This is a genomic window from Streptomyces sp. NPDC052236, from assembly GCF_044548015.1.
In the GTDB taxonomy this organism is placed as follows: Bacteria; Actinomycetota; Actinomycetes; order Streptomycetales; family Streptomycetaceae; genus Streptomyces.
In genome coordinates this window covers 108,637-220,389 of the sequence record NZ_JBIUBL010000003.1, presented here as the reverse complement: position 1 = coordinate 220,389, position 111,753 = coordinate 108,637, and the positions used below count along the sequence as shown (strand labels likewise).

The 111,753-nt window shown below is 70.3% G+C and carries 105 protein-coding genes, 4 tRNA genes and 4 pseudogenes (1 of these 113 only partly in view); 64 read left to right on the top strand and 49 right to left on the bottom strand.

Annotated features, from left to right (window positions below):
• The 4 genes in view from ACIHCQ_RS07960 to ACIHCQ_RS07945 are tightly spaced (at most 18 nt apart) and all read left to right on the top strand, a layout consistent with a single transcriptional unit that may run on beyond the window.
• A protein-coding gene (locus ACIHCQ_RS07960; RefSeq protein ID WP_399659169.1) for a glutamine synthetase family protein crosses the window boundary here: on the top strand, nt 1-598 show its end. Its footprint begins 767 nt before the window's first position; only the last 598 of its 1,365 coding nucleotides appear in the window; its start codon lies beyond the left edge, outside the window; its stop codon occupies nt 596-598.
• An 8-nt stretch (nt 599-606) separates the two neighbouring features.
• A complete protein-coding gene (locus ACIHCQ_RS07955; protein WP_399658927.1) occupies nt 607-1,974 on the top strand; it encodes an aldehyde dehydrogenase family protein in 1,368 nt (455 codons plus the stop codon).
• A 7-nt stretch (nt 1,975-1,981) separates the two neighbouring features.
• Nucleotides 1,982-2,803 (top strand): 3-oxoacyl-ACP reductase, encoded by an 822-nt coding sequence (locus ACIHCQ_RS07950; RefSeq protein WP_399658926.1) that lies wholly within the window; start codon nt 1,982-1,984, stop codon nt 2,801-2,803.
• A gap of 18 nt (nt 2,804-2,821) precedes the next feature.
• Entirely contained in the window at nt 2,822-3,697 is an 876-nt protein-coding gene (locus ACIHCQ_RS07945; protein ID WP_399658925.1) for a DUF2510 domain-containing protein, read from the top strand.
• A gap of 89 nt (nt 3,698-3,786) precedes the next feature.
• On the opposite strand, the gene ACIHCQ_RS07940 is transcribed toward ACIHCQ_RS07945, so the two are convergent.
• The 3 genes from ACIHCQ_RS07940 to ACIHCQ_RS07930 all read right to left on the bottom strand — a co-directional run bounded on the left by ACIHCQ_RS07940 (nt 3,787) and on the right by ACIHCQ_RS07930 (nt 6,469).
• Nucleotides 3,787-4,989 (bottom strand): amino acid deaminase/aldolase, encoded by a 1,203-nt coding sequence (locus tag ACIHCQ_RS07940; protein WP_399658924.1) that lies wholly within the window; start codon nt 4,987-4,989, stop codon nt 3,787-3,789.
• A gap of 628 nt (nt 4,990-5,617) precedes the next feature.
• On the bottom strand, nt 5,618-5,815 hold the full coding sequence (locus ACIHCQ_RS07935; RefSeq protein ID WP_399658923.1) for a hypothetical protein: 198 nt from the start codon (nt 5,813-5,815) through the stop codon (nt 5,618-5,620).
• Between the two features lie 456 nt (nt 5,816-6,271).
• Nucleotides 6,272-6,469 carry a hypothetical protein gene (locus ACIHCQ_RS07930; RefSeq protein WP_399658922.1) on the bottom strand — a complete coding sequence of 66 codons (198 nt, stop codon included), beginning with the start codon at nt 6,467-6,469 and terminating at the stop codon, nt 6,272-6,274.
• Nucleotides 6,470-6,602: 133 nt separating this feature from the next.
• Here ACIHCQ_RS07930 and ACIHCQ_RS07925 point away from each other — a divergent pair, with 133 nt between their 5' ends.
• Nucleotides 6,603-7,445, top strand: coding sequence for a hypothetical protein (locus ACIHCQ_RS07925; RefSeq protein ID WP_399658920.1), 843 nt, complete (start codon nt 6,603-6,605; stop codon nt 7,443-7,445).
• A complete protein-coding gene (mycP, locus tag ACIHCQ_RS07920) occupies nt 7,442-8,644 on the top strand; it encodes a type VII secretion-associated serine protease mycosin (protein WP_399658919.1) in 1,203 nt (400 codons plus the stop codon). The genes ACIHCQ_RS07925 and mycP overlap by 4 nt, the downstream gene beginning before the upstream one ends.
• 40 nt (nt 8,645-8,684) lie before the next feature.
• On the opposite strand, the gene ACIHCQ_RS07915 is transcribed toward mycP, so the two are convergent.
• Nucleotides 8,685-9,668, bottom strand: a complete 984-nt coding sequence (locus tag ACIHCQ_RS07915) for a hypothetical protein (protein ID WP_399658918.1) — start codon at nt 9,666-9,668, stop codon at nt 8,685-8,687.
• A 95-nt stretch (nt 9,669-9,763) separates the two neighbouring features.
• Between ACIHCQ_RS07915 and ACIHCQ_RS07910 the strand changes: the two genes are divergently transcribed.
• Nucleotides 9,764-10,522, top strand: a complete 759-nt coding sequence (locus ACIHCQ_RS07910; protein ID WP_399658916.1) for an SseB family protein — start codon at nt 9,764-9,766, stop codon at nt 10,520-10,522.
• 8 nt (nt 10,523-10,530) lie between these two features.
• Here the strand turns inward: ACIHCQ_RS07910 and ACIHCQ_RS07905 are convergent, their stop codons facing one another.
• A complete protein-coding gene (locus tag ACIHCQ_RS07905) occupies nt 10,531-10,911 on the bottom strand; it encodes a DUF1844 domain-containing protein (protein WP_399658914.1) in 381 nt (126 codons plus the stop codon).
• 350 nt (nt 10,912-11,261) lie between these two features.
• Between ACIHCQ_RS07905 and infC the strand changes: the two genes are divergently transcribed.
• The 9 genes from infC to ACIHCQ_RS07860 all read left to right on the top strand — a co-directional run bounded on the left by infC (nt 11,262) and on the right by ACIHCQ_RS07860 (nt 21,141).
• Nucleotides 11,262-11,984 (top strand): translation initiation factor IF-3, encoded by a 723-nt coding sequence (gene infC / locus ACIHCQ_RS07900; protein ID WP_399658913.1) that lies wholly within the window; start codon nt 11,262-11,264, stop codon nt 11,982-11,984.
• A 123-nt stretch (nt 11,985-12,107) separates the two neighbouring features.
• Nucleotides 12,108-12,302 carry a 50S ribosomal protein L35 gene (gene rpmI, locus ACIHCQ_RS07895; protein WP_399658911.1) on the top strand — a complete coding sequence of 65 codons (195 nt, stop codon included), beginning with the start codon at nt 12,108-12,110 and terminating at the stop codon, nt 12,300-12,302.
• A gap of 111 nt (nt 12,303-12,413) precedes the next feature.
• Nucleotides 12,414-12,809: a 50S ribosomal protein L20 gene (gene rplT, locus ACIHCQ_RS07890; protein WP_399658910.1), complete on the top strand. Its 396-nt coding sequence runs from the start codon at nt 12,414-12,416 to the stop codon at nt 12,807-12,809.
• A gap of 169 nt (nt 12,810-12,978) precedes the next feature.
• Nucleotides 12,979-13,824 carry a TrmH family RNA methyltransferase gene (locus ACIHCQ_RS07885; protein ID WP_399658909.1) on the top strand — a complete coding sequence of 282 codons (846 nt, stop codon included), beginning with the start codon at nt 12,979-12,981 and terminating at the stop codon, nt 13,822-13,824.
• A 105-nt stretch (nt 13,825-13,929) separates the two neighbouring features.
• A complete protein-coding gene (locus ACIHCQ_RS07880; RefSeq protein ID WP_399658907.1) occupies nt 13,930-15,090 on the top strand; it encodes an ATP-binding protein in 1,161 nt (386 codons plus the stop codon).
• Between the two features lie 122 nt (nt 15,091-15,212).
• Nucleotides 15,213-16,337, top strand: coding sequence for a phenylalanine--tRNA ligase subunit alpha (pheS, locus tag ACIHCQ_RS07875; RefSeq protein ID WP_399658905.1), 1,125 nt, complete (start codon nt 15,213-15,215; stop codon nt 16,335-16,337).
• Nucleotides 16,337-18,865 (top strand): phenylalanine--tRNA ligase subunit beta, encoded by a 2,529-nt coding sequence (pheT, locus tag ACIHCQ_RS07870; RefSeq protein ID WP_399658904.1) that lies wholly within the window; start codon nt 16,337-16,339, stop codon nt 18,863-18,865. Before pheS ends, pheT begins: the two co-directional genes overlap by 1 nt.
• Before the next feature lie 353 nt (nt 18,866-19,218).
• On the top strand, nt 19,219-20,559 hold the full coding sequence (locus tag ACIHCQ_RS07865; protein WP_399658902.1) for a transcriptional regulator: 1,341 nt from the start codon (nt 19,219-19,221) through the stop codon (nt 20,557-20,559).
• A 51-nt stretch (nt 20,560-20,610) separates the two neighbouring features.
• Nucleotides 20,611-21,141 carry an NUDIX domain-containing protein gene (locus ACIHCQ_RS07860; RefSeq protein ID WP_399658901.1) on the top strand — a complete coding sequence of 177 codons (531 nt, stop codon included), beginning with the start codon at nt 20,611-20,613 and terminating at the stop codon, nt 21,139-21,141.
• 33 nt (nt 21,142-21,174) lie between these two features.
• Here the strand turns inward: ACIHCQ_RS07860 and ACIHCQ_RS07855 are convergent, their stop codons facing one another.
• Together ACIHCQ_RS07855 and ACIHCQ_RS07850 are read right to left on the bottom strand one after the other, a co-directional pair.
• Complete coding sequence (locus tag ACIHCQ_RS07855) at nt 21,175-21,432, bottom strand: hypothetical protein (RefSeq protein WP_399658899.1); 258 nt, start codon at nt 21,430-21,432, stop codon at nt 21,175-21,177.
• 277 nt (nt 21,433-21,709) lie between these two features.
• Nucleotides 21,710-22,573 (bottom strand): 3-hydroxybutyryl-CoA dehydrogenase, encoded by an 864-nt coding sequence (locus ACIHCQ_RS07850; protein ID WP_399658897.1) that lies wholly within the window; start codon nt 22,571-22,573, stop codon nt 21,710-21,712.
• Between the two features lie 204 nt (nt 22,574-22,777).
• Between ACIHCQ_RS07850 and ACIHCQ_RS07845 the strand changes: the two genes are divergently transcribed.
• Nucleotides 22,778-24,070, top strand: a complete 1,293-nt coding sequence (locus ACIHCQ_RS07845; protein ID WP_399658895.1) for a glycoside hydrolase family 10 protein — start codon at nt 22,778-22,780, stop codon at nt 24,068-24,070.
• Here ACIHCQ_RS07845 and ACIHCQ_RS07840 read toward each other — a convergent pair.
• Together ACIHCQ_RS07840 and ACIHCQ_RS07835 are read right to left on the bottom strand one after the other, a co-directional pair.
• Entirely contained in the window at nt 24,046-24,276 is a 231-nt protein-coding gene (locus ACIHCQ_RS07840; protein WP_399658894.1) for a DUF1918 domain-containing protein, read from the bottom strand. The two genes, ACIHCQ_RS07845 and ACIHCQ_RS07840, sit on opposite strands and share 25 nt — an antisense overlap.
• Before the next feature lie 66 nt (nt 24,277-24,342).
• Complete coding sequence (locus tag ACIHCQ_RS07835; protein ID WP_399658893.1) at nt 24,343-25,242, bottom strand: DMT family transporter; 900 nt, start codon at nt 25,240-25,242, stop codon at nt 24,343-24,345.
• Here ACIHCQ_RS07835 and ACIHCQ_RS07830 point away from each other — a divergent pair.
• Nucleotides 25,241-26,677 carry a PLP-dependent aminotransferase family protein gene (locus ACIHCQ_RS07830; RefSeq protein ID WP_399658892.1) on the top strand — a complete coding sequence of 479 codons (1,437 nt, stop codon included), beginning with the start codon at nt 25,241-25,243 and terminating at the stop codon, nt 26,675-26,677. The two genes, ACIHCQ_RS07835 and ACIHCQ_RS07830, sit on opposite strands and share 2 nt — an antisense overlap.
• A gap of 107 nt (nt 26,678-26,784) precedes the next feature.
• Here ACIHCQ_RS07830 and ACIHCQ_RS07825 read toward each other — a convergent pair whose 3' ends face one another.
• Both ACIHCQ_RS07825 and ACIHCQ_RS07820 read right to left on the bottom strand, forming a co-directional pair.
• Nucleotides 26,785-27,366 carry a hypothetical protein gene (locus tag ACIHCQ_RS07825; RefSeq protein ID WP_399658891.1) on the bottom strand — a complete coding sequence of 194 codons (582 nt, stop codon included), beginning with the start codon at nt 27,364-27,366 and terminating at the stop codon, nt 26,785-26,787.
• The gene (locus ACIHCQ_RS07820) at nt 27,363-29,081 is read right to left on the bottom strand and encodes a PHP domain-containing protein (RefSeq protein ID WP_399658890.1); all 1,719 of its coding nucleotides are present in this window, start codon (nt 29,079-29,081) and stop codon (nt 27,363-27,365) included. Before ACIHCQ_RS07820 ends, ACIHCQ_RS07825 begins: the two co-directional genes overlap by 4 nt.
• Before the next feature lie 124 nt (nt 29,082-29,205).
• Between ACIHCQ_RS07820 and ACIHCQ_RS07815 the strand changes: the two genes are divergently transcribed.
• On the top strand, nt 29,206-29,835 hold the full coding sequence (locus ACIHCQ_RS07815) for a hypothetical protein (RefSeq protein WP_399658889.1): 630 nt from the start codon (nt 29,206-29,208) through the stop codon (nt 29,833-29,835).
• A 16-nt stretch (nt 29,836-29,851) separates the two neighbouring features.
• On the opposite strand, the gene ACIHCQ_RS07810 is transcribed toward ACIHCQ_RS07815, so the two are convergent.
• Nucleotides 29,852-30,454: an SRPBCC family protein gene (locus ACIHCQ_RS07810; RefSeq protein ID WP_399658887.1), complete on the bottom strand. Its 603-nt coding sequence runs from the start codon at nt 30,452-30,454 to the stop codon at nt 29,852-29,854.
• Nucleotides 30,455-30,520: 66 nt separating this feature from the next.
• Entirely contained in the window at nt 30,521-31,624 is a 1,104-nt protein-coding gene (locus ACIHCQ_RS07805) for a medium chain dehydrogenase/reductase family protein (protein WP_399658886.1), read from the bottom strand.
• A 193-nt stretch (nt 31,625-31,817) separates the two neighbouring features.
• On the opposite strand from ACIHCQ_RS07805, the gene ACIHCQ_RS07800 reads away from it, so the two are divergent.
• The gene (locus ACIHCQ_RS07800; protein WP_399658885.1) at nt 31,818-32,477 is read left to right on the top strand and encodes a TetR/AcrR family transcriptional regulator; all 660 of its coding nucleotides are present in this window, start codon (nt 31,818-31,820) and stop codon (nt 32,475-32,477) included.
• Here the strand turns inward: ACIHCQ_RS07800 and ACIHCQ_RS07795 are convergent.
• Nucleotides 32,474-32,746, bottom strand: coding sequence for a hypothetical protein (locus ACIHCQ_RS07795; protein ID WP_399658884.1), 273 nt, complete (start codon nt 32,744-32,746; stop codon nt 32,474-32,476). The two genes, ACIHCQ_RS07800 and ACIHCQ_RS07795, sit on opposite strands and share 4 nt — an antisense overlap.
• Nucleotides 32,747-32,821: 75 nt before the next feature.
• Here ACIHCQ_RS07795 and ACIHCQ_RS07790 point away from each other — a divergent pair, with 75 nt between their 5' ends.
• On the top strand, nt 32,822-33,436 hold the full coding sequence (locus tag ACIHCQ_RS07790; RefSeq protein ID WP_399658882.1) for a TetR/AcrR family transcriptional regulator: 615 nt from the start codon (nt 32,822-32,824) through the stop codon (nt 33,434-33,436).
• On the top strand, nt 33,433-34,875 hold the full coding sequence (locus ACIHCQ_RS07785; RefSeq protein ID WP_399658881.1) for an MFS transporter: 1,443 nt from the start codon (nt 33,433-33,435) through the stop codon (nt 34,873-34,875). The genes ACIHCQ_RS07790 and ACIHCQ_RS07785 overlap by 4 nt, the downstream gene beginning before the upstream one ends.
• A gap of 21 nt (nt 34,876-34,896) precedes the next feature.
• On the opposite strand, the gene ACIHCQ_RS07780 is transcribed toward ACIHCQ_RS07785, so the two are convergent.
• Nucleotides 34,897-35,700 (bottom strand): LysR family substrate-binding domain-containing protein, encoded by an 804-nt coding sequence (locus ACIHCQ_RS07780; RefSeq protein ID WP_399658880.1) that lies wholly within the window; start codon nt 35,698-35,700, stop codon nt 34,897-34,899.
• 58 nt (nt 35,701-35,758) lie between these two features.
• Here ACIHCQ_RS07780 and ACIHCQ_RS07775 point away from each other — a divergent pair, with 58 nt between their 5' ends.
• A complete protein-coding gene (locus tag ACIHCQ_RS07775; RefSeq protein ID WP_399658879.1) occupies nt 35,759-36,163 on the top strand; it encodes a DUF5997 family protein in 405 nt (134 codons plus the stop codon).
• A gap of 100 nt (nt 36,164-36,263) precedes the next feature.
• Nucleotides 36,264-37,043: an SDR family NAD(P)-dependent oxidoreductase gene (locus ACIHCQ_RS07770; protein WP_399658878.1), complete on the top strand. Its 780-nt coding sequence runs from the start codon at nt 36,264-36,266 to the stop codon at nt 37,041-37,043.
• A 41-nt stretch (nt 37,044-37,084) separates the two neighbouring features.
• Here the strand turns inward: ACIHCQ_RS07770 and ACIHCQ_RS07765 are convergent, their stop codons facing one another.
• Complete coding sequence (locus ACIHCQ_RS07765; protein WP_399658877.1) at nt 37,085-38,275, bottom strand: MFS transporter; 1,191 nt, start codon at nt 38,273-38,275, stop codon at nt 37,085-37,087.
• Between the two features lie 162 nt (nt 38,276-38,437).
• Between ACIHCQ_RS07765 and ACIHCQ_RS07760 the strand changes: the two genes are divergently transcribed.
• The 4 genes and pseudogenes from ACIHCQ_RS07760 to ACIHCQ_RS07745 all read left to right on the top strand — a co-directional run bounded on the left by ACIHCQ_RS07760 (nt 38,438) and on the right by ACIHCQ_RS07745 (nt 42,241).
• Nucleotides 38,438-40,039 (top strand): hypothetical protein, encoded by a 1,602-nt coding sequence (locus ACIHCQ_RS07760; protein WP_399658876.1) that lies wholly within the window; start codon nt 38,438-38,440, stop codon nt 40,037-40,039.
• Nucleotides 40,030-41,166 carry a hypothetical protein gene (locus tag ACIHCQ_RS07755; RefSeq protein ID WP_399658875.1) on the top strand — a complete coding sequence of 379 codons (1,137 nt, stop codon included), beginning with the start codon at nt 40,030-40,032 and terminating at the stop codon, nt 41,164-41,166. The genes ACIHCQ_RS07760 and ACIHCQ_RS07755 overlap by 10 nt, the downstream gene beginning before the upstream one ends.
• Before the next feature lie 340 nt (nt 41,167-41,506).
• Nucleotides 41,507-41,584: pseudogene (locus ACIHCQ_RS07750) on the top strand (DinB family protein); the annotation flags it as partial.
• Nucleotides 41,585-41,728: 144 nt separating this feature from the next.
• Nucleotides 41,729-42,241 (top strand): hypothetical protein, encoded by a 513-nt coding sequence (locus tag ACIHCQ_RS07745; protein ID WP_399659168.1) that lies wholly within the window; start codon nt 41,729-41,731, stop codon nt 42,239-42,241.
• Here ACIHCQ_RS07745 and ACIHCQ_RS07740 read toward each other — a convergent pair.
• From ACIHCQ_RS07740 to ACIHCQ_RS07715, 6 genes are all read right to left on the bottom strand, one after another.
• Nucleotides 42,198-42,989, bottom strand: a complete 792-nt coding sequence (locus ACIHCQ_RS07740) for an IS5 family transposase (RefSeq protein ID WP_399659167.1) — start codon at nt 42,987-42,989, stop codon at nt 42,198-42,200. The genes ACIHCQ_RS07745 and ACIHCQ_RS07740 overlap by 44 nt on opposite strands.
• A 335-nt stretch (nt 42,990-43,324) precedes the next feature.
• On the bottom strand, nt 43,325-44,773 hold the full coding sequence (locus ACIHCQ_RS07735) for a GH1 family beta-glucosidase (protein ID WP_399658874.1): 1,449 nt from the start codon (nt 44,771-44,773) through the stop codon (nt 43,325-43,327).
• 164 nt (nt 44,774-44,937) lie between these two features.
• On the bottom strand, nt 44,938-46,431 hold the full coding sequence (locus ACIHCQ_RS07730) for a ricin-type beta-trefoil lectin domain protein (protein ID WP_399658873.1): 1,494 nt from the start codon (nt 46,429-46,431) through the stop codon (nt 44,938-44,940).
• Nucleotides 46,432-47,106: 675 nt separating this feature from the next.
• On the bottom strand, nt 47,107-48,450 hold the full coding sequence (locus ACIHCQ_RS07725; protein WP_399658872.1) for an ABC transporter substrate-binding protein: 1,344 nt from the start codon (nt 48,448-48,450) through the stop codon (nt 47,107-47,109).
• Between the two features lie 56 nt (nt 48,451-48,506).
• Nucleotides 48,507-49,454: a carbohydrate ABC transporter permease gene (locus ACIHCQ_RS07720; protein WP_399658870.1), complete on the bottom strand. Its 948-nt coding sequence runs from the start codon at nt 49,452-49,454 to the stop codon at nt 48,507-48,509.
• A 2-nt stretch (nt 49,455-49,456) separates the two neighbouring features.
• Entirely contained in the window at nt 49,457-50,374 is a 918-nt protein-coding gene (locus ACIHCQ_RS07715) for a carbohydrate ABC transporter permease (protein ID WP_399658868.1), read from the bottom strand.
• 244 nt (nt 50,375-50,618) lie between these two features.
• On the opposite strand from ACIHCQ_RS07715, the gene ACIHCQ_RS07710 reads away from it, so the two are divergent.
• Together ACIHCQ_RS07710 and ACIHCQ_RS07705 are read left to right on the top strand one after the other, a co-directional pair.
• Nucleotides 50,619-51,716, top strand: a complete 1,098-nt coding sequence (locus tag ACIHCQ_RS07710) for a LacI family DNA-binding transcriptional regulator (protein ID WP_399659166.1) — start codon at nt 50,619-50,621, stop codon at nt 51,714-51,716.
• A gap of 400 nt (nt 51,717-52,116) precedes the next feature.
• Nucleotides 52,117-52,611 (top strand): annotated as a pseudogene (locus ACIHCQ_RS07705) (DinB family protein); the annotation flags it as partial.
• Here ACIHCQ_RS07705 and ACIHCQ_RS07700 read toward each other — a convergent pair.
• Genes ACIHCQ_RS07700 through ACIHCQ_RS07685 form a run of 4 tightly spaced genes read right to left on the bottom strand, consistent with a single transcriptional unit; the run spans nt 52,575 to nt 56,144 of the window.
• On the bottom strand, nt 52,575-52,817 hold the full coding sequence (locus ACIHCQ_RS07700) for a TniB family NTP-binding protein (RefSeq protein WP_399658867.1): 243 nt from the start codon (nt 52,815-52,817) through the stop codon (nt 52,575-52,577). The pseudogene ACIHCQ_RS07705 and the gene ACIHCQ_RS07700 overlap by 37 nt on opposite strands.
• A complete protein-coding gene (locus tag ACIHCQ_RS07695; RefSeq protein ID WP_399658866.1) occupies nt 52,814-53,317 on the bottom strand; it encodes a hypothetical protein in 504 nt (167 codons plus the stop codon). Before ACIHCQ_RS07695 ends, ACIHCQ_RS07700 begins: the two co-directional genes overlap by 4 nt.
• Nucleotides 53,314-54,801: a hypothetical protein gene (locus ACIHCQ_RS07690; RefSeq protein WP_399658865.1), complete on the bottom strand. Its 1,488-nt coding sequence runs from the start codon at nt 54,799-54,801 to the stop codon at nt 53,314-53,316. The genes ACIHCQ_RS07695 and ACIHCQ_RS07690 overlap by 4 nt, the downstream gene beginning before the upstream one ends.
• Entirely contained in the window at nt 54,732-56,144 is a 1,413-nt protein-coding gene (locus ACIHCQ_RS07685; RefSeq protein WP_399658864.1) for a hypothetical protein, read from the bottom strand. The genes ACIHCQ_RS07690 and ACIHCQ_RS07685 overlap by 70 nt, the downstream gene beginning before the upstream one ends.
• Nucleotides 56,145-57,068: 924 nt before the next feature.
• Between ACIHCQ_RS07685 and ACIHCQ_RS07680 the strand changes: the two genes are divergently transcribed.
• Nucleotides 57,069-57,284 (top strand): MarR family winged helix-turn-helix transcriptional regulator, encoded by a 216-nt coding sequence (locus tag ACIHCQ_RS07680; protein ID WP_399658863.1) that lies wholly within the window; start codon nt 57,069-57,071, stop codon nt 57,282-57,284.
• A gap of 134 nt (nt 57,285-57,418) precedes the next feature.
• Here ACIHCQ_RS07680 and ACIHCQ_RS07675 read toward each other — a convergent pair whose 3' ends face one another.
• The 10 genes from ACIHCQ_RS07675 to ACIHCQ_RS07630 form a co-directional block, all read right to left on the bottom strand.
• Nucleotides 57,419-58,492 (bottom strand): ABC transporter permease, encoded by a 1,074-nt coding sequence (locus tag ACIHCQ_RS07675; RefSeq protein ID WP_399658862.1) that lies wholly within the window; start codon nt 58,490-58,492, stop codon nt 57,419-57,421.
• Nucleotides 58,493-58,494: 2 nt separating this feature from the next.
• The gene (locus ACIHCQ_RS07670) at nt 58,495-60,036 is read right to left on the bottom strand and encodes a sugar ABC transporter ATP-binding protein (protein ID WP_399658861.1); all 1,542 of its coding nucleotides are present in this window, start codon (nt 60,034-60,036) and stop codon (nt 58,495-58,497) included.
• Complete coding sequence (locus ACIHCQ_RS07665) at nt 60,033-61,199, bottom strand: substrate-binding domain-containing protein (protein ID WP_399658860.1); 1,167 nt, start codon at nt 61,197-61,199, stop codon at nt 60,033-60,035. Before ACIHCQ_RS07665 ends, ACIHCQ_RS07670 begins: the two co-directional genes overlap by 4 nt.
• A 166-nt stretch (nt 61,200-61,365) precedes the next feature.
• The gene (locus ACIHCQ_RS07660) at nt 61,366-61,881 is read right to left on the bottom strand and encodes a cupin domain-containing protein (RefSeq protein WP_399658859.1); all 516 of its coding nucleotides are present in this window, start codon (nt 61,879-61,881) and stop codon (nt 61,366-61,368) included.
• A gap of 118 nt (nt 61,882-61,999) precedes the next feature.
• The gene (locus ACIHCQ_RS07655) at nt 62,000-62,782 is read right to left on the bottom strand and encodes an SDR family NAD(P)-dependent oxidoreductase (protein WP_399658858.1); all 783 of its coding nucleotides are present in this window, start codon (nt 62,780-62,782) and stop codon (nt 62,000-62,002) included.
• Nucleotides 62,783-62,848: 66 nt separating this feature from the next.
• Nucleotides 62,849-63,877, bottom strand: coding sequence for a LysR family transcriptional regulator (locus ACIHCQ_RS07650; RefSeq protein WP_399658857.1), 1,029 nt, complete (start codon nt 63,875-63,877; stop codon nt 62,849-62,851).
• Nucleotides 63,878-64,101: 224 nt separating this feature from the next.
• Nucleotides 64,102-65,058 (bottom strand): fumarylacetoacetate hydrolase family protein, encoded by a 957-nt coding sequence (locus ACIHCQ_RS07645; RefSeq protein WP_077004375.1) that lies wholly within the window; start codon nt 65,056-65,058, stop codon nt 64,102-64,104.
• A gap of 18 nt (nt 65,059-65,076) precedes the next feature.
• Nucleotides 65,077-66,099: an amidohydrolase family protein gene (locus tag ACIHCQ_RS07640; RefSeq protein WP_399658854.1), complete on the bottom strand. Its 1,023-nt coding sequence runs from the start codon at nt 66,097-66,099 to the stop codon at nt 65,077-65,079.
• Nucleotides 66,096-67,220, bottom strand: a complete 1,125-nt coding sequence (locus ACIHCQ_RS07635) for an FAD-dependent monooxygenase (protein ID WP_399658852.1) — start codon at nt 67,218-67,220, stop codon at nt 66,096-66,098. The genes ACIHCQ_RS07640 and ACIHCQ_RS07635 overlap by 4 nt, the downstream gene beginning before the upstream one ends.
• A 47-nt stretch (nt 67,221-67,267) precedes the next feature.
• Nucleotides 67,268-67,573 carry an antibiotic biosynthesis monooxygenase family protein gene (locus ACIHCQ_RS07630; protein WP_399658850.1) on the bottom strand — a complete coding sequence of 102 codons (306 nt, stop codon included), beginning with the start codon at nt 67,571-67,573 and terminating at the stop codon, nt 67,268-67,270.
• Between the two features lie 330 nt (nt 67,574-67,903).
• Between ACIHCQ_RS07630 and ACIHCQ_RS07625 the strand changes: the two genes are divergently transcribed.
• From ACIHCQ_RS07625 to ACIHCQ_RS07610, 4 genes are all read left to right on the top strand, one after another.
• Nucleotides 67,904-68,881: a fumarylacetoacetate hydrolase family protein gene (locus ACIHCQ_RS07625; protein ID WP_399658849.1), complete on the top strand. Its 978-nt coding sequence runs from the start codon at nt 67,904-67,906 to the stop codon at nt 68,879-68,881.
• Nucleotides 68,878-69,831 (top strand): VOC family protein, encoded by a 954-nt coding sequence (locus ACIHCQ_RS07620; protein ID WP_399658848.1) that lies wholly within the window; start codon nt 68,878-68,880, stop codon nt 69,829-69,831. Before ACIHCQ_RS07625 ends, ACIHCQ_RS07620 begins: the two co-directional genes overlap by 4 nt.
• Nucleotides 69,832-69,902: 71 nt before the next feature.
• Nucleotides 69,903-71,210 carry a histidinol dehydrogenase gene (hisD, locus tag ACIHCQ_RS07615; protein ID WP_399658847.1) on the top strand — a complete coding sequence of 436 codons (1,308 nt, stop codon included), beginning with the start codon at nt 69,903-69,905 and terminating at the stop codon, nt 71,208-71,210.
• The gene (locus ACIHCQ_RS07610) at nt 71,207-71,986 is read left to right on the top strand and encodes an SDR family NAD(P)-dependent oxidoreductase (RefSeq protein WP_399658846.1); all 780 of its coding nucleotides are present in this window, start codon (nt 71,207-71,209) and stop codon (nt 71,984-71,986) included. Before hisD ends, ACIHCQ_RS07610 begins: the two co-directional genes overlap by 4 nt.
• 304 nt (nt 71,987-72,290) lie before the next feature.
• On the opposite strand, the pseudogene ACIHCQ_RS07605 reads toward ACIHCQ_RS07610, so the two are convergent.
• Nucleotides 72,291-72,568 (bottom strand): annotated as a pseudogene (locus ACIHCQ_RS07605) (IS5/IS1182 family transposase); the annotation flags it as partial.
• 328 nt (nt 72,569-72,896) lie between these two features.
• Nucleotides 72,897-73,574: a TnsA-like heteromeric transposase endonuclease subunit gene (locus ACIHCQ_RS07600; RefSeq protein WP_399658845.1), complete on the bottom strand. Its 678-nt coding sequence runs from the start codon at nt 73,572-73,574 to the stop codon at nt 72,897-72,899.
• Nucleotides 73,575-73,969: 395 nt separating this feature from the next.
• Between ACIHCQ_RS07600 and argC the strand changes: the two genes are divergently transcribed.
• The 5 genes from argC to ACIHCQ_RS07575 are packed head-to-tail and all read left to right on the top strand — an operon-like array spanning nt 73,970 to nt 78,842.
• Entirely contained in the window at nt 73,970-75,013 is a 1,044-nt protein-coding gene (gene argC / locus ACIHCQ_RS07595; protein ID WP_399658844.1) for an N-acetyl-gamma-glutamyl-phosphate reductase, read from the top strand.
• Nucleotides 75,010-76,179, top strand: a complete 1,170-nt coding sequence (gene argJ / locus ACIHCQ_RS07590) for a bifunctional glutamate N-acetyltransferase/amino-acid acetyltransferase ArgJ (RefSeq protein WP_399658843.1) — start codon at nt 75,010-75,012, stop codon at nt 76,177-76,179. Before argC ends, argJ begins: the two co-directional genes overlap by 4 nt.
• Nucleotides 76,176-77,075: an acetylglutamate kinase gene (argB, locus tag ACIHCQ_RS07585; protein ID WP_399658842.1), complete on the top strand. Its 900-nt coding sequence runs from the start codon at nt 76,176-76,178 to the stop codon at nt 77,073-77,075. Before argJ ends, argB begins: the two co-directional genes overlap by 4 nt.
• Nucleotides 77,072-78,268 (top strand): acetylornithine transaminase, encoded by a 1,197-nt coding sequence (locus ACIHCQ_RS07580; protein WP_399658840.1) that lies wholly within the window; start codon nt 77,072-77,074, stop codon nt 78,266-78,268. The genes argB and ACIHCQ_RS07580 overlap by 4 nt, the downstream gene beginning before the upstream one ends.
• Nucleotides 78,269-78,278: 10 nt before the next feature.
• On the top strand, nt 78,279-78,842 hold the full coding sequence (locus ACIHCQ_RS07575; protein ID WP_399658839.1) for an arginine repressor: 564 nt from the start codon (nt 78,279-78,281) through the stop codon (nt 78,840-78,842).
• Between the two features lie 8 nt (nt 78,843-78,850).
• On the opposite strand, the gene ACIHCQ_RS07570 is transcribed toward ACIHCQ_RS07575, so the two are convergent.
• Both ACIHCQ_RS07570 and ACIHCQ_RS07565 read right to left on the bottom strand, forming a co-directional pair.
• Nucleotides 78,851-79,435, bottom strand: a complete 585-nt coding sequence (locus ACIHCQ_RS07570) for a pyridoxamine 5'-phosphate oxidase family protein (RefSeq protein WP_399658837.1) — start codon at nt 79,433-79,435, stop codon at nt 78,851-78,853.
• Nucleotides 79,436-79,505: 70 nt separating this feature from the next.
• Entirely contained in the window at nt 79,506-80,537 is a 1,032-nt protein-coding gene (locus tag ACIHCQ_RS07565; protein ID WP_399658835.1) for an ATP-binding cassette domain-containing protein, read from the bottom strand.
• A gap of 136 nt (nt 80,538-80,673) precedes the next feature.
• On the opposite strand from ACIHCQ_RS07565, the gene ACIHCQ_RS07560 reads away from it, so the two are divergent.
• From ACIHCQ_RS07560 to ACIHCQ_RS07550, 3 genes are all read left to right on the top strand, one after another.
• A complete protein-coding gene (locus tag ACIHCQ_RS07560; protein ID WP_399658833.1) occupies nt 80,674-81,867 on the top strand; it encodes an argininosuccinate synthase in 1,194 nt (397 codons plus the stop codon).
• A 58-nt stretch (nt 81,868-81,925) separates the two neighbouring features.
• Nucleotides 81,926-83,353: an argininosuccinate lyase gene (argH, locus tag ACIHCQ_RS07555; protein ID WP_399658832.1), complete on the top strand. Its 1,428-nt coding sequence runs from the start codon at nt 81,926-81,928 to the stop codon at nt 83,351-83,353.
• Nucleotides 83,354-83,424: 71 nt separating this feature from the next.
• Entirely contained in the window at nt 83,425-84,969 is a 1,545-nt protein-coding gene (locus tag ACIHCQ_RS07550) for an MFS transporter (RefSeq protein ID WP_399658831.1), read from the top strand.
• Nucleotides 84,970-84,987: 18 nt separating this feature from the next.
• Here the strand turns inward: ACIHCQ_RS07550 and ACIHCQ_RS07545 are convergent, their stop codons facing one another.
• On the bottom strand, nt 84,988-85,677 hold the full coding sequence (locus ACIHCQ_RS07545; RefSeq protein ID WP_399658830.1) for a lysophospholipid acyltransferase family protein: 690 nt from the start codon (nt 85,675-85,677) through the stop codon (nt 84,988-84,990).
• 228 nt (nt 85,678-85,905) lie between these two features.
• On the opposite strand from ACIHCQ_RS07545, the gene ACIHCQ_RS07540 reads away from it, so the two are divergent.
• The 3 genes from ACIHCQ_RS07540 (at nt 85,906) to ACIHCQ_RS07530 (ending at nt 88,331) form a co-directional block, all read left to right on the top strand.
• Nucleotides 85,906-87,090, top strand: coding sequence for a glycerophosphodiester phosphodiesterase (locus tag ACIHCQ_RS07540; protein WP_399658829.1), 1,185 nt, complete (start codon nt 85,906-85,908; stop codon nt 87,088-87,090).
• A gap of 98 nt (nt 87,091-87,188) precedes the next feature.
• Nucleotides 87,189-87,791 carry a sigma-70 family RNA polymerase sigma factor gene (locus ACIHCQ_RS07535; protein WP_399658828.1) on the top strand — a complete coding sequence of 201 codons (603 nt, stop codon included), beginning with the start codon at nt 87,189-87,191 and terminating at the stop codon, nt 87,789-87,791.
• 36 nt (nt 87,792-87,827) lie between these two features.
• Nucleotides 87,828-88,331, top strand: coding sequence for a GNAT family N-acetyltransferase (locus tag ACIHCQ_RS07530; RefSeq protein ID WP_399658826.1), 504 nt, complete (start codon nt 87,828-87,830; stop codon nt 88,329-88,331).
• Nucleotides 88,332-88,340: 9 nt separating this feature from the next.
• Here ACIHCQ_RS07530 and ACIHCQ_RS07525 read toward each other — a convergent pair whose 3' ends face one another.
• Nucleotides 88,341-88,772, bottom strand: a complete 432-nt coding sequence (locus ACIHCQ_RS07525) for a hypothetical protein (RefSeq protein WP_399658825.1) — start codon at nt 88,770-88,772, stop codon at nt 88,341-88,343.
• Between the two features lie 6 nt (nt 88,773-88,778).
• Nucleotides 88,779-89,138 (bottom strand): hypothetical protein, encoded by a 360-nt coding sequence (locus ACIHCQ_RS07520; RefSeq protein WP_399658824.1) that lies wholly within the window; start codon nt 89,136-89,138, stop codon nt 88,779-88,781.
• An 82-nt stretch (nt 89,139-89,220) separates the two neighbouring features.
• Between ACIHCQ_RS07520 and ACIHCQ_RS07515 the strand changes: the two are divergent.
• The 9 genes and pseudogenes from ACIHCQ_RS07515 to ACIHCQ_RS07475 all read left to right on the top strand — a co-directional run.
• Nucleotides 89,221-89,399, top strand: a pseudogene (locus ACIHCQ_RS07515) (HAD family hydrolase); the annotation flags it as partial.
• A gap of 336 nt (nt 89,400-89,735) precedes the next feature.
• Nucleotides 89,736-90,851, top strand: a complete 1,116-nt coding sequence (locus tag ACIHCQ_RS07510) for a methionine ABC transporter ATP-binding protein (protein ID WP_399658823.1) — start codon at nt 89,736-89,738, stop codon at nt 90,849-90,851.
• Nucleotides 90,848-91,519: a methionine ABC transporter permease gene (locus tag ACIHCQ_RS07505; protein ID WP_399658822.1), complete on the top strand. Its 672-nt coding sequence runs from the start codon at nt 90,848-90,850 to the stop codon at nt 91,517-91,519. Before ACIHCQ_RS07510 ends, ACIHCQ_RS07505 begins: the two co-directional genes overlap by 4 nt.
• 90 nt (nt 91,520-91,609) lie before the next feature.
• Entirely contained in the window at nt 91,610-92,467 is an 858-nt protein-coding gene (locus ACIHCQ_RS07500) for a MetQ/NlpA family ABC transporter substrate-binding protein (RefSeq protein ID WP_399658821.1), read from the top strand.
• Nucleotides 92,468-92,629: 162 nt separating this feature from the next.
• Entirely contained in the window at nt 92,630-93,277 is a 648-nt protein-coding gene (locus tag ACIHCQ_RS07495) for a GNAT family N-acetyltransferase (protein WP_399659165.1), read from the top strand.
• A 177-nt stretch (nt 93,278-93,454) separates the two neighbouring features.
• Nucleotides 93,455-94,717 carry a precorrin-6y C5,15-methyltransferase (decarboxylating) subunit CbiE gene (gene cbiE / locus ACIHCQ_RS07490; protein WP_399658820.1) on the top strand — a complete coding sequence of 421 codons (1,263 nt, stop codon included), beginning with the start codon at nt 93,455-93,457 and terminating at the stop codon, nt 94,715-94,717.
• 337 nt (nt 94,718-95,054) lie between these two features.
• A complete protein-coding gene (gene cobT / locus ACIHCQ_RS07485; RefSeq protein WP_399658818.1) occupies nt 95,055-98,294 on the top strand; it encodes a nicotinate-nucleotide--dimethylbenzimidazole phosphoribosyltransferase in 3,240 nt (1,079 codons plus the stop codon).
• Nucleotides 98,295-99,589: 1,295 nt separating this feature from the next.
• A complete protein-coding gene (gene cobA / locus ACIHCQ_RS07480; RefSeq protein ID WP_399658817.1) occupies nt 99,590-100,819 on the top strand; it encodes a uroporphyrinogen-III C-methyltransferase in 1,230 nt (409 codons plus the stop codon).
• A gap of 64 nt (nt 100,820-100,883) precedes the next feature.
• Entirely contained in the window at nt 100,884-101,723 is an 840-nt protein-coding gene (locus tag ACIHCQ_RS07475) for a TrmH family RNA methyltransferase (protein WP_399658816.1), read from the top strand.
• 36 nt (nt 101,724-101,759) lie between these two features.
• Here the strand turns inward: ACIHCQ_RS07475 and ACIHCQ_RS07470 are convergent, their stop codons facing one another.
• Complete coding sequence (locus ACIHCQ_RS07470) at nt 101,760-102,950, bottom strand: serine/threonine-protein kinase (RefSeq protein WP_399658814.1); 1,191 nt, start codon at nt 102,948-102,950, stop codon at nt 101,760-101,762.
• Nucleotides 102,951-103,183: 233 nt separating this feature from the next.
• Here ACIHCQ_RS07470 and ACIHCQ_RS07465 point away from each other — a divergent pair, with 233 nt between their 5' ends.
• The 6 genes from ACIHCQ_RS07465 (at nt 103,184) to ACIHCQ_RS07440 (ending at nt 107,704) form a co-directional block, all read left to right on the top strand.
• Entirely contained in the window at nt 103,184-103,414 is a 231-nt protein-coding gene (locus ACIHCQ_RS07465; RefSeq protein ID WP_399658813.1) for a hypothetical protein, read from the top strand.
• 244 nt (nt 103,415-103,658) lie between these two features.
• Nucleotides 103,659-103,865, top strand: a complete 207-nt coding sequence (locus ACIHCQ_RS07460) for a hypothetical protein (RefSeq protein ID WP_399658812.1) — start codon at nt 103,659-103,661, stop codon at nt 103,863-103,865.
• An 899-nt stretch (nt 103,866-104,764) separates the two neighbouring features.
• Entirely contained in the window at nt 104,765-105,784 is a 1,020-nt protein-coding gene (locus tag ACIHCQ_RS07455) for a phosphotransferase family protein (RefSeq protein WP_399658811.1), read from the top strand.
• A gap of 42 nt (nt 105,785-105,826) precedes the next feature.
• Nucleotides 105,827-106,111 carry a zf-TFIIB domain-containing protein gene (locus ACIHCQ_RS07450; protein WP_399658810.1) on the top strand — a complete coding sequence of 95 codons (285 nt, stop codon included), beginning with the start codon at nt 105,827-105,829 and terminating at the stop codon, nt 106,109-106,111.
• 137 nt (nt 106,112-106,248) lie between these two features.
• Nucleotides 106,249-107,607: an OFA family MFS transporter gene (locus tag ACIHCQ_RS07445; protein WP_399658809.1), complete on the top strand. Its 1,359-nt coding sequence runs from the start codon at nt 106,249-106,251 to the stop codon at nt 107,605-107,607.
• Nucleotides 107,582-107,704 carry a hypothetical protein gene (locus tag ACIHCQ_RS07440; RefSeq protein WP_399658807.1) on the top strand — a complete coding sequence of 41 codons (123 nt, stop codon included), beginning with the start codon at nt 107,582-107,584 and terminating at the stop codon, nt 107,702-107,704. The genes ACIHCQ_RS07445 and ACIHCQ_RS07440 overlap by 26 nt, the downstream gene beginning before the upstream one ends.
• A gap of 71 nt (nt 107,705-107,775) precedes the next feature.
• Here the strand turns inward: ACIHCQ_RS07440 and ACIHCQ_RS07435 are convergent.
• The 4 genes from ACIHCQ_RS07435 to ACIHCQ_RS07420 form a co-directional block, all read right to left on the bottom strand.
• Nucleotides 107,776-107,850: transfer RNA gene (locus tag ACIHCQ_RS07435), tRNA-Val, on the bottom strand.
• Nucleotides 107,851-107,872: 22 nt separating this feature from the next.
• Nucleotides 107,873-107,944 (bottom strand) — tRNA-Val (locus ACIHCQ_RS07430).
• Between the two features lies 1 nt (nt 107,945).
• Nucleotides 107,946-108,019: transfer RNA gene (locus ACIHCQ_RS07425), tRNA-Cys, on the bottom strand.
• Between the two features lie 33 nt (nt 108,020-108,052).
• Nucleotides 108,053-108,125, bottom strand: a tRNA-Gly gene (locus tag ACIHCQ_RS07420).
• A 167-nt stretch (nt 108,126-108,292) separates the two neighbouring features.
• On the opposite strand from ACIHCQ_RS07420, the gene ACIHCQ_RS07415 reads away from it, so the two are divergent.
• The 3 genes from ACIHCQ_RS07415 to ACIHCQ_RS07405 all read left to right on the top strand — a co-directional run bounded on the left by ACIHCQ_RS07415 (nt 108,293) and on the right by ACIHCQ_RS07405 (nt 111,152).
• A complete protein-coding gene (locus ACIHCQ_RS07415; RefSeq protein ID WP_399658806.1) occupies nt 108,293-109,399 on the top strand; it encodes a chorismate-binding protein in 1,107 nt (368 codons plus the stop codon).
• Entirely contained in the window at nt 109,396-110,226 is an 831-nt protein-coding gene (locus ACIHCQ_RS07410; protein ID WP_399658804.1) for an aminotransferase class IV, read from the top strand. The genes ACIHCQ_RS07415 and ACIHCQ_RS07410 overlap by 4 nt, the downstream gene beginning before the upstream one ends.
• Before the next feature lie 86 nt (nt 110,227-110,312).
• A complete protein-coding gene (locus ACIHCQ_RS07405; RefSeq protein ID WP_399658803.1) occupies nt 110,313-111,152 on the top strand; it encodes a GNAT family N-acetyltransferase in 840 nt (279 codons plus the stop codon).
• Nucleotides 111,153-111,190: 38 nt separating this feature from the next.
• On the opposite strand, the gene ACIHCQ_RS07400 is transcribed toward ACIHCQ_RS07405, so the two are convergent.
• A complete protein-coding gene (locus tag ACIHCQ_RS07400; protein ID WP_399658801.1) occupies nt 111,191-111,727 on the bottom strand; it encodes a DsbA family protein in 537 nt (178 codons plus the stop codon).
• Nucleotides 111,728-111,753: the final 26 nt, after the last annotated feature.

Here is a 111,753-nt window from a genome sequence, read left to right as displayed (position 1 = left end):
CGAGCGCGAGGGCAACTCCTGCCACATCCACCTCTCCCTCCAGGACGAGACCGGAGCCAACGTCATGGCGGGCGAAGGCCCCGGCGGAATGTCGCAGGTCATGCGGTACTTCCTGGCCGGTCAGCTGGCCGCGCTGCGGGACTTCTCCCTCCTGTACGCGCCGAACATCAACTCCTACAAACGCTTCCAGCCCGGCTCCTTCGCGCCGACCGCCGTCGCCTGGGGCTACGACAACCGCACCTGCGCCCTCCGCGTCGTCGGCCACGGCCGCTCGATGCGCTTCGAGAACCGGCTGCCGGGCGGCGACGTCAACCCGCACCTCGCCGTCGCGGGTCTCGTCGCGGCCGGTCTGTACGGCATCGAGCAGCAGCTCGAACTGCCGGAGGCCTGCACGGGCAACGCGTACACCGCCGGATACGCGCAGGTCCCCACCACATTGCGCGAAGCCGCCGAGCTCTGGGAGACCAGCCCCATAGCCAAGGCCGCTTTCGGCGACGAAGTCGTCGCGCACTACCGGAACATGGCGCGGGTCGAGCTCGACGCGTTCGACGCCGCGGTGACCGACTGGGAGCTCCGCCGCTCCTTCGAACGTCTGTGAGGCACGTTTTGTCGTCGCATGAGGTACTCAACCCCGCGACCGGGCAGGTCATCACCACCGTACGGGCGACGACCGCCGCCGAGGTCGACGCGGCAGTGGGACTGGCGACGAAGGCCCAACGCGGCTGGGCCGCCGCCGCCCCCGCCGACCGCGCCCGGCTGCTGCGCCGCTTCGCCGCGGCCGTCGACGGACACCTCGAAGAACTCGCCCAGCTGGAGGTCCGGGAAGCCGGTCACACCATCGGCAACGCCCGCTGGGAGGCGGGCAACGTCCGCGACCTCCTCGACTTCGCCGCCGGGGGAGTGGAGCGGCTCAACGGCCGCCAGATCCCGGTCGCCGGCGGCCTCGACCTCACCATCCTCGAACCGCTCGGCGTCATCGGCGTGATCGCGCCGTGGAACTTCCCCATGCCGATCGCCGCCTGGGGCACGGCCCCGGCGCTCGCCGCCGGAAACGCCGTACTCCTCAAGCCCGCCGAGACGACCCCGCTGACCGCGCTGCGCCTCGCCGAACTCGCCCTGGAGGCAGGCCTTCCCGAGCATCTCTTCCAGGTGCTGCCGGGCGCGGGCGACGAAGCGGGCAGCGCGCTGGTCGAACATCCGGGCGTCGCGAAGATCGTGTTCACCGGCTCCACCCGGGTCGGCAAACAGATCATGGCGCGGTGCGCCGAGCGGGTGAAGCGCGTAACGCTCGAACTCGGCGGCAAGAGCCCCAATATCGTCTTCGCGGACTCCGACCTCGAAGCCGCGGTCGCCGCCACCCCCATGTCCTTCCTGGACAACTCCGGCCAGGACTGCTGCGCGCGCAGCCGTGTGCTTGTCCAGCGTTCCGTGTACGACCGGTTCCTGGAGCAGCTCGCGCCCGCCGTCGAGTCGGTCGTCGTCGGCGATCCGGCCGACGAGAAGACCCAGATGGGCCCGCTGATCTCACAGGCGCAGCTGGAGCGGGTACGCGCGTACGTCCCCGAGCAGCTGACGCTGAAGGCGATCCGCGGCACCGCCCCCGAAGGACCCGGCTTCTGGTTCCCGCCGACCGTCCTCACCGGCCTCGAAGCGGACGACCCGGCCGCCACGGAAGAGATCTTCGGGCCGGTCGCCGTCGTCCTCCCCTTCGAGGACGAGGCCGACGCGATCCGCCTCGCCAACGCCACCGAGTACGGCCTGTCGGGTTCGATCTGGACCCGGGACGTCGGCCGCGCGATCCGCGTCTCGCGCGCCGTCGCCGCGGGCAACCTCTCCGTCAACTCCCACAGCAGCGTCCGCTACTCGACGCCGTTCGGCGGCTACAAGCAGTCCGGCCTCGGCCGGGAACTCGGCCCCGACGCCCTCACCGCTTTCACCGAGACCAAGAACATCTTCATCAGCACGGAGGCCTGACCACACCATGACGACCGAGACGACGACCGAGACGACGACCGAGACGTCGACCGAGACCAACAGCTGCCGCCGCCTGGTGGGCCGTACCGCAGTCATCACCGGCGCCGGCAGCGGCATCGGCCTGGCCACCGCGCGCCGACTGGCCTCCGAGGGCGCGCGCGTCGTCTGCGGCGACATCGACGAGACCGCGGGCAAGGCAGCCGCCGAAGAGGTCGGCGGCACCTTCGTACGCGTGGACGTCACCGACCCCGAGCAGGTCGACGCGCTGTTCAAGACGGCGTACGACACCTACGGCAGCGTGGACATCGCGTTCAACAACGCGGGCATCTCGCCGCCCGACGACGACTCGATCCTCACCACCGGCCTCGACGCCTGGAGAAGGGTTCAGGACGTCAACCTCACCTCCGTATACCTGTGCTGCAAGGCAGTCATCCCCTATATGCAGCGCCAGGGCCGCGGCTCCATCATCAACACCGCCTCCTTCGTGGCGATCATGGGCGCGGCGACCTCGCAGATCTCGTACACGGCCTCCAAGGGCGGCGTGCTCGCCATGTCGCGTGAGCTGGGTGTGCAGTTCGCGCGCGAGGGGATCCGGGTGAACGCGCTCTGCCCGGGTCCTGTCAACACCCCGCTGCTGCGCGAGCTGTTCGCCAAGGACCCGGAGCGCGCCGCGCGCCGCCTGGTGCACATCCCGGCGGGACGGTTCGCGGAGGCGGAGGAGATCGCCGCCGCCGTGGCGTTCCTCGCCAGCGACGATTCCTCCTTCATCAACGCGACCGACTTCCTGGTCGACGGCGGGCTCTCGGGGGCGTACGTCACGCCCCTGTAGGTCTCATAGGGTGGCCGGATGAGCATGACGACCCCGGCGGGCTGGTACCCGGACCCCAGCGTGCCCGGCACTGAACGCTGGTGGGACGGGACCGTGTGGACGGCGCACACACGGCCCATGGGCTCCAGCGGCCGGGGCAAGGGCCGGCTTGTGGCGCTGGTGACGGCGGGCGTCGTGTTCGTCGCGGCCGTCGCCACCGGAGTCGTACTGCTCGGGAAGGACGACGAGGCGGACAAGGCCCCGCCACCCGTCTCCGTATCCGCCCCGCAGAGCAGTCCGAGCAGTCCGAGTAGTCCTGGCAGCCCGCCCGCGACCGCTGAATCCGCTCTCCTGACCGACCAGCTCAACGGCATCTCCATGCCCATACCCGAGGGCTGGGTGAAGTCCGACAGCTCGCTCGACGACGGTGCCACGATGGTCACGGACGGCACTTACGACTGCCCCGGCGGCGGCTCGTCGCTCTGCCGCCGCGGCCGGGTGTCCTCCCTCACCGCCACCGGGACCGACGTGACCTCGCCCGTGGCGCTCGCCAAACTGGACATCGCGACGGCGGCCGACAAGGCGTACCTGGAAGACGCCCTCGGCGCGCGCGTCTACGGCGGCATCACGTCCCACAGCGTGGTCAAGTCCCAGGCCGTCGCGGTCGCCGGGCGCGCGGGCTACCTGGTGCGCTGGCGCGTCATCACCGGAGCCGGTCCCGGCGGGTACGTCCAGTCGCTGGCCTTCCCCTCCACGGTCGGTACCGAGGCCCTCGTCGTCGTCCGCTTCGCCTTCGACGCGGGGCCGCAGGGACCCGGACTCGCCGAGATGGACCGGATCGTCGCGAGCATCCGCCCGATCGGCGACGCCACGAGCGGCGGCGTCGGCAGCAGTATCGGCCCCGGCCAGGGATGACGGCCAGGGATGACGGCCAGGGATGACGGCCAGGGATGACGGCCAGGGATGACGGCCAGGGATGACGGCCAGGGATGACACCGAGGGTCCTACAGGAACGTACGGCCCTCTCCCCGGTACGTCGGCGCGGAACCCGTCACCCGGTCACCCTCGATCAGGTGCAGGGTGTCGAAACGCTCGCACATCTCCCCGGCCTTCGCGTGCCGGAACCACACCTTGTCGCCGATCAGCAGATCGTCGGCGGGCGAGCCGAGCAGCGGGGTCTGTACCTCGCCCGCGCCCTCCTGGGCGTCGTAGCGCAGCCCTTCCGGCAGATACGGGACCGGCAGCCGGTCCGCGCCCGCCGCGCCGGAGGCCGGGTAGCCACCGCCGAGCACCGTCACCACTCCCACGCCCGGCCTGCGCACCACCGGCTGCGCGAAGAGCGCGGCTGGGCGGCCCGTGAACGACGTGTAGTTGTCGAACAGCCGCGGGACGTACAGCCCGGACCCGGCGGCGATCTCGGTGACCGCGTCCTCGGCGGCCGTGTGCTGGACACTGCCGGTGCCGCCGCCGTTGACGAACTCCAGATCCGGCGCCACCGTCCGTACCGCGCGCACCACCGCCGCCCGCCGGTCGGCCACCTCCCTGCGCGCGGTGCTCTGCATCAGCCGGATGACGCGGGAGCGCACCGGGCGGCCCGCCAGCGAGTCGCCGACGCCCGCGATATGCCCCTCGTACGCCATCAGCCCCACCAGCCGGAACCCCGGGCGGCGCGCGATCGACCGGGCCAGTTCGGCCAGCTGTGCGGGCTCGCGCAGCGGCGAACGGCGCGCGCCGATCCGTACCCGGCCGCCCAGCAGGTGGAGCGCGGTGTCGAGTTCCAGACAGAGCCGGATCTCCTCCTTGCCGCTGCCGCGCGCCCGGTCGATCAGGTCGAGGTGCGCCGGATCGTCCACGAGCACGGTCACCGCGGCGGCCAGCTTGGGGTCGCCCGCGAGCTCGGCGTAAGCGGCCCGGTCCACCGACGGATAGGCCAGCAGTACGTCGTCGAAACCGGCCCGCGCCAGCCACAGCGACTCGTCCAGCGTGTACGACATGATCCCCGCGAACCCGTCCCGCGCCAGCACCCGTTCCAGGAGCGCCCGGCAGCGTACGGACTTGCTCGCCACGCGGATCGGCTTTCCGCCCGCCCTGCGCACCAGATCGTCGGCGTTGGCGTCGAAAGCGTCGAGATCTACGACGGCGAGCGGGGCGGCAAGCTGGGCGGTGGCCCCGTCATAGCGGGCCCGGTCAGCGGCACGGGGAGTCATGGCCCGAGCTTGCCAGACTTGATTACCGCGGGGTAGGGGGACGATTTGGGCAGATCCCCCCGCACCTCCGGCCTCGTTGCCGCCGGGCGTCCTCCAGCCCGTAGAGTGATGGACACGCTGTGACGAACGGGCCTGCCCCGCATGGCGATCCGTCGGTGTACGTGGACGAGGAACAGGGGGGCGGGATGAGCGCGGAGGCACAGCGCCCTCCCGGCCCGGTCCCGCCTCGGTCCGACCCCGGCGAGACGACGCTCAACACCTCCCGTATCGCTGATGCGCTGGCCCCACCGGAGACGGCCCCGAAGCCGCTGCGCGCGTCGGGCATCACGGAATTCCTGCCCCCGGAGCCGGAGCCGGTGACTCGGGTGCCTGGCGCTGCCGCGCCGGGGCGCTCGGCTGCGCCTTCGGGCGGGGTGCCCGCGGAGGGTCGGGCGGCCCGTGGCCCGCGGACCGGTCCGCCGGGCCCGCCTGCGCCGTACGCCTCCACGGGAGGCGAGGCCGGCGGCTCGGAGACGGGTTGGCCTTCGACCACTGGCGGAGCGGGCGCTTTCGCGTCGCGGTCGCGGTCGCAGTCGGGTACGGCGTCGGCCGCGCCGATGCAGGCCGCGCCCACGGCCGGTGACGGCGGTCAGCCGGGGCAGGCGCGCCGCCCGTTCCGCTCTTCGGCGGCGGCGTCGGCGGCGGCGTCGGCGGCGGCGTCGCGGCGCGGCGACGACGGACAGTCCGGGCAGTCGCGTTCGGACGACCGTTTCGGCGCAGTCGAGGGGGTGGGCCGTCCGTTCCGCTCTTCGGCGGCGCCGATGACTCCGGGGCGCGGCGACGTCACCCGGTCCGCGTCCGCTGGTGTGTCTACGCCTTACGCCTCCACGGGAGGCGACGGCGGGCAGCCGCGCTCGGACGACCGTTTTGCGGCGGCGCCGGTGACTCCGGCATCCAGGGCTGCCGCGCCGGGCCGCCCGGCTGCGCCTTCGGGCGGGGAGCCCGCGGAGGGCCGGGCGGCCCGTGGTCCGCGCACCGGTCCGCCGGCCCCGTCAGGGCCGCCTGCGCCGATGGGCCCAGGACGCGGCGATGCCGCCCGGGCAGCGTTTCCTGGTGCGCCGACGCCGTACGCCTCCAGGGGAGGTGACGGCGGGCAGTCGGGGCAGCCGGGGTCGGACGACCGTTTCGCAGCCTCCGACGAGGCCCGTCGCCCGTTGTCCCCCCAGGGCCTTCGGCCTGGGGGGACCCCCTCCTCGGCTCCGCCGCCCCCCGCTGCGCCTCCGGCCGCGTCACCCTCCCGCACTCAGGCGGGCCGCCCGTCGACCACCGGCGGGTCGGGCGCCTTCGCGTCGCGGTCCAGTACGGCTTCCGACGCGCCGACGCCGTACGCCTCCACGGCAGCCGAGGTCGCCGACGCGCGCCGCCCATTCCGGCTTCCCGCTCCGCCACCTCTCAACGGCACGCCCCCGGCCGTCGAGATCACCACCCGGCTGCGCCCCATAGCCGCGCCACCCCGCTCCACGCCCCGCCCCGAAACGCCCCCGCCGCCCCGGGCAGCCCCCACCCCCACCCGGCGCAGGCCCGTCGGGGCCGTCGACCTCACCCCGCGGCCGGGCACCGCCGGCCGTCCCGACGTGTCGTACGCCGCGCCCGGCCTGTCCTCCTGGCCGCCGCCGGAGACCCCGGCCGAGCTGACCACCCGGTTGCGCCCGATACGCGCCCGGCGTCCCGTACGGACGATCGGTGCCCTCGCCTGTATCGTGCTCGGGCTCGGGCTGATCGGCGGCGCGGCCACCGGCAGCTGGCTCACCGGTGACTCGAGCGCCGACTCCGCCGCCCGTACCCCGTACGCCGAGGCACGCACCCTCTGGCACAGCGCCCCCGTGGACACGCTCTTCCCGCGCACCCTCGACGGCGACGGCGCGGGACCCGGCGGCGCGGACCGGGTCTGGACGCGGATCGCCGTCGCGCCGGACAGCGTCTGCGCGCTCACCCTCGACCCGCTGCTGGTGACGGCCCTGCAACCGGTCGGCTGTCTGCGGACGCTGCGCGCCACGTACACCGACGCCACCACGAGCAGCCTCACCACCGTCGGGATGATCTTCACCGAGGGTGATGCGCAGGCCATGCGCGCCCTGGCCGCCCGCTTCACCACCGAAGGGCTCGCCGAGCGCGCCGATCTGATGCCGCGCACCCTCCCCGCCAAGGGCACCGCCGCTGCCGGGTTCGGCGACGCGCAGCGCGCGAGCTGGACGGTGAACATTCTCACCGAGGCGCCGGTCATCGTCTACGCCGTCTCGGGCTTCGCCGACGGGCGTATCGTCACCGACCCGCAGCCCGCCGACGAAGCCAAGGCCGAGGGCCAGACGACCGCACCCGCTCAGGCGGGCCTCGGCCACGAGGCCGACGGCGTCGCGGACCGGATCGGCCGCACTCTGCTCACGACCGTCAATACGGCCACGGAGAAGCCCGAATGACCAACCCACTCCGCCAGAGCCAGAGCCAGAACCGGGGCAGGGGCCGTCGCCTCGCCGCCGCCCTCGCCGCCACCGCGTTCGCGCTCCTGCCCGCCACACCCGCGCACGCGGACGCGATACGAGCCAAGCAGTGGGGGCTCGACGCCATGAACACCGAGCAGGCCTGGTCCACCACCAAGGGCAGCGGCATCACCGTCGCCGTCCTCGACACCGGCGTCGACGACAGCCACCCCGACCTCGCCGGATCCGTACTCCCCGGCAAGGACTTCATCGGCTTCGGCGCGGAGCGCGGCTCCCGCGCCTGGGCCCGCCACGGCACCGCGATGGCCGGCATCATCGCCGCTCACGGCCATGGCTTCGGCCGCGAGGACGGCGTACTCGGCATCGCGCCCGAGGTGAAGATCCTCCCTGTCCGGGTCATCCTCGAAGGCACCGACAAGTCCCGCGAGAAGGCCCGGACCTCCCGCGGCTCCGCCCTCGCCCAGGGCATTCGCTGGGCCGCCGACCAGGGCGCCGACGTCATCAACCTCTCCCTCGGCGACGACAGCGAGTCCGCGCACCCGGAGGCGGGCGAGGACGCCGCCGTCCAGTACGCCCTCGCCAAGGGCGCATCCGTCGTCGCCTCCGCCGGCAACGGCGGCGAGAAGGGCGACCACATCTCCTACCCCGCGGCCTACCCCGGCGTGATCGCCGTGACTGCCGTCGACCGCTACGGCACGCACGCCGTGTTCTCCACCCGCCGCTGGTACGCCACCGTCAGCGCCCCCGGCGTGGACATCGTCATCGCCGACCCGGACCGCAAGTACTACGAGGGCTGGGGCACGAGCGCCGCCTCCGCGTTCGTCTCCGGCGCGGTCGCCCTCGTACGCGCCGCTCATCCGGGGCTGTCCCCGGCCCAGATCAAGAAGCTCCTCACCGACACCGCTCGCAACGGCCCCAAGGGCGGTCGCGACGACGCCAAGGGGTACGGGATGGTCGATCCGGCCGCCGCGATCAAGGCGGGGCAGAACCTGCGCCCCGCGGATCTGAAGGCGGCGTCGGCGGGTTATGCCAAGCAGTACTTCGGCACCGGCCCCGTCGTCGCGAAGAAGGAGAGCGAACCGGCGGGCTGGCTCGCCCCGCTCGCGGGCGGCATTGGGGCGCTGCTGCTCGGGGCGGCCGTAGTCCTGTGGCGCGGCAGAAACGTCAACTCACCCTGACCCGCGGGGTCGGCCCGATCCACCGACTCGGCCCCACCCGTCAGCTCGCCCTCACGGCGGCCGTGCCGAAAGCCGTGACCGCCACCCGCGCCGCCTGCTCGACCAGCGTGACCCCCGAAGCCATGCTGGCGTTGCCGTCGGAGAGCACGGCCACCAGACACGTCCGCCCGTCCGCCTCCACCCGCCCGATCGTGTTGATGTCCCACAGACCGGTGGCGGTACGCGGCATCCACCCGTTCTTGAGCGCCCAGCCGCCACCCGCAGCACCCGCGGCACCGGCAGTACCCGCGGCACTCGCCGCCGAGACGCCCCAGTCCTGACCAGTCGTGATCTGCCCCATGAGCCGCTGGATGTACGTACGCGAGGCCTCGCTCAGCTGCGAGTCCGTACCGAATACGGCCTGCAGCAGAACAATCTGATCCGCCGCGGTGGTCTGCGTCAGCCCCCACCTCCCGCCCTCGCCGCCCGTGGTGGCGGTCAGCCCGAGCCGCTTATTGGCGGCGTCCAGACCCTTGCTGCCGCCGATCGTGTTCCACAGGGCGGTCGCCGAGTCGTTGTCGCTGCTCCCGATCATGGCCGTGGCGCTGCTCTTCTCCTGCGCGGTCAGGTGCCGCCCGGCGTCCTGCGCCTGAAGCAGCAGCGCGGCCAGGATGTCGACCTTGACGATGCTCGCGGTGTCGTACTCGTCGTGGCCGTGCACCGCGCTGTCCCCGCTCTCCAGATCCAGTACGGCTACGGACACCGACGCGTCCGTGGCCGCCGCGACCGGCGCGAGCGCCTTGGCCAGTACCGCGTCCAGATTCACCTGGAGCTCCTCACTCACCGTGGCCTCCCGGCTCGCCTGCTGCATCTGCCCGGCCACAGGACCGGCCACAGGAAAGGCGGAAGCAAACGATGACGTTATGGTCCCCGGCCGCGCGTCGCGCGACTGGCCGACCACATACGTACCCCCGGTGAACGACCCTGCCAAGAGGACCACAGTGGTCGTCGCCAGCGCACCGACGCGGAATCTGGGTAGTGACATGCGCCGAAGGGTACAAAGCCAAGCTGAGCGAGGACTGTGCCCAAGGTAAAACCCCGATGAGAGAACCCTCACCACCCGGCGGCTACGCTCGACGCGTGGCCCTCAAGAACATTCCCGACTCCGGTTTCTCCGACGACGACGGCACGGCCGACCCCGCGCTGACCGCGGCCCTCGCCGCCTGGTCCGCCGACCGCACGGCCGAAGCCCCGGTCCTCGAAGCCCTCCGCGACGCCCGCCTCCTCGTCCCGGTCGTCGCCGTGCTCGGCGAGGTGGAGGAGGACGAGAAAGGGCTGCGCCGCGAGAAGACCAGCGACATGGCGGTGCCCACCCTCACGGCGGGAGACCGGCGAGCGCTGCCCGCCTTCACCTCGACCGAGTCGCTCGCCCGCTGGGACCCCGAGGCCCGCCCCGTCGCCGTACCGCTCCACCAGGCGCTGCAAGCGGCGGCCCACGAGAAGGCCGACACGCTGGTGCTCGATCTGGCGGGCCCCGTCCCGTACCAGCTGACAGGACCCGCGCTGCTCGCCCTCGCCGAGGGCCGTACGAACGCCGACCCGCTGGCGGACCCCTCCGTCATCGCCGCGGTACGGGCGGCGGTCGCTGCCGAGCCCGCGGTGGACCGCGCGTACCTGGGGCCGGGCCGTGCGGGCCGTGCGGACGGCACCCTCGCGCTGGTACTCGCGGCGGACGCGGTCCCCGCGGAGGCGTCAGAGGCGGCACACCGGGTCGCCGGGACGCTGGCGGCCGACGACGTACTGAGGGCCCGCCTGGTGCGGGGCCTCGACCTGGCGCTGCTGCCGGCCGAGGCCACCCCTCCGGGCGAGCCCCTCTACGTACGTCTACGTCAGTCTTAGCGCGTACGTCAGCTTTGGCGCGTACGTCCGCCGTAGACCGGGCCCGTGTACTTCTCGCCAGGACCCTGACCCGGATCGTCCTCGATCAGCGACGCCTCGCGGAACGCCAGCTGGAGCGACTTGAGCCCGTCACGCAGCGGCGCCGCGTGGAAGGAGCTGATCTCGGTCGCGCTCGCGTCCATCAGACCGGCGAGCGCGTGCACCAGCTTGCGCGCCTCGTCCAGGTCCTTGTGGTCCGCGCCGTCCTCGGTCAGGCCGAGCTTCACCGCGGCCGCGCTCATCAGATTCACCGCGACCGTGACGATCACCTCGACAGCGGGGACCTCCGCGATGTCGCGGGTCATGTCGTCGTAGCCGGGAGTTTCATGGGGGGTGGTCGCGTCACTCATGACGCATACGATATGCCCCACTGGGCCCGGCGCCTTCCCCGCCTTGGTTCGCCGCAGTCACCCGAAGCTGCTAACCTTGCGTAATGACCGGTCGGACACCTGTGTGTCCGGCCCACAAGTGGAGGCTCCGATCTCCCACCTGACCGTCCCCCGGACGGCGGGTCACCGGTCAGGCGGCCCCCATCGTTCCGTACGGACGATGGAGCCACCCGACAAGCCCCGCGGTAGCTACGCGGCGGTGTTCCGGTATTCAAGGAGCTCCCGCCTGTGTTCCCGTCCGGGGCATTTTTGACGTTCCGGTGTGGTTGGTCTTACTGAAACAGACGTTACGCGGTGCCTGCCAGACATCCGTGTGGTGCTACCTAGGAGGATCCATCAGCGCCGAGCCCCGCATCAACGACCGGATTCGCGTTCCCGAAGTGCGACTTGTCGGTCCCAGCGGCGAGCAGGTCGGGATTGTTCCGCTTGCCAAGGCCCTTGAGCTTGCGCAGGAGTACGACCTCGACCTGGTCGAGGTCGCGGCGACAGCCCGTCCGCCCGTCTGCAAGCTCATGGACTACGGGAAGTTCAAGTACGAGTCGGCCATGAAGGCCCGTGAGGCGCGCAAGAACCAGGCGCACACGGTCATCAAGGAGATGAAACTCCGGCCGAAGATCGACCCGCACGACTATGACACCAAGAAGGGTCACGTCGTCCGGTTCCTCAAGCAGGGCGACAAGGTCAAGATCACGATCATGTTCCGTGGTCGTGAGCAGTCCCGGCCCGAGCTTGGCTTCCGCCTGCTGCAGCGTCTCGCTTCGGACGTCGAGGACCTCGGCTTCATCGAGTCGAACCCGAAGCAGGACGGCCGGAACATGATCATGGTTCTCGGCCCGCACAAGAAGAAGACCGAGGCGATGGCCGAGGCGCGTGAGGCCCAGGCCGCCCGCAAGGCGGAGCGTCAGGGTTACACGCAGGACGAAGCACCGGCGGACGAGACCGCGGAGGCTCCGGCCAAGGCTGAAGCCCCCGCCGCCGAAGCTTCTGCCGAAGCTCCCGCCGAAGCACCTGCCGATTCGCCGTCCGAGGCGTGATCCGAGGGGCTGCCCGCCAGGCGGCCCCAGGTTCTCCCCTGGAACCCCAGAAACCAAGACTGACGCTCCAGTGCTCCGGTGTCCGCATCGGAGGAGCGCCACTGACGAGGAGATAACGGCGCGATGCCGAAGAACAAGACGCACAGCGGTGCCAAGAAGCGCTTCAAGATCACCGGCACCGGCAAGGTGATGCGCGAGCGCGCCGGCAAGCGCCACCTGCTGGAGCACAAGTCGTCCAAGCTGACGCGTCGCCTCACGGGCAACGCCGAGATGGCCCCGGGTGACTCGAAGACCATCAAGAAGCTGCTCGGCAAGTGATGTCCGTGTCCCCGGTGATTCGGGGACACGCGCCGGGACCGGGACCAATTCGTTTCCGGGCCGGGGTGAGTAGAACTCTCAGCCCCAGCCCCGCTACAAGGAGTTAAACAAGTGGCACGCGTCAAGAGGGCAGTCAACGCCCACAAGAAGCGCCGGGCAATCCTCGCGGCGGCCAGCGGATACCGCGGCCAGCGTTCGCGCCTGTACCGCAAGGCCAAGGAGCAGGTCACCCACTCCCTGGTCTACAACTACAACGACCGCAAGAAGCGCAAGGGCGACTTCCGGCGGCTGTGGATCCAGCGCATCAACGCCGCTGCCCGTCAGAACGGCATGACGTACAACCGCCTCATGCAGGGTCTGAAGGCCGCCAACATCGAGGTGGACCGCAAGATCCTGGCCGAGCTCGCGGTCAACGACGCCAACGCGTTCGCCGCGCTCGTCGAGGTCGCCCAGAAGGCGCTTCCGAGCGACGTCAACGCTCCCAAGACGGAGGCGGCGGCGGCCTGACGGCCGACGACCCGTCCGTACAGCAGTTCCGTACAGCAGTCTCTACAGCTCTGTACCGCTCTGTACAGCAGGATCCGCTTCTTCCGGACCGCTCCCCGACCCGCAGGCCTTTGGCCTGCGGGTCCGGTGCGTTCACGCCTCTCGTCGACGAAAAGCGAGCCGCAGGCCCATGCCCTCCCCCGAACCCGAGCTGATCTCTCCGCGTTCCCCGCGCGTCAGCGCCGCCCGGCGGCTCGCCAGGCGGGCCTTCCGCGGCAAGGAGCGGCTGTTCATCGCCGAGGGCCCGCAGGCCGTGCGCGAGGCCGTCGCCCACCGCGGCCCCGGCGGCGAACCGACCCTGGTCGAGCTCTTCACCACCGTCGAGGCCGCCGAGCGGTACGCGGACATCACCGCCGCCGCCCTGGCCGCGGGCGCCCGGGTGCACCACGCCTCCGACGCCGTGCTCGCCGAGATCTCCCAGACCGTCACCCCGCAGGGGCTCGTCGGCGTCTGCCGCTTCCTCGACTCGCCCTTCGCGGAGATCCTGGCCGCGCGGCCCCGGCTCGTCGCCGTCCTCGCGCACGTCCGCGACCCCGGCAACGCGGGCACCGTACTGCGCTGCGCGGACGCCGCGGGCGCCGACGCCGTCGTCCTCACCGACGCCTCCGTCGACCTCTACAACCCCAAGGCCGTACGGGCTTCGGTCGGCTCCCACTTCCACCTGCCCGTCGCGGTCGGCGTCCCCGTCGCCCAGGCCGTACAGGGGCTCCGCGACGCCGGAGTGCGAATCCTGGCCGCCGACGGCGCGGGCGACGACGACCTGGACGACGAACTCGACGCGGGCACCATGGGCGGCCCCACCGCCTGGATCTTCGGCAACGAGGCCTGGGGCCTGCCCGAGGAGGTACGGGCCCTCGCGGACGCCGTCGTACGCGTACCGATCCACGGCAAGGCAGAGAGCCTGAACCTCGCGACCGCCGCCGCCGTATGCCTCTATGCCTCGGCGCGCGCCCAGCGCGTGGGCAGGGCTCACTGACGGGAGCGACGGGAGTACTCGCTCAGGGGGTCCGCGTCGTCACGTGGAGCTAGTAGGGTGACGTGCTCGGGACCCACTGCGCCGGCGGAGAGGTGGGGTACGGGCATGACAGTCGGGACGGGCAGGCCCGCGGAGACACAGCGGACACAGCAGACGCAGGGACACCTCCTGCGTCAGCCGTCCGCCGACGTCGCCCCGCCCGCGTTCGGGCTGGACCCCGACGACCTCCCCGACGGACTGGTGGTCGCCGATGAGACCGGCCGGGTCGTCTGCTTCAACGATGCGGCCGTACGCATCACCGCCATCTCCAAGGCCGACGCCCTCGGCCTGCCGCTGGACCGGGCGCTGCCGCTGGAGGACCTCAAGGGCCGCCGCTGGTGGACGCTGACCGATCCGTACGGCGGGCTCGCCACCCGTATCGGCCAGCCCGAGCGCAATCTGCTGCTGCCCGGCGGGCGTGAGGTCCTCGTCTCGGCCCGCTATGTGCGCGAGCGCCCCACCGGGCCCCTGCGCAGGCTGGTCATCAGCCTGCGCGGCACCGAGGCCCGGCGGCGTACTGAACGCAGCCACGCCGAACTGATAGCGACCGTCGCCCACGAACTGCGCTCGCCGCTCACCTCCGTCAAGGGCTTCACGGCGACGCTGCTCGCCAAGTGGGAGAGGTTCACCGACGACCAGAAGCGGCTGATGCTGGAGACCGTCGACGCCGACGCCAACCGCGTCACCCGGCTGATCGCGGAACTGCTCGACATCTCCCGTATCGACTCCGGACGTCTTGAGGTGCGCCGCCAACCCGTCGATGTCGGCGCGGCCGTCGGGCGCCACATCCAGGCGCACATAGCCAGCGGCCAGTCCCCGGACCGTTTCTTCGTACGGATCCGGCGGCAGCTGCCCGATCTGTGGGCAGACCCGGACAAGATCGACCAGGTCCTCGGCAACCTGCTGGAAAACGCGGTGCGCCACGGCGAGGGAACCGTCACCATCGAGGTGGCGCCCGCACCGGCACCGGCATCCGCGCAGGACGAAGAGAAGGGCACGGCCGTCACCGTGAGCGACGAAGGCCCCGGCATCCCCGAGGAGTCGATGGCCCGCGTCTTCACCCGCTTCTGGCGGGGCAGCAAACGCGGTGGGACCGGCCTCGGTCTCTACATCGTCAAGGGGATTGTCGAGGCGCACGGCGGGACGATCACCGTCGGCCGCGGGCCCGGCGGCGGCGCGGAGTTCCGATTCGTCCTGCCCGTCGGCGCCCCGGCCTACCTGAAGTAAGGCCTGAGCGGCCCACCGGCTCATTCGCCTCCCCACACCCCGTTAGACTCATCCTTTGGCACCTTTGTGTCCTCGGTCGTGTAGCGGGGGCCCCAGCCAGCCCATCGGAAGTACGGGAAGACATGTCCGCACCCAATAAGTCGTACGACCCTGTTGAGGTCGAGACACTGAAACCGGCCGAGATCGAGCGCATGCGGGACGAGGCGCTCGCCGCCTTCGCCGCGGCCGCCGACCTCGACGCCCTCGCCCACGCCAAGGTCGCGCACACCGGCTCCACCTCGCCGCTCGCGCTGGCCAACCGCGAGATCGGAGCGCTGCCGCCGCAGGCCAAGGCCGAGGCCGGCAAGCGCGTGGGCCAGGCCCGAGGCGCGGTGAGCAAGGCGCTCGCCGCCCGCCAGGCGGAGCTGGAGGCCGAGCGCGACGCCCGGGTGCTGGTCGAGGAGGCAGTGGACGTCACGCTGCCCCACGACCGGGTCCCGGAAGGCGCCCGCCACCCGCTGACCACGCTCTCGGAGCGCATCGAGGACATCTTTGTGGCCATGGGCTACGAGGTGGCCGAGGGCCCCGAGGCCGAGGTCGAGTGGTTCAACTTCGACGCGCTCAACATCGGCCCGGACCACCCGGCCCGCGGCGAGCACGACACGTTCTTCGTCGAGGGCCCCGAGGGCGACAGCGGCTCCGGAGTGGTGCTGCGTACGCACACCTCGCCCGTGCAGATCCGCTCGCTCCTGGACCGCGAGCCGCCGGTCTATGTGATCTGCCCCGGCCGGGTGTACCGCACCGACGAGCTCGACGCGACCCACACCCCCGTCTTCCACCAGGTCGAGCTGCTCGCCGTGGACGAGGGCCTGACCATGGCCGACCTCAAGGGCACCCTGGACCACATGGTCCAGGCGCTCTTCGGCGGCGAGGGCATGAAGACCCGGCTCCGGCCGAACTTCTTCCCGTTCACCGAGCCGTCTGCCGAGATGGACATGGTCTGTTACGTCTGCCGCGGCGAGTCCGTCGGCAACCCGGACCGGTCCTGCCGCACCTGCTCCAGCGAGGGCTGGATCGAGCTCGGCGGCTGCGGCATGGTCAACCCCAAGGTGCTCGTCGCCTGCGGCGTCGACCCTGACAAGTACAGCGGATTCGCCTTCGGGTTCGGCATCGAGCGGATGCTGATGTTCCGCCACAACGTCGAAGACATGCGAGACATGGTTGAGGGCGACGTCCGGTTCACCCGGCCGTTCGGGATGGAGATCTGATGCGCGTCCCGCTTTCCTGGCTGCGGGAGTACGTCGACCTGCCGGCGACGGAGACCGGCCGTGACGTCCAGGCCAGACTCGTCTCCGCCGGCCTTGAGGTCGAGACCGTCGAGCAGCTCGGCGCAGGCCTCAAGGGGCCCCTCGTCGTCGGCAAGGTGCTGACCATCGAGGAGCTGACGGAGTTCAAGAAGCCCATCCGCTTCTGCACCGTCGACGTCGGCATGGCCAACGGCACCGGTGAGCCGCAGGAGGTCGTCTGCGGCGCGCGGAACTTCTCCGCCGGCGACAAGGTCGTCGTGGTCCTGCCGGGCGCAGTCCTGCCCGGCGACTTCCAGATCGCCGCGCGCAAGACGTACGGCAAGACCTCCCACGGCATGATCTGCTCCGGCGACGAGCTGGGCATGGGCGACGACGGCAGCGGCGGCATCATCGTGCTGCCGCCCGAGTACGAGGTCGGCACCGACGCCATCGAGCTGCTCGAACTCGTCGACGAGGTTCTCGACATCGCCGTCACACCCGACCGCGGCTACTGCCTGTCGCTGCGTGGCGTCGCCCGTGAGGTCGCCACCGCCTACGGCCTGCCGCTGCGCGACCCCGCGCTGCTCGACGTGCCCGCCCCGAACTCCTTCGGCTACCGGGTGCAGGTCTCCGACCCCGTCGGCTGCGACCACTTCACCGCCCGTACGGTCGTCGGGCTGGACCCCGAGGTCCGCTCCCCGATCTGGCTGCGACGCAGGCTCCAGAAGGCCGGGATGCGCCCGATCTCGCTCGCCGTCGACATCACCAACTACGTGATGCTCGAACTGGGCCAGCCGCTGCACGCCTACGACCGGACCCGTATCGACGGGCCGATCGGGGTGCGCCGCGCCGAGCCCGGCGAGAAGCTCACCACCCTCGACGGCGTCAAACGCGTCCTGGACGCCGAGGATCTGGTCATCACCGACAGCCGCGGGCCGATCGGCCTCGCGGGCGTCATGGGCGGCGCCAACACCGAGATCGCCGACGTGGACCCGCACCCGGAAACCGGCGCGCTCCACTCCACCACCAGCGTCGTCATCGAGGCGGCGCACTTCGACGCGGTCACCATCGCCCGCAGCGCGCGCCGCCACAAGCTCGCCTCCGAGGCGTCCAAGCGGTTCGAGCGGGGCGTCGACCCGCAGGCCGCCTCGGCCGCCGCGCAGCGGACCGTCGACCTGCTGGTGCTGCTCGCGGGCGGCACCGCCGAGGCGGGCGTCACCGAGGTCGTCGCGCCCACCGCGCTCCGTACGATCTCCATGCCGGCGGACCACCCCGACCGTGTCGCGGGCGTCCACTACGGCCGCGAGACCGTCGTACGCCGTCTCCAGGACATCGGCTGCGATGTCTACGGGCCCGACGAACTGCTCGTCACCGTCCCGTCCTGGCGTCCCGACCTCGCCGCGCCGAACGACCTCGCCGAAGAGGTCATCCGGCTGGAGGGGTACGAGAACCTCCCCTCCACGCTGCCCACGCCCCCCTCGGGCCGCGGGCTCACCGGACGCCAGCGGCTGCATCGCCGCGTCGGCCGCGCGCTGGCCGGGGCCGGTTATGTCGAGGCGCCGAACTACCCCTTCGTCGGCGAGCAGGTCTTCGACCAGCTCCAACTGGCGGCGGACGACCCCCTGCGCCGCGTCGTCAGGCTCGTCAACCCGCTCTCGGACGAGGAGCCCGCGCTCCGTACGACGCTGCTGCCCGGCCTGCTCGCCGCGCTGCGCCGCAACGACGGCCGCGGCAGCCACGACCTCGCGCTCTTCGAGACCGGTCTGGTCTTCCACCCGGCCGAGCAGCCCGGGACTCCGGCGCGGCTGCCCGTCGACCGCCGTCCCACGGACGAGGAGATCGCCCGCCTGGACGCCGTACTGCCGGTGCAGCCGCGCCATGCCGCGGTCGTGCTCGCCGGTGCGCGGGAGCAGGCGGGCTGGTGGGGCCAGGGCCGTCCGGCCGACTGGGCCGACGCGGTCGAGTCCGCCCGTACCGTCGCCCGCGAGGCCGGGGCCGAACTGATCGTCCGCCAGGGCCAGTACGGGCCGTGGCACCCGGGCCGCTGCGCCGAACTGTCCGTCGAGGTGGACGGAGCGGTGCGGCCTGTCGGGTACGCGGGAGAGCTGCACCCGCGCGTCGTCAAGGCGCTGGGTCTGCCCGCGCGCACCTGCGCGATGGAGCTGAACCTGGACGAGGTGGCGCGGGCCTCGCGGGGCGCGCTCCAGGCGCCGCGGATCTCCACCTTCCCGGTCGCCACCCAGGACGTCGCGCTCGTCGTCTCGCACGACGTGCCGTCCGCGGACGTCGGGACGGCGCTGCGCGAGGGCGCTGGCGAACTGCTGGAGTCGATCCGGCTGTTCGACGTGTTCACGGGCCCGCAGCTCGGCGAGGGCAAGAAGTCGCTGGCGTACGCGCTGCGGTTCCGTGCCACGGACCGGACGCTGACCGTCGATGAGGCCTCGGCCGCGCGCGACGCGGCGGTGGCGCTCGCCGCCGAGCGGGTCGGCGCGGTGCTGCGCGGAGCCTGACGGCCCAGCTGGAAACGACTGAGGGGCGCACCCGACCGCTGGATGCGCCCCTCAGCTGTGTGTACTGGTCAGGTCAGGTACCGACTGCCAATACGCTCACCCGGCCGGCGCCGCCCGCCCTGCCGCGGAGTGTCGGGCAGATCAGCAGGACAGACGACGCGAACGAAGGCCGCCGCATTGTACGAGGGGGAGCCGACGGCCCGGCCGCCTCTGTGAGAGGCAACTCAGTCAACCGGCGCGAGCGCCGTGGCGGCAGAGCGCGCGCGGCACGGATGAGGGCACTCCATTCACACCCCGTGCGAATTGCCCTCTACTAGGCTGGTCGCACCGAGTTACCCTCCGGAGCGCTTCTTATGCAGCCCAATACCCTGCTCGACGCCCTGCTCGATGAGGCGGGCATCTCCAACGCCGGGCTCGCCGCCCGCGTCAACCACGCCGGCCGTGCGAGAGGCCTGTCACTGCGGTACGAACACACGGCCGTGGCACGCTGGTTGAAGGGCCAGCGCCCGCGCGGCCAGGTGCCCGACCTGATCTGCGAAGTGCTCGCCGGGCGGCTGCGAAGAGCGATAGCACTCGGCGACATAGGCCTCGGAGGGCCGGGGGACTCGATCATGCCTGTCGGCTCGCCGCTCTCCGGTTTCGTGGAGCGGGCCACCGCGCTGTGGCGCTCCGACGAGCAGCAGCGCCGCCACATCATCGAGGCGCCCGCGGTGACGGGCACGCCCGCCGTCATGCCCGTATGGGAGTGGGAGAACCCACCCGAGGACTCGGACGTCTCGCGCCTGGGACAGACGCGCGTCGGCATGGCCGACATCAAGATGCTGCGCGCCGCCCGCGCGCACTACGAGCTGCTGTACCGCAAGGCGGGCGGCATCGCCACCCGCACCCGCATCGTCGGCTTCCTCAACGCCGAGGCCGCGCCTCTGCTGCGCGGCGGCTACAGCGACGCGCTCGGCCGCCAGCTGCACCGTGCGACGGGCGGTCTGGTGGCCGTCGCCGGCATCTGCGCGTACGACTCCGACGCGCACGGCCTCGCCCAGCGCTACTTTCACCAGGCGCTGCGGCTGGCAAAGGCCAGCGGGGACAGGGGACTTGGCGCGTATGTGATTGCCCTGCTGGTCAATCAGTCGCTGTTCATGGCCGAGTACCGGCAGTCGGTGGCCTTCGCGGAGGCGGCGCTGCGGGCCGCCGGACGGCAGATCACCCCGGCGCTGGCTGCCGATCTGTACGCCATGCAGGCGAAGGCGTACGCCCATCTGGGTGATGGAAGCAGCGCCCTGCGGTGCATCGGGCGTGCGGAACTGGAAGCGGACCGGATCCGTCCGGGGCACGAGCCGGACGAGACCGGCTACGTCCAGCCGGGCCTGGTCAACGTACAGGTCGCGGAGGCCCTGTTCAGCCTCGGTGATCTCGCGGGGGCACGGGAGCATGCCGCGGCGGCGGTCGATACGCCGACGCACGACCGCGGCCGGGTGCACCGGCTCGCCATGCTCAGCCAGATCGAGCTGCGCCAGGGAGAGGTGGACCGGGCGGCGCGGACGGCGGCGGAGATGGTCGAGCGGGCCAGGGGGATGGAGTCGCAGCGGCTCAGGGACCGGCTGCGCGCCGTGCGCGAGCATCTGGTGGCCAGTGGCTGCACCAATGCGGAGGAGGCGGCCGAGATGATCGACGGGGCACTGCGCGTTCCGCTGTGACTGATCTACTGCTGCCATATTGCCACCTACGTCTCGAAAGGTGGCAGAAAAGTGCAGTGGACGAAACTAAGCGAACAAACTGTGTACGAGAATCGCTGGTTCAGGGTCAACCTGGCCGATGTCGAGCTCCCCGACGGCAGGCACCTGGATCACTTCCTCATCCGGCTCCGCCCGGTCGCCGTCGCGACCGCGGTCAACGAGGCCAACGAGGTGCTGATGCTCTGGCGGCACCGCTTCATCACCGACAGCTGGGGCTGGGAGCTCGCCGCGGGTGTCGTCGAGGACGGCGAGGACATCGAAGCCGCGGCGGCGCGTGAGATGGAGGAGGAGACCGGCTGGCGGCCGGGTCCCCTCCAGCACCTCCTCACCGTCGAACCCGCCAACGGACTCATCGACGCGCGGCACCACCTCTACTGGTCCGAGGAAGCGACCTACATCGGCTATCCGGAGGACGACTTCGAGTCCTCACGCCGCGAGTGGATACCGCTGAAACTGGTGCCCGACATGATCGCCCGCGGGGAGATCCCGGCCGCCAATATGGCGGCCGGGCTGCTGATGCTGCACCATCTCCGCCTCGGCTGACGCCCCTCGCGGCTGCCTGCCCCGCCGGTGCCGTTACCGGCCCAGCGCCTGCCACACCGCTACCGCCAGCGCTCCCAGCGCGGTCAGTGTGGCCACGGTGGGCAACGGCCATCTGGTGTGTTCGATGGACCCGACGCGTGCGGCCAGATCGGCCAGATCCCGGTCGATCTGGTCGTTGCGGTGTGAGAGCAACGCGAGTTGCCCGTCGATCTGGGCAAGGCCGACGTCGAGGTTGCGGCGTAATTCAGCGAACTCTTCGACGACCACTAAGTGACTAGGGTCGGTGGTCACGGACTGACTCTCCTCTTCGAAACGGTTGGGCAGCGAACCCTTGACTGGCCGGCTGACTGACTTGGTTGAACGGAACCGAGTCAACCGATTGTGACCGGAGGGCGGGAGCGTGTGTGCGGGGCATATGCGGGCACGCCCCGCACACTCCGTGTGAATAGGGGGTGCGAATCCCTCACCGTGCGCTACCGGACGGCGGCCTTGGCGGCTCTGTCCGGAGTAAGAGGGACCGGCAATTGGGGAGCGGCGTCGCCCCAATTGCCGGTCCCTCTCAGTGCCCCTACCCGGGATACGGGTAGAACCCGGCGCCCGTCTTGCGGCCGAGCCGTCCCGCGTCCACCATCCGCTGCAGCAGCGGCGGCGCGGCGTACAGCGGCTCCTTGAACTCCGCGTACATCGAGTCCGCGACCGAGGCGACCGTGTCCAGGCCGATCAGGTCGGCGAGCTTCAGCGGGCCCATCGGGTGGGCACAGCCGAGCTCCATGCCGTTGTCGATGTCCTCGCGGCTCGCGATGCCCGATTCGAACATCCGGACCGCGGCGAGCAGATACGGGATGAGCAGGGCGTTCACCACAAAGCCCGACCGGTCCTGGGCGCGGATCGCATGCTTGCCCAGCAGGTTCTGGACCACGCCCTCGGCGCGCTTGATCGTCTCCTCGGAGGTGGTCAGCGCGGGGATCAGTTCGACCAGCTGCTGCACCGGCGCCGGGTTGAAGAAGTGGATGCCGATGACCTGGTCCGGGCGGGAGGTCGCGACGGCGAGCTTCACCAGCGGGATGGAGGAGGTGTTGGAGGCGAGGATCGCGTCCGGGCGGGTCACCACCTGGTCGAGGACCTGGAAGATCTCCGTCTTGACCTGCTCGTTCTCCACGACGGCCTCGATGACGAGGTCGCGGTCGGCGAACTCCCCGAGGTCGGTGGTGAAGCTGAGCCGCTCCAGCGCCTCGTCGCGCTCCTCGGCGGTGATCTTGCCGCGTTCGGCGGCCTTGGAGAGGGAGTTGTGCAGCCGGGTGCGGCCGATCTCCAGGGCCTCGCCGGTGGTCTCGGCGACCCTTACTTCGAGGCCGCTGCGGGCGCACACTTCCGCGATGCCCGCGCCCATCTGGCCGCAGCCCACCACTCCGACGCGTGCAATGTCGGCCATTGAGTCCGTCACCTCGTGCCTTTCGCTTCGCTGAACGTTCGCTGGTACGACCCCACGACGTTACTCCGGGCGCAGGTGTGGACGACTGCCAGGGGCGGGCATGATCAGCGCGTACGGAAGCGGTACGACACCGATACTCTGGCGTACATCCAGAACGCAGGGCACGCAGAGGTGCGCAGGGCGCAGGGACGCGGGGAACGGCATATGGAGCATACGGCGCAGGTTGGCAGAAGAGGTTTCGTGGTGGCGGCGGCCGGTGCGCTGGCCGCGCTGACCATGGCCGGGGACGCGGCCGCGGCCCGGCCCCCCCGGCCGCTGCGCCGGCGGCACCGGGCGCTCGGCGAATTCCGCGGTATGTGGCTCGCGACCGTCGCCAACCGCGACTGGCCGTCCCGGCAGGGGCTGAGCGCCGCCGAGCAGCGCGCCGAACTGATCGCCTACCTCGACTCCGCCGTGGCCCGTCGGCTGAACGCCGTGGTCTTCCAGGTCCGGCCCACCGCGGACGCCCTGTGGCCCTCGCCGTACGAGCCCTGGGCGGAGTGCCTCACCGGCGTACAGGGCCGCGATCCCGGCTGGGATCCGCTGGGCACCGCCGTGACCGAGGCCCACCGGCGCGGCCTGGAGCTGCACGCCTGGTTCAACCCGTACCGCGTGGCGAATCACACGGACCCCTCCCGGCTGGTGGCGAGCCACCCGGCGCGGACACATCCGGAATGGATCCTTCCGTACGGCGGGAAGTTGTACTACAACCCCGGGCTGCCGGAGGTCCGGAGCTTCGTCCAGGACGCGATGACGGACGCCGTCCGCCGCTACGACATCGACGCCGTCCACTTCGACGACTACTTCTATCCGTATCCGGTCGCGGGCCAGGCCTTCGGCGACGACGCCGCCTACGCCCGCTACGGCGCGGGCTTCGGCGACAGGGCAGCCTGGCGGCGGGACAACACCGACCGGCTGGTGCGCGAGATGGCCGCCCGGATCCGGGCGGCCAAGCCGGACGTCCGCTTCGGCATCAGCCCCTTCGGCGTATGGCGCAACGCCGCCACCGATCCGCTCGGCTCCGACACGCGGGCGGGCGTGCAGACGTACGACGATCTGCACGCCGACACCCGCAAGTGGGTCAAAGAGGGCTGGATCGACTACATCGCCCCCCAGATCTACTGGAACATCGGCTTCGCCGCCGCCGACTACGCCAAGCTGCTGCCCTGGTGGAACAGTGTCGTACAGGGCACGCCCGTCGATCTCTACGTCGGTGAGGCTCTCTACAAGGCGGGCGCCGCGGGGCAACCCACGCCCTGGCAGGACCCGGCCGAGCTCTCGCGTCACCTCACCCTGGCGCGCCAGTACGCCGAGGTCCGCGGCCACTGCTTCTTCTCGGCGAAGGAAGTCAGGACGGACCCCGCCGGGGCGATGGCCAGAGTGGTGGCCGATCACTATCCGACCGCGGTGCTGCCGACGCTGCGACGACCGGTTCAGCCGCGGCGAGGTCCGGTCTGACCCGGTCCCGTCTCACCCCGTCCGGTGTGGCGTACGACGGTGTCGGGGCCGGGCGACATCACCGACTCGTGCCCGTCGTCCTCGTAGCGGACGCGGAACGGCGGATTGCCCTGAGCGCCCAGTACCTCAACGACTTCGGCGACCCGGTCGTGCTGTCCCACGGTCCTGCCGTGCATCAGCAGTTTGTCGCCCACGTTCGCTTGCATCGGGAGTGACCTCCTCGATCCTCGAATCTACGTTTCGAGTCTACGGCGGACAGCGCGCGTCGCACCCTAGGTGCGGGCGCGCTGGGTGACCGCGATGCACACCAGAACGGCCGCCGCGGCCACCGGCGCCGCGGGCGACAGGCGCTCGCCCAGCAGGGACACCGACCACACGAGGGTGAGGAGCGGCTGCGCGAGCTGGAGCTGGCTCGCCCTGGCGATGCCGATCGAGGCCATGCCCCGGTACCAGACGTACAGGCCGAAGAACGTCGAACCGGCCGCCACCCAGAGCAGCCCGATCACGCCGTGCGCGCTCAGCCGCACCGGTTCGACGGCCAGGGCCACCGCCGAGCCGGTGAGCGTGAGCGGCAGGCAGAGCACCAGCGCCCAGCCGATCACCTGCCAGCCCGGCATCCGGCGGGCCAGCCTGCCCCCCTCGGTGTAACCGGCCGCGCAGACCAGCAGTGCCCCGAAGAGATACACATCGCCCGTCTGGAGCGCGCCGCCGCTCTCCCGCACGGTGAAGGCGATCACGACCGCCGCCCCGGCGACGGCCGCCAGCCAGAAGGTACGCGAGGGACGGCGGCCGGTGCGTACGGCGGCGAAGGCCGCGGTGGTCAGCGGCAGAAGTCCCACGACCACGGCGGCATGCGAGGTGGTCGAGGTCTGGAGCGCGAGGGTGGTCAGCAGGGGGAAACCCACGACCACACCGCCGGCCACCACCGCGAGCCCCGCCCAGTCGCGCCGGGCGGGGAGCGGCACGCGCAGCGCCAGCAGAAACCCGCCCGCGAGGACCGCGGCGAGCACGCTCCGTACGGCGACGAGCGACCAGGGGCCGAAACTCTCCAGGCCCCAGACGGTGCCCGGGAAGGTGAGCGAGAAAGCGACGACGCCCAGCACGGCGAGGAGGGTGCCGCTGCTGGTGACCGCTATCGGTATGGGCTGGGTAGCGCTATCCTGTGCTGTCATGCAAGAGCGTAGCAGTGTGGCGGAATTGGCGAATTCGCTGAAACAGGAGCTCAACCGCTACTCACCAGGTGGAAAGCTGCCATCGAGCCGGGCACTCATCGAGCGCTACCGGGTCTCCCCGGTGACGGTCTCCCGCGCACTCGCCCGGCTCGCCGCCGAAGGTCTTGTCGTCACCCGCCCGGGCGCCGGCGCCTTCCGGGCGCACCCCCGTGCCGCCGCCCCGTCGTCCGGGGACACCTCCTGGCAGGAGGTCACCCTCAGCGCCGACGCCACCGCCGAACTGGCCCCGCGCGCCGTCGACGCCTCCGGCGTCCTGGTCACCCTCGCCGCGCCGCCGCCGGGCGTCGTGGAGTTCAACGGCGGCTACCTGCACTCCTCCCTTCAGCCGGAACAGGCGATGGCCGCCGCCCTGGCACGGGCCGGACGGCGGCCCGGCGTCTGGGGCAGACCGCCTTCCGACGGACTGCCCGAACTGCGTGAGTGGTTCGCCCGCGGCCTCGGCGACACCGTGTCCGCCGCGGACATACTGATCACGGCGGGCGGCCAGTCCGGCCTGACCACCGCCCTGCGGGCGCTCGCCCCGCCCGGCGCCCCCGTCCTCGTCGAGTCGCCCACCTACCCGGGCATGCTGGCCATCGCCCGCGCCGCCGGGCTGCGGCCGGTGCCGGTCCCGGCGGACGCCCAGGGCGTACGTACGGAACTGCTCGCCGCCGCCTTCCGGGCCACCGGAGCGCGGGTCTTCGTCTGCCAGCCCCTCTTCCAGAACCCGACCGGCGCGGTGCTCTCCGCCGAGCGCCGCCCCGAAGTACTGCGCATCGCGCGCGAGGCGGGGGCCTTCGTCGTGGAGGACGACTTCGCCCGCCGCCTGGGCCACGAGGACGCGGGCACGCTGCCCAGGCCGCTCGCCGCCGACGACCGCGACGGGGTCGTCGTCCATGTCAGCTCGCTCACGAAGGCCACCTCACCGAGCCTGCGGGTGGGCATGCTGGCGGCCCGCGGGCCCGTCATGGAACGGCTGCGCGCCATCCAGGTCGTGGACAGCTTCTTCGTACCCCGCCCGCTCCAGGAGGCGGCCCTGGAACTGGTCGGCTCACCTGCCTGGAGCCGCCATCTGCGCGCGGTGGCCGCGCAGCTGAGGACGCGCCGGGACACGATGACCGCCGCGCTGCTGCGGGACCTGCCGGAACTGGCCCTGCCGCACACTCCGTCCGGCGGCTACCACCTGTGGCTGCGGCTGCCCGACGGCGCGGACGAGTCGGCTCTGTTCTCCGCGGCGCTGCGCGCCGGGGTCGCGGTGGCGCCGGGCCGCCCCTACTTCTGCGCGGAACCTCCGGCCGGGCATGTGCGGTTGAGCTTCGCGGGGGTGGCGGGGCCGGCGGAGATCGAGGAGGGCGTACGCCGCTTGCGCGGCGCGTGCGACGAGGTGCTGGCGTAGGCCCTGGTCGGGGGCGCTGCCCCCGAACCCCCGCTGGGGCTCCGCCCCAGACCCCGCACCTCAAACGCCGGCGGGGCTGGGTTTCCGCCGGCGGGGCAAGCCCACCGTCAGTGATCCGCGCAACACGGCGTCGGGTCCGGCGCCTCGAACGGCACCAGCGTGCCCCCCACCGCCGGCATCACCGTGAGCACCAGCCGCCCGGCCCGCCACTCGGGCCGCACATGCTCGCGGGTGACGATCACCCGCCCCGGGTCGGCGGGCCCCGGCGCGCCCAGTGCCGTGACCTCGTCGACGCCGGAAGCGGTCAGCAACTCCACGACGGTGACGGTGCCGGTCAGGGCAGCCGAGCCGGGAAAGAGCACGACCCGGCCCCCCGTACGGGCCGTGTGCTCGGCGGCTGCCTGCGCCGCTCCCGCCGCCAGGTCCGCCGGTCCGTGACGCCGGTCGCCGAACGCCCCGCCCGTCTCCTGCCGTGCGGTGATCCGCCGCCAGGCGTCGTACGCCCCCGCCTCGCCCGACTGCGCGGAAGGCAGCGCGAAGGAGAGCGCGATACGCGGACGCCCGCCGCGGATCAGATGCGTACAGGCGAACACGGTGGCGGACGGGGCGAGTTCGCGTACCAGACGATCGGCGTCGGGCAGGCCGGTGCAGCCCACGTCGACGCCGATCACGGTCAGCGAGGAGGTCATGCGGGCAGTACCCAGATGGGGTTGGAGTAGAACCACAGGTCGTTCCACGGGTCCGCGTCGCCGACGACATCGAGCGCCGGGCCCGCCGGGTCGACCGAGGCGCCGCCGATGCCGACCGCGGAGCGCTTGCCGTCCGAGCCGCGCAGCCGTACGTACAGCGGGCGGTCGACCCGGCCGAGCCGGTAGGTGAGCTTGACCGTGCCCGCTGTCTGGTTGACCTCGAAGGACTGGACAACCTTCGCGGTCGGCGCGGTGAAGGTGTCCCGGTCGGAGACCGGCCCGGTCACCTGCCCGCGGATGACGTCGACTCGCGCCAGCTCCGGTACGAACTGCGCCCAGTTGGGGGAGTCGGCGAGCGCGATGTCGATGCTGAGCTCGACGTCCGTACCGCGCCTGACGTGCAGCGCGCCGCCCAGCGTGGCCCACCGGCCGCCGCCCTTGACGCGTGCGTCGAGCCCGCTGATCAGGCCACCGTGGTCGACCCAGACCCGGCCCGCCCTGATGCCGTCCATGACGGCGGCGTACGAGTGGCCGTCGGCGCCCACATGCGTACGGCTGTACTGGCCGGGCCAGTAGTCGCCCTGCGTCAGGTCGAGCCCGCCGGAGTAGACCGGGTCGGTGTGCTTGCCGTTGGCGGCGTAGTCGGTGTCGGGGCCGCCGCGCTTGGCGGTGTCGGCGTACACGTTGTGCGAATCGGAGTTGGCGGTGATCCACCAGGGCTTGCCCTCGGCGAGCAGGCTGTCCCACAGTCCGCCGACGGTGGAGGTCATCCAGTCGAAGCCGCCCCAGGTGCGGTAGCTCTCCAGCGGGTATCCGGCGAAGGAGTTGGCGCTGGGGTTGTTGTCGTAGATGCCGCGGGCCCGGCCCATGCCGGCCGGGGCGGCGATTCCGGCGGCCTGGTGGCCGGGCGCGCCCTCCATGCCCACCGCGATGAGGCGCGACGGTGTGGCGTCCCGCCAGGCGCGGATCTCGTGCGGTGAGTCGACGCCGCGCCGCGCGGGGTGGTTGGCGAGCATCAGCGCGTCCTTGACCTTGCGGCGCTGGATCTGCTCGGCGAGGAACTGGAGGCCGGAGATGGCCAGCGCCTCATTGGCGGGAGTGTTGTCACTGGCCTTGCGTACGCTGCCGTCGAAGGAGGTCTCGAACTCCTTGAGTACGGCGACCTCGTTCTTGCCGGGGTGGACGAAGACGGTGGCGTGCTCGGCGGCCGGAATGTTCCACTCCAGGCCTTGGAAGACGAGGGAGTCCGGGAACTCCGCGCGCGCTTGCTTGATGTCCGGATTGACCTTCTCCACACCGATCTTGGCGTGTGTCTCGCTGCCGTGGTCGGTGATGACGAGCCAGTCCATGCCGTGCCGGGCGCCCTGGCGCACCTGGTCGATGACGCGGTACTTGCCGTCGCTGCTGTACTGGGTGTGGATGTGGTGGTCGCCCGCCAGCCACAGGAAGCCGTCACGGCTGCGGGTGGCACGGCCCGCGCGGCTCTCGCTCGCGGCGGCGACGTTCGCCCCGCCGAGCACACCGGCCCCGGCGATGCCCGCTCCGAGCAGGCCCGCGCGGCGGAGCATGGTCCGGCGGGAGTGCTGGTCCGGGCTCAGTTCGCTGTCGGGCACGGAAGTGTCGAGCGCGGGCGGCAGCGTTTCGGCTTCCAGTCCGTGGTGGTGCGAGTCGTGCGAGTGCGGGTGGTGATGCCCATGGCTGTGGCCGTGGCCCATCTCAGCTCCTGAGTCGGTTGCCGATGCTGCGGCTCAGAGGATCACTGAGGTGAATGAACGTAGAACCATCTACGGATGAGCGCAGGGGGGCGTGGAGAGGGCGGGACCGTGCCATCGTGGGCGGATGACAAGCGAGACAGAGGCGGAGGCCGGGGCAGAGGCCGAGGCCAAGTGGCTGGCGACCCAGCGTCCGTCGCGATTCCGCGAGGTCCAGGCCGGCAGCCTCGGCTGGACCGAAGTCGATCTCATCGACGTCGAGCACGAGTTCACCCGGCCGTTGCGTGACGGTCTGGAAGTGTTCGGTGTCCGCGTCAACTATCTACGAGTGGGCCAGCCTCGCCACCTCGTCGCCGCGCTGGACGGCAGCCGCCCCATCGCACCGTATGTGATCGTGTCCTGCCACGGTGACGAGGGCCGCATCCTCATGGCTGAACTGGCTGAGGAGCTCGCCGGATTCCAGCCGTTCAACGGCGCTGTCGGCCCCGACCGCGTACGTGAACACTTCCGCCTGCCGGGCAGCGTCGTCCTCGTGACCGGCTGCGACACCGGCGATCCCGCACTCGCCGACGCCTTCCTCGATGCGGGCGCCAGTGCCTATATCGCCCCGCACGGTGCGCCGTTCGGATACGCGAGCGTGTTCGCCCCGCTGTTCTTCTTCTACGAGCTCACCGAGAGGCGCACACCCGAGGAGGCTGTCGAGCGCCTGCGCGCGCACGACGGCGAACTCGCCATGTGGCGGTTCTACCAACGCTGAGCCGGTGAGCCATGTCCTACGAACGGGCTTCGGCTGTGCGCTTGAGGTTCTCCAGCCAGCCGCGCAGGGAGGCGTCCAACGCTCCTTGGGCGTACGGGATGTTCGCCTCGACCGGGGCCCCGGACCAGGACTCCTCCGTGTGTACGAGCACACCGTGGCGCGTAGGCGTGAATGTCCACACATGCACTGCGGTGATCCCGTTCGCGGGGCCGCCCCACACGAGCCGGCGCAGGGGCTCGACCTGCTTGACCGTAGAGGTGACGTCCAGACCCTGGACGTGCCAGCGGAACACCGACCCGGGTTTGAGGCGGCCGGAGTCCTCCCGCTGCACCGAGTTGACGTCGGGCTGCCAGGACGGCCAGTTCTCGACGTCGGTCTGGACGTCCCAGACCTGCTTCAACGACGCGCGGATGAAGATGTCGTCACGGGTGATGACGGGGGCGTGCCGGTCGATGACTGTGTCTTGGCGGCCATGGCTCTGGCCCTGTGCCGTGACGGGCGGGTGCGCCGGGTGGGCGGCGGCCGTGGTGGCGAGCCGGCCGGCGGAGAGGCCCAGGGCGAGCGTGGTCAGGAGAGCGGCGGTGGCCCAGCGGGGCGGCTGCGGAATGGTGCTGTTCATGATGGTGCCCTTCGCGCGAAGTCTGAGAAGTCTGACTGGAGCAGGAGACAGGAGATACGGGGTACTTCAGCCCGCGCTGGGCACCTCGGACTCGGACTTGGGCTCGGACTCGGGGTTGGAGTCCGGTACGAGTACGACCTTGCCGGTGACGGTCCCCGACTCGGCCAGCTCCATCGCGTCGGCGGCTCTGCTCAGCGGGATGCGGGCCGCCACCTGCGCGGTGATGGCGCCGTCGGCGAGCAGCCCGAAGACGCTGGTCAGGTCGGAGCGCAGGCGCTCCTGGAAGGTGTCCGCGCGGCGCTTGCCGGCCCAGATGTTGTAGAAGTGGGTGTGCTTGCCGTTGGGCAGCGCGTTCCACAGCAGGAGCCGGCCAACCAGCTTGAGCACCGGGAGCTTCGAGGAGCCCGCTTCGTTCTTGGTGGCCGCCGTCCCGTAGGAGACGAGCATGCCGTCGGGGGCGAGGAGATTGAACGAGTCGACGATGCCTTCTCCGCCGACATGGTCGAAGACGGCGTCGACTCCGTCCGGGGCGAGCGCGCGCACCTCCCCGGGCAGGTCGGGGGCACGGTAGTCCAACGGGGTGGCCCCCAGGGCACGTACCGCGTCGTGGTGGCGCGGGGACGCGGTGCCGATGACACGTACACCGGCATGGGCGGCCAGTTGGACGAGGGTCGACCCCACGCCGCCGTTGGCCCCATGGACGAGGATGGTCTGACCGCTACGGATCTTGGCCAGGCCGTGGAGCATCTGCCAGGCGGTGATCCCGTTGACGACGACCGTCTCCGCCTCGGCCGGGTCGATTCCCTGGGGCACCTCGACCAGGTCGGCGGCCTTGACAATGAGGTGGCTGGACCAGCCGCCGACCTTGGTGAGGACGGCGAATCGGCGGCCGGTGAGCGTGGCGTCGGTGGAGGGACCTGCCCGCAGGACGGTGCCGACCACGTCGTAGCCGGGGACGAAAGGGAAGGGCGGCTGGTCGTAGTACTTGCCTCGGCGCATCTGCTGCTCGGCGAACGAGACACCTGACGCCTCGACGGCCAGCAGGACCTCGCCGGGACCCGGCTCCGGCGCGGGGCCGACCCGGACCTCAAGGCCCGAGGGCTCGACGATGCCGGGAAGGACAACCTCTGTGGCCAGATCGGCGCCGGCCATGCGTGCGTTCGTCATCATCACGATCTCCTCGTGTTAGGCATCTAGCCTTTTGTTAGAGCATCTAACGCAAGAATGATCCTCTCTGTGAATCCTGTCAAGTGCTTCGGTTCCGGGTGCGTGCTGCGTGAGTTATAGGCTGTCTCAACTGTTAGCGGCTAGCATGTGAGTCCGAGCCCCATTGACGAGACCCGATCGAGAGGAAGGTGAAGGCATGGCCGTGGAGCCTTCCCGTAATCCCGGCAAGAAGGGCCCGCGCGAGCGTTTTCGCGCACAGGTCCGCGAGGAAGCAAAGGCTGTGGCTGAACGGCAGTTGGCGGAAGGAGGGCCCGAGGCCCTGTCCCTCAACGCCATCGCCAAAGAGCTCGGCATGACAGGGCCGGGGCTCTACCGCTACTTCGCCAACCGGGACACCCTGCTGACCGAGCTGGTCATCGACGCCTATCGCGACCTCTCCACCGCCCTCGCGGTCCCCCTCGCCGGAAGCCAGGGCTCACCGGGCGGCGCCCCCGACCGGCTCTCCGCGGTCACCAGCGCCTACCGCGCCTGGGCCGTGGCCGAACCGCACCGCTACCGGCTGCTGTTCCGGGCACCCCTCCCCGGCTATGACGCGCACTCGCCTGATCTGGTGGAGGCGGCGCGGCGGGCGATGGACCTTCTCCTCGGCGTCATGAACGACCTGATGAGCAAGCGCGAGGCGGGGGGCGACCCGGCGGCCGAGGCGGCGTCGCTGGCGATTCTCCTGTGGGCGCGGCTGCATGGGCTCGTCAGCCTGGAGATCGAGGGAAATTTCGACTCGATGTCCGTCGACCCGGCGCCTCTGTACGAGTTGGAGGTGACGGACATCGTCCGCCGTGCCCAGGAGCCGCGCTAGACGTCCAGAGGCCCGTCGGCCAGAGCTCCGCTCCGGCCGGCGGCCGGATCCCCGTCTTCCCCGTCTTCCCCGTCTTCCCCGGGCGTGCTCGGGAACATCAGCAAGGCGCTGCCGCTGATCAGGCCCACCGCGCTCATCCCCAGGGTGAGGCGCAGTAGCCGCAGGCCGCCCTTCCACTCGTGGGGAGCTCCGAAGACGATCCAGAAAAAGAGGGTGATGCCGATGAGGAGCACGGCCACAGCGCATAAGCGGCGTACAGCGAGATTCATACGCTCATGATCTCAGCCGACGTAGTGCGACAAGCGCCGGTAGACAGTGTCTATTCGATGAGGTAGACACTGTCTATGAGTGAACAGGAAGCGGGTCTGCGTGCCCGGCTCGTGGCGGCCGGAGTCGAGCTGGTCACCACCCGGGGAGTGGAGGCGCTGTCCCTGCGCGAGATCGCCCGCGCCGCCGGGGTCTCGCACGGGGCACCTCGGCGCTACTTTCCGACCCATGTGTCCCTGCTGTCCGCGATCGCCCGCGAGGGCTTCGCCGAGCTGGCGGGCAGGGCCGCCGACGCCCTTGAACCGGGCAACGGTGGCGAGGAGAACCCGCGCGACCGGGTCGCTGCGCTGTGCCGCGTCTATCTGGACTTCGCGCGGACCAACGGCGGCATGTTCGAGCTGATGTTCCGTCACGATCTGCTCAAGAGCGGACACCTCGGACTGCGCGAGACCAGCCTGCCCCTCTTCGGCCTGTTCGTGGACTGTGTGGCCCAGGTCCCGACGCGGCCCGCCGGCGTCGCGCCGCAGGTTGTCGCGAGCGGGCTGTGGGCGAACCTGCACGGCATCGCCCAGCTGTGGGGGTGGGGCAGCCTCCAGCTCGCGACAGGCACCGACGACGTCGAACCGCTGCTGCGTACGATCCTGGACGCCCATCTCGGCCAGGACGGCCAGGACCGCCGGGACGGTTCATGAGTACGGCGTACCGGCGGCTCACGCTCACCGGCAGCGTCGTCGGAGCGGCGGTCGTCGCCCTCGACGGAACCGTCCTGACCATCATTCAGCCCACCATGCAGCGGGATCTGCACGCCTCCTTCGACCAGGTGCAGTGGACCAGCACCGGCTATCTGATCGCGGTGGCGAGTCTGCTTGTCTTCGCGGGCCGCATCGGCGACCGGTATGGCCACCGGCAGGTCTTCGCCGTCGGAATCCTCGGATTCGGCGCGGCCTCCGCGGGGATCGGCCTGGCGCCGGGAATCGGCTGGGTCATCGCGCTCCGCGTCCTCCAGGGCGTCTTCGGCGCGCTGCTTCAGCCCGCCACCCTCGGGATGCTGCGGGCCGCCTTTCCGCCCGACCGGCTGGGGATGCCCATCGCGCTGCGCACCAGCGCCATCGGAGTGGCGGCTGCGGCGGGCCCGCTCGTCGGCGGGGCGCTGGCCGCGCGGTTCGACTGGCGGGCGGCCTTCTTCCTCAACGTCGTACCGGCGCTGGTGATCGGAGTGCTCCTCCTTGTCGTACGGGAGCCTTCCGTGCGCGGCGCGAAACCAGCCCGGGTGGCCGCCGCCCGCGTGCCCGGCACCGGGCTTGATCTGCCGGGCGCCTGCCTCCTCGCGGTGACCCTGGGCGGCTTGGTGCACGCGCTTGTCTCCCTGCCGGAGGGCGGCCGTACGGCGACGACCGTGACCACTGTGACGAGCTTCGCCGTGGCCGCCGTCGCCGGTGGAGCGTTCGTACGACACGAACGGCGCACCCCGAACCCGCTGGTGCCGCCGGAGGTCCTCGGATCGGTGGCCGTCACCTCGGCGCTCGGGATCCTGGTGTCCGCGTCGGCTGTGCTGTTCGGCGCGCTGTTCGCCGGTACGTACTTCCTGCAGGACACCCTGGGGCTCGACCCCTTCCGGAGCGCCCTGACGGCGCTGCCCGGAGCGGTGGCGATGGTGCTGGGCGCGCCGGTCGCCGCCGTACTGCTGCGCCGATACGGCCCACGGCCCACGACCGCGGCCGCGATGACCCTCCTCGCGCTGGGCGCTCTCGTGCTGTCGCGCCTCGGCGCGGATTCGCCCACGGCGGCGATCGGCGGCGGGTTCCTCCTGGTGGGCGCCGGCTTCGGCGGCGCGATGGTGTCAGCGACGGCTGTCATCGTGCGCCACGCCCCCGCGGAGCACGCCGGGGTGGCGGGCGGGCTTCAGCAGACCGCCATGAACGTCGGCCCCACGCTGGGGGTCGCCGCGGCGACCGCTCTGCTGACCCTTGCCGCGCCGGGCGCCGACCGGTCCGGTGAGGCCTTCGTCTCCGCGATGGGCCCTACGCTGACGGTGCTCGCGGCCGTGGCTGCCGCGGGCGCGTTCCTGGCGACCGGGCTGCCGGGCCGTACGACGGGAGCCGTGGCCCCGCAGCCGCGGACCACCGTGTAGGCGGTCTCGCAGATTCCGGGGCTACGACCGGCGGCCGGGCTTGGCCCGCTTGCCGCCTTTGGCGCCGCCGGAACCTCCGGAACCGTTCCGAGGGCTCTTGCCGGTCGACCTGCCTGCTGCGGGCTTCTGCCGTGCGCCGCCCTTCGCGCCACCCTTGGCGGCGGGCTTGTCGGCGCGCTTTTCGGCGCGCTTGCTCTTGGGCTGTGGCGGGGTCGGCCGGCCCCGGGAGCTGTTGACGGTCCGCCCGCGGACGATGCCGATGAATTCCTCCACCAGCTCAGTGGTTTCGTCCTCCGGCCACGACAGCGCGATCCGCGACTCGGGGGCGTCCGAGACCGGCCGGTACGTGAGGTCCTTGCGGTGGTGCAGACGGGCGAGCGACTGCGGGACGAGGAGCACTCCCACTCCCGCCGCCACCAGTTCGACGGCGTCCGCGGTTGTGGCGGGGCGCTCGTTCGCGGGCCGTCCCGGCAGGCGCTCCCAGTCGAGGGTGTCATCGAGGGGATGCAGCACGAGCTCCTCGGCCAGCTCCTCGGCGGACACCTCGTCGGCCGTCGCCACGATGTGGTCCTTCGGGACTACGACCACCGTCGCCTCGGTGTAGAGCGGGATCGCGCTGAGGTCCGTCCGGTCGATCGGCAACCGTACGAAACCCGCGTCGGCGCCGCCGCCGCGCAGCACGTCGGGTGCTTCGGCGGGGGACACCGCGATGAGGGTCAGCGGGACGCCGGGCAGCCGCTCGTTCCAGATGCGCACCCACTTGGTGGGCGTCACGCCGGGGACATAGGCGAGCCGGAACGAAGGGGGTACTTCCGAGCCTGTCACTCCGCCAGGTTACCGGTGCTGGTCGGAGCTAGCGCACGCGTTCGATACCCTTGACATCATGATGTCGCACCAGACTGCCCAGACGATGAAGCCCGCGACCGCGGCGAAGAAGCTGGGTGTGTACCTCGAGGCCACCCCCACCGAGTTCCAGGAGGGTGTCGTCTCGCGCACCGAGCTGAGCTCACTGCAGGCCGATCCGCCGGAGTGGCTGCTTGAACTGCGCCGCACGGGTCCGCACCCCCGGCCGGTGGTCGCGGCGAAGCTGGGCGTCTCCATCGCGGGTCTCGCGCGTGGCGGGGTCACGGAGGCCCTCACCACGGAGCAGATCGACGCGCTGAAGGCGGACAGCCCCGAGTGGCTGCGGCAGGAGCGGGCCACGCAGGCCGAGGTCCGGAAGGAAACGGTCCGCATCAAGGAGAAGAACGCGGAGCGCGCCGATCAGCCCCGCCGACCGCGTTCCTGACCCTGATCCGACCCTTCGCAGAGTCGCTGTGCGCCCCGCCCAAACCGCGACCTCAAGCCCCCGGTGTTGTCACGATCAGCGCCGTGTCTAGGGTGCCGGCATGAGCTCGCAGACGTACCTCTCCGAATTGTTCTCGCTGGACGGCCGGGTCGCCGTGGTGACCGGCGGCAGTTCCGGCATCGGCCGGGCCATCGCCACGGCTCTCGCGCATGCGGGGGCGAGCGTCGTGGTCGTGGCGCGCAAGGAGGCGGAGCTGGCCGCCACGGTCGGTGAGCTGGCGGCGGCCGGTTGCCGGGCGGCCTGGGTGAGCGCCGACCTGGGCACCCGTGACGGCGTGCGCGAGGCTGCGGAGAAGGTGGCCGAGGCGTTCGGGGAGCCCGACATCCTCGTCAACAGTGCCGGAATCAACCTGCGACCGCCGATGGGCGAGCTGGGCGATGAGGTGTGGGACACCACGATGGCGGTGAACCTGGAGGCGCCGTATCTGCTGGGACAGCGGTTTGGCCCCGGCATGGCCGAACGGGGCTTCGGGCGGATCATCCACATCACCTCCCAGCAGGCGCATCGGGCGTTCGTCCAGAGCGGTGCCTACGGGGTGTCCAAAGGGGCGTTGGAGTCTCTGGCGCGTTCACAGGCCGAGGCATGGTCGCCGTATGGCGTCACCTGCAACACGCTCGTGCCGGGTTTCGTGCTGACGCCGCTCAACGAGCGGCTGTCGGCCGACCCCGAGAAGGTGGCGGCGCTGGCCGCGCGCACGATGGTCGGGCGCAACGGTCTGGCGGAGGACTTCGCGGGAGCGGCGGTGTTCCTGGCGAGCCACGCCTCCGCCTACGTCACCGGGCAGGCGATCTTCGTCGACGGTGGGTTCTCCGTTCACTGAGCCGACGCCCACACAGGCCGGGTCATCGCGTCCGTACCTACTCACGTCCTCGCCCCTACCGGCCGCCGGAGCAGATACACGGCCGCGGTCGAGACCAGGACGGCCATGCACGCGATGAACACCAGCCCCGCACCCTCCAGGCCGATCGGACCCGTCAGTACTCCCACACCGATCACCGGCACCGAGATACCCGCGTACGCCACCACGAACAGCGTCGAGATCACTGACGCACGACGGTCCGGGGGAGACGCCCCGGCCACCGCTGACATCGCCCCACGGAATGCCAGCCCCTGCCCCACCCCGCCGACGAGCGCGCTCAGCACCACCAGCAACAGCAGGTCCCACCGCAGCGCGCCCGCGAGCAGTGCCAGCCCGGCGAAGAGCCCGGCACAGCCCAGCGGCAGCGATCGCTCCACCCCGACCCGGCCGACCGCCAGCTGCCCTGCGGTCGAGGCGAAGAAGGCAAGCGCGACGACCAGCCCACTCACGGCGTGGTTGTCCACGTCCAGGGACTGCGCGAGGAACGCCGGACTGACCGACGTGAACACCCCGAACAAGGCGAACCCCACGAACGAGGCGATCGCCGCAGGCCCGAACACCGCCCGCACCTGCGGGGGCAGGCCGGGCCGCCGCGGCCGTACAGTGCTCAGCGGCCGCCGCTCGCGTACGGTCTCCGGGAGCCACAGCAGGACGGCGGCCGAGCCTGCCACCAGCGCGAGGTGTACGGCGAACGGCAGGTACAGCGGCCAGGCGGCGTACTGGGCGAGCACTCCGGCGAGCACCGGACCGCAGCCCAGCCCGCCCATGTTGGCGGCGGTCGCCACGAACGTGGCCCAGGAGACGCCGCCGTGCGGTGCCAACTCCATCACGTACGCCGTGGCGGCCCCGGTGAACAGGCCGGCGGACAGCCCCGACAACAGCCGCCCCGCATACAGCCAGCCCAGCCCGGTGGCACACAGGAAGCAGACGGCGCTCGCCGCCGCGAATCCCAGGCCCGCCAGCAGCACAGGCCGCCTGCCCACGGCGTCCGAGGTGTTGCCCGCCAGCAGCAGCACACCGATGACCCCGAAGGCGTACACGGCGTACACGACGGTCACCGTCAGCTCGGAGAACCCGAACTTCTCCTGGTAGAGGCTGTAGAGCGGGGTCGGCAGCGTGGTGCCGGCCATGCACACGGCAAACACCGCCCCGCCGAGCGAACACTGGCGCCACCCTCGGCGATCACCGTCCATGCCGCCGACGGTAACCCCGCGAGGGCCCCGTACCGGCGCGGCGTGCCCGGCGAGCCGCCGGTAGCAAGTACCGCGCTCAGGATGTGCGCCCGAGTGCCGCCAATGACTCGGCCAGGTCGAAATCCATGAGCCATTCGGTCACGGTCCAGGCAGGATGCTCCTGTGAATCATGTCCTGTGCGGGCTCGCCGCCAATGCGGCCCTGCCGTCCGAGCTGGTCGACCGGCTGATCGCGGTCGCGGACGCCGACATTGCCGCGGATCTCGCTGATCGCGCGGACCTCAGTCATGCGCAGGCGGTCGCGCTGGTCTCACGCGTTGCGGAGAGCGCTGTGTGGCTTGCGTACGCGGGGCGGCTGACCGCCGCCGACGTCGATCCCGTGGCACAGCCGGAGGCCGCGCTCGCCCTGCTCGATGAGCGTGCCGGACGCCCGGAGTGGGCGCGCCTCTTCGCGGCGGATCCGGTTGTCGAGCGCCGGGAGAAGCTGGCCGCCTGCTCCTTTCTTCCGCCCGATGTGGTGGAGACGCTCGCCGCCGACTCGGACGTACGGGTCGTGGCAGAGCTCGCGTTGTGGACCACGCCGGACATGGCCGCCGGCCTTGCGGTCCATCCGCATGCCGAGGTCCGCCGCGCGGTGGCGGCCAACGAGGCGACACCCCCGGCCGTGCTGGCGGCGCTGCTCACCGGTGAGGGGCTGCCCCCGGCGCAGCGGTGCCTGGTCTGTGACCGCGAAGAGAGCCCGTTCGTGCACGATGCGCAGTGCTCGCGGCTCGACTGCGATCTGCTGCCAGGCGCCTCCTGCGGCGGCTCCCACGAGTCCACCGTGCACGACATGCGGCGGATGGCGCTGCACAACCCGGCCACCCCGACCGAAGCCGTTGTCGGTTTCGCAGACCATCCTTCGCTGTTGCTGCGTTGGGCGCTCGCCGCCCGCCCCGACCTGCCGTCGCAGGTGTGCCGACGGCTCGCCGTGGATCCCCACCCCGGGGTCCGAGCCGACCTTGCGGAGAATCCCACGATTGACGACACCCTGATCCGCGTACTGGCCACAGACGGTGGCCACGACGTGCGGCGCAGGCTCGCGCACAACCCGCATGTGCCGCTCGACGTGCTCACCCAATTGGCCGGGGCTGCCAAGATCGGCTCGGCCCTCCTGCCGCGGATCGCCGCCGCCTCTCCCCACGAGGTTGAGAAGCTGGCCACGTCGCGGTCGGCGGCTGTGCGGATGCTCCTGGCCGAACGACGCGACCTGCCGCCCGCGATACGCGACGCGCTGGCCGCCGACCCCGACGCGAAGGTGGTCAAGTCCATCGCGCCGCACCCGGGCCTCTCGGATGCCCAGTTGCGCACCATGGTCGACGCGCACGGGGTACAGGTCGTCGCCAAAGTGGCGGCCAACCCTGACGCGTCGCCGGAACTGCTGGAGGACCTGGCCCGCCACGCACCGCCGGTGCGCAAGGCGCTCCGCGAGGTCGCCCGGCACCGCAATGCGACGGCCCCGGCGCTGCTCGCCTGCCTGGCAGACAAGCGGGCGAGGCTCATAGCCGCCGGCCATCCGGCCCTCCCGCCGTCAGTCCTGGTCGAACTGCTCACCGACACCGACTGGCAGGTGGTGGAGGCGGCGGCCGCCAACCCGTCGCTGCCGCTTGCCGTGATGTCGGATCTGGTGGCCCAGCTGTCCTGGCCGCCGGCTGAAGCACACGCGAACCCGCGTCAGTTGATGAACATTAGTTCGCCTGAGGCGTGCAACCTTTTATGGGGTTGATCAGTCTTCTCAGCGACTACCGCTGTGGTCGCACCTACGAGGAGACAGTCATTTCCGCCATTCGCAAAACCCTGACCGCCACTGCCGTCGCCACTGTGGTCCTGGCCGGCTCCGCCGCCTGCGGCACCGTGGAGAACCTGTCCGCCGGGCAGAAGCTCGACCGGGCCTTCGAAAAGCTCGGCAAGGAGCACTCGCTTTCCTTCGAGCTGGACCTGGACGCCGACGCCAAGACGCTCAAGGCGCTGGATGCCGATGCGGAGCCCGGCGAGGAAATCCCGGACGAGATCGCCGAGTTGCTCAGTGGTGCTCGGATCTCCGTCTCCGTGCAGTCCAAGAAGCCGTTCAACGAGTCCGGCGACAAGGACTTCATCGGCATGGCCATGAAGTTCAGCGGCCCGGAAGGTGACCTGTTCGAGTACCGGCTCGTCGGCGACTACATGTACGTCCGCGCCGACGTGGACGGCTTCGCGAAGATGACGGGCAATCCCATGCCGCCCGCCGACGAACTGCCCGCGAGCGCTGGAGCCTTCAAGAAGCTGCTCGAGGGCAAGTGGGTCAAGTTCGCGACGAAGGACCTCGAGAAGACCCGCGACGCAATAAACGAGATGGAGGACCAGGAAGGGGGGAAGCCCTCGGCGGAACCCACGCTCGACGCCAAGACGCAGAAGAAGCTCATGAAGGCCCTCCGGGACGTTGTCGCCGGCAAGGTTGATTTCCAGACCGCCGACGGGAAGGACGGCACCGAGCACATCACCGCCACCGCCCCCTTCCGCACCCTGCTCACCGAGCTGATCGACGAGATCCGCCCGCTGGCGAAGGACCTGCCGATGGGTGCCGAGCTGCCGACGGCCAAGGACCTCAAGGACGTGCCGGACAAGAAGGTCGCGGCCCGCTTCACGCTCCGCAATGGTGCGCTGACCGAGGTGTCCGTGGATCTCGCCAAGCTGGCGGAAGACGCGAAGGTGAAGAAGCTCGGGCTGGTGCTGCGCGTGGGCAAGGGCGAAAAGGCCACGGCTCCGGTGGGAGCTACCGAGGTGGAGTTGGACAAGCTGATGGAGGGCTTCTTCGGGGGAGCCCCGGACGAGGCGTTCGGGGAAGAGGCATTCCCGGAGGACGCACAGGGCTGACACCCGGCGGGCGCACCGGCCGAACCGCGGTACGACCACGTTCCGCCCGGCTGGTGCGCCACGCCCCCGTCCGCCTCCCTGTGGCCGAGGGTTTTGGCTGGCGGATGATGATCTGAACCGTGGAGGTCAGGAGCGCCCCGAGGATCCTTGTTGGCGGATCATGACCATGGAGCTCACTGTGTGTGAGGGTGGCGGGCGGTCCCGAAGCCCCGATCGAACGTGGCCTTTCACTGAGTCTTCGCCATCTTCGAACATGCAGGTCGGAGGCTCTGGCGTGGCGCTCGCTCCGGATACTCATGCTGATCTCGGGCGGGGTCTCCGTTGTATGTAGTGTGCGGACATGACAAGAAGTGAGCGGCTCGCGGAGCAGTTGGACTGGTACTGGCACAAGAACCTGCGACCACGGCTGGAGGGTCTTAGAAGCTGTTGTTTTTCCGGACGTGATCGCCGCGTTTCCGCTGGTCGGGCATAGGGTCGGTGATTCGGTGGGAGTCGTGGCCTGTCGGGTCGTCGCTTGCCGGGAGGTCGCGGATGCCGTCGGTCGTTGGACTTCTGGAACAGCATGAGCTCGCCGCTCGCCGCTCGCCGTCGGGTCGACGGGCTGCGGGAGGAGGCCGACCGGATCCAGGCCGAGTTGGCCGTGGCCGAGCTGGATTGGCAGGAGTGGGCGATCGCCCGCAGGCGGGTCGATATGGTGCTGGCTCCGGACCGCGGCGACACCGCCGGGACGGAGGGCATCCCGGATCCGCGGGATGCGGATGCTCAGCCGACGCCCCGCGATGCGGCGAAGCCGAAGTCGCAGGTGCCCGTGTGGCGTGAGGGGCTGGCCTCGTCGGTGCTGTCGGCGGACTACCAGCGCATCCTGCAGGCGCTCGCGGACCGGTCCCGGCTCCGTCAAGGGCCGCTGACCTGCCAGGAGATGGCTGCGGTGTTCGGTATGGACGTGGTGCCAGCGCGTGTGGAGGCATTGCGGTCGAAGGCGAAACGCCTGGTGGCCCGCGGCTGGCTGGCCGAGCCCGCACCGGGCCGGTTCATGCTGGCTGCGGGCGTGTCCGGGCCAGGCGGCGGGTCATGAGCAGGGTCATCGACCAGTAGATCATTGCTTCGGCGCTGGTGGTGCGGCGTTCGAAGTCGCGTGCCAGGCGTCGGGTGCGCATCAGGTGGGCGAAGAACCGCTCGACGATCCACCGTTTGGGCAGCACCACGAAGCCGCGCATGTCGTCGCTGCGCTTGACGATCGCCAGGACCAGCGCGAACGCGGCCAGGCAGTGCTCGACGAGGCTGCCGGTGTAGCCGCCGTCGGCCCAGACGAGGGCGAGGCGGTGGTGGGCATCGCCTACCTGTTTCAGCAGCACGCGGGCGGCGGTGCGGTCGCCGGTGTCCGCGGCGGTGACCATCACCCCCAGCAGCAGACCGAGCGTGTCGACCACGACGTGCCGTTTGCGGCCGTTGACCAGCTTGCCGCCGTCGAAGCCCCGACTGTCCGCCCCGACCACCGCGTCCGCCTTGACCGACTGCGAATCGATCACGCCTGCGCTCGGCTCCGCTTCGCGGCCCACCATCAGGCGGGCCCTGGCGCGCAGCCGGTCGTGGAACTCCCTGACCAGACCGTGGTCGCGCCAGCGGCGGAAGAATGCGTACACCCGGTCCCACGGCGGGAAGTCAGCAGGCATCGCCCGCCACTTGATGCCGTTGTCCACCAGGTAGCGGATCGCATCAAGTACGGCCCGGTGGCAGTACGCCTCCGGCCGGCCGCCGCGACCGCGCAGCCAGCCCGGCACCGGCAGCAACGGCCGGACAGCCGTCCACTCCCGGTCCGTCATGTCCGTCGGATAACGCGGCTGCCGGGACCCGTTGTCGGCGGCGTTTCCGAACCGGTGAGCCAGACAGTCACACTCCCAGGTGACCGAGCTGGACCGCCCGGCCATCGGCACGGAAGACTGCTGCATCAGGGCCTCCTGCTGCTCGGTGATTCGATACCAACGAGTTGTTCAGGAGGCCCCACCCGTATGCGCCAAGCATCCCGCGACCACCCAATCGGGACTCCCGCCCGACGGGCTTCTCTCAAGATCGAAAAACAACAGCTACCAAGAGCCTCGGCCTCGGCGGCATCCATGCACCGCTTCGCCGCGTCCTGTCGGCCCGGGACATGTGAGCGTCAGACAGTCCCCTGGTGACGAGGGTCTTCAGTTACTGCGCCGCTCCTCCGAATAGAGGTTCTCTTCTCGGGGGTGGGAATCGCGACGGAAGCTGCGTGTTGTGTGGTGCGCCCGTGGGCGCGGATGATCTCGGCGTAGCGGTGGCCGCTGTCCTTGATGGTGCGTGTCTGGGTCTCGTAGTCGACGTGGACGATGCCGAACCGCTGGGAGTAGCCGTAGGCCCATTCGAAGTTGTCCAGCAGGGACCAGGCGAAGTAGCCGTCGAGCGGGACGCCGCGGCGGGCAGCCCGCGCGCAGGCTGCCAGGTGGGACTCCAGGAAGGCGATGCGCTCGACGTCGTGGACGCTGCCGTCGGGCGCTGCACGGTCGGGGTAGGCGGAGCCGTTCTCGGTGACGAAGATCGATCGCGGTGCGTAGTCCTCGCTGATCCGGACGAGCAGGTGTTCCAGCCGGTCCGGGTGGACCTCCCAGTCCATTCCGGTACGGGGTGTGCCCGGCGGTGTGACGGGACGGGCGAACGGTGCGGGCCCCTGCGGGTCGTCGACGGTGACTGACCGCTTGTAGTAGTTGACGCCGAGCCAGTCCAGCGGCGCGGCGATCGTCTCCAGGTCACCGGGTTTGGCGGGTGGTTCGGTCCCGTACACCTCGACCATGTCGGCCGGGTAACCGCGGCCGTGGATGGGATCGAGCCACCAGCGGTTGTTGTGCCCGTCGTCGCGGCGGGCGGCGGCGATGTCCTCGGGCCGGTCGCTCGCGGGCTCGGACTGCGTGAGGATGTTGACGATGCCGACCCGCGCTTGTGAGGCTGTGGACCGGAGGGCCTCGACGCCGAGCCCGTGGGCGAGCAGCAGGTGGTGTGAGGCGCGCACGGCGGCGGTCAGGTCGGTGCGGCCCGGCGCCATGACCCCCTGGAGGTGGCCGAGCCATGCGGAGCAGTACGGCTCGTTCAGCGTCGCCCAGTTGGTGACTCGGTCACCGAGCCTGTCGGCGACAACGGTGGCGTAGTCGGCGAATCGCAGGGCGGTGTCGCGGGCGGGCCAGCCGCCGCGGTCCTCGAGGGCCTGCGGCAGGTCCCAGTGGTAGAGGGTGGCATGAGGAGCAAGGCCCGCTTCCAGCAGTGCGTCGACCAGTTGGTCGTAGAAGGCCAGCCCTGCCGGGTTCACGCGGCTGTCCCCGTCCGGCATGACGCGGGGCCAGGCGATGGAGAATCGGTAGGCGTTGAGGCCGAGGGCCTTCATCAACGCCACGTCGTCGGGCCACCGGCGGTAGTGGTCGCAGGCGATGTCGCCGGTGTCCCCGCCGGCGATGGTGCCGGGCTGCTTGCAGAAGGTGTCCCAGATGGATGGTGCTCGGCCGTCCTCGGCGACCGCGCCTTCGATCTGGTAGGCGGAGGTGGCCGCTCCCCAGGCAAAGCCGGAGTGGAATGCGGTCAGGTCGTCAAGGGGCACAGCTTTCCTCGCTTGGTGGTGGGGAGACGTTCGGAGTGCCGATGGGACCGTGGATGGACCGGTCCGCTGCTCGGGCCCGGAGGGGAGCGCCCCGGGGATGAGGCCGGTCGCGGCTCTTGACGTCCGCGACCGGCCTGTGGGTGTGTCAGGCGGGGGGTGGCCTCTCAGCTGGTCTGCCACTTCTGGTTGTTGCTGCCCCAGCAGGACCAGAGCTGGACCTTGGAGGTGGCCCCGTCCCTGTCCAGGCAAATATTGGGCGCCTGTACTGTCCGGATCGTGCCGTCGGAGTAGAACATCCACTTCTGGTTGGCCCCGCCGTTGCAGTCATAGGTGCCGACCAAGGTGCCGTTCTTGATGCCTGCTCCGTAGGCGTCCAGGCACTTCTTGTTCGTACCGCTGTAGACGGTGATCTGCCCGGAGGGCGTCCGGGTCCACTGCTGGTTGTCGCCGCCCCAGCACTGGGCGTAGACCTGGACCTGGACGTTGTTTTGGCCGAGGGGGACGTCGAGGCAGCCGTTGCTGCCGACGTTGCGCAGGATGCTCGGGTTCGAGCCGGGGTCGCTGCCCCAGGCGTGCTTCAGGCGGTCGATGCCGCTGAAGTTGCGAACGCCCAGCACCAGGTTGGTGCCGCTGCCCTCGAGGTCGAACAGGGAGTACCAGTCGTAGGCGGGCCGGTCGATGTGCTTACCGCCGAGGGCCGGCCAGTAGACCGCGCCCATGCCGAGGGAACGGGCGGTGTCGGTGTCGGCACGCAGGTACCGCACGAAGTTGTTGATGCTCGTCGCGTCGTTGTAGTTGAGACCATCGTCCATCGGCGCGCCGAACTCGTCCAGGATGGTACGCGTGCCGCAGGTGCCGACCTTGCTCTTGAACTCGGTGACCCACCCGTCGTAGGTCTTCTCCTGCTTATTGAAGGCGTAGTGGTGGAGCGAGAGGTAGGTCCCGTCGAGGCGGCTGTCGGCGCACACGGTCGTGACGTCGTCGTTGTAGCCGTCTCCGCTCACGATGATCCGGTTCTTGGGGACCGATGGGCGGTCGGTGATCCAGGTGGCGGCGAGGTTCGCCCAGTCGGTGGCGCTGTAGCCGTGGGGCTCGTTCATCGGCTCGAAGTAGACCAGGCTGTTGGAGCCGTACTTACCGATGACCGAGTTCCACATCGAGTTGAAGGCGGCCATATTGGTGATCCTGCCGCCCTGGGCCGCCTCGTCCTCCCAGTAGGAGAGGATGACCTTGAAGCCCTTGGCGGTTGCGGCGTCGATGGCGCCGGTGTACTTGTCGCCCCACGTCGTGCCGGGGACGGAGTGGGTGTTGATCGGCAGCCGGACGGTGTTGGCGCCGAGCGTGCTCTGGAACCCGCTGAGGATGGCGTTGGCCTTGGCCTTGACGGTGTCGTAGCTGTCGGAGCTGTTCAGCCCCTCCGGGACGACGTCGCCGTGGACGAAGTTGTCCCTCGGCACGGCCCAGTTCACGCCCTTGAACTTGCTGGCGTCCGTCGGGTTGGTTTCCGCAGCCGCCGGCGACGCGGTGGACAGCATGGTGATCGGCGCGGCGATCAGTGCGGCCGCGAGGCAGGCCAGCGCGCGGCGGAGGAAGCGGGTACGGGCGGGAGGCAGTACGGCGGAGTGAGGATCTGGCCGGGTGCGTTGGGAGTTGGGCATGTCGTGTTCCTTTTCTGCGTGCGGCTCTGTGCAGGCGGTCGTTGCCGCCTTGGGCGCCACGAAGCGATCTGCCGCGGTGGGCGGTCGTGATGCGGTGGTGGCGCCTGGGTGTGTTCCGGAGAAGGCACGGCGCAAGGTGGTGATGGGCGCCGGGAAGCCGGGCACATGGGGTCGGCTGAGTTGACGTGCTCGCTGGGGGGCTGGCGGGCACGGCCTTTGTTGTGGAGAAGGAGCCACTGCGGGTGGGGCCCGCTACGGCGTTGTCACCGCCCGCTGAGTGTCCTTGCTCGGGGCGGCGGGCACGGGATGCTGTTGGCGGCTGCGCGGCCGACCGCGGTGATCGCGACCACCGGTGCCCGAATCCGCGCGGGCGGTGGCCTGGGCAGGATGCTGGGCGAGCGTCCGCGCATCCGGGTTGCTCCTTCGGGTACGGGCGGCTCAGGGCATGGGGGAGGGAGGCCGCGTGTGGCTCGGTGAGCCCGGGGTGGGACCCCGCCGGCCTGTCAGGTGGCCGGCGGGGCGATGGTGGGGGCGGGTCGCTGAGGTCGTCGTCAGCGGCGGCCGTTGGCGGCCGGTCGTGCGACCTCGTGCCCTCAGGGTGGAGGTGCGAAGAAGTGCCGTTGGACGGTCCTGCTGTCCCGCCAACAGGCGGGCGGGACACGGGCCGGGGGCGTGTTACTTGACGGTGAAGCCTTGTTCCTGGCCGTACTTGCGGGAGGCGTCCTGCCAGGCTTTGAGGCCGTCCTGCAGGGTGGTGTCGCTGACGTAGGCCTTGCCGACGTCGTCGTTGAAGATGCTGTTGGCGTAGACCTGGAAGGGCAGGTACGACCACCCGATGAGGACGTCGTTGGCCGACTCGGCGAGCACCTCGTTGATCTTCTGGCCGCCGAAGTACGGGTCCTTCTTATTGAGGAAGTTCGGGGACTTCAGCTGCTTGGTGGTGGAGGGGAACGTCCCGGCGTCGACGCGGGTCTGCGCGCCCTCGTCGACGGTGGCGTACTTGAGGAAGGCGTAGGCGAGCTTCTTCTTGGTGCTGGCCTGCATGACGGCCAGCGAGCTGCCGCCGTTCTCGGCGGTGGCCTCCTGCCCGCTCTTCCACTGCGGCATGGGCGCCACACGCCACTTGCCGGCGCCGGCCTTGACGCCCGATGCGAGGGGCGCGGGCATCCACGCGCCGGTGACGAGAGAGGCGATTGTGCCGTCGGCGAGGCCCTTGTACCAGGCGTCGCTCCAGGCGGGGACCGGGGCGAGCAGCTTGTCGCTGATGAGCTGCTGCCAGGCGGTGGTGAACTTCTTGGTGCCGGCGTCGTCGAAGTTCACGCCGACCTGGGTGCCGTTCACGGTGTACGGCCTTCCGCCGGCCTGCCAGATCATGCTGGTGGTGAAGCCGGCGTCGCCGGTGTCGGCGGTGAGGTACGCCTTGGGGTCCGCCTTGTGCAGCTTCTTGGCCGCGGCGATGTACTCCTCCCAGGTGGCCGGCACCTTGATCTTGTGCTTGTCGAAGACCTCCTTGTTGTAGAACAGGGCCATCGGGCCGGAGTCCATCGGCAGGGCGTAGATACCCTCGGTGCCGGCGTGGACGGCGCTCCACGGGCCAGGAGTGAAGGTGCCCTGGAGCTTGTCCGCACCCAGGGCGCTGAGGTCGGTGAGGGACTTGGCGAGCGAGAACTGCGACAGGGCGTAGTACTCGATCATGGCGACGTCGGGGACACCCGAAACGGCCTTGACCGCGTTCTGCAGCGCGGTGTACTGGTTGTTGTTGGTACCGGCGTTGACCAGGTTGACCTTGACCTTGGGGTACTTGGCCTCGAAGTCGCTGACGACCTTCTTCAGCGTCGGGTCCCAGGCCCAGACCGTGATCTCGCCGCCGGTGTTCAGGGCGGCCTGGATGTCGGCGTTGGACGCCGGCTTGGCGCTGCCCGAGTCCTCGGTGCCGGAGGAGCTGCAGGCGGTGGCGGTGAGTGCCACCGACAGGGCCGCGGCGCCCAGCAGCAGGGCGTGACGACGGGTTCTCGTCATGGGGTGTTTCCTTTCGTGCGGTGTACCTGGGAGGGGTGGCAGTCGGCGGGCGCAGATCAGCCCTTGACGCTTCCGGCGGACAGGCCGGACTGCCAGTACCGCTGGAGCAGCAGGAACGCCGCGATCAGCGGGACGATGGTGAGCAGTGATCCAGTGATCACGAGATTGAAGACCGCTTCGCCGCCCACGGTGGAAGCCTGGGCGTTCCAGCTGTTCAGGCCGAGGGTCAGCGGGTACCAGTCGGGATCCTTCAGCATGATCAGCGGCAGGAAGTAGTTGTTCCAGGTCGCGACCACGTTGAAGAGGAGAACGGTGACGATTCCCGGCGCCAGCATCGGCATGCTGATCCGGAAGAACGTGCGGAACTCGCCGGCGCCATCGACGCGCGCCGACTCCAGGATCTCTTTCGGGACGGCGTCGGTGGCGAAGGTCCACATCAGGTAGAGGCCGAACGGTGAGACCAGCGACGGGATGATGATCGCCCACGGGGTGTTGGTCAGCCCCATCTCGGAGAACATCAGGAAGGTGGGAACCGCCAGTGCGGTACCGGGCACCGCGACCGCTCCGATGACGGTCGCGAAGACGGCCTTCTTGCCGGGGAAGTCGAACTTGGCCAGCCCGTACCCGGCGAGCGTCGCGAGGAAGGTAGCGCCGCCCGCCCCGACCACCACATACAGCACGGTGTTGAGCAGCCAGCGGGTGAAGATCCCGTCGTTGTAGCTGAAGGTGTCGGCGATGTTGCCGAACAGGGCGAAGTCGCCATCCAGCCACAGGCCGAAGGAGTCGAACAGCCCCTTCTGCGTTTTGGTCGCGTTGATCGCCAGCCAGGCCAGCGGCAGCAGCGTGTACACCAGCATGACCACCGTCAGGGCGGTCAGCGTGGCGCTGCGCCGCTTCCGGCGGGAGGCGCGCCGGGCGGGGCGGACCACCAGCGGGCCCGAAGAGGCACCCGCGTGCCGTGCGGTGCGCGGCTTGTGCCCGACCCGGGGAGTCGTGGTCGCCATGATCAGGATTCCTTTCGCATGCCGCGCAGCTGGACGGCGTAGGCGATGATCATCGTGATCACGCCCATGACGATGGCGACCGTGGCCGAGTAGTTGAACTTCTGTCCGGCAAACGACAGCGAGTAGGCGTAGAGGTTCGGCGTGAAGTAGGACGTGATCGCATTCGGCGCCAGGCTCTTGAGGACGCTCGGCTCGTTGAACAGCTGGAAACTCCCGATGATCGAGAAGATCGTCGCGATCGACAGAGCCCCGCGCAGCGCCGGGAGCTTGATCGCCCGGATGATCCGCAGCTGCCCGGCCCCGTCCATCTCCGCGGCCTCGTACAGCGCCGGATCGACCACCTTCAGCGCCGAGTAGAGGATCAGCATGTTGTAGCCGACGAACTGCCAGGTCACGATGTTGCCGATCGACGCGAGGACCAGACCGGGCGACAGCGGGTCGGGAAGCGAGATCCCGAACGCCTCATTGATGTTGCCGACCAGGCCGAACCGGGTTCCGTACATGAAGCCCCACATCAGCGTCGCGACGACGGCCGGCACCGCGTAAGGCAGGAACACCGAGATCCGGAAGAAGCCCGCCCCGTACAGGCGGCCACTGTCGATCGCCAGGGCCAGCAGAAGCGCGAGGAACAACATGATCGGGACCTGCACGGCCAGGAAGACCGCCACCCGCCCGAAGGCCGACCAGAACTGCGCGTCCCCCAGCACCTCGGTGTAGTTGTCGGCACCGACGAAGGCCGTTCCGCCGATCAGCCGGGTACGGAACAGGCTCAGGTAGATCGAGTAGCCGATCGGTGCGAGGAAGACCAGCGCAAACACCGCCACGAACGGCCCGACGAACCGCCAGCCGACCCATGACCGCCGTCTCGAGGCCGATGGCCTCCTGGCACCTAGAACCCCTGCCTGTGGTGCTGCGACCACCGCTTCACTCCTTTCTGCGCGAACACTGACCACACTGCGTGGCCACTGAACATCGAGTCCGGCTCAGCGCACCGACCTGAACCTTGTTCACGTGACCATTCAGCCCGCAGACGGTTGGTCACGTGAACATGATGCGGTAGCGTGGCACCCGTCACAGTGGGAAGTCAAGGTTTCTCGCACGTTAAAACTTCCGCCCGAGCCTTCAGCGGACGGCGACGAGTGGACAGACAGGAGCGAAGGCTCGATGGACCTGAGTGAGCTGGGACAGCAGGATCCTGGTCCTGCGGTGGGCGCACAGCAAGTCGGCTCGGCCGTACCGGGCGGGCGCCACAGGCAGCACGTCACGAGGGCCGACGTCGCCGCGCTTGCCGGCGTTTCACGTCAGACCGTGTCCAGGGTGGCCAACGGCCATCCCAGCGTGATCGGTTCGACCCGGGAGCGGGTGCAGGCTGCGATGCGGGAACTGGGCTACCGGCCCAACAGTGCCGCGCGCGCCCTCAGGTACGGGCAGTTCAAGACCATCGGCGTGATCCTCCACAGCCTCTCCGCCACCGGCCACAGCGACACCGTGCAAGCGATCGCGGCCCATGCCGCGGCCGAGGGATACGCGATCACGGTGATCCCCGTCGATATTCCGACCCAGGACAGTGTGCTGGGCGCCTTCACCCGGATGGGCGAACTGGCCGTCGACGCAGTCATCGTCTTCATCGAGGTCCACCTGCTTGACGCGGGAACCGTGAAGCTGCCGCCCGGCGTGCGCGTGGTCGTCGTGGACTCCGACGCCGGAGACCGCTATCGCGTGGTCGATACCGACCAGGCCGGCGGCACCCGAGAGGCCATCAGCCACCTGCTGGAACTCGGACATGAGACCGTCTGGCACGTGACCGGTCCGGAGACGTCGTACGCAAGCCAGCGCCGAGCCCAGACATGGCAGACCGTGCTCGAGGAAGCCGGACGGCCTGTGCCACCGCCCCTGCACGGCGACTGGACCGCCGCATCGGGCTACGCGGCCGGCCTCGAACTCGCACAAGAGCCGGACTGCACCGCGGTGTTTGCCTCCAACGACCAGATGGCACTCGGTCTCCTGCACGCCTTCCAAGAACGAGGCAAGGCCGTCCCCGGCGACATCAGCGTGGTCGGCTTCGACGACCTCCCCGATGCCGCCCACTTCGCCCCGCCCCTGACCACCGTCCACCAGGACTTCGCCGAGGTGGGCCGGAAAAGTGCCCAGGAGGTCTTGCGGCAGATCCACGAACACGACGTCCCCCGATCCGGCACGGACATCGTTCCCACCCGCCTGGTGGTCAGAAGCAGCACGGCGCCGCCGCCCCTGAAGCGGTAAGGGTGGGTGGCTGTTGGCTTGCCGAACTTGAGGACGGCGTTTCAGCTGGTCAAGCTTAGGGTCGGTGATTCCGTGGGAGCTGTGGCCTGTCGTGTTGTCGCTCGCCGGGAGGCCTCGAATGCCGTCGGGGTCGGGCTACTGGAAACAGTACGAGTTCGCCGCTCGCCGTCGAGTCGACGGGCTGCGTGAGGAGGCTGCCGTATCCAGGCCGAGCTGGAATGGCAGGAGTGGGCGATCGCCCGCAGGCGGGTCAACACGGTGCTGGCTCCGGACGGCGGCAACACCGTCGGCACGGGGGTCACCCCGGATCCGCGGGATGCGAACGCGCCCCCAAGCACCCAGGACCACCTAATCGGGACTCCCGTTTGACGCGCATCTCTCAAGATCGGAAAGACAACAGCTACTTACCGACGAGGAGTACTTCTGGGAGCCGGTGCGCGGCTGCTGGAGCATCCGTCCACGTGGCACGTCGGCCGCACCGATGTCGGAAGGTTCGGGGGAATGGACGATGGACTCCGCGTCCCCTGACACGATGCCAGCGTCGGCGCCGGTGACCACGATTGCCTGGCGGCTGGAGCACATCATCGTCTCCTGCCTGGGCTATCGGGTCGGATGGTACTTCGGCGGCCAGGACGTCGACTCCGAGACATTCGCCCACGCAGGGACCGCTGACGAGGCGCTGAAACAGCTCGATGAGATGTATGGGAGATGGAACGCGGGCGTCCGCGGGCTCTCGGACGCCGACCTGGAGAATCCGCCCACGGTGGGTCCCGAGCGGTTTCCCATGGAGAACAGGGTCCTGCACGTAAACAGGGAGCTGATCCATCACGGCGCCGAGATTTCCCTGCTGCGCGACCTCTACCGCTGGCAGGACGGAGCCGTACCGCGCCGAATGGCCCGGATCAGGTCAAGGACGTCCTGGTCGTCGGCTCTGTGCATCCGCAGCCGGCTGATGTCGTCCAGAATCAGCGCTTTGACGCCATGGTCGTGGAGGGAGTCGGTGACCTGCCGTACCAGTTCCGGCAGTGTGGCCGCCTTGCGGATCGGGGCACGGAAGAAGCCCAGGATTGACGCGCAAAGGCTCTTCGGGGTCGCTGTCACTGGGGTCGAGACATAGACGACCGACGGTGGGAATCCCGAGTGCCCGGCAGAGCCCCAGGGTTGAGGCAGCTGTGCAGTTTCAGCCACTGGTCTTCGAAGACGGCCCCGGCGGTGCAGACGGACGCGGTCTTGCCGTAGTTGCCCCAACCGCTGACCATGACGCCGGCGCGCGTTGGGTCATCCTTCTTCCTTGTGTTGCCGCTCAACCGGCGCCGGATCAGTCTGCCGACCTTGTCGTGCATGGAGGTGTCCTGTAGCGGCAGATTCGCGTTCGTCAGCTCTCGGTAGAGGTCGTAGTCGTACTGGCGGCTCTCGGGGATCATCGACCACTGCTGCGGTGAGATCACCGGAGCGGGGACGAGCAGGCCGCAGTGGGTGCGATAGTGCTGCCAGCCGACGTAGGTGTCGCGGGGCGGGTGACTGCTCAGGATCAACTCGGCGATCCTGGCCCGTGAAGGCAGACCCTCCAGCAGATCATCGTGAGAGAGAGCTCGGGTCACGCGTCTTCCTCCCGGACAGTCGTATCGGCTTCCGATCCTTCAGGGGGCGGAAGCCGGAACATGGGCCGTCGGTTCAGCGCCTCGTGCAGCGTTGGCGGGGCGACGGGGCTGGTTCCGGCGAGTGCTTCTTCGCGTCGCCGACGGCGGTCGGCGTCGACCGCGCGGTCGACCGTGCGAGCGTGCTCGGCCCAGGCTGCGGGCATCTCAGTTGGAACCTGCTCGTCTGCCGGGACCGACGTGACAGGGACGGTCGGGCGGTCGGCCGCCGCGGCCTGTGCGCGGGTGATCTCGCGCGCCTGGGCGACCCGCTGTTTCTTCCCGGCCTTTTTCTTGGCCTGGCTGGGCCACTGGTCGACGGGGGTGACTGAGCCGAGGATCCCCAGCAGGTGTTCCAGGAGCTCGTTCTCGGAGTGGATCCTGATGTTGTTCGCCTTCACGTGTGTCAGGAGGGCGTCGGCGGTCCTGTCCGAGAAGGCGGGGATCTCGCCTTCGGGCGGCAGTCCTCGCCAGCGCAGGATGTGCCAGGTTTCGTGGTCGTCCGGGTCCTGGAAGAACACCTGCCGACGGTCCCTTCGGTCACTGCGGACCACCCACTTGCCCGCGTGCTTGCCGCCTCGGGCGGAGGGCTGCAGGAAGCGCGGCTCGTCCAGGACGGGGAGGTGATACCAAAGCCCGAGGATCTTCACTCCGCGTCGCGGATGGATCTTCACGTGGTGTTTGCGCAGGACCTTGTAGTAGAAGCTCGGTTCGGGGAAGTCGAGGTCGAAGCCGCCCTGTTCCATCGCCGCGGCGAACAGGGTGTTGGGGCTGTGGTCCTCACCTGGCGCCCAGCTCGGGGCGTATTCGCCTAGTTTGCGGTTCTGCCAGATCTGGACGATCCAGGTCGCGATGATGTGCTCGGCCTGCGCGAGCGTGAGGCTCGCGTCGCGTTCCGGGTCGGCCCCGCGGTCCGCGACGTCACCGCCGGTGAAGCCCAGCAGGTTTTCGAAGAGCATGGTCTGGACGGTGAGAAATTGGCGCTCGACCGCGTACTTGTCGGTCTGCCGGAGGACGCGGGCAGGCAGGATCCGGCAGCCGATCTCCCGCTCGGCCTCCACCAGGTCGTGGTTCTTGTAGGGGCCGCCGTGGTCGGTGGTGACCGTCTCCGGGGCGAAGAACGGCAGGGCGGCGACCCTGTACCCGGTGAATTCGGCGATCACGTCGGCCGGGACTCCGGCGTAGGGCCATTCCATGTCTTCGCCCCAGCCGTCCCGCATCGGAAGCGGCAGCATCACGTCCCGCAGCAGCATCGCGATGTCGACCGAGGTGTCGGACTGCAGCGTGAGCCGGAAGGCCGGCAGCCCGTGCGTGTAAAGATCGAGCGCCAGGGTCAGGGTCGCGGTGACCGCGTCGCCGAACACGGTCTCACGCAGCTTCACCGGCATCGGCGTCGAGTCCAGCACCAGAACCTGGCCCGGCCGGTGCACCACCACCCGGCCGGACACGCCGGCCTCCGCGGCGGCCTGGGCTGTGCGCCGTCCGACCCGAACCACTCCTTCCAGACGGCCGCGAGCGTCCAGCGCGAAGGGATCTTCTCGGTCGGAAACGTCGGGAACCGCTCACGCATGTACTGGTGCATCAACCGGTGCTTGGCGGCCAGGCTCAGGCGGGCGCGCTGGCCGCACTCGGCCTTGACCGCGAATATCGCCTCACGGACCTCCTCGGTGACGCTGCGATGCCCACTGCGTCGCCGTGTCCAACGCCCGTCCGCGCAGGCCAGCAGGAGACTTTCGCCCGAGAGTCCCGACAGACCTTCCAGGGTCCGGTAGCCGAGCTGCTGCAGACCGAGCCGGACCGCCTCCGGACGGGGCATTGCCTTCATCTCCGCCACCTTCGCGTGGCGGCGCTGGGTCAGCGTCGTGCGGTCCGGGTCGTAGGCAGGCCGGGGCTCACCAGGCAGGGCCCGAGCCGGGTGGCCCTCCCGGAAACCCGTCTCGGCTTCCAATACATGTGCAGCCCTCAGCCGGGCCCGCTCCCGCTGGTCCTCGGTCAGATCAGCTAGTGTCCTCGGCTGCAGGGAGACCGCCGAAGGCCGCCCCGATGCTTCACTCCTCGGCAAGAGCCGCAGGTCGGCATGGTTGATGAGCCAGCGGAACGAGCGGGTCTCCGCGCGGCCGTCGCCATCCACGAGGACGAGCCGGCCGAGCTGGCCGTGGACATCCTTGATCGTCCACTCGACGCCGTTAAGCGAGACCTGCCTGCCCGGCGCGATCTGCAAGACCCCCTCACCGCCACTACGCCCCCAGATCAGCGAGTTGTGGCGCAGGGGACTGCCCAGATCAACACCGAGCTCGCGGTGCCAGAGCAGCCGAACGATGTTCGCCCGGCCAACGGAAGGCACGCTGGTCGCGTCCGCCAGCTCGGAGAACGTCATCACCCGCCCCTCCCGGCCGCCGATCGCGGTGAGCAACTGATCCCGCATGCCCAACAGATCCCTCGACGGCCGTCGGCGCGAGGACAAGTGGTCAAGGACGCTCCAGACGTGCAGGCCCCAGCCTGCGACCACCGAGTACCGCCAGCCGCATGCCGCCGCCACCTCCCTGGCCGCCGCGAACTTCAGCGCGTCGTCGTCTTTGACCAGTTCCATCGGGCGTACGTCCAGCAGCCACATGCTGCCGCCGAACACGGCCAGGTAGTCCGGGATGTGCCAGGACTGCCCGCCCATGTGCTCAAAGTCCAGCCGGAAAGGCTGCGACAGCACCTCCGAGGCTCCCAGGAAGTCCAGCGCGACCAGCAGCCGTACCTCCTCCAACGACTCGAAACCGTGCTGCCTGTACGTCGACGCCATCCCCTCGAGCCCGGGGCGATGCCCCTGCTTTGCCCGCCACGTGAACCCCCGCATCGGCCGGGACGACAGCACCGGCACGTGAGCCATATCCCGGATCGGCCAGCAGACCTCGCCAACACCCACCCGCCACGTCGAACTCCACCGACGCGGCCAGCCGGCCCCGAGCCGCAGCCGATCCCGCAGCTCGGCGTCCCCCTTGTACTCCGCGATCAGCTGGTCCAGGTGACTTGAATCCGACGGGATCTTCGCCCTCGCTACCTCGCCCACTCACCAACCACAGCACCCGCCGCCCGGCTACGGGGTCATACTTCGGAACTGATCGCAACGCAGCGTTATGGGACCAAGATCCGCAAGTTAACTATCTCGTCCGCAAACTAAAATCCTCGGTCACACCTGGTGTGACTGAGCGGCCGAGTTGGCCCTTTAGCAGTTGAGTTGGCCCCACTGAGCGTTGGTGTTGGCCCACTGCGACTTTTTGAGATGTGTGCCACTTGATCGCGATGGATGACATTGGCGTCGATCGCGATCGTCGGCGGCTCTGACTGGGCCGGAGCCTCCTGGCATGATCTTCAACCATGGACGACTGGTGTAAGCAAGCAGGCCATGGGGTGCGTTTCGAGTGGGGTCCGATCGGCGCGGACCGCCTTGCGGCGGACGTCGCCTGTCTGGTGATCGTCGATGTGCTCTCGTTCACCACATCAGTGACGGTCGCGGTGGAGGCAGGGACCCGGGTCTATCCCTATCGGTGGCGGGATGAGAGTGCCTCGGTGTTCGCCGACCAAGTGAACGCCGAGTTGGCTGTAGGGCGCCGCGCAGCTACGAGTACGTCTCCTTGGACACTCTCTCCGGCCGCTTTGCGACGCGCTCCGTTCACACCTCGATTGGTGCTTCCGTCACCCAACGGGTCAGCCATGCACGCTGGGGATGTCCGTGCTCGCCGAGCAGCTCAAATTCACGCGCAGTCGCCTTACGCACGCGGTGATCCGCCTGGAGCACGCCGGCTACGTACGGCGCCGGGACGACCCGGCCGAACGGCGCGGTCAGCTGGTCGAACTCACCGAGGAAGGCATGGCGTTGCTGACCGGCGCGGCCCCGGGCCATGTCGCCGCCGTCCGCCGCGCTCAGCCCCGAACAGGTTGAGCAGTTGGCGGCCATCACTGCCACCGTCATCGGTTCTCTCGAGCAGGCCGACGAGGAGGACGCCTACCCGGCGGCTCTGCCCTGGCACCGCCGCTGACGCCCTCCGTTGCCGGCCAGCCGCCGGAGCCACCTCGCTAGACGGCGGCTCCGGCGGCCCGCCTGCGCCCGAAGTAGGTGGACAGGCCCACGGCCAGCAGGAGCGCGGCGCCGTTGAAGACCGGGTCGACCCAGTCGCTGGCACCGGCCAGCGTGAGGCCACTGACGGTCTCGGAGACGAACACCACGCCGATCATCGTGCCGAGCACGTTGAACCGGCCCGGCTCGATCGCGGTCGCACCCAGGAACACCGCGGCCAAAGCGGGGAAGAGCAGGCTGGTGCCGCTGTCCGCGGTGGCTCCGCCGACACGGGCGGTTTGCACGACGCCGGCCATCCCCGCGAGCGCTCCGGCGATGACAAAGGTCAGCAGCAGGTTGCGCCGGACGCGGATGCCGACCAGGTGCGCCGCCCTGGGGTTGGATCCCATCGCGTACAGGGCCCGCCCGTATGGAGTGTGGCCCAGCAGATACCACATCAGGGCACCGAGAACGACGACGACGGACACCACGCGGGGTAGACCCAGCCACTGCTCGGAGCCGAAGTCGAGCAGGGCGGGCGAGACGCCCGCGCTGATGGTCTGGCCGCCCGAATACCACTGGATGACTCCGCCGAGGAGAGTGGCGCTGCCCAGGGTGGTGATGAACGAGCTCATCTGGAACCGGGCCACCATGACGCCGTTGACCAGTCCGATGAGCACGCCCGTTGCCACCGCGGCGAGTATCGCGGGCACGACACCCACGCCGTGGCGGGCCATGAGCGCCGCGCACACCAGGGAACTGGTCGCGGCGTTCGCCCCGAGGGAGAAGTCGAAGTAGCCGGCGGCCAGCGGCGCGAGGGCGGCCAGTGCCAGCAGGGCGATGACCGACTGGTTGCCGGTCACCACGCTGAGGTTGGCGGAGGTCGGGAAGACCGCGGCACTCGGCGGGTAGAGGCTGAAGAACACCGCCACGGCGATGGCCAGGGCGGGAAGGGTGTACCGCTCGGCGAGCCGCCCCGGCGACAGCGCGGACCGCCGGGTGCGCCGGGTGGGTTCCGTCTCCTCGGACGTCTCGGATTTCGGTGGGGACGGGGGCGGCGGGGGCGAGGGTGCGGAAGAAGTGACACCGCTCATGGTCATGTCCTGGCTCCGGAGGTGAGGGACGGTGAACGCTGGACGAGGTGGACGAGGCGGTCGGCACTGAGCCCTTCGCCGTCGGCCTCGGTGACGACGCGGCCTTGGTGCAGCACGAGGACCCGGTCGCACAGGGCTGCCAGTTCCTCCAGGTCGGAGGAGGCGACCAGGACCGCGCACCCAGTGGCAGCGGTGCGGCGGACCACCGTGTAGATGTCGGCGCGGGACATCACGTCCACGCCCTGGGTGGGCTCGTCGAGGAGCAGCAGCTGGGGGTCGCGGCGCAGCCAGCGGCCCAGTACGGCCTTCTGCTGGTTGCCGCCGGACAGGGTGCTGAACGCCGCCTCGACGGAAGGTGCCTTCACGCCGTAGCGGCTCACGAGGTCCTGGCTGTCGCTGCGTTCGGCCCCGTGGTCCAGGCGCCAGCGCCGCCAGTAGTGGCTCAGCACCGACATCGACAGGTTGGCCCGCAGCGGGAGGTCCGGGAACGCGGCGTCAGCGCCGCGGTCTTCAGGGACGTAGGCGACGCGGGCGCGCATCGCATCGCCGGGGCCGGTGAAGGACACCCTGGCGCCGTCGAGTTCGATGGTGCCGCCGGTCGGCCGATGGGCGCCGAAGAGGGTGCGCAGCAGCGAGGTGCGGCCGGAGCCGAGCAGGCCCGCGACGCCGACGATCTCACCTGCGCCGACCTTGAGGTCGACGCCACTGAGTGGGCCGCCGGTCAGGTCGGTGACGGTGAGCACCGGGCGGGGCCGGCTCGTGCTCGCGGTCGGACGCACGGCCTCGTCCAGTGCGCGCCCGGCGATGAGCTCCACCAGGTCGGACTCCGTGGGGCGGTGGTCCACGAGGGTGCCGGCGACCCGGCCGTCCCGCAGCACGGTGTAGTCGTCGGTGACGGCGATGACCTCGCTGAGGCGGTGGCTGACGAGGATCACCGTCTGCCCCTGGTCGGCACGCCGGCGTACGGACTCCAGAAGGAAGCTCGCCTCGTGCTCGGGCAGGCTCGCGGTGGGTTCGTCGAGGACCAGGATGAGGTCGTCCCGGTCTGTCTCCTGCAGTGCCCGTGCGATGGCGACCATGGTGCGGGCGGCAGGACGCAGTGTGCCGAGCGGGGCGCGGGGGTCGGCGTCGATCTCGAACCGCTCCAGCAGTGTGGTGACCCGGTCGTGCAGTGCCCGCCAGCTGATCCGGGCGCCCGCCCGGGTGGGCCAGCCGGAGGCGAGCGCGATGTTCTCCGCCACGGTGAGGTCGTCGAAGACCCCGAGGTCCTGGTGGACGAAGCGGAGCCCGGCCGCCTGTGCGGTGGCGGCCGAGAAGTGCCGGGCCTCCCAGCTCTGCCCGCCTACCTCGATCGTGCCGCCGTCGGCGCTGTGTGCGCCGGCGAGGATCTTGATGGTGGTGGACTTGCCGGAGCCGTTGCCGCCGAGCAGCGCGTGGACCGTGCCGGCACGGACCCGGAGGTCCGTGCCGTGGAGCACGGTCGTACCCGCGAACTGCTTCGTCAGCCCGGTGATCCGCAGTGCCGTGCCGGGCGGGCGGCTCACTGTGTGCCCCACCCGGTGGTGTAGTGCTTGACGTAGTCGACGGGCGGCTCGTAGGAGCTGCCCTTCTTGGGCAGGTTGTGGTCGGCGTCGATGCCGACGAGGCCGACGCCCGCCGACTCTGCGGGCTTCTGGCCCGCCAGCAGCCGGACGGCGTCGTCGATGGCGGCCCACGACAGCTGCTTCGAGGAGTAGCCGACGTCGCCGTCCTGCGCGCCGTCGCTGCGGATGACGTCGGCGTTGGCCGCGTTGCCGAAGTTGCCGACCACCGTGAGCCGGGCACTCCGTCCGGAGGACGATATGGCCTGGCCAATACCCGCCTGCAGCCAGCCGTCGATCGGGAAGGCGACCGCGTTCACGGTCGGCGCCCCGAGGAGGGCGGAGGAGAACTTGGAGCCGAGCGTGTTGTTGACGAGGTCCTGGAGGCCGACGTCGAGCTGCTTGACGACCTCGCAGCCGGAGCACTTCTTGAGCTCGTCACGGAAGCCCTTGGTGATCATCGGGCCCCAGATCGGGTCGGTGAAGTTGACCAGGAGCACCTTCGCCTTGCCGTTGGTCTTGCCGATGACGTAGTCGGCCTGGAACGCGCCCATCCGAGCGCGGTAGTCCGCGAGGGTCATGCTCTTGAGGGGGGTGGTGACCGCGGAGTACAGCTTCTTGCCGCCGGCTACGTCGCAGTCCATGCCGCCGTTGCCGATGGTGATGATTTTGGCCTTCTTGGCCTCGCCGAGGGGGCCCTGGACGGCCGGGCAGTCGACGCCCACGGGCACGATCACGTCGGCCTTGGCGCTGATCGCCTGCCGGATGCACGCCCCCCAGCCGCCGGGGTTGAGCTTGCCGTCACAGAGCTTGGTCTTCCAGCCTGCGGCCTTGCCGGCCGCCATGGCGGCCACGCTGGGCTCCACACATCCGGGCTGCTGCTGGCCGCAGGAGATGACCCACAGGTTCACCCCTGCCTTCGGCTTCGCGGTGACCTCCGGCAAGTCGCCGGTGGCGCCCTTGAAGGCCGTCTCCAGGGCGGCGCGCGCCTCCTTGGAGGTCCCGGAGTCGGAGGATCCGCCGGCCGAGGTGCTTTCGGAGGCGCCGCAGGCGGCGGTGACGGCGGTGACCGCCGCGACGATCAGGGGCAGGGCGAGTCTGCGGAGTGAACGCCTTTGTTCGGACACGATTCTCCTTGGGGAGCGCTGGCGGAAACGTCGCCATTCCGGAGTCGGTGATGGCTGGAATTGAACACAGCAGGCGACTGCGAGGGAAATTGCCAATCCGCATGAGTGTCATCGCGGAGCACGATGCGTTTGATCCTGCTGATCCGCGGCCACTTCGGCAGCGATATCAGGGGTGATTGGGATCCGTCAGCAGGCTTTCCATGACTCCCTCGGGAAGCCGCTTAGTGAGCCGGTCGGAGAATTCGCCGTCGACAAGTACGAACGCCATCCGGGCGACTGCTCCGGAGCGGTTCTCCCAGCGGTGATCGGTGCCCCGCTGTACGACCACGTCCCCTGGCCGCAGCACGGTCTCCGTGTCGTCGAGCACCAGGACGACCTCGCCCTGCAGCACGATGCCGTAGTCGACGGTCTGCGTACGGTGCATCGGTGACACGGCACCCGGCGGGAACTCGTTGATCCTGATCTTCGTCCCGTTCGGGTCGGGCGGCACGGTCAGGGAGATCTGCGTCGGCTCCGGTTCGTCAGGGTCTATGAGGGCCGGCGTTCCGCGGGTGTTCCACAGCTCGTGGAAGACCGCGCCGTCCGGTGCGGTCCGCACCACGGGCGGCGGTCCGTCCGAGAGGAACACCGATTTTCCGTTGTCGTCGTGACCGGTGACGACCCGGCGAGACGTCCAGCTCATACAGCCCACCTTTCAGCGTGACGAATGAATCAAGGTGTGCCGGAAAAGGGCACAGTGCGGCCCGCCCTGCAGTGCGGAAAACACCGCAGGGCCTCAAAGCCAAAAAATGCGGAGGGCTCTATACGGAGTCGAGCGCGTCGGTGAACGCCTTGGTGCCGCCGTGTGCCGAGAATCCCCCGTCGACGGTGATCTCGGCGCCGTTGACGTACGCCGACTCATCGGAGAGGAGGTACACCACCAGCGGTGCCACCTCCTCGGGGACCCCGGCCCGGTTCATGGGCGTCATCGACAGATGCGCCTTCACGAACACGGGGTTGGCGTTGGCCATGATCGGTGTGTCGATGTATCCGGGGTGGATGATGTTCGTACGGATCCCCCGGGGAGCCAGCTCCAGCGCCGCGACCTTCGACAGTCCGCGCAGTGCCCACTTGCTGGCGGTGTAGGCGACCGCGTGGTGGGCGACGAGGCCGGCGACCGAACCGACGTTGACGATCGAGCCGCCTTCGCGCATCAGTGGGGCCATGGCCTGCATGCCCAGCAGGGCGCCGGTGGTGTTGACCGCGAAGGCCCTGTTCCAGTCGGCGACGTCGACCTCGCCGAGCCGCGCGCGTACCGGCACGCCGGCGTTGTTGACCAGGCCGTGCAGGGGACGGCCGAGTGCCTCCAGCCAGTCGGCGAGAGCGGCCCAGTCGTCGGGTGAGGAGACGTCGAGGTGCCGGTAGCTGACGTCCAGGCCCTGGGCGGTCAGGGAGGCGGCGAGGGCCTCGCCGTCCTCGCCGAGGACGTCGGTGGCGAAGACGGTGGCGCCCTCGCGGGCCGCGGCCTCTGCCTCGGCGGCACCCTGGCCCCGGGCGGCACCGGTGACGACAACGCTTCGGCCTTCCAGACGCCTTCGACTCACGGCTTCCTCCTGTTTCCCGCCTGTGTCCCGTCCGGGCACTCGGCCGTACCCGGCACGGGACTCACGCTAGGAAGCGGAGACGAGATGCGGAAACGGTTGTTGCCGATGGCTGGCATCCGGAGCCGCCATGGCTTGAACGGCGGCAGCGCCGCTCGTCGATGCCCCGGCGGCGGGAGCCGGCATGCCGGGTTCGGCCAGTTCCGCGCCGACGCGACGGACCACGCCGCGCAGCCATGTGTGCCCGGGGTCCGTATGGCGCTTGTGATGCCAGTACATTGCCTCGACCAGCGGCAGCTCGTCGGGGAACGGCGCCGGTACGACGGCACAGTGCGCGAAGCCTGCGTACCGGCGGGCCAGCCGCTCCGGCACCATCGCCACCAGATCGGTGCCACTCACCACGAACGGCAGGACACTGAAACCCGGGGTGCTGACCTGGATCCTCGGGGTGATCCCGAGCACCTCCAGCTGACGGTCCGACGGGGTGGGGCTCTTGGCGAATCCGGCCGCGGCGTGCGGCATCTCCGCCAGGTCCCGAAGGCTCAGCCGTCCGTCCACCAGCCGTGGGTTGTCCGGGTCGACGATGCACACGAACCGGTCGCGCAGCACAGCCTCGTTGACCCCGGGCACCCCGTAGCCGAGCGGCGCGATCAGCAGGTCGTGGCAGGCCAGATGCGTCTCGCTCGCCAGCTGTCCGGGCGTGGGGTGGAAGTCGATGCGCACGCCCGGCGCTTCCTGCCCGATGACCCGCAGGAGCGGCTCCACCATCACCGTCATCATGTAGTCGGACATGACGGCGGAGAACCGTTGGTCGCTGGTGGCTGGATGGAACCGACGAGTCAGGGACAGGGCCTCCTCGGCCTTCTGCAGGGACGCCTGTACGACGGGCAGGAGGCGCTCCGCGAGCGGCGTCAGCTCGTACTCCCGGCCCACCCGCACCAGCAGGTCGTCGTCGAAGTGTCGGCGCAGCCGCGCCAGCGAGCCGCTCATCGCGGACTGGCTGGTGTTCAGACGTTCACCCGCCCGGGTGACGTTCTTCTGCTGCAACAGCGCTTCGAGCGCCACCAGCAGGTTGAGGTCGATCGTTCCGAGCCCCATCCGAGTCCCCTTCCGGCAATGTCACCGAACGAGCGCCGAAACGCGGGATTAACCAGGGCGGTGAGCTTAACCGGGAGCAATCAGGCAAGGAAGGGGTGGCGTGCGGCCGTCATCGAGATCCATACCAGCCATCGGTGCCACGGATGACAGTCGCGACGCCACCCGTGGTGCTGGTGCGGTCCGCCGCAGCAGCCCGTGGACGTGCGGTTCTACGGTTCCCGCGCTCAGGGCCGCGGGGTACGCCCGCGCCTGCGGGCCCGGGGCAGGTAGACGTCCTGGCGGCCCGGCACGATCCGGTTGGACACGCTGCCGAGCCGTTCCACGGTCAGCGTCACCACGTCACCCGGGGTGAGCGGGGGCGGGGTCCGCTCGCCGTTGCGGCCCCAGTGCTCCGCCAGGGCGCCCCAGCCACAGGTGCCCGAGCCCAGCAGGTCTCCCGGGCGCACCCAGGTGTCGCGGCTGGCGTAGGCGATCATCTCCTCGAAGGTCCACGAGCAGTTGGCGAGGGTGTCACGGCCGATGAGGTCGCCGTTGACGGTGACGGTCATCTCCAGGTCGAGGAACCCGTCGGGGTCCCTGCGGTCCTCCACCTCGTCCGCGGTCACCAGGAACGGGCCGAGGGTGTTGGCGAAGTCCTTGCCCTTGGAGAAACCCAGCCCGAGGTTCTTCTCCGGTTTCTGCAGGTCACGGGCGGACCAGTCGTTGAACACCAGGTAGCCGACGATGTGGTCCCCGGCCTGCTCGGGCGTGAGGTCCCGCCCGGGCCGGCCGATCACGGCGGCCACCTCCAGCTCGCAGTCGAGGACCGAGCACCCGGCCGGGACCGGCACCTCGTCGTGGGCGCCGTAGGCGGCGTGCGGGTTGGTGAAGTAGAAGTTCGGTGCCCTGTACCACTCCTCTGGGATGTGCTCCAGACCGTCCAGGGCCTTCGAGACGCCCTCGATGTGCGCCTCGAAGCCCACGAAGTCACGGATCGACGGCGGCTTCAGCGGAGGCAGCAACCGGACGTCCTCGACCCGGGGACCGCCGTCCCCGGCCAGGGCCCGCTCGCCCGCCTCCCGCAACGTCCCGTTCTCCAGGAGCGAGAGCACCGTGGTGCCGTCCGGCAGCGGGTGGATCACCCCATCCCGGACGACACCCGCGCGCTCGGCGCCTTCGTGCTCGTATGTCGCGAAACGCATCGTGTGTCTCTCCCGTGCTCAGTGGTGGGTGGGGGTGGGTGCCCGCCGGACCGTCCCCAGCAGGTCCATGGCGTTGCCGCCGGCGATCGCGGCCCGGGCCCCCGGGTCCAGCCCCGCGGCGTCCAGGCGCGCCACCGGGTCCTCGACGCCCATGTCGAAGGGATGGTCGGTGCCGAGAACGACACGGTCTGCCCCGGCCTCCTCGACCAGGTGGCGCAGTCCCCGGGGCGTGTAGACCAGGGCGTCGAACCACATGCGCCGCAGGTAGGTGCTCGGCGGGTGGGCGCAGCCCCGCGCGTCCTGGCGTACCTGCCATGCGTGGTCGGACCGTCCGATGTACGTGGGCAGGTAGCCGCCGCCGTGCGCGGCGACCAGCTTCAGCCCCGGGAAGCGGTCGAGTGTGCCGCCGAAGATCAGCCGGGACAGCGCGACGGTGGTCTCCACGGGCTGGCCGACGGTGTTGCCGAGGTAGTGGACGGCGAGCCGTTCTCCGAGGGAACAGCCCCACGGGTGGACGAACACCACCGCACCCAGCGCCTCGGCCTTGGCCCACACCGGGTCGTGGTCAGGGTCGGCCAGCTCGCGGCCGTCGACGGAGGTGGAGACGCTGATCCCGTACAGCCCAAGTCCGGTGACCGCCTCCTGAAGCAGCTCCACCGCGAGGTGCGGGTGCTGCAGCGGCACGGTGCCCAGGCCGCACAGCCGCTCCGGAGCCTGCGCGCAGTGCGCGGCGACCGCCTCATTGGTCGTACGGGCCAGGCGCTGCGCGAGGTCCTCGCCGGCCCAGTAGTGGTGCATGGGCATCGGCCCGACCACCTGGATGTCGACGCCCATCGCGTCGAGGTCCGCCAGCCTTGCCCGTACGCCGGTCAGCTTGGGCCGCAGCCGGGACAACTGGGCGCGGTTGGCCGCCAGCGACTCGGGCGCGTGCGCCCGCTGCTCGGCTGCGAACTCGGCCGCGAGTCCCTCCGTACCGGCGCACAGCTCGTCCGCCGCGGGGACGGCCAAGTGACCGTGGAAGTCCACGACAGGCGTGATCATGCCGGGGCCCGCAGCGCGTCGAGGGTCTCGGTCATCAGCCGGGCCGGGTGGGCCCCCGGCGTCTCCGGGTCGATCTCCCACTCGGCCAGCTTCAGGGAGTTCTCCAGCACCATCCGCACACGGGGCATCCGCCGTGCCATGAACGCCTTGAGCGCGACCTCGACCGGGTCGTCACCGACGAGCAGCTCCGCGAGGACCACCGCGTCCTCGGCGCACATCGCCGCTCCCTGCGCGACCAGGGGCGGGCACGCGTGCGCCGCGTCACCGATCACGATCGTCCGCCCCCGGTACCACGGTTCGTCGATCATCACGGTCTCGATCCAGCGGTAGTCGACCGCCGTGTCGTCGGGCAGCGCGGCGATGAGCCTGCCCCAGGTGCCGCCGTATCCCTCGCCGCGTTCACGCAGCAGGGACACCGGGGCGGACGGACCCACCAGAGAGGCGTCCAGGTTCTCGTCCAGCAGGTAGGCATAGCACTTGTCCGGGGAGATGGGGCTGTAGCCGGCCTTGTAGCGGGGGCCGCCGTAGTAGACCTCGTGGCAGTCCAGCTGGGCCGGGCGGTCGGCGACCACCCGGAAGATGGACATGCCGACCGGGCGCGGCTCGACGGTGATGCCGATCAGGGAGCGCATGTGCGACTTGATGCCGTCCGCGCCGACGACCAGGTCGTAGCTCCCCGTGGTGCCGTCGGTGAAGGTCACGTCCATACAGCCGGTCGACTGTTCCAACCGCTCGACGGTGAGGCCCAGCCGGGCGTGCACCCCTTGGGCGTACACCGCGTCGCACAGGGCGTTCTGGAGGTCGGAGCGGAGCGCGCCGGCCGTCGAGGGAAGGTCGGGTCCGCCGGTGTGGGCGACCGCAAGATCGGTGATCAGCTCGCCGTCCGCCTGGCGCAGTCGCAGACCGTCGTAGGGCACCGCCCGGGCGAGCACCTTGTCCAGGACGCCCACCGAGCGCAGCGCCTTCAGCGCGTTGCCCTGGAGGGTGATGCCGTGGCCGACACCGAACCACCGAGGTGAGATCTCGACCAGGTCGACGTCGACGCCTCGCTGCGTCAGCGCGAGCGACAACACGCTTCCGGTGATGCCGCCGCCGACGACGAGCACCTTGTCCACTGCCATGGGCATTCCTTGCCGTGTGAGATGAGAGGTAGGGGAAGGCCGGTCCGTCAGCCGGTGAAGCGGTCCCCGAGTTCGTGGTAGTGCTCGACGACCGGGGCCTTGTCGAAGTACGGGCCCACCAGGGAACGCCAGCGCTGGAACCGCTCGGAGCTGCGGAAACCGACGGTGTGCGCCTCGACGCTGTCCCAGCCGACGAGCAACAGGTAGGTCTGCGGCCGCTCCTCGCAGCGCAGCAACTCGGCCCAGCGGAAGCCGTCGGCCTCGGCCAGAACCTTGCGTCCCTCGACGAAGACCGCCTCGAACTGCTGCTCCTGGCCGGCCGACACGGTCAGCTCCGCGTGCTCGACGATCACCAGATTCTCCTGACGTTCCGGGTGCGACGGTCCAGCACACCCAACGCCCGCCGTCGGGTCTGCGTTGCATGACCCTCCGTGAGCGGCTACCGCGCGGTCAACGGATTCGGGCATCGCGAATCAGCACGTCATCCATCCCCTACGGCGATGGACCAGCCGGGAACCATGCGCGATCTGGGGTGACGGGCAGTAGTGGCCGAACGTGATGGCTGGCATCGCCGATGACCATTTCCGCCGGGCCCTCGCTGATGCCTAGCGTTCCCAGTGGATGCCCTGTCCGCATCCCGTTTCCTGTCACTTCCCCTGTCACCCATGGACGAGGAGTCGCTCGTGCCTGATCGTCTACCCCTGCACGCCGGGCCGTTCGCGCTCGGCACCTTCAGCCGCGATGACGGCGATCCGTTCCCGGGACTGGTCACCGCCACCCGGGTGCGCGATCTGTCGCACGTGGCGGCGTCGGTGCGTGCGCTGGTCGAGGACTGGGACGGGGTGCTGCCGCGGCTGGCCGCTCTCGCCGAGGAACCGCAGACACCGGACGGCGCCTGCCACGACCTGGCCGACCTGCGCGTGCACGCCCCGATCGAGCCCGGCCAGATCCTCCAGTCGGGTGCCAACTACCGGCGTCACGTGGTGGATCTGGTCGCGGCCGAGAAGGAGAGCATGCACGGGGCCACCCCGGACGAGGCGCGGGCCGACGCCGAGAAGATGATGGACGAACGCGCCCGCAACGGCGTGCCGTACATCTTCCTCGGCTCGCCGCGCGCGATGTGCGGCCCCTACGACGAGGTGGTGCTGCCGGAACTCGGCGAGCAACACGACTGGGAGCTGGAGCTCGCGCTTGTCATCGGCCGTGAAGGGCGGAACATCGCCCCGGAGGACGCGTGGTCGTATGTCGCCGGATACACCATCTGCAACGACATCACGACCCGTGACCGGCTCTACCGCCCGGATCTGAAGGCCATCGGCACCGACTGGTTCACCGCCAAGAACGCCGACACCTTCCTGCCGACCGGGCCGTTCCTGGTGCCGGCCGGCTTCGTCGGCGACTCGTCCGACTTCCGGATCACCCTGCGCCACAACGGAGTCGTACGCCAGGACGAGTCGACGAAGGACATGATCTTCGACATCCCCCGGCTCATCGCCTACGCCTCGACCACCAGCACCCTGCGCCCGGGAGACCTGCTGCTCACCGGCTCGCCGGCCGGCAATGGCGCCCACTGGAACGTGTTCCTGGCGCCCGGCGACGTCATGGAGGCCGAAATCACCGGCCTCGGGCACCAGCGCAACACCGTCAGGAGCATCCGATGACCTCGACCTCTTCCGACGCCTTCCAGCCCATCACACATCTGCGTCACTTCGACCTGGCCGTGCCCGACTTCGACCAGCAGCGCACCTTCTACTCCGAGGTGTGGGGACTGACCGAGATCGCCAACGACAGCGGCATCGCGTTCTTCGCGGCCGAGGGCAGCCCCGAGCAGTACGTCGTCCGCATCCGCAAGGACCAGCGCAAGCGCATGGATCTGGTCGCCTTCGGCGCCGCCTCGGTGGCCGATGTCGACGAGCTGGCCGCACGGCTGGGCACCGCGGACGTCCCGCTGGTCAGCGAACCGGGCGCCATGGACACTCCGGGAGGCGGCTACGGCTTTCGGTTTTTCGACCCCGACGGCAGGGTCGTCGAGGTCTCCGCGGACGTGGAGAACAGGGTCCACCGCAAGATCGAAGAGAGGGAGGCGGTCCCGGTCCGGCTCTCGCACTGCGTGGTGAACTCCACCGATCCGGCGGGACTTCGGGACTTCTACGCGCGGCACCTGGGCTTCCGGCTCTCCGACACCCTCTTCTCGCAGCACATGGGTGACCTCATGTACTTCATGCGGTGCAACCCGCTGCACCACTCCTTCGCCATCGCGCGCGGCCCCCATGTCTCCCTGCACCACGCGTCGTTCGAGATGCGCGGAGTGGAGGAGTACATGCGCGGCACCGGACGGGCGCTGCGCGCCGGGACACGGCTGACCTGGGGGCCCGGCCGCCACCTGGCGGGCGACAACACCTTCGCCTACTTCCACGACCCGCACGGCAACACCGTCGAGTACACCACGGAACTCGCCGTCCTGGAGGAGGACCTGTGGCACCCCGGACGGCACGACGTGGACGATCCGCAGACGCAGGACCAGTGGGGCACCGCCGACCCGATGAGCGAGTCGGTGGCCAAGGAACAGTTCAACGACCCTGACGTGCTGTTCGAGGCCCCGCCCGTGTGACCGGGATGTGATCAGCACCCGCCGCCCCCTCTGGCCAAACGCCCCCCGAAGCATCCGAGAAAGGCACCACCGTGGCGAAGACATTTCTGAAGACCGCCGTTTCCGAGGAACAGGTCGCCGTCGACCTGAACGCCGTGCGCGCCACGGTCACCGACGTCATCGCGGACATCCGCGAACGCGGCGACACGGCGGTGCGCGAGTACTCCGAGAAGTTCGACGGATGGAGCCCGGAGTCCTTCCGGCTGTCACCGGAGCAGATCGAGGAGATCGTCTCCTCGGTGCCCGCCCAGGTCATCGAGGACATCCGCTTCGTGCAGGAGCGGGTGCGCACGTTCGCCCGCCACCAACTCGACTCCCTGGGCGAGTTCGAGGTGGAGACCCTGCCCGGCGTGAAGCTCGGTCAGAAGCACATCCCCGTCCAGGCCGCGGGCGCCTACATCCCCGGGGGCCGCTACCCGCTGACCGCCTCCGCCCACATGACCATCGTCACGGCGAAGGTCGCGGGCGTGCCCCGGGTCGTCGCCTGCACCCCGCCGATCCGCGGCGAGGTCCCCGCCGCGACCGTCGCCGCCGCGCACCTTGCGGGCGCCGACGAGATCTGGCTGCTCGGCGGTGTCCAGGCCGTCGCCGCGATGGCCGCCGGTACCGACACCATGCGACCGGTGGACCTGATCGCCGGGCCGGGCAACGCGTACGTCGCCGAGGCCAAGCGGCAGTTGTTCGGCGAGATCGGCATCGACCTGTTCGCCGGCCCCACCGAGATCCTGGTGCTGGCCGACGCTGATGCCGACCCGTTCATCTGCGCCGTCGACCTGCTCTCCCAGGCCGAGCACGGCCCCGACTCCCCCGCCGTGCTGATCACCACCTCCCGCGAGGTGGGCGAGCGGACCATCGCCGAGGTGGAGCGGCTGCTGCCCGGCATGCCGACGAAGGACTTCGCGGAGCCGGCGTGGCGGGACCACGGCCAGGTGATCGTGGTGGACTCCGTGGACGAGCTGTACACGCTGGCCGACGAGTTCGCGTACGAGCACGTGGAGGTGCTCACCGCCGACCCGCGCGAGGCACTGGAGCGAATGACCCAGTACGGTGCGCTGTTCCTCGGCGAGGGCACCTGCGTGTCCTTCGGCGACAAAGTCATCGGCACCAACCACGTGCTGCCCACGCGCGGCGCCGCCCGCTACACCGGCGGTCTGTGGGTCGGCAAGTACCTCAAGACGGTGACCTACCAGGAGGTCACGGACACCGAGTCGCAGGCCCTGCTGGGCCGGCTCTGCGGCCGGGCCGCCCGGATCGAGCTGTTCGAGGGACACGCCCGGTCCGGCGACGTACGGGCCGCCAAGGTCGCGGGAGACGAACTGCCCTGGGCGGTGCGGGCATGACCACCCGGCCCCTGCGGGACCGTACGGCACTGGTCACCGGCGGAGGGGGCCCGCTCGGGCGGGCCTTCTCCCTCGCGCTCGCACAGGCCGGGGCCCGGGTGATCCTCGTCGGCCGCAACGCGCAGGCCCTCTCCGGTGCGGCTCGCCGTGTGGCCATGGAGGGTGGCACGGCCCGCACCGCGGTGTGCGACGTGTCGGACCCGGCATCGGTCACGGCACTCACGGACACGCTCGCCGAGGAGGACATCTCCCTCCTGGTCAACAACGCGGGCGTCGCGGGCCCGGTGAAGCCTCTCACCGAGGTCGAACCCGACGAGTGGGACGGGGTTTTCTCCGCGAACGTACGCGGCGTCTACCTGATGTGCCGGGCCTTCCTTCCCTCGATGATCGGGGCCGGCCGCGGTGACATCGTCAACATCGCCTCGGTCAGCGGCAAACGCCCCCTCCTCAACCGCACCCCCTACACCGCCTCCAAGATGGCCCTGCTGGGCCTGACCCGCACCCTCGCCGCTGAGGTCGGACCCCACGGTGTCGCCGTCAACTCCCTCTCCCCCGGCCCGGTGCGCGGCCCGCGCATGGACCGCAACTTCCGGCTGGAGGCCGAACTGACGGGCAGCACACCGGAAGAGGCCGAGCGGGCGTTCGCCTCCCGGGCCGCCCTGGGCAGATTGGTGGAGGAGGACGAGGTGGCGAAGGCCCTGGTGGCGATGCTCGCCATGCCCGGACTCTGCGGCGCGGACATCGACCTCTCCGCCGGCATGATCGCCCCCTCGTGACCCACGGCTCCGGCCCCGACGTACGTAGTCCTGCCCGACGCGGAACGCATCGTCCTCAACCTGCACCGCGCGCCTACGCCGAGACCACCGGCCACCCCTTCGACCTGCCCCAGGCACTCACCGACGCGATCACCTGCAAGTCGGGCCCCCTCCACACCCAGGTCTGACCGGCGTCGGCCTACCTCACGACGCGCGCATTGCCCCACCACCATTCGAGCCCCCTTCCCGAGCTGGCGGGCACCCCTCCGTCGTGCGGGCCTCAGGTGAGGGCCTATCAGGAATTAGGGTCTGTGTGATGTCGTGATCAATCGGCTGCTTGCAGGAGATCTCCGAGCCAGATCATCGAGGCGCGGAGTTCGAGGCCGGCGAGGTAGCTCTCGGGCGTCTTGTCGAAGCGTGTGGCGATGCCGCGCCAGTCTCTGAGCCGGTTGATCAGTCGCCCTTGTTCTTACGGTTGGCGACCTGGTCCTTCTTCTCCGGGATAACAGCCTTGATGCGGCGTTTGCGCAGGTGGGCGCGGTTGGCGCGGGACGAGTACGCTTTGTCCGCGGCGACCGCGCCCGGCCGGGTACGAGGCCGGCCGACCGGCAGGCGGACGCGGATCGCCAGGAGGAGTATCGTGGACTCGCACTACGTTTCAGCGTGCGCTCACTGATCCACTCCAGCCCCAGTTGCTTGGCTTCTTGGCGGTCCAGATCCTTCAGCTCGGTCACCTTCGCGCGTCGGCGTTCGGTCAGCGTGGTCCGCTCCGGGTCGTACTCGACCCTGGGCTCACCGGGCCTGGCCCAAGACCGACTGCCACTGCGGTAGCCCGTCTCCACCTCCAGCAGATGCGCCATCCGAATCCGGGCCCGCGTCAGGTCGTGCTCTTCAAGATCCTCATGCCGAGGCCGCTGCCGCCCACCGTCCATTAGGCCCTCCCCACGGGATAGATCCACGTGGCATAGTCCAGCGGCTGGGTTAGGTCCATCGCCAGTCGGCGGTGCCAGAGAAGGTGAACCGCATGTACGCGAGCCACCGCAGGCAGCGACGTCTCCTCTGTCAGCTCTCCGAACCGCCGAGGACGTTCCCGTACCAGCCCCAGCAGTTCTCCTTGAAGCCCGAGGCGGTCGGACATCGGGCGCCTCCGTGCGGACAGCGCATCAAGGCCGGTCAGGACCTGGCGGCGCCAGCCGGACGCCACCAGGTAGTGCCACCCCACCGCACCAGCTGCCCACTTCGTTGCGGCGAACTTCACCAGATCCTTGTCCTTGATCAAATGACCGGGTCGGACATCGATCAGCACAGCCGTATCGGGCAAGAGCACCAGGAAGTCCGGCGTGTGATCCTCACTGCCGTCCGCAGTCGTGAACCGCATCTTGAACGGTTGCGACAACACCTCCACCACCTCGCCGGCGAAGTCCAGGGCAAGCAGCAGATTCCGCTCGGCCAGGCTCTCGAAGCCATGCATCCGACCCGTGGCCAGCAGGTACTGCAGTCCGGGACGGTGCCGCTGACCCGCCCGCCAGGTGAAGCCGCGAACTGGCACCGACGCAATGGCCGGGACACCGGCCAGCTCTTGGACCGGGCAGATGACCTCCGCCTGCACGGTCTTCCACCTCGCCGTCCACCGGCGGGCCCACCCGGACTCTGTGTCCAGCCTCTCCACCACCGCCGGATGGCGTACGGCACGACGAGGTCATCCAGGACGCAGCTGTGCGACCAAATCGGGCGGGATTCGATCTCCGGAGCGTGGACCGTAACCGTCATGCCCCCAGAACAGCGCGCTTGCGCCGCTTCCCGTACGGCTTCTCTCGAAGTCCCAGCAGGTCAGCGCACCAACCGCTACCCTGCGTGCCAACACCAACGCTCAGCGGGGCCAACTCAAGCGCTAAAGGGCCAACTCGGCCGCTCAGTCACAATGGGCTACCGGGGCGCTCCGACCGTGATTGCATAAAACTGCGGTGTTGCGTATAGTCATGCCATCGATCGATGGAGGGTTTGATGGCGATACGCGCGGCAGTGGCAGGAGCAAGCGGTTACGCAGGCGGAGAACTGCTCCGACTGCTCCTCACCCATCCCGAGATCCAGATCGGCGCCCTCACCGCCAACTCCAACGCGGGCCAGCAGCTCGGCGCACTGCAGCCGCACCTGCTGCCGCTCGCCGGACGGGTGCTCCAGGCGACCACCCCCGAGGTGCTCGCCGGGCCGCCGGACCAGCCCCATGACGTCGTCTTCCTCGCCCTCCCGCACGGCCAGTCCGCCGCTGTCGCCGAGCAGCTCGGCGACGACGTCCTCGTTGTCGACATGGGCGCCGACTTCCGGCTCAAGGACGCCGCCGACTGGGAGGCGTTCTACGGCTCTGAGCACGCCGGGACCTGGCCCTACGGGCTTCCCGAGCTGCCCGGCGCCCGCGCCGCGCTGGCGGGGACCAAGCGGATCGCCGTGCCCGGCTGCTACCCCACCGCCGTCTCGCTCGCGCTGTTCCCCGCGTACGCGGCGGGGCTCGCCGAGCCCGAGGCCGTGATCACCGCCGCGACCGGCACCTCCGGCGCGGGCAAGGCGCTCAAGCCGCATCTGCTCGGCTCCGAGGTGATGGGCTCCATGAGCCCGTACGGCGTCGGCGGCGGCCACCGCCACACCCCCGAGATGATCCAGAACCTGAGCGCGGCGGCGGGGGAGCGCGTCATCGTCTCCTTCACGCCGACCCTCGCGCCCATGGCCCGCGGCATCCTCGCCACATGCAGCGCGAAGGCCAGGCCCGGAGTGAGCGCCCAGTCCGTACGAGCCGCGTACGAGAAGGCACTCCAGGACGAGCCGTTCGTCCACCTCCTGCCCGAGGGACAGTGGCCCGCCACCGCGTCCGTGTACGGATCGAACGCCGTCCAGCTCCAGGTCGCGTACGACGAGGCCGCCCACCGCATCATCGCGATCAGCGCCATCGACAACCTCACCAAGGGCACCGCGGGCGGCGCGGTCCAGAGCATGAACATCGCCCTCGGGTTTCCTGAGGACATGGGACTTTCGACGATCGGAGTCGCACCGTGAGCGTCACGGCAGCCAAAGGATTCACGGCCGCGGGCATCGCCGCCGGGATCAAGGCCCCCCTTAACAATGAAAAGGGCGGCAATCCGGACCTGGCCCTCGTGGTCAACAACGGTCCCCGCCGCGCCGCCGCCGGCGTCTTCACCTCCAACCGCGTCAAGGCCGCCCCCGTCCTGTGGTCCGAGCAGGTCCTCCGCGGCGGCGACGTCACCGCCGTCGTCCTCAACTCCGGCGGCGCCAACGCCTGTACGGGCCCCCAGGGCTTCCAGGACACCCACGCCACCGCCGAAAAGGCCGCCGATGTCCTGGGGCAGAGCGCCGGCGAGATCGCCATCGCCTCCACCGGTCTCATCGGCCTGCTCCTCCCGATGGACAAGCTCCTCCCCGGCATCGAGCACGCCGCCGCCGCCCTCTCCCCGCACGGCGGGGAGAAGGCCGCCATCGCCATCAAGACCACCGACTCCGTCCACAAGACCGCCGTGGTCACCAAGGACGGCTGGACCGTCGGCGGCATGGCCAAGGGCGCGGGCATGCTCGCCCCCGGCCTCGCCACCATGCTGGTCGTCCTCACCACCGACGCCGACGTCGATGCCGCCACCCTCGACAAGGCCCTGCGCGACTCCACCCGGCTGACCTTCGACCGCATCGACTCCGACGGCTGCATGTCCACCAACGACACCGTGCTGCTGCTCGCCTCCGGAGCCGCCGAGATCACCCCCGGTTACGAGGACTTCGCCGACGCCGTACGGACCGTGTGCGCCGACCTCGCCCGCCAGCTGATCGGCGACGCCGAGGGCGCCAGCAAGGACATCCGCATCGAGGTGATCAACGCGGCCACCGAGGACGACGCCGTCGAGGTGGGCCGCTCCATCGCCCGTAACAACCTCCTCAAGTGCGCCCTCCACGGCGAGGACGCCAACTGGGGCCGGGTGCTCTCCGCCATCGGCACCACCCGCGCCGCCTTCGAGCCCGACCTGCTCAATGTCGCCATCAACGGCGTCTGGGTCTGCCGGAACGGCAGCGTCGGCGAGGACCGCGAGCTGGTCGACATGCGCTACCGCGAGGTCAGGATCACCGCCGACCTCGCCGCCGGCGCCGAGTCCGCGGTGATCTGGACCAACGACCTCACCGCCGACTACGTCCACGAGAACAGCGCGTACTCCTCATGAGCACCCGCAAGCACACCGCGCTGCCCAAGGCCCAGATCCTCATCGAGGCCCTGCCCTGGCTGACCCGGCACAACGGCAAGACCGTCGTCATCAAGTTCGGCGGCAACGCCATGATCGACGAGGACCTCAAGGCCGCCTTCGCCCAGGACGTCGTCTTCCTGCGCCACGCCGGCCTCAAGCCGGTCGTCGTCCACGGCGGCGGCCCCCAGATCAGCGCCCAGCTCGACAAACAAGGCCTGGTCAGCGAGTTCAAGGCCGGCCTGCGGGTCACCACCCCCGAGGCCATGGACGTCGTACGGATGGTGCTGGCCGGTCAGGTGCAGCGCGAGCTCGTCGGGCTGCTCAACCAGCACGGCCCCCTCGCCGTCGGCATGACCGGCGAGGACGCGCACACCATCACCGCCACCAAGCACCAGCCTCGGATCGACGGCGAGCTGGTCGACATCGGCCGCGTCGGCGAGATCACCGAGATCAACACCGGCGCCATCCAGGCACTCCTGGACGACGGCCGCATCCCGGTCATCTCCTCGATCGCGCGCTCCGCCGACGACCACCACGTCTACAACGTCAACGCCGACACCGCCGCCGCCGCGCTCGCCGCCGCGCTCGGCGCCGAGACGCTGATGGTCCTCACCGATGTCGAGGGCCTCTACGAGGACTGGCCCCACAGCGACGAAGTGATCAGCAGGCTCACCGCCACCCAGCTGGAGAAGCTGCTGCCCGACCTCTCCAGCGGCATGGTCCCCAAGATGGAGGGCTGCCTGCACGCCGTACGCAACGGGGTCAACACCGCCCGCGTGATCGACGGCCGGGTCCAGCACTCGATCCTGCTGGAAATCTTCACCGACGAAGGCATAGGCACCATGGTCGTGCCCGACGGACAGGGAGAATCATGAGCAACGAGGAGCTCACACAGCGCTGGCAGGGCGTGATGAGCGACAACTACGGCACACCCAAGCTGTCGCTCGTCCACGGCGAGGGCACCATGGTCCGCGACGCCGACGGCACCGAGTACACCGACTTCGTCGGCGGCATCGCCGTCAACGCGCTCGGCCACGCCCACCCCGCCGTCGTCGCGGCCGTATCCCGGCAGATCGCCTCCCTCGGCCATGTCTCCAACCTCTACATCGCCGAGCCGCCCATCGCCCTGGCCGAGCGGCTGATCCAGCTCTCCGGGCGCCCCGGCCGCGTCTTCTTCTGCAACTCCGGCGCGGAGGCCAACGAGGCCGCCTTCAAGATCGGGCGGCTGACGGGCCGTACGCACATGGTCGCCACCCTCGGCGGCTTCCACGGCCGCACCATGGGCTCCCTCGCGCTCACCGGCCAGCCGGCCAAGCAGCACCCGTTCCTGCCGCTGCCCGGCGACGTCACACACGTTCCGTACGGCGATGTGGCGGCGCTGCGGGCCGCGGTGACCGAAGAGACCGCGCTGCTGATCATCGAGCCCATCCAGGGCGAGAACGGCGTGGTCGTCCCGCCCAAGGGCTACCTGGAGGCCGCCCGGGAGATCACCCGCGCCACCGGCACGCTGCTCGTCCTGGACGAGGTCCAGACGGGCATCGGGCGGACCGGCCACTGGTTCGAGTACCAGGCGCACCAGGGCGTCGAGCCCGATGTCGTCACGCTCGCCAAGGGTCTTGGCGGCGGGCTCCCGATCGGCGCGGCCCTTGTCTTCGGTCCGGCTGCCGACCTGCTGCGGCCCGGTCAGCACGGTACGACGTTCGGCGGAAACCCGGTCGCCTGCGCCGCCGGACTGGCCGTTCTGGACACCCTCGCCTCCGGCCAGATCCTCGACCAGGTCAAGCGGCTCGGCGAGAAACTGCGCGACGGAATCGAGGGGCTCGGCCACCCGCTGGTCTCCCATGTCCGCGGCGCCGGCCTGCTGCTGGGTATCGTGCTCACGGAGTCCCTCGCGCCTCAGGTGCAGCAGGCGGCTCAGAGTGCCGGTTTCCTGGTGAACGTCCCCGCCCCCGATGTCGTACGGCTCATGCCGCCGCTGATCATCGGTGACGCGGAAGTGGACGCGTTCCTCCAAGCGCTGCCCGGTGTTCTCAGTGGTGTGTACGGGGAAGGACGATCCGGGGAATGAGACGACGACGATGACTGAGGCGCGGTCCTCCGAGAACACTGAACAAGCGGAACACGTCGACCACGGCGGGCCCGCCGTACCGCAGACCCGCACAGCCCGCCACCGCCGGATCGTGGACATCCTCAACCGGCAGCCGGTGCGCTCGCAGAGCCAGCTGGCCAAGCTCCTCGCCGACAACGGACTGAGCGTCACCCAGGCGACGCTCTCCCGCGACTTGGACGAACTGGGCGCGGTGAAGATCCGCAACACCGGCGGCGAGCTGATCTACGCGGTGCCCAGCGAGGGCGGCTACCGCACCCCGCACGTCCCGCTCGGCGAGTCCGCCAAGGAGGAACGCATGCGGCGGCTCTCCGGCGAACTGCTGATCTCCGCCGAGGCCTCGGCCAACCTCGTGGTACTGCGTACGCCCCCGGGCGCGGCCCAGTTCCTCGCCTCGGCCATCGACCAGGCCGAACTGCGGGACATCCTCGGCACGATCGCGGGCGACGACACGCTGCTGCTCATCAGCCGCGACCCGCTCGGCGGCCAGGCGCTCGCGGACCATCTGCTGCGCCTGGCCGAGAAGGAGAGCTAGACGATCCGTCAGGGAGTCGGCGGCAGCGGGAGGGGCAGTCCGGGCAAGCCATCGATGCTGGTGGCGATGTCCGCCTTCTTCTCGAAGTAGCTGCCGAGCGAGGCGTCGTCCTCGCGCGCGAAGCGCTTCGCGTGCAGCTCGCGGTCGTCGTCGTACGTCATGTACGGAACGGCGAACCCGCAGCTGTCGCGGACGTGTTCGGCATGGACGACAACGATGGCGCGCAGGCCGTGCGGAACGGTGTCGATGGACGGGAAGTGCGCGAGCAGTCCGCTCCAGCGCGGATCGTCCCGGAAGACGGGCTCGCCGCGCCCGTGCACGCGCACGATGGTCGGCGGCCCCTGGAAGGCGCACCACATGAGGGTGATGCGGCCGTTCTCGCGCAGGTGGGCGATGGTTTCGTTGTGGCTGCCCGCGAAGTCGAGATACGCGACCGTGACGTCGTCGATCACGGCGAAGGAGCCCGTGAGGCCCTTGGGCGAGAGGTTCACCGTGCCGTCGCCGGAGAGCGGCGCCGTGGCGGTGAAGAAGATGTGCTGCTCTTCGATGAAGTCGCGTATCCGGCCGTCGATGCGTTCATATCGTTGTCCCATGGGGGGATTATCCGGCACTGTCCGGGCGCGCCACAGGGAGCGGTAGTGGCCGCTCGTGTCCAGCAGCTCCTCATGCGTGCCGGCGGCGATGGTCCGCCCGCCGTCCAGCACGACAATGAGGTCCGCCCGCCCGGATGGCTGAGTACCGGTGCGCGATCACCAGCGGAGCGCACTCACGCGAGACCTGCCGGATCGAACGGCGCAGCGCCGCCTCGCTCACCGCGTCCAGATGCGCCGTCGGTTCGTCCAGCAGCAGCAGCAGGGCGGGCCGGGCGAGCAGCGAGCGGGCGAGGGCGATCCGCCGGCGTTCGCCGCCGGACAGCGTCATGCCGCGCTCGTCCGTCCGGGTGTCCAGACCCCGGGGCAGCCGGGACACCAGCTTGATCACCCGCGCCAGCTCGATCACCCGCTCCAGCTCGTCCGGGCGGGCGTCCGGCGCGGCGTACAGCAGATTCTCCCGGAGCGTGCCGTACAGCACCGGGGCGTGCTGCTCCACGAGCCCGATCCGCGCCCGGTGCCCGGCCCGGCCGACGGCCCGTACGTCCTGGCCCTCGCACAGCACCCGGCCCGCATCGGGGTCGTAGAACCGCTCGGCGAGCGCGAAGACGGTGGACTTGCCCGCTCCCGAGCAGCCGATCAGCGCGACATGGGCGCGCTGCTCCACCTGGAAGGACAGTCCGCGCAGCACGGGGTGGCCGGGTTCGTAGCCGAACCACACGTCCTGGAACTCCAGCACGGGCGTCGGCCGCGTGGCCGGGCGTGCCGCCGCGGGAGCCACGCCGTCCTCCCGCTCACCCGGCAGGTCCCCTGCCGCATGGTGGAGAGCGCCTGGAAGAGGGCCCCGACGCCCCATCAGGTAGAGCATGTACAGCAGGAACGCCGCCAGATCGGCGACGGACTCCTGCTGGTCGGCCACCCGCAGGCCGCGACCAGCAGCCACCAGAAACGACCCGTTGATCGTCAGCATGATCGCGGGCGACACCACCGCGTCCAGCGCCCCCACACGCAGGCTCTGCCGGTACGCGGACCTGGCCCGGTCGCCGATACGGTCAGCTTCCCGCTGTTCCGCGCGGCTTGCCCGTGCGCCACGGCGTGTTGGCACGGGATCGCCCCGGCCGCCACTCGTCGTTCACCGGCCGGGCTTCTGGTCGGTCGGGCCATCGATCGACCGCGTTGACGAAACATACGGGGGAGTGCATACTTATTCCATCACCGAATGCACCGTAAGGAGAAAACTCGTGACCGAGCGCGTCGTACTCGCCTACTCCGGCGGTCTGGACACCTCCGTCGCCATCGGCTGGATCGCCGAGGAGACGGGCGCCGAGGTCATCGCGGTTGCCGTGGATGTCGGCCAGGGCGGCGAGGACCTGGATGTCATCCGCAAGCGCGCGCTCGCCTGCGGTGCCGTCGAGGCCGAGGTCGCCGACGCCAAGGATGAATTCGCCGACGAGTACTGCCTCCCGGCGATCAAGGCGAACGCCCTCTACATGGACCGCTACCCGCTGGTCTCGGCGCTCTCCCGGCCCACGATCGTCAAGCACCTCGTCGCCGCCGCCAGGAAGCACAACGCCTCCATCGTCGCTCACGGCTGCACCGGCAAGGGAAATGACCAGGTGCGTTTCGAGGCCGGTATCTCCGCGCTCGGCCCCGACCTGAAGTGCGTCGCCCCGGTCCGCGACTACGCCATGACCCGGGACAAGGCGATCGCCTTCTGCGAGGAGAAGCAGCTCCCGATCGCGACCACCAAGAAGTCGCCGTACTCCATCGACCAGAACGTCTTCGGGCGCGCCGTCGAGACCGGCTTCCTGGAGGACATCTGGAACGGTCCGATCGAGGACATCTACGAGTACACCTCGAACCCGGCGGAGCCGCGCGAGGCCGACGAGGTCGTCATCTCCTTCAAGGAGGGCGTCCCGGTCGCCATCGACGGCAGGCCCGTCACCGTCCTCCAGGCGATCCAGCAGCTCAACGAGCGGGCGGGCGCGCAGGGCATCGGCCGGATCGACATGGTCGAGGACCGGCTGGTCGGCATCAAGTCCCGTGAGGTGTACGAGGCCCCGGGCGCGATCGCGCTGATCACCGCCCACCAGGAGCTGGAGAACGTCACCGTCGAGCGCGAGCTGGCCCGCTACAAGCGGCAGGTCGAGCAGCGCTGGGGCGAGCTGGTCTACGACGGCCTGTGGTTCTCGCCGCTCAAGCGCGCCCTGGACGGCTTCATCAACGAGGCCAACCAGCACGTCACCGGCGACATCCGGATGACCCTGCACGGCGGTCGCGCGGTCGTCACCGGCCGGAAGTCGGACGAGTCGCTGTACGACTTCAACCTCGCGACGTACGACTCGGGCGACACCTTCGACCAGTCCAAGGCGCAGGGCTTCATCGAGATCTTCGGCCTGTCATCGAAGATCGCCGCACGGCGCGACCTCGCCTGAGCGCCGATAGCCTCTCGCGTACGACATCCACCTCCCCTCCCGAGGAGCTCGATCAGCAGTGAGCAGCAACAACGGTGACGTACGTCTGTGGGGCGGCCGGTTCGCCGACGGCCCCGCCGAGGCGCTGGCGAAACTCTCCGCGTCGGTTCACTTCGACTGGTGTCTCGCGCCGTACGACATCGCCGGCTCCCGCGCGCACGCACGCGCGCTCCACCAGGCGGGCCTGCTCACCCAGGACGAGCTGACGCGCATGCTGGCCGGACTCGACCAGCTCGCGGCGGATGTCGCGGACGGCTCCTTCGTGGGCACGATCGCCGACGAGGACGTCCACACCGCGCTGGAGCGCGGGCTGCTCGAGCGCCTCGGCCCGGACCTCGGCGGCAAGCTCCGCGCCGGACGGTCCCGCAATGACCAGGTCGCCACGCTCTTCCGGATGTATCTGCGCGACCACGCCCGCGTCATCGGCGGGCTGATCGCCGGGCTCCAGGACGCGCTGGTGGGCCTGGCCGAAGCGCACTCCGACGTCGCCATGCCGGGCCGTACGCACCTCCAGCACGCCCAGCCGGTCCTGTTCGCCCACCATGTCCTGGCCCATGTCCAGTCCCTGTCGCGGGACGCGGAGCGGCTGCGCCAGTGGGACGAGCGCACGGCCGTATCGCCGTACGGCTCCGGGGCGCTGGCCGGTTCCTCGCTCGGGCTCGACCCCGAGGCCGTGGCGGCCGACCTCGGCTTCGAGCGCGGCTCGTCGGCCAACTCCATCGACGGCACGGCCTCGCGCGACTTCGTCGCCGAGTTCGCGTTCATCACCGCGATGATCGGCATCAACCTCTCGCGGATCGCGGAGGAGATCATCATCTGGAACACGAAGGAGTTCTCCTTCGTGACCCTGCACGACGCCTTCTCGACCGGCTCCTCCATCATGCCGCAGAAGAAGAACCCGGACATCGCGGAACTGGCGCGCGGCAAGTCCGGGCGGCTCATCGGCAATCTGACGGGGCTGCTCGCGACTCTGAAGGCCCTGCCGCTCGCGTACAACCGCGACCTCCAGGAGGACAAGGAGCCGGTCTTCGACTCCTGCGACCAACTGGAAGTCCTCCTCCCCGCGTTCACCGGCATGATGGCCACGCTCACCGTCAACCGGGAGCGGATGGAGGAGCTGGCCCCGGCCGGTTTCTCGCTCGCCACGGACATCGCGGAGTGGCTGGTCAAGCAGGGTGTGCCGTTCCGGGACGCGCACGAGGTCGCGGGTGAGTGCGTCAAGGTGTGCGAGGGCCAGGGCATCGAGCTCGACCAGCTCACCGACGCGCAGTTCGCCCAGATCTCCGAGCACCTCACGCCCGAGGTGCGTACGGTCCTCAACGTCCCCGGCGCGCTCGCGTCCCGCAGCGGTCGTGGCGGTACGGCGCCGTCGGCCGTCGCCGTCCAACTGGCCGAGATCAAGGCTGACCTGGTGGTCCAGCACGCCTGGGCCACCGCCAAGAAGTAGCGCCACGCGGGAGCGCCGACGTACCTGATTGCCGAGTTGCCGCTCGGCGGCGTACGACGCAGCGTGGGATAATGACCCGGACCGACCAGCGGGCGGGAGAGCCCGAAACACTGTCCGGCCCCGGCCGGTGGCTCGCGCTCGCCGTGCTCGTACTGGCTGTGCTGCTGATCGCCGTCGACGCGACCGTACTCGGCCTCGCCACGCCGTTCCTCAGCGAGGATCTCAAGCCCTCCAGCACCCAGCTCCTGTGGATCGGCGATGTCTACTCCTTCGTCATCGCCGGTCTGCTCGTCTCGATGGGCAGCCTCGGCGACCGCATCGGACGCAAGAAGCTGCTGCTGATCGGCTCGGTCGCGTTCGGCGCGGTGTCCGTGCTCAACGCGTACGCCACCAGCGCGGAGCTGATGATTCTCGCGCGGGCGCTGCTCGGCGTCGCGGGCGCCACCCTGATGCCGTCCACCCTCGCGCTGATCCGCAATATCTTCCACGACCCCAAGGAGCGCAGCCTCGCCGTCGGCATCTGGGGCGCGGCGGCCTCCGCGGGCGCCGCGGTCGGGCCCGTCGTCGGCGGCATTCTGCTGGAGAACTTCTGGTGGGGCTCGGTCTTCCTGATCAACCTGCCCGTGATGGCCGTGCTGGTGCTCGTCGGCATCAGGCTGCTGCCCGAGTCCCGCGACCCGAACCCCGGACCGTGGGACCTGATCAGCGTAGCCCTCTCACTCATCGGCATGGTCAGCGTCGTCTACGCCGTCAAGGAAGCGGCGGCGTACGGTCTGCGCTGGGACAGCGCGGCGGCAGCGGCCGTCGGACTGACCGCGCTGGGCTGGTTCTCCCGGCGGCAGCTGACACTGGACTCGCCCCTGCTGGACATGCGGCTCTTCCACCACCGGGGCTTCTCCGGCGCGGTCCTCGCCGACCTGCTGACCATCCTCGGCCTGTCCGGTCTGGTCTTCTTCCTCGGCCAGTTCCTGCAACTCGTGCAGGTCCGCTCGCCCTTGGAGGCGGGCCTTGTCGAACTGCCCGCCGCGGTCGGCGCGGTGGGCGCTGGCCTGCTGGCGGGCCTGATCGCCCGCAGAGGCTCCGTACGCGGCGCGGTGTCCGGCGGTCTGGCCGCGATCGCCATCGCGCTGGCCGCCTGTACGGCGATCACCGCGTCCACCGGCGCGGTGGCGCTGGGCGTGGCGCTGTTCGTCGGCGGCGCGGGAGCGGGCCTCGCCTTCACCGTGACCGCCGACGTCATCCTCTCCACCGTCCCCAGGGAGCAGGCGGGCGCGGCATCGGCGGTGTCCGAGACGGCGTACGAACTCGGCGCGGCGCTCGGCATCGCGCTGCTCGGCTCGATCGTGACCGGCGTCTACCGCGGCTTCACCGCGCCGCCGGGCGTCCCGGCCGACGCGGCAGCCGCCGCGCACGAGTCACTGGGCGGCGCGGTCGAGTCGGCCAAGGACCTGCCGCGCGAACAGGGCGAGGCCATGCTGGCGGCGGCACAGGACGCCTTCACCGACGGCCTCACGACGGCTGCCGCGGTCGGCGCGGCCGTACTCTTCGCCACGGCCGCCGCCGCCTGGTTCCTGCTGCGCGGCCAGAAGCTCGCCGAGGGGCTCGAACCCCCCTGAGCAGCCGCTGCGACCGGGTCAGGCAGCCTTCGCCTTGGTCGCGTACATGTCCACGTACTCCTGGCCCGACAGCTCCATGACCTCGGTCATCACCGAGTCCGTGACCGCGCGCAGCACATAGCGGTCGCGGCCCATGCCCTCGTACCGCGAGAACTCCATCGGCTTGCCGAAGCGGACCGTCACCCGGCCAGGACGCGGCATGCCCGCGCCGCCCGGCTGCACCTTGTCGGTCCCGATCATCGCGAACGGCAGCACGGGCGCGCCCGTCATGAGCGTCAGCCGCGCGATGCCCGTACGGCCGCGGTAGAGCCGGCCGTCGGGAGAGCGGGTGCCCTCGGGGTAGATGCCGAAGAGCTTGCCCTCCTCCAGCACCCGGCGGCCGGTCATCAGCGCGGCCACGCCGCCGTTGGCGCCGTCGCGGTCGACCGGGATCATGCCGCAGCCCGTGAAGAACCAGGCCATGACCTTGCCCTTGATGCCCTTGCCCGTGACGTACTCGTCCTTGCCGATGAAGTACACCCGGCGGTTGCAGACCAGCGGAAGAATCAACGAGTCGATGAACGTGAGGTGGTTACCGGCGAGAATGACAGGGCCCGTCCCGGGGATGTTCTCGGCGCCTTCCACGCGTGGGCGGAACATCAGGCGCAGGAGCGGCCCGAGCACTGCCTTGATGAGCATCAAGCGGGACAACGGGTCCTCCGGAGTCATGGACGGGTGTCATGGAGCGTCATGGACGGACGGCCACGGCCGACGAAGTATGTGCAGGTGAGTACGGTACCGGGGGGCACCGCGCTTCGCACATCGAGACTTCGAGTCGATACGCACTGTTGACGTGTGTTTCCGCTGTGTTTGCCCAGGCTCTGCCCCAGGTAAGCGGCGGCTGCCTACCATCGGCCCGTGTTTGACAGGTGCGGGACATCACACGGAGGTACGTCCATGACACAGGGTGCGAGCGCGGTTCCGGGACGCAGGACGGTACTGGGAGCGGCGGCGGTGCTCTCGACGGCAGCCCTCGGCGTCGGAGCGGGCTCCGCGACGGCGTGGGCGGACGAGCGCCGGAGCGAGCAGGGCAGCAAGGGCGGCAAGGGCGGCCAGGGCTCCTCGTACAAGGATCTGCCGTCCCCGACCGTCATCGCCCACCGCGGCGCCAGCGGCTACCGGCCCGAGCACACCCTCGGCTCGTACCAGCTGGCGCTCGACATGGGCGCGCACGTCATCGAGCAGGACCTGGTACCGACCAAGGACGGCCACCTTGTATGCCGTCACGAGAACGACATCACGGGCACCACGGACATCGCGGCGCACCCGGAGTTCGCCTCCCGCAAGACCACCAAGTCCATCGACGGCACCAGCGTCACGGGCTGGTTCACCGAGGACTTCACGCTCGCCGAGCTGAAGACGCTGCGGGCCAAGGAGCGCATCCCCGCCAGCCGCCAGGAGAACACCCTCTACGACGGCCGCTGGACCGTCCCCACCTTCGAGGAGGTGCTGCGCTGGGCGGACAAGGAGGGCCGCCGCCGCGGCCGCCCCGTCTGGCTCCATGTCGAGACCAAGCACCCCACGTACTTCCGCAAGCTCGGGCTCGCCCTTGAGGAGCGGCTCGCCAAGCTGCTGCGCCGGTACGGACGCGACCGCCGCGACTCCCCGGTCTTCCTCCAGTCGTTCGAGCCGAGCAGCATGGAGTGGATGGCCAATCTCGTCTCCTGCCCGCGCGTCGTCCTGCTCTCCGGCGCGGCGAGCCGCCCGTGGGACTTCACCGCGGCGGGCGACCCGCGCACGGTCGCCGACCTGATCAAGCCCGAGGGCCTGAAGCGGATCGCGTCGTACGCGCAGGGCATCGGGCCGACCCTCGACCTGATCATCCCGAAGGACGCGACGGGCAAACTGACCACGCCGACGACGCTCGTACGGGACGCCCACGCGCAGGGCCTGATCCTGCACCCGTACACGATGCGCAACGAGAACAGTTTCCTGCCCGCCGACTTCCGGCGCGGCACCGACCCCAACGCCTACGGGGATGCCTTCGGCGCTTTCAAGGCGTACTTCGACACCGGCATCGACGGGATCTTCACCGACAACCCGGACACGGGGCTGCTGGCCGCCGCCGACTTCCGCGGCTGAGCGTTCAGCTGAGCGTTCAAACACGGCCTGTCCGCCCGTACGGGTGACTGTGCCGTCGCACGGCAACCGATGCCGCGCGACGGCACGTCCCGCCGGGCATGACGCTTCTCGACCTACTCGACTCTCCAGATCGTCCAGACCTGCCCGACCTGGAAAACACCCCTGCCGACGCCCGGGCCCTTGTGGTCAGCGCGCTGCACTCGTTGGTCAGGGCCGAGGCCACTGCCGAGGCCCCCGGCACCGCCATGGAACCCGGCGACCTCGAACAGGCTGTCTGGGTACGGCTGCTGGAACGGCTGGGCGGGGACGGACCGCCGTCGGACGCCGCCCGCTGGGTCAGGTCGGCCGTACGCGCCGAAGCGCGGCGGGCCCGGCGTACGGCCGCCCGTGAACTCCCGTACAGCCAGGTCCCCGTCGGCCAGGACCGCTCGGCGGAACCGGTGGGCAGCCCCGAGCGCGCCGCGCTGCGGGCGGAGTGGCGGCGCACCCTGCGGGCCGCCGTCGCGCGTACTCCAGGGAACTGCCCGCGGCTGCTGACCGCGATGCTCTCCCCCGAAGATCCGACCTACCGGGAGATCGCGGGGACGCTGGGAATCGCACAGGGCAGCCTGGGTCCGATGCGGTCCCGCTGCCTGGGGTGCCTGCGCAGAATGCTGCCCAGAGAGGTTGGCGCTTCTGAACACGGGGGAAAGGAGCGGTAGACAACCGGCGGACAGATGAGCGGGAGGCATGCGCACATGGGCATGAGCGTGACCATCTCAGCAGCAGCGGCGCAGGACGCGGAGCACATCCTGAAGCTGCAGTACCTGTGCTACCAGAGCGAGGCCGAGCTGTACGGCGACTACGGAATCGAGCCTCTGACACAGTCCCTGGAGGATCTGGGGGCCGAAATAGCGCAGGGCCACGCCCTGGTGGCACGGCTGGGCGAGGAGGTGGTGGCCTCGGTGCGCTGCAAGGTCGACGGGGAGGGCACCGCCCGGATCGCCAAACTCATCGTCCATCCACGGATGCAGCGACATGGCCTGGGCGGTCGGCTGCTCGACGCGATCGAGGAACACTTCGCCGGGGAACCGGCTGTGGCGCGATTTCAGCTGTTCACCGGCCACCGCAGCGAGGGCGTACTGCGGCTGTACCGCAGCCGCGGCTATCTGCCGGTCACCACCGAGCGGGTCGGCCCGCGGCTCATGGTCGTCACACTGGGGAAGGAGGCCGCGACCGGGGCGTACGCCGCCAGCGCTTAGTCCGTCGGCTCACTCTGCTTGCTGCGCCGCGCCCTCGCGGGACCGGCGCAGCCAGAGGATCCCGGTGACCGGCAGCAGCACCGGGATGAAGACGTAGCCCATCCCGTATGCCGACCAGACCGTCGAGTCGGGGAAGGCGGACGGATCGAGCACCGTCCACGTTCCCACGATCAGTACGCCCGTGAGCTCGGCGGCGCAGCACACCAGCGCCGCCCTGCGGGCCGTCTCCCCGCCGCGTACCAGCGTGTACGTGATGAACGCGTACACCACGGCCGCCACCGCCGAGAGCGTGTGGGCGAGCGGCGCCGCGTCGTAGTCGGTGAGGATCTCGTAGACCGAGCGCGACACCGCGCCCACCGACATCACTCCGTACACCCAGACCAGCAGCAGCCCGGGGCCGCGGACCAGCCGGGTCTTGTCGCCGTCGGCGGTCTCGGTCATCGTCGGTCAGCCCTTCCAGATGTCGTAGAGCCGCACTTCGAGCACGGCCAGGACGACCGCGCCGGCCGCGACCGTCACCGAACCCCAGCGGGTCCGTTCTGTCAGGGAGAGGAAGCCCGCCGCGGGCACGGCGGCGAACGACCCGATCAGATACGAGACGAAGATCACCGAGCCTTCGTCGGCCTTCTCACCGCGCGTCAGCCGCACGACCCCGACCACCAGCTGCGCGAACGCCAGCACCGACACCACGGCCATGCCGATGAAGTGCCAGTCCTTGGTGGGTTGGTCGCGGTAGGCGGCGAAACCGCACCAGGCGGCGAGGGCGAGCGCGGTCACGGCGACCGCGACCGTCAGGGCGTCAAACATGGCCCCGAGCGTATTACGCGCCGTGAGGCCCGATGCGCGCGGCCCCACACGTCCCCACCACGTCCCCACGCCGCCCGTCAGCACGCGCGGCAAGCCCGACCCGGAGCCGTTCCTGCTCGGGGCGCGGCGGGGATGCGGACCGTGGCCTTGGCCACAACACACCGGCGTTCCGAGCTGGTGGCCGATGTGGTCGTCAGGGACCTCTCGGTCGTGTCCGTGCAGGTCACGGACGGGGGAGTGGAGATCGGCACGGCGGAATGAACCCGTCCACATGCCGGAACGCGGCCGTCCGCTATTCGGACTGCCGCGCTCCGTGCGCAGGCCCGTCTGTTTTACTTGCCGACATGACCACGACGAGCAGCCGCACCCTTGCGACCGAGGCGATCACGACGCCCGGTGCTGCCTGTCCGTGTCGAATGTGCGCCATCTGAGGGCCCCCTGCCTGAGTCTCACGCCCCGAAGCGAGACCCGCGAGACCCGACAGTCGCGCCTGCCGCCCGTGCTCTGAATCTTCCGCTGATACACGTCGGGCGCACGCATGCGCCGACGCGAGCCGCATCGCGCGCAACTGCACGACTGTCAGAACCCGAATGCCCCATGCCCGGCGGACACCGCGCCGCGCACTCGACAGTGACGGAAACCCCTGTGATCACCACTACGGGCCTTACGAAAATTTACCGCGCCCAACAGTCACGAGGCCGCGAGGTCACCGCTCTGGACGGCGTCGACCTGCATGTACGTGAAGGCGAAGTCTTCGGCGTCATCGGCCAGAGCGGCGCGGGCAAGTCCTCCCTCATCCGCTGCGTCAACCTGCTGGAACGCCCCACCTCCGGCACCGTGACCGTCGCCGGTCAGGACCTCACCGCCCTGGCCGGCCGCGGCCGGCGCGCGGGCAAGGAGCTGCGTGCGGCGCGCAGCCGTATCGGCATGGTCTTCCAGCACTTCAATCTGCTGTCCTCGCGCACCGTCCAGGACAACGTCGAGCTGCCCCTGGAGATCCTCGGCGCCTCGGGAACCGAACGCTCCCGCAAGGCGCTGGAACTGCTTGACCTGGTGGGGCTCTCCGACAAGGCGAAGGCATACCCCGGGCAGCTCTCCGGCGGCCAGAAGCAGCGCGTCGGCATTGCCCGGGCGCTCGCGGGTGACCCCAAGGTGCTGCTCTCCGACGAGGCGACCAGCGCGCTCGACCCCGAGACCACCCGCTCGATCCTCCAGCTGCTGCGCGACCTCAACCGGCAGCTGGGACTGACCGTGCTGCTCATCACGCACGAGATGGACGTCGTCAAGACGGTCTGCGACTCGGCCGCCCTGATGAAGAAGGGGAAGATCATCGAATCCGGAACGGTCAGCGAACTGCTCGCCACACCGGGCTCCGAGCTGGCGCACGAGCTGTTCCCGGTGGGCGGCGAGGCCTCGGGCCCCGACCGCACGGTCGTGGACGTGACCTTCCACGGTGAGGCCGCGACCCAGCCGGTGATCTCGCAGCTCTCCCGTACGTACAACATCGACATCTCGATTCTCGGCGCCGCGATGGACACCGTCGCGGGCAAGCAGATCGGCCGGATGCGCATCGAACTCCCCGGCCGGTACGAGGACAACGTCGTCCCGGTCGGCTTCCTGCGGGAACAGGGCCTCCAGGTCGAGGCTGTCGAGTCCGACCCCCAGCAGAGCGCCGTACTCGCCGCCGTACTCGCCAAGGAAGGCGCCAAGTGAACTGGTCGGAAATGCAGCCGCTGCTCAGCCAGGGCACTATCGACACCCTCTACATGGTGCTGTGGTCCGCCCTCGTCACCGTCGCCGGCGGACTGCCGCTCGGGGTGCTGCTCGTCCTCACCGACAAGGGCGGACTGCTCCAGAACACCCCGGTCAACAAGGTCGTCGGCGTGATCGTGAACATCGGCCGCTCACTGCCGTTCATCATTCTGCTGATCGCGCTGATCCCCTTCACCACGCTCGTGGTCGGCACCTTCATCGGCCCCACCGCGATGATCGTGCCGCTCGCCATCGGCGCCATTCCGTTCTTCGCCCGGCTGGTCGAGACCGCCATCCGCGAGGTCGACCACGGACTGGTCGAGGCCGTCCAGTCGATGGGCGGCTCCGTCCCGACGATCGTCCGCAAGGTGCTGCTGCCGCAGGCCCTGCCCTCGCTCGTCTCGGCGGTCACCACCACCGTGATCGTGCTCGTCGGCTACTCGGCGATGGCCGGCGCGGTCGGCGGCGAGGGCCTCGGGTCGAAGGCTGTGACGTACGGATTCCAGCGCTTCGAGACCCCGTTCATGCTGGTCACGGTCGTCGTGCTGATCGCGATCGTGACGGTCGTACAGCTTCTGGGTGACGGAGTCGTACGGCTCCTGGCGCGTCGCGGCCGTACCGCTTCCTGACCGACTCTCTCCGCCTTTCTCCCTCTCTCCACCAGAAGCCCGCACTCCTTGTCCGGGCCCGCTCGGTTCCACCAGAAAGAGGCACTCTTCGTGCGTAAGAACATCAAGCTCGCCGCGGCTGCCTCCGCCGCCCTCGCCCTCGGCCTGAGCGCCTGCGGCACCGCCTCCGACCCTGCCTCCGCTTCCGCCGCGGGCGCCACGGCCGACGAGTCCAAGACGCTGGTCGTCGCCGCGTCCCCGACGCCGCACGCCGACATCCTCAACTACGTCAAGGACAACCTGGCGAAGAAGGCCGGGCTGAACCTGGAGGTCAAGGAGTTCACGGACTACGTCCTGCCGAACACGGCCACCGAGGGCGGCCAGGTGGACGCCAACTTCTTCCAGCACAAGCCCTACCTCGACGACTTCAACAAGAAGAACAACACCCACATCGTTCCGGTCGTCAATGTGCACCTGGAGCCGCTGGGCCTCTACTCCAAGAAGGTCAAGGACCTCAAGGAGATCAAGTCCGGTCACACCGTCGCCGTACCGAACGACACCACCAACGAGGGGCGCGCACTCAAGCTGCTCGCCGACAACGGCCTGATCACCCTGAAGGCGGGCGTCGGCTCGGACGCCAAGCTCTCCGACATCGAGGACAAGAAGGGCTTGGAGTTCAAGGAGATAGAGGCCGCCACGCTGCCTCGCGCCCTGAACGACGTGGACGCCGCGGTCATCAACGGCAACTACGCCATCGAGGCCGACCTCAAGCCCGCCACAGACTCCTTGGTGCTGGAGAAGTCGGACGGCAACCCGTACGCCAACTTCCTCGCCGTCAAGAAGGGCAACGAGAAGGACGCGCGCGTGGCGAAGCTCGCCGGGCTGCTCAACTCCCCCGAGGTGAAGAAGTTCATCGAGGACACCTACGCCGGGTCGGTCGTCCCGGCCTTCGGCACCGCCGCCAACTAGCGGCAGCGGCAAGCCGCTTGACCGAGGCCCCGCGCACCCCTCCGAAGGGCGCGGGGCCCTGCCGCACCGCCACCCGGTCATGCGCATCCGCCGCCCAATGCTGCATGCTGTGCCTTTACGGCCTTTACGGCTATGACCGTTTGGCGGTCCTCGGTCTTCGGCATGGAGCTGCGCATGACTACCACCTTTCCGGACGTGTCCATCAGCACGGAGCGGTTGGTGCTGCGCCCCTTCGAGGAAGCCGACATCCCGGCGCACACCGAGATGATGAACGACGAGCAGATCACCGCCTGGACCTCCGTGCCACACCCGTATACGGCGGCCGACGCGGAGGAGTGGGTCCGCGCCATCGCTCCCGCGGAGCGGACGGACGGCCGCGGCATCGTCCTGGCGGTCACCGAGTTCCTCACGCAGCGGCTCGTCGGCATCGTCCACCTGCGGAACACCGACTGGCACACACTCGCCACCGAGGCGTCCTATGTCATCGCCCCCTGGGCGCGCGGCGAGGGATACGCCACCGAGTCCATGCTCGCCGTCGCCAAGTGGCTCTTCCGGGACCAGAAGTTCGAGCGCATGGAACTGCGTACAGCCGCCGACAACACCGCGTCCCAGCAGGTCGCGCAGAAGATCGGCTGCATCAGTGAGGGTGTGCTGCGGAACGCCTGGATAGCGCGCACGCAGCGGGAGGACGGCAGCTGGGCCGACATCCGCACCGACCTGATCGTCTGGAGCCTGCTGCCCGAGGACCTCGACGGGGTAGTGGATCAGCTGGCTGAGGCGGGCTACGCCTCCTTCCCCGACTGGAGCTGACGGCGGCGGCAGCCGCTCCGGGTACTCTCGCCATGCCCGCACTGCGGGCTGCCCCGGCGTGCGACGATTTCCGACCGCTTCAGATCACCTCAGACGACCTCAGACGACTTCAGACGACTTCAGACGACTTCAGACGACTTCAGACCACTTCAGACCACTTTCAGGAGACTGACGACGATGGCCGACCGGGTCACGGTGATCGGCTGGGACGGTTCGCCCCTCACCGCAGCTGCCAGGTCCGCCCTCTCCGCCGCCACGCTGGTGGCCGGAGCCGCACACCACCTGGCGCTCCCCGAAGTGCCGCCGGGCGCCGAACGCATCCGGCTCGGCAGCGTCGACCTCGCGGCCCGCCGGATCGCCGGACACCGCGGCAGCGCCGTCGTCCTCGCCGACGGCGATCCTGGGCTCTTCGGCGTCGTACGCACCCTGCGCGCGCCGCAGCACGGTCTTGAGGTCGAGGTCGTACCCGCGGTCTCCTCCGTCGCCACGGCCTTCGCGCGCGCCGGAATGCCCTGGGACGACGCGCAGATCGTCGTCGCCCACCGCCGTACGCTGCGCCGCGCGGTCAATGTGTGCCGGGCGCACGCCAAAGTCGCCGTCCTCACCTCTCCGGGCGCCGGGCCCGCCGAGCTCGCCCTGCTGCTGGACGGCGTGCACCGTACCTTCGTCATCTGCGAGGAGCTCGGCACCGAGCGCGAACAGGTCACCGTCCTCACCTCCGACAAGGCCGCCGACCATGTCTGGCGCGACCCGAATGTGGTCATTGTCATCGGCGGGGCGGTGAGCGTGGCGGGGGCGGTGCCGGGATCGGTGCCGGGGTCGGTGCCGGGCGCCGGCTGGATCGCGAGCCGCGAGCCCGGCTATCCGCCCCCGATACGGGGCTGGGCACTGCCGCCCGAGCCCACCTCCGGTGCTGGTGCCGACGGGCTGGGGGAGGGCGAGTCGATGCAGCTGCGCGCCGTCCAACTGGCCCGCCTCGGGCCGCGCATCGGCGACCTCGTCTGGGACATCGGCTCCGGCAGCGGGGCGCTCGCGGCTGAGGCGGCGCGTTTCGGCGCCGCGGTGATCGCCGTCGACGCCGACCCGGCGGCCTGCGCCCGTACGGAGGCGACGGCACGGCGCTCCGGCGTGCGGCTCCAGGTCGTCCAGGGGCGTGCGCCGCATGTGCTGGAGCGCCTTCCCGAGCCCGATGTCGTACGGATCGGGGGCGGGGGAGCGGAGGTGGTGACCGCCTGCGCCGACCGGCGACCCCAGCGCATCGTGGCCCACGCCTCGACCCGCGACCAGGCCGAGGCGATCGGCGCGGCGCTGGCGGCGGGCGGTTATGCCGTCGAGTGCGCGCTGCTGCAGTCCGTCGAACTGGACACCGTGGCATGGGCGGAGCGGGAGCGTTCCGTCGTCTTTCTGCTCTCAGGGCAGCAGCGGAATCGCGCCCACTGACCCTGTGCCGCGCGGCGCGGGGTAGGCTGGCCGATCGTTGTACCGCACCCGGTCGTTCATGGATTCGTTCGCCAATGTCCGGAAAAATGTGGGCACTTTGCTCCCGTGTGTGGTACGTCGAACGGGTGGGACGCGCGACGTGGCGCACCCCACAGCGGCCCGTGGCGGATCTCCGTGCCACGGTGGCGAACGGCCGCGAGAATGCGTGGTGTCTGTCCGTGGGGCATCGTGCCGCGTGGCGCACACGCTCGTTCTTGTTGACGGGCGTCAGGTGTGCCGCGGTCGGGGCGCCCCGGGTGATGGGCGAAGGAGTTCAAGCGATGGGCGAGGGGTACGCATGACTGACACCGGCCAGATCCCGGGCGACGGGCTGCCGGAGAACGCAGGCATGGTGGAGCAGCCGGGTATCCCGGCTCCTGGCGCGTACACCTTCCTGGACCCCTCCGAGAACGGTTCCGAAGAAGACGATCTCCTGCTGATGCCGGGGGCGCAGGGCGCGTGGAGCGACCCGCAGCTGGTTCCGCCCGTCCCCGAGCAGTACGTCGGGGCTCCCGCGCCGGAGCCGGTGGCGCCCGAGTCGCACTATGCCGAGGCGTTCGCGAGCCCGGAGCCGTTCGCTCCGGCTGCGGCTCCGGCTGCCACGTATGTGGAGGCCGAGGTCCAGGCAGAGGTCCAGGCCGAGATCCAGGCTGCCCCTGTGGCGCAGCCGGTGGCCGAGGAGCCGGGCGCGCACGCATCCGGTGGCCCTGACTCCGGTTCCATCGACCTCAACGGCGTCCTCGTCCCGCCCGCTTCCGCCACGCCTTCCGCCACGCCGACTCCGCCGCCCCCGCGCCGCCCGCTGCATATGGGGCCGCCGCTGCCCGACACTTCGGGTGGCGTGGTGCGCTCGCTGGCCGACCGCGGTCCGGCGGGTGCGCCGTCGCACGCCGTTCCCGTCCCCGTCTCCGCGCCCAGCCCCGCTTCGCCCCCGACCGGTGTGGAGTACCTCGGCATGCCGCGCGAGGAGGCGGCGGCCGTGCTGCCGGGGCCGCAGCTGGGGGAGATTCCGCCGCAGGCCGGGGCGCCGTGGGATGCCCAGCCTCCGCAGTTCCAGATGCCGCCCGAGGCGCCCGCAGAAACGGTCGTCCCGGAGCCCGTGCCCGTGCTGGAGCTTGTGCCTGAGCCCGAGTCTGAGCCCGAGTCTGAGCCCGAGCCGGTTGTCGCCGAGGCCGCGCCCGCCGGGCAGTTCGTCCCCGTAGAGGGTTCGGTGCCCACGACCCCGCACCTCGCGCCGACGCCGGTCGCCGTGCCGGCGCAACCGGATCAGGAACAGGAACCGGAACCGGAATTCACGCCTGAGCCTGAGCCTCAGCCTGAGGTCGTGCCCGAGCCGGTGGCCGAGGTGATCGTGGCCGCGGAGGTTCCCGCGGAGCCCGTAGCCGCGCCTGCTCCCGAGCCGGAACCGGAGCCAGAACCGGAGCCGGAGCCCGCGCTTGCTCCCGAGCCGGAACCCGAACCAGAACCGGAACCCGTACTCGAGCTGGAAGCTGAGCCTGAGCCTGAGCCGGAATTCGCACCCCAGCCGGCACTGGCACTGGCACCCGAGCCGGAACTGGCACCCGAGCCGGTACCCGTACCAGAACCGGCACCGGAACCGGAGCCCGTACCCGTACCCGCACTGGCACTGGCACCCGAGCCAGAACCGGCACCCGAGCCGGCACTCGTACCAGAACTGGCACCGGAACCAGCACCGGAACCGGAGCCCGCACCGGCACTGGCACTGGCCCCCGCGCCGGAACGCGCACTGGAACTGGCACCCGAGCCCGCGCCGGAACCCGCGCCCGTGGCCGCCCCCGCCTGGACACCGCCCGCCCCCGCGTACGACGACGCCGAACGCGAAGCCGTACTCCGCGTGATGCGCGAACGCCGGGACATCCGCAACGGCTTCCGCCCCGACCCCATCCCGCACGACGTACTGCTGCGCGTACTCGAAGCCGCGCACACCGCCCCGAGCGTCGGCCACTCCCAGCCCTGGGACTTCGTCGTCATCCGCTCCGCCGAAACCCGCCGGACGATGCACGAACTGGCGCAGGGCCAGCGTGAGGCGTACGCCAACTCGCTACCCAAGGGCCGGGCCAAGCAGTTCAAGGAACTGAAGATCGAGGCGATCCTCGACACTCCGGTGAACATCGTCGTCACCGCCGACCCCACCCGCGGTGGGCGTCACACCCTCGGCAGGCACACCCAGCCGCAGATGGCCCCGTACTCCTCGGCGCTCGCGGTGGAGAACCTCTGGCTCGCGGCCCGCGCCGAAGGCCTCGGCGTCGGCTGGGTCAGCTTCTTCGACGAGCGCGAGATGGTGCGTACGCTCGGACTGCCGGACCACCTGGAAGTCGTCGCGTATCTGTGTGTCGGTTACGTCGACGAGTTCCCGGAGGAGCCCGAGCTGACGCAGGCGGGCTGGTCCAAGCGGCGTCCGCTCTCGTGGGTCGTCCACGAGGAGACGTACGGCCGCCGCGCCCTGCCCGGCGAGGAGCCGCACGACCTGCTCCAGGAGACCATCACCAGCATCCGCCCGCTGGACGCGAAGGCGCTCGGCGAGGCGTGGGAGCGCCAGAAGCGGATGACCAAGCCGGCGGGCGCGCTCGGCATGCTGGAGATCATCTCCGCGCAGCTGAGCGGCCTGTCCCGGATGTGCCCGCCGCCGATCCCGGAGCCCGCGGTGGTCGCGATCTTCGCGGGCGACCATGGGGTGCACGCGCAGGGCGTCACCGCGTGGCCGCAGGAGGTGACGGCGCAGATGGTCGCCAACTTCCTTGGCGGCGGGGCGGTCTGCAACGCGTTCGCCAACCAGGTGGGGGCGGAGGTCTGCGTGGTGGACGTGGGTGTTGCCGGAGAGCTGCCCGCCACGCCGGGCCTGCTGCCGCGCAAGGTCAGGGCGGGCACGGCGGACTTCACGGCGGGCCCTGCGCTGAGCCGCGAAGATGTGCTCTCGGCGGTCGAGGTCGGCATCGAGACGGCGCGGGATCTCGTGGCCGCGGGCAACAAGGCGCTGATCACCGGTGAGATGGGCATCGCGAACACGACCGTCTCGGCAGCGCTGATCTCTGTCTACACGGGCCAGGACCCGGCCGAGGTCACGGGCCGCGGGACAGGCATCAACGACGAGATGCACGCCCGCAAGATCGATGTGGTACGCCGCGCCCTGGACCTGCACGCCCCGGACCCGGCGGACCCGATCGGCGTCCTCGCGGCGGTCGGCGGCCTGGAGCACGCGGCGTTGGTCGGCTTCATCCTGGGTGGCGCGTCGTTGCGTACGCCGGTGCTGCTGGACGGCGTCTCGGCGGGCGCGGCGGCGCTGGTGGCCCGCGCGATCGCACCGGAGTCCCTGGCCGCCTGCATCGCGGGCCACCGCAGCGCGGAGCCGGGCCATGTGGCAGCCCTCAACAAACTGGGCCTGCGCCCCTTGGTGGACCTGGACCTCCGCCTGGGCGAGGGCACGGGCGCGCTGCTGGCACTGCCGGTGGTCCAGAGCGCGGCGAGGGCGATGCACGAGGTGGCGACGTTCGACTCGGCGGGCGTGACGGAGAAGTAAACGTCGCAGGTGCCCCGTCCGTTGCTTCAGGGCGGGGCATGTCGCCGCGTAATGGCGTGCTCGGCTTGCGGGGCGGCCGCGCCGCGAAGTCGGCGGTCCCCAGGGCGGGGGCGTGAGCCCGTACGTCCACGTCCCCCGCCCGCGGGGGCCCGGGTTTTCCCAGTTCCGGGATTGGGCGTACCTCCCCGAACAACACAGCTGGGGCGTGTTTGAGAATAGCTCCCTCTGGCTTCTCCCCCCTGGCTTCGCGCGGGTGGGGGTCCCCCGGCGAAGCCAGGGGGAGATCGCCCTCGTACGAACGGGGGCACCCCCAGGCGAAGCTCCGGGGCAGGTACTTGGGCGACTCCGACAACACCGCCAACACCGCGTGGGGGCACTCCCCCTCGCTTTGCTGGGGACCCCCACCCAGGCGAAGCTCTGGGGGAGCGTGCCAGGCGTCGCGGGGTCGAGGGTTCCCCGGACGAAGTCCAGGGGGAGAAACTTCTGAAACACGCCCTGGGAGACCACTGAAGACCTTGAAATCACGCCCGGCTTGCACCGGTTCAAGCCGATTGACATTTAACGCCAATCCGGGGTGAGCCGGGCAGCCCGAGCAAGATCTTCATGAGTCTCCCAGGGCGTGGGGGAGGCGGGGCCGGGAAAGGCCCTGGCCCGAGCTGGAGCCGCGCCGGAGGCCGGGCCCGCAAGGACGGAGCTCAGGAATGCCGGGGGCGATCCCGCGGCGAAGCCGGCGCAACCGGATTCTCGTGACCGCCCCCTGCCCCTCGCAGATGCGAGGGCGTTGGCCGCGAAGCGGCGTCCCCGTCGCGAGCCCAGTCCTCAGGAGCCTCGCCCCCGGGGTCGCCCTCCCTGAGACCTCCCGGGGGGCCAAGCGGGCGTCCGGCCCATGCGCCCGGCCAGGGGACGCCGCGTAACGGCGTGCCCTGGCCCCAGGGGCCGCCCCGCCGCGCAGCTGGCGTCCCTCGCGGGCGTAGCCCCCACGTCCACCGCCCCCCCGGGGGGAAGAGCGGGACGGGGAGACGACCCCGCCCTCAGTTACCCCGGCCTCCAGCGCAGGCCCGCCGAGAAGCCGGCGATCCCCACCGTGTGGGGCGTGAGTCCCCCGTTCCCCCACGCCGGTTTCCGGAAGGGCAAGGCTGGGGAACAACCCCGCCCAGCCACCCCGGCGACCCGCACACCCCGCCCCGTAAAGTGGTCCGAGGGACCCCACCCCCGCCCACCAGCCGCTTCGCCGCCGCAGCGGAACCGCAGTGGACCCGTATACGCACGTCCCCGCCCGAGGAGCCTGTACCGCCATGGCCGAGTCGCACGCCGAGCACCCCGCCTACCCCGTCGGACTCCGGCTCTCCGGGCGGCGCGTCGTCGTCATCGGTGGCGGGCAGGTCGCTCAGCGCCGCCTGCCCGCGCTCATCGCCGCCGGTGCCGACATCGTCCTCGTGTCGCCCTCCGCGACGCCCTCCGTCGAGGCGATGGCCGATGCCGGCGAGATCCGCTGGGTCAAGCGGGCCTACGCCGACGGCGACCTCGCCGACACCTGGTACGCCCTCATCGCCACCTCCGACACCGACGCCAACGCCGCCGCCTCCGCCGAGGCCGAACGCACCCGCACCTGGTGCGTACGCTCCGACGACGCGACCGCGGCCACCGCCTGGACCCCGGCCACCGGCCGTTCCGAGGGCGTGACCGTCGCCGTCCTCACGGCCGGCGGCCCCGACCCCCGCCGTACCGCCGCCGTCCGTGACGCCATCGTGGAGGGCCTGCGCGACGGGACCCTCGTCGCGCCCCACCACCGCACCCGGACCCCCGGCGTCTCCCTCGTCGGCGGCGGTCCCGGCGACCCGGACCTGATCACCGTCCGCGGCCGCCGCCTCCTCGCCGAGGCCGACGTCGTCATCGCCGACCGCCTCGGCCCCCGCGACCTGCTCGACGAACTCCCGCCCCACGTCCACGTCATCGACGCAGCGAAGATCCCGTACGGCAGGTACATGGCTCAGGAGGCCATCAACAACGCCCTCATCGAGCACGCCAAGGCGGGCAAGGCAGTCGTACGGCTCAAGGGCGGCGACCCCTACGTCTTCGGCCGCGGCATGGAGGAAGCCCAGGCCCTTGCCGAGGCCGGTATCCCCTGCACCGTCGTCCCCGGCATCTCCAGCTCGATCTCCGTACCGGGCGCGGCGGGCATCCCGGTCACACACCGGGGCATCGCGCACGAGTTCACCGTCGTCAGCGGCCATGTCGCCCCCGACGACGAGCGCTCGCTGGTCGACTGGCAGGCGCTCGCCAAGCTCCGCGGCACGCTGGTCGTCCTGATGGGCGTCGACAAGATCGGCGCGATCGCGCAGACACTCATCGCCCACGGGAAGAGCCCCGAGACCCCCGTCGCCCTGGTGCAGGAGGGCACGACCGCGGCGCAGCGCCGCGTCGACGCCACCCTCGCGACCGTCGCCGAGACGGCCAGGGCCGCGGACGTACGGCCCCCGGCCGTCATCGTCATCGGCGATGTCGTCACCGTACGAGCGAGGTAACCAGCGGTAACCCAACTCCGCCGCACCCGTTGGCACCGCACCCCGAAGAAGGCAGTATCACCCTGTGGCTGATCTCATCACCGTCGAAGACCCCGACGACCCTCGCCTGCGCGACTACACCGGCCTGACCGACGTCGAGCTCCGGCGCAAGCGCGAGCCCATCGAGGGCCTGTTCATCGCCGAGGGCGAGAAAGTCATCAGACGGGCCAAGGACGCCGGTTACGAGATGCGGTCGATGCTTCTCTCCGCGAAGTGGGTCGATGTGATGCGCGACGTCATCGACGAACTCCCGGCGCCCGTGTACGCGGTCTCCCCCGAGCTCGCCGAACGCGTCACCGGCTACCACGTGCACCGCGGCGCGCTCGCCTCCATGCAGCGCAAGCCCCTGCCCACCGCCACCGACCTGCTCCAGACCGCCACCAACATCGGACAAGAACACACAGGTCAGCGCGTTGCCATCTTCGAGGACATCGTCGATCACGCCAATCTGGGGGCTGCCTTCCGCAATGCGGCCGCTCTGGGGCTGGACGCGGTCTTCCTCACTCCGCGGTGTGCTGACCCGCTCTACCGGCGGTCCGTGAAGGTGTCGATGGGGGCGGTCTTCTCGGTGCCGTGGACCCGGCTGGAGTCCTGGCCCAAGGACGTCGACCTCTTCCGCCAGCACGGCTTTGTGACCGCCGCCCTCTGCCTCGCAGAGAACTCGATCACCATCGACCAGCTCGCGTCCCGACAGATCGAGAAGCTGGCGCTGTTGCTCGGCACCGAGGGGGAGGGGCTGTCGACCGACGCCCTTCGCGCGGCCGACGAATGGGTCCGCATCCCCATGGCGGCCGGAGTGGACTCCCTCAACGTTGCCGCTGCCTCTGCCGTGGCCTTCTACGCGACGAGGCCGACGTCTGCCTGACACAGCTCGTCACGGCGAAGCACACCGCCCTCCGGCCTACAGCTGCTGCGCCGCCGCGATCCCCAGCGCCACAATCAGGGTCACCACGAAGAAGACGATGATCCGCTGCCGCAGCAGCCGCGGATTGGCCGGCCGGCGCCCCGGCGAGGTCGGACGGCTGCCGGGTCCCGGTCTGGTGCCCTGACGGCCGTTCGTACGGGAGGGAGTGCGGGGCGGCTGCGGACGGGTGCCGCCGGTGCCCGACGGACGCCGTTCCATGCGCTCGGTCCGCTCGGTCCGCTCGTTGCGCTCCGCCCGTTCCATGCGCTCGGTGCGTTCCGAGTAGCGCGAGGTCGGCCGGTCCAGATCGATGCGCTCACGCGCGCCACGCTCACGCCGGACCGGAGGCCGCGGCTCCGACAGCCCCTGCGCCTCCCTCGCCGCGATCTCCTTGAGCCGCATCGACAGTTGCAGCGTGCTGGGGCGCTCCTCGGGGTCCTTCGCCAGACAGGCCCGGACGAGCGGAGCCAGCGCGTCCGGAACCCCGTGCAGCTGCGCCTCCTCGTGCACCACCCGGTAGAGCATGACCTCGGAACTGCCGTGCCCGAAGGGAGAGTCGGCGGTCGCCGCGTACGCGAGCGTCGCGCCCAGCGCGAACACGTCCGTCGCCGCACTGACCGCCGCGCCGCGCACCTGCTCGGGTGCGAGGAAACCGGGGGAGCCCACCGCCGTACCGACATGGGTGAGCGTGCTCGCGCCCGTCGCCCAGGCGATGCCGAAGTCGATGATCCGGGGGCCCTTGGGCGAGAGCAGGATGTTCGAAGGCTTCACATCGCGGTGGACGACGCCCGCCTCGTGTACCGCGACCAGACCCTCGGAGAGCGCCGCGCCGATCGAGGCCACATCGACGGCCGCGAGCGGGCCACCCTCGGCCACCTTGTCGTGCAGGGAGGGCCCGGGGACGTACTGGGTGGCGAACCACGGGCGGTCCGCCTCCAGATCGGCGGCCACCAGCCGCGCCGTACAGCCGCCGCGGATCCGCCGCGCCGCGGAGACCTCGCGCGCGAACCGTGACCGGAACTCCTGGTCCTCCGCCAGATCCGGCCGGATCACCTTCAGGGCGACGCGCTGGCCGCGGCGGTCGGAGCCCAGATAGACGACGCCCATGCCACCCGCGCCGAGCCGTCGGTGGAGCCTGAACGAGCCGACGACACGCGGATCCTCGCGCCGGAGCCGCATCATCGCCATGTCCGTCCCCTACCTACGGTGGGGATGCCCCACCCCCGCTGCCACGGTCGTCCGTTTGACGTGGCACAGCTTACGTATCCCTGCCCCGGTGTGCTCATAGGCCGCGCCCTCGCGGCCCAGCCGATTGTCAGTGGTCGGTGCGAAACTTGAAGTGTGGTCAGGGGGACGCCGGATCCATGTTCCCGGGGCCGTGCGAGATCTCAAAGGTCCGTCGCAGAAGGGGGATTGGATCGATGAAGGGTGACCGGGTGGAGATAGTCGTGGACGCCGGGGACACGACCCGTACGTATGAAGTGGTGGCGAGCCGGGCGGGCCGCCGGGTCGAGACAGCGGTCCGCAGAGGGGTGGTGGAAGTGAGCGAAGTCACCCGAACCGGCACGGTGGTGCGGACGGCCCGCTTCATGGCCACGCGAGTGCTGGCACTGGTGGAGCAGCCGGTGCCCCGGGAGGACGTCTCGGAGTGACTTCTCCGAGAGTGAGCCCACCGAGAGCGACCCCTCCGGGAAGACCCCAAGTCCTGGGGCCGCGTCTCCACCCTGGGGAGTACACCGCCGGGCGGTGCTCATCCTCCGGGAGGCCCGGGAATCGGTACGCGGGCATGACGTCAGGGCCTCGCGGTTTGCCTAGTGTTGAGGTCAAGCGGCGGGTGTAGCACTCGTCCCCCGAGGTCAGACACCCGCCGCTGCCACATACGACAGGAGAGGGACCATGGCGGACACGGCTTGGCGGACGATGAGCCGCACGCAGGGACGCAAGGCATTCGCCGCGTTCGGCGGCAGCCCGTCCGGTACGCGCCACCCACTGGTGGCGACGGCGATGGTTCTTCCTCTGGCGGCCCTGCTGGTAGTCGTCTTCGGCGGCTGGGAAGCAGTGGTCACACAAGCGTCGTCCGTAGGCTTGATGCTGGGGCGCTGATAGGCGCCCCGGACCCGGAAGAGCGGTCCGGGTCGGGGACATCCGGCCAACAACCCCGTGGGGACGGGGGTGCGGCGGACGGCAGCGTTTGGCCGGTCAGCTGGGGAGCTGACCGGCCATCGCGCTGCCCGGGCTCGTTTCCGCGCCCTTCGCCGCCTGTGCGTGCGGCCCGGCCGCCTTGCGCCCCGGTGACCTTGCGCTGTGCCCGCGTTGCGCCACGGTCGAGTCGCGCTCTGGGCCTCAGCACAGCGAAGCCGGCGCCTGCGCCTGCGCCTGGGGGCGCGGGAGGTCAGCCCCCGCCTGACCTCCCGTCCAGGGGTGCTGGGGCAGCAGGGCGTGTTTGAGAAGTCCCTCCCCCTGGACTTCGTCCGGTGGGGGTCCCCTGGGGGCACCTCCCGTGCGAAGCCACGGGGGAGAAGCCAGGGGGAGGACCCCCAGCCCCGCGACGCCTGGCACGCGCTCCCCCAGAGCTTCGCCTGGGGGTGCCCCCACCGCCTTACGATTGCACGCACCAGACGCCGCAGGGCCCGCCCTACGGGCGGACGGGGCGCTACTTCTAAAACACGCCCTGGAAGACTCCTGAAGATCTTGCTCGGGCCGCCCGATTCACCCCGGATTGCCGGTAAATATCAATCAGATCGAACCGGTGCAACCCGGGCGCGATTTTAAGATCTTCATCGGTCTCCTAGGCCCCACCCCATATCCCCGCCCAAAGGCGCGGGAAGCGCCCGGCTTCGGGCCCTGGCAGGGCGACAGAGCAGGCCAAGCCGGAAGGAGCCGCCCGCACCACCGCCGCCCGCGACCGGTACTCGGCCTCCGCGTAGGCTCCCAGCCGAACCGCATCGCGCCGGCCAGGGACAACCGCCCAGCCGGAGCGTGCCGAACCGCCGGGGGAGACCGTGACCGCAGCCGTCGTACGCGCGCTCGCACGCGCTGCCCGTGACGCCGCCCATCTGCCCGCGCCACAGCAGAACTGCCGCGCCTGCGGCCGGGACGAGGCCGTCCTCGCGGACCGGGCCGACGGCGCCGTCGTACGGCACGGGGAGGCCGTCGCCAAGGCGCACGCCCCCGGCACCGACCCGGACGGACACCGCGCCCGGCTCGCCGTCGCCGCGCACCCCCTGCTCGCCGGGATCCTGCTGCCCCCGCTGCCACCCCCGCCCGACCACGTACGCGGCATCCGTGGCCGTCCCGTCACCACCTGGCCCTACGGCGCCCCCGTCGACCCCGAAGAGCCCGACGCCGCGCCCTGGGAGGACGCCGCCGTCCTCATCGCCCGGCTGCACTCCCTCCCGCTCGCCGAACTCCCCGTGCCCCTCCCGCCCATGCGCGGCCCCGCCAAGGCGGCCCGGGCCCACGCCCGGATGTGGGCGGCAGCCGCGCACCGCCCGGCTGCCGCCACTGCCGCCGCCACCGCCGGTGCCGTCGACCCCGCCGCCGTAGCCACCGTCCAGCGCGCCTGGGAACGCCTCCCCGCCTGGGCCCGCGACGAGGCCCCCTCGCCCCGCGACGGGACGCTGTGCCACGGCGACCTCCACCTCGGCCAGCTCGTACGCCACCCCGCCCCCGGCGGCCCCTGGCTGCTGATCGACGTCGACGACCTCGGCCTGGGGGACCCCGCCTGGGACCTGGCGCGGCCCGCTGCCTGGTACGCCGCCGGACTGCTGGCCCCGGACACGTGGCAGCGGTTCCTCGGCGCGTACAGGGCGGCACACGGCCCCGCCGTCCCCGCCGACGGCGACCCCTGGCCCCAACTCGACATCCCCGCCCGCGCCCTGACCGTGCAGACCGCCGCCCTAGCCCTCGCGAAATCCGCCGCGGAACACCGGGACCTGGACGAGGTCGAACAGATCATGATCGACGCCTGTGCCCGAATCGCGGCACTCCCGCCCGAGTTGGAGTCCCGGCCTCCGTCGTAGGCTGAGCCTCCAGTCACCGAACGGCGAGGAGCTGAGCAGACCATGCAGTGCCCCAAGTGCCACGCAGCGATGCACACGTACAACCGCAATGGCGTCCAGATCGAGCAGTGCAGCGGCTGCCGCGGGATCTTCCTCGACTACGGCGAGCTGGAGTCCCTGACCCGCCTCGAGTCCCAGTGGACGCAGCAGGCGGCCCCGCCCGTGCCCCCGGCCCCGCAGGCCTACCCGGCCGCTCCGGCCCCCGCCTGGGGCGCGCCGCAGCACGGCGGGCACCACGGCGGCCACCACCGCCAAAAGGGCTTCGGCCGGATGCTCTTCTCCTCCTGACCCTTTCTCCATCTTCTTCATCGCTTCACCGCTCCATCGAATTTCTCCTGAATCCGCTGCGGGCCCGGGTCCTCCACCCGGGCCCGCAGTCTCTGGTCATCTAGTCATGCCCATGCCAGATCTCTAAGGTTTTGGCCATGACCTTCCTCGACAGGTCCCGCACCGTCGCACCCCCGGGCTGGAGCCGCTGGCTCATCCCGCCCGCCGCGCTCTCGGTCCACCTCTCCATCGGACAGGCCTACGCCTGGAGCGTGTTCAAGCCCCCACTCGAGTCCTCGCTCGACCTATCCGGCACCGCCAGCGCCCTCCCCTTCCAGCTGGGCATCGTCATGCTCGGCCTCTCCGCCGCCTTCGGCGGCACGCTCGTCGAACGAAACGGCCCGCGCTGGGCGATGTTCGTCTCCCTCGTCTGCTTCTCCTCCGGCTTTCTGGTCGCCGCTCTCGGCGCCGCCACCCGCCAGTACTGGCTCGTCGTCCTCGGCTACGGCTTCATCGGCGGCATCGGCCTCGGCATCGGCTACATCTCCCCGGTCTCCACCCTCATCAAGTGGTTTCCCGACCGCCCCGGCATGGCCACCGGCATCGCCATCATGGGCTTCGGCGGCGGCGCGCTGATCGCATCGCCCTGGTCCAGCCAGATGCTGGAGTCCTTCGGCACGGACAGCTCCGGCATCGCCACCACCTTCCTCGTCCACGGGCTCGCCTACGCCGCCTTCATGTCCCTGGGCGTCGCCCTCGTACGCGTACCGCCCGACGGCTGGAAACCCCCGGGGTGGCAGCCCAAGGCCCAGACCCGCGCCCTGATCACCGCCGCCAATGTCTCGGCCCGCAACGCCCTGCGCACCCCGCAGTTCTGGTGCCTGTGGGTGATCCTCTGCATGAACGTCACCGCGGGCATCGGCATCCTGGAGAAGGCCGCCCCGATGATCACGGACTTCTTCGCCGGTACGTCGGCCGCAGTCACCGCCTCCGCCGCCGCGGGCTTCGTCGCCCTGCTCTCCCTCGCGAACATGACCGGCCGCATCCTGTGGTCCTCCGCCTCGGACCTGATCGGCCGCAAGAACATCTACCGCGTCTACCTCGGCGTCGGCGCGCTGATGTACCTCGCGATCGTGCAGCTCGGCAACGACTCCACCCCGCTGTTCGTCGTCTGCGCGCTGGTGATCCTCTCCTTCTACGGCGGCGGCTTCGCGACCATTCCCGCCTATCTGAAGGACCTCTTCGGCACCTACCAGGTGGGGGCCATCCACGGCCGGCTGCTCACCGCCTGGTCCACCGCGGGCGTGCTCGGCCCGCTGATCGTCAACCGGGTGGCGGACGCCCAGGAGTCCGCGGGCCGCTCGGGTCCCAGCCTCTACACGGCCTCGCTGTACATCATGATCGGGCTGCTGGTGGTGGGGTTCGCCGCCAACGAGCTCGTACGGCCCGTGCACCCGCGCTTCCACGAGCCGCAGCAGGAAGGGAGGACCCGTGAGCAGCAGCACCAGGAGTCGTAGAGCGCTCGGCGTCGCGGTCTGGCTCTGGGTCGCCGTGCCCTTCGCCTACGGCCTGTACGAACTGATCCGCAAGGCCACCCAGCTTTTCACGGGATAAGCGGGGAAGCGCGGGCACACGACAGAGCCCCCGGTCGCCGAGGCGGCCGGGGGCTCCGATCTGGTGTGCTCTGGTGCGCGATACTGGGATTGAACCAGTGACCTCTTCCGTGTCAGGGAAGCGCTCTCCCGCTGAGCTAATCGCGCGGGGGATCCTTGTGGGATCCAGTGGACGATACTGGGATTGAACCAGTGACCTCTTCCGTGTCAGGGAAGCGCTCTCCCGCTGAGCTAATCGTCCTTGGAGGTGGAGACGGGATTTGAACCCGTGTAGACGGCTTTGCAGGCCGTTGCCTCGCCTCTCGGCCACTCCACCCGGAGTACAGGGGTTCGGGAAGATCCCCCGTCGAGCGGACGACGAGATTCGAACTCGCGACCCTCACCTTGGCAAGGTGATGCTCTACCAACTGAGCCACGTCCGCCTGTCGCTCCCGGTTCACTTGCGTGTCCCGGCGACGTGTTGAACTCTAGCGGATTCCCGGGCCAGCACAAAAACGCGTTTCCGCAGCATGCTGAGGTGTGACCGGGTCGCACCAGGTCATCGGCACCGGCCGGGGCCTCGCCATGGACCGGCCCTAGACTCACAGACGTGCACGACCTCGCTCCTTTGGCGCGCTTCGGCCGCCTCGTCGCCTCCGACCTCATGGATGTCACCAGTGACCCCGAGGCCCTCGACTCGACCGGCTTCTGGGCCGTCGCCGCGGACTTCGAGGGCCGCCTGACCTGCGCTCGCTTCGGCGATGTGCGCACCGAGGCGGTGCCCGGGCCGTCGGGCAGCTGGCAGGGCCCCGCCGCCGACGCCTGGACGTCGTCGCTGGACCGCGCCGCGTACACCGCGGGCGTACGCCGTATCCGCGAGCACATCGCGGCCGGCGAGGTCTACCAGGCCAACCTCTGCCGCGTGCTGTCCGCGCCGCTGCCCGACCCGGCCGCGGCCGACGTCGACGCCCTCACCGCGCTGCTGGCGCGCGGCAACCCCGCTCCGTACGCAGGAACGATCCGGCTGCCCGCGCACGGCGTGGAGGTCGCCACCGCCTCGCCCGAGCTCTATCTGCGGCGCGCCGGGCGGGCCGTGGAGTCCGGGCCGATCAAGGGCACCGGCCGCACCGCCGAGGACCTGCAGGAGAAGGACCGCGCGGAGAACGTGATGATCGTGGACCTCGTCCGCAACGATCTGGGGCGGGTCTGCGCCACGGGCACCGTGACCGTCCCGGCGCTGTGCGCGGTCGAGGCCCACCCCGGTCTGGTGCACCTCGTCTCCACCGTGCGCGGCGAACTGACCCCCGAGGCGGGCTGGCGGGACCTGCTGGCGGCCACCTTCCCGCCCGGCTCGGTGACCGGCGCGCCCAAGTACAGCGCCCTGAAGATCATCGAGGCGCTGGAGGCGGTCCCCCGCGGCCCGTACTGCGGAGGCATCGGCTGGGTCGACGCCGACCGGCGTACGGCGGAACTCGCCGTCGGCATACGTACCTTCTGGATCGACCGCGCCGACCCCGGGGGCCCGGTGCTGCGCTTCGGCACCGGTGCCGGGATCACCTGGGGGTCCGACCCGGAGCGCGAGTGGGAGGAGACCGAGCTGAAGGCATCCCGGCTGCTCGCGGTAGCGTCGGGTGAGTACACGGGTGGGCACACCGCCGCGTACGACGCATACCACGCACACGACGCATACGAGGCAAGCGGAAGGACAGCTGGATGAAGCTCTGGGTCAACGGCGCACTGACGGACGCCGATCACGCGAGCGTGTCCGTGTTCGACCACGGGCTCACCGTCGGCGACGGCGTCTTCGAGACCGTGCAGGCGGTCCACGGACAGCCCTTCGCGCTCACCCTGCATCTCGACCGGCTGGCCCGCTCGGCCCGCGGCCTCGGTCTGCCGGACCCGGACCACGGCGAGGTGCGCCGCGCCTGCGCCGCCGTCCTGGCCGCCAACCCCATGGCGCTCGGCCGACTGCGTATCACCTACACCGGCGGCCTCTCGCCCCTCGGTTCCGACCGCGGCACCGCGGGCCCGACGCTCGTCGTCGCGCTCGGCGAGGCCAAGCGCCGCCACGACACCACCAGCGTGATCACCGTCCCCTGGGCGCGCAATGAGCGCGGCGCCCTGACCGGCCTGAAGACGACGTCGTACGCGGAGAATGTCGTCGCCCTCGCCAGGGCGCGCGAACAGGGCGCCTCCGAGGCGCTCTTCGCCAACACGGTCGGACAGCTCTGCGAGGGCACCGGCTCCAATGTCTTCGTCGTACTCGACGGGGAACTGCACACCCCGCCCCTCGCCTCCGGCTGCCTGGCGGGCATCACCCGCGCGCTGACCGTGGCATGGACGGGAGCCAAGGAGACGGACCTGCCCTTCGACGTGCTGGACCGGGCTGAGGAGATCTTCCTCACCTCCACGCTCCGCGACGTCCAGGGGGTACGGCGCGTGGACGGGCGGGAGCTCGCGGACGCGCCGGGACCGGTGACCGCCAAGGCGCTGCGGATCTTCGAGGAGCGCGCGGCGGCCGACCGGGACCCGAAAGCCCCGTAAACCTCCGTAGCGGCAGAGGCTTGGCAAAACCGCCGGCTCGGCAAAACCCCGTGACGGGCGGCCGTCGGAGAGGTAGAACACCCCTGATGACCACCACCCTGCGGCCGACCGGGCCGATCCAGCACGAAGCGGACGGCGCGGCGTCACGCACGTACCAGGTCTGCGTGAACAGCCGTCCCGTCGGCACGACCGAGCTCGCGACCCTGCCCGCCATGGGCGCCAAGGCGGGCACCATCCGCTCGCTCGGGATCGACGAACCGGACCGGCGGCGCGGACGCGGGACCGTCGCCGCGCTCGCCGCCGAGGAGGTGCTGCGCGGCTGGGGCTGCACCCAGGTACTGGTGTCCGTGCCGCCCGAGGCGACTGCGGCCCTGCGCCTGACGACCGCCCTCGGATACACCGTACGCAGCCGCAATATGCTCAAGGAACTCCCCGCTCGGCCGCCCGCGCTCCCCGCGCACGTCGAGGGCCGCCCGATGACCGAGGCGGAGTTCGTGTCGTGGCGGGAGACGGCCGTCGAGAACTACGCGCGGAGCTGGGCCGACCGCGGAATCCCGCCCGAGGTGGCGCGCGCCAAGTCCGAGGCGGAACACCGCGACATGCTGCCCGAGGGCCGCGCGACCCCCCGGACCTTCCTGAACGTCCTGGTCCATGAGGGAGCGGTCGTCGGCCACGTCTTCATCGGGCCGCGCGAGGTGCGTCCCGGTGAGCAGGGGGCGTACGTGTACGACGTGGAGGTCGCCGAGGCGCGGCGCGGTGCGGGCCACGGGCGTTCCCTGATGCTGCTCGCCGAACGCGTCGTGCTGGAGGCCGGGACGCGCCTGCTCGGACTGCACGTCTTCGCGGACAACACCCCGGCCGTCGGGCTCTACGAGTCACTCGGCTACGAAACGACCTCGGTCAACGTCTTCAAGCACCTGCTCTAGCTGCTCTGAGTGCTCTGAGTGCTGTGGACTCTCCAGGCCTAGGAGGCGAGCAGCCGGTCGGCGATCTCCTCGATACGCGCCCGCAGTCCCTCCTGGCTCTTGCCGCCGTCGAGACGCTCACCGTCGATGACGTACGTCGGCGTGCCCGTGACGCCGATCGCCTTGCCCTCGGCCTGGTCGGCGTCCACGATCAGGATGTGCCGCCCGTCGATCAGGGCGGTGTCGAACTCCTCGGCGTCCAGGCCCAGTTCCCGCGCCACTTCCAGCAGGACGGGCTCGCCCTCGGCCGCGAGGTCCGCCACGCGTGCCAGTACGGCCTCCGCGTACGGCCAGCCCTTGCCCTGTTCGGCCGCCTCCTCGGCGGCCTGGGCGGCGGCGAAGGAGTGCCTGTGCTTGTCGAGCGGGAAGTGCCGCAGCCGCAGCTCCAGCCGGTCGCCGTAGCGCTCGCGCAGGGCCCGCAGATCGTCCAGGGCGCTGCGGCAGTCCGGGCACTGAAGCTCGCACCACACATCGAGAACGGGACGAACGGGATGATCGGTGCGAATGGTGGAGTGTGCGGTGGGGGAGTCGCTCATGGGGCAAGTCTCCCAGTACCCTCCCG

Bases quoted from the DNA above. Each gene is read 5' to 3' on its own strand.
- ACIHCQ_RS07950 (WP_399658926.1), top strand. From the start codon at position 1,982: ATGACGACCGAGACGACGACCGAGACGACGACCGAGACGTCGACCGAG.
- ACIHCQ_RS07945 (WP_399658925.1), top strand. From the start codon at position 2,822: ATGAGCATGACGACCCCGGCGGGCTGGTACCCGGACCCCAGCGTGCCC.
- ACIHCQ_RS07940 (WP_399658924.1), bottom strand. From the start codon at position 4,989: ATGACTCCCCGTGCCGCTGACCGGGCCCGCTATGACGGGGCCACCGCC.
- ACIHCQ_RS07930 (WP_399658922.1), bottom strand. From the start codon at position 6,469: ATGGGGCGCAGCCGGGTGGTGATCTCGACGGCCGGGGGCGTGCCGTTG.
- mycP (WP_399658919.1), top strand. From the start codon at position 7,442: ATGACCAACCCACTCCGCCAGAGCCAGAGCCAGAACCGGGGCAGGGGC.
- ACIHCQ_RS07915 (WP_399658918.1), bottom strand. From the start codon at position 9,668: ATGTCACTACCCAGATTCCGCGTCGGTGCGCTGGCGACGACCACTGTG.
- ACIHCQ_RS07905 (WP_399658914.1), bottom strand. From the start codon at position 10,911: ATGAGTGACGCGACCACCCCCCATGAAACTCCCGGCTACGACGACATG.
- rpmI (WP_399658911.1), top strand. From the start codon at position 12,108: ATGCCGAAGAACAAGACGCACAGCGGTGCCAAGAAGCGCTTCAAGATC.
- ACIHCQ_RS07885 (WP_399658909.1), top strand. From the start codon at position 12,979: ATGCCCTCCCCCGAACCCGAGCTGATCTCTCCGCGTTCCCCGCGCGTC.
- ACIHCQ_RS07880 (WP_399658907.1), top strand. From the start codon at position 13,930: ATGACAGTCGGGACGGGCAGGCCCGCGGAGACACAGCGGACACAGCAG.
- pheS (WP_399658905.1), top strand. From the start codon at position 15,213: ATGTCCGCACCCAATAAGTCGTACGACCCTGTTGAGGTCGAGACACTG.
- pheT (WP_399658904.1), top strand. From the start codon at position 16,337: ATGCGCGTCCCGCTTTCCTGGCTGCGGGAGTACGTCGACCTGCCGGCG.
- ACIHCQ_RS07865 (WP_399658902.1), top strand. From the start codon at position 19,219: ATGCAGCCCAATACCCTGCTCGACGCCCTGCTCGATGAGGCGGGCATC.
- ACIHCQ_RS07850 (WP_399658897.1), bottom strand. From the start codon at position 22,573: ATGGCCGACATTGCACGCGTCGGAGTGGTGGGCTGCGGCCAGATGGGC.
- ACIHCQ_RS07845 (WP_399658895.1), top strand. From the start codon at position 22,778: ATGGAGCATACGGCGCAGGTTGGCAGAAGAGGTTTCGTGGTGGCGGCG.
- ACIHCQ_RS07840 (WP_399658894.1), bottom strand. From the start codon at position 24,276: ATGCAAGCGAACGTGGGCGACAAACTGCTGATGCACGGCAGGACCGTG.
- ACIHCQ_RS07830 (WP_399658892.1), top strand. From the start codon at position 25,241: ATGCAAGAGCGTAGCAGTGTGGCGGAATTGGCGAATTCGCTGAAACAG.
- ACIHCQ_RS07835 (WP_399658893.1), bottom strand. From the start codon at position 25,242: ATGACAGCACAGGATAGCGCTACCCAGCCCATACCGATAGCGGTCACC.
- ACIHCQ_RS07825 (WP_399658891.1), bottom strand. From the start codon at position 27,366: ATGACCTCCTCGCTGACCGTGATCGGCGTCGACGTGGGCTGCACCGGC.
- ACIHCQ_RS07820 (WP_399658890.1), bottom strand. From the start codon at position 29,081: ATGGGCCACGGCCACAGCCATGGGCATCACCACCCGCACTCGCACGAC.
- ACIHCQ_RS07815 (WP_399658889.1), top strand. From the start codon at position 29,206: ATGACAAGCGAGACAGAGGCGGAGGCCGGGGCAGAGGCCGAGGCCAAG.
- ACIHCQ_RS07810 (WP_399658887.1), bottom strand. From the start codon at position 30,454: ATGAACAGCACCATTCCGCAGCCGCCCCGCTGGGCCACCGCCGCTCTC.
- ACIHCQ_RS07805 (WP_399658886.1), bottom strand. From the start codon at position 31,624: ATGATGACGAACGCACGCATGGCCGGCGCCGATCTGGCCACAGAGGTT.
- ACIHCQ_RS07800 (WP_399658885.1), top strand. From the start codon at position 31,818: ATGGCCGTGGAGCCTTCCCGTAATCCCGGCAAGAAGGGCCCGCGCGAG.
- ACIHCQ_RS07795 (WP_399658884.1), bottom strand. From the start codon at position 32,746: ATGAATCTCGCTGTACGCCGCTTATGCGCTGTGGCCGTGCTCCTCATC.
- ACIHCQ_RS07790 (WP_399658882.1), top strand. From the start codon at position 32,822: ATGAGTGAACAGGAAGCGGGTCTGCGTGCCCGGCTCGTGGCGGCCGGA.
- ACIHCQ_RS07785 (WP_399658881.1), top strand. From the start codon at position 33,433: ATGAGTACGGCGTACCGGCGGCTCACGCTCACCGGCAGCGTCGTCGGA.
- ACIHCQ_RS07775 (WP_399658879.1), top strand. From the start codon at position 35,759: ATGATGTCGCACCAGACTGCCCAGACGATGAAGCCCGCGACCGCGGCG.
- ACIHCQ_RS07770 (WP_399658878.1), top strand. From the start codon at position 36,264: ATGAGCTCGCAGACGTACCTCTCCGAATTGTTCTCGCTGGACGGCCGG.
- ACIHCQ_RS07765 (WP_399658877.1), bottom strand. From the start codon at position 38,275: ATGGACGGTGATCGCCGAGGGTGGCGCCAGTGTTCGCTCGGCGGGGCG.
- ACIHCQ_RS07755 (WP_399658875.1), top strand. From the start codon at position 40,030: ATGGGGTTGATCAGTCTTCTCAGCGACTACCGCTGTGGTCGCACCTAC.
- ACIHCQ_RS07745 (WP_399659168.1), top strand. From the start codon at position 41,729: ATGAGCTCGCCGCTCGCCGCTCGCCGTCGGGTCGACGGGCTGCGGGAG.
- ACIHCQ_RS07740 (WP_399659167.1), bottom strand. From the start codon at position 42,989: ATGACGGACCGGGAGTGGACGGCTGTCCGGCCGTTGCTGCCGGTGCCG.
- ACIHCQ_RS07730 (WP_399658873.1), bottom strand. From the start codon at position 46,431: ATGCCCAACTCCCAACGCACCCGGCCAGATCCTCACTCCGCCGTACTG.
- ACIHCQ_RS07725 (WP_399658872.1), bottom strand. From the start codon at position 48,450: ATGACGAGAACCCGTCGTCACGCCCTGCTGCTGGGCGCCGCGGCCCTG.
- ACIHCQ_RS07720 (WP_399658870.1), bottom strand. From the start codon at position 49,454: ATGGCGACCACGACTCCCCGGGTCGGGCACAAGCCGCGCACCGCACGG.
- ACIHCQ_RS07710 (WP_399659166.1), top strand. From the start codon at position 50,619: ATGGACCTGAGTGAGCTGGGACAGCAGGATCCTGGTCCTGCGGTGGGC.
- ACIHCQ_RS07685 (WP_399658864.1), bottom strand. From the start codon at position 56,144: ATGGCGTCGACGTACAGGCAGCACGGTTTCGAGTCGTTGGAGGAGGTA.
- ACIHCQ_RS07680 (WP_399658863.1), top strand. From the start codon at position 57,069: ATGTCCGTGCTCGCCGAGCAGCTCAAATTCACGCGCAGTCGCCTTACG.
- ACIHCQ_RS07675 (WP_399658862.1), bottom strand. From the start codon at position 58,492: ATGAGCGGTGTCACTTCTTCCGCACCCTCGCCCCCGCCGCCCCCGTCC.
- ACIHCQ_RS07660 (WP_399658859.1), bottom strand. From the start codon at position 61,881: ATGAGCTGGACGTCTCGCCGGGTCGTCACCGGTCACGACGACAACGGA.
- ACIHCQ_RS07650 (WP_399658857.1), bottom strand. From the start codon at position 63,877: ATGGGGCTCGGAACGATCGACCTCAACCTGCTGGTGGCGCTCGAAGCG.
- ACIHCQ_RS07645 (WP_077004375.1), bottom strand. From the start codon at position 65,058: ATGCGTTTCGCGACATACGAGCACGAAGGCGCCGAGCGCGCGGGTGTC.
- ACIHCQ_RS07640 (WP_399658854.1), bottom strand. From the start codon at position 66,099: ATGATCACGCCTGTCGTGGACTTCCACGGTCACTTGGCCGTCCCCGCG.
- ACIHCQ_RS07635 (WP_399658852.1), bottom strand. From the start codon at position 67,220: ATGGCAGTGGACAAGGTGCTCGTCGTCGGCGGCGGCATCACCGGAAGC.
- ACIHCQ_RS07620 (WP_399658848.1), top strand. From the start codon at position 68,878: ATGACCTCGACCTCTTCCGACGCCTTCCAGCCCATCACACATCTGCGT.
- ACIHCQ_RS07610 (WP_399658846.1), top strand. From the start codon at position 71,207: ATGACCACCCGGCCCCTGCGGGACCGTACGGCACTGGTCACCGGCGGA.
- argC (WP_399658844.1), top strand. From the start codon at position 73,970: ATGGCGATACGCGCGGCAGTGGCAGGAGCAAGCGGTTACGCAGGCGGA.
- argB (WP_399658842.1), top strand. From the start codon at position 76,176: ATGAGCACCCGCAAGCACACCGCGCTGCCCAAGGCCCAGATCCTCATC.
- ACIHCQ_RS07580 (WP_399658840.1), top strand. From the start codon at position 77,072: ATGAGCAACGAGGAGCTCACACAGCGCTGGCAGGGCGTGATGAGCGAC.
- ACIHCQ_RS07575 (WP_399658839.1), top strand. From the start codon at position 78,279: ATGACTGAGGCGCGGTCCTCCGAGAACACTGAACAAGCGGAACACGTC.
- ACIHCQ_RS07570 (WP_399658837.1), bottom strand. From the start codon at position 79,435: ATGGGACAACGATATGAACGCATCGACGGCCGGATACGCGACTTCATC.
- ACIHCQ_RS07550 (WP_399658831.1), top strand. From the start codon at position 83,425: ATGACCCGGACCGACCAGCGGGCGGGAGAGCCCGAAACACTGTCCGGC.
- ACIHCQ_RS07545 (WP_399658830.1), bottom strand. From the start codon at position 85,677: ATGACTCCGGAGGACCCGTTGTCCCGCTTGATGCTCATCAAGGCAGTG.
- ACIHCQ_RS07540 (WP_399658829.1), top strand. From the start codon at position 85,906: ATGACACAGGGTGCGAGCGCGGTTCCGGGACGCAGGACGGTACTGGGA.
- ACIHCQ_RS07535 (WP_399658828.1), top strand. From the start codon at position 87,189: ATGACGCTTCTCGACCTACTCGACTCTCCAGATCGTCCAGACCTGCCC.
- ACIHCQ_RS07530 (WP_399658826.1), top strand. From the start codon at position 87,828: ATGGGCATGAGCGTGACCATCTCAGCAGCAGCGGCGCAGGACGCGGAG.
- ACIHCQ_RS07525 (WP_399658825.1), bottom strand. From the start codon at position 88,772: ATGACCGAGACCGCCGACGGCGACAAGACCCGGCTGGTCCGCGGCCCC.
- ACIHCQ_RS07520 (WP_399658824.1), bottom strand. From the start codon at position 89,138: ATGTTTGACGCCCTGACGGTCGCGGTCGCCGTGACCGCGCTCGCCCTC.
- ACIHCQ_RS07510 (WP_399658823.1), top strand. From the start codon at position 89,736: ATGCCCGGCGGACACCGCGCCGCGCACTCGACAGTGACGGAAACCCCT.
- ACIHCQ_RS07495 (WP_399659165.1), top strand. From the start codon at position 92,630: ATGGAGCTGCGCATGACTACCACCTTTCCGGACGTGTCCATCAGCACG.
- cbiE (WP_399658820.1), top strand. From the start codon at position 93,455: ATGGCCGACCGGGTCACGGTGATCGGCTGGGACGGTTCGCCCCTCACC.
- cobT (WP_399658818.1), top strand. From the start codon at position 95,055: ATGACTGACACCGGCCAGATCCCGGGCGACGGGCTGCCGGAGAACGCA.
- cobA (WP_399658817.1), top strand. From the start codon at position 99,590: ATGGCCGAGTCGCACGCCGAGCACCCCGCCTACCCCGTCGGACTCCGG.
- ACIHCQ_RS07470 (WP_399658814.1), bottom strand. From the start codon at position 102,950: ATGGCGATGATGCGGCTCCGGCGCGAGGATCCGCGTGTCGTCGGCTCG.
- ACIHCQ_RS07465 (WP_399658813.1), top strand. From the start codon at position 103,184: ATGAAGGGTGACCGGGTGGAGATAGTCGTGGACGCCGGGGACACGACC.
- ACIHCQ_RS07460 (WP_399658812.1), top strand. From the start codon at position 103,659: ATGGCGGACACGGCTTGGCGGACGATGAGCCGCACGCAGGGACGCAAG.
- ACIHCQ_RS07450 (WP_399658810.1), top strand. From the start codon at position 105,827: ATGCAGTGCCCCAAGTGCCACGCAGCGATGCACACGTACAACCGCAAT.
- ACIHCQ_RS07445 (WP_399658809.1), top strand. From the start codon at position 106,249: ATGACCTTCCTCGACAGGTCCCGCACCGTCGCACCCCCGGGCTGGAGC.
- ACIHCQ_RS07410 (WP_399658804.1), top strand. From the start codon at position 109,396: ATGAAGCTCTGGGTCAACGGCGCACTGACGGACGCCGATCACGCGAGC.
- ACIHCQ_RS07405 (WP_399658803.1), top strand. From the start codon at position 110,313: ATGACCACCACCCTGCGGCCGACCGGGCCGATCCAGCACGAAGCGGAC.
- ACIHCQ_RS07400 (WP_399658801.1), bottom strand. From the start codon at position 111,727: ATGAGCGACTCCCCCACCGCACACTCCACCATTCGCACCGATCATCCC.